This window comes from Corallococcus sp. AS-1-12 (genome assembly GCF_020036995.1).
Taxonomy (GTDB): domain Bacteria; phylum Myxococcota; class Myxococcia; order Myxococcales; family Myxococcaceae; genus Corallococcus.
Genome location: NZ_JAIQDD010000005.1, coordinates 1 through 115343, shown reverse-complemented (window position 1 = coordinate 115343; position 115343 = coordinate 1). Strand labels below are relative to the sequence as shown.

Annotated in this window: 93 protein-coding genes and 1 other RNA gene (1 of these 94 running past the window's edge); 56 read left to right on the top strand and 38 right to left on the bottom strand. The window is 71.4% G+C overall.

Going from position 1 to position 115343, the window contains the following annotated elements; all coding sequences use genetic code 11:
• On the top strand, positions 1-1399 hold the 3' portion of the coding sequence (locus tag K8556_RS10145; RefSeq protein WP_304503952.1) for a rhomboid family intramembrane serine protease. 173 nt of this gene lie to the left of the window's left edge; 1399 of the gene's 1572 nt are visible here — the last part of the coding sequence; its start codon lies off the left edge, out of view; it ends in the stop codon at positions 1397-1399.
• A 7-nt stretch (positions 1400-1406) separates the two neighbouring features.
• On the opposite strand, the gene K8556_RS10140 is transcribed toward K8556_RS10145, so the two are convergent.
• On the bottom strand, positions 1407-2264 hold the full coding sequence (locus K8556_RS10140; RefSeq protein WP_223739837.1) for a hypothetical protein: 858 nt from the start codon (positions 2262-2264) through the stop codon (positions 1407-1409).
• 7 nt (positions 2265-2271) lie between these two features.
• Positions 2272-3501 (bottom strand): hypothetical protein, encoded by a 1230-nt coding sequence (locus K8556_RS10135; protein ID WP_223739836.1) that lies wholly within the window; start codon positions 3499-3501, stop codon positions 2272-2274.
• Positions 3502-3790: 289 nt separating this feature from the next.
• Here K8556_RS10135 and K8556_RS10130 point away from each other — a divergent pair, with 289 nt between their 5' ends.
• The 4 genes from K8556_RS10130 to K8556_RS10115 all read left to right on the top strand — a co-directional run bounded on the left by K8556_RS10130 (position 3791) and on the right by K8556_RS10115 (position 9102).
• Positions 3791-6103 (top strand): glycosyltransferase family 39 protein, encoded by a 2313-nt coding sequence (locus tag K8556_RS10130; RefSeq protein WP_223739835.1) that lies wholly within the window; start codon positions 3791-3793, stop codon positions 6101-6103.
• Positions 6100-7059: an ABC transporter ATP-binding protein gene (locus tag K8556_RS10125; RefSeq protein ID WP_223739834.1), complete on the top strand. Its 960-nt coding sequence runs from the start codon at positions 6100-6102 to the stop codon at positions 7057-7059. Before K8556_RS10130 ends, K8556_RS10125 begins: the two co-directional genes overlap by 4 nt.
• A gap of 2 nt (positions 7060-7061) precedes the next feature.
• Positions 7062-7862, top strand: a complete 801-nt coding sequence (locus tag K8556_RS10120; RefSeq protein WP_223740134.1) for an ABC transporter permease subunit — start codon at positions 7062-7064, stop codon at positions 7860-7862.
• A 196-nt stretch (positions 7863-8058) separates the two neighbouring features.
• Entirely contained in the window at positions 8059-9102 is a 1044-nt protein-coding gene (locus K8556_RS10115) for an SPFH domain-containing protein (protein ID WP_223739833.1), read from the top strand.
• A 72-nt stretch (positions 9103-9174) separates the two neighbouring features.
• Here the strand turns inward: K8556_RS10115 and K8556_RS10110 are convergent, their stop codons facing one another.
• Positions 9175-9717 carry an FHA domain-containing protein gene (locus K8556_RS10110; protein ID WP_223739832.1) on the bottom strand — a complete coding sequence of 181 codons (543 nt, stop codon included), beginning with the start codon at positions 9715-9717 and terminating at the stop codon, positions 9175-9177.
• 64 nt (positions 9718-9781) lie between these two features.
• Entirely contained in the window at positions 9782-11503 is a 1722-nt protein-coding gene (locus K8556_RS10105) for a chromosome segregation protein SMC (protein WP_223739831.1), read from the bottom strand.
• Positions 11504-11532: 29 nt separating this feature from the next.
• On the opposite strand from K8556_RS10105, the gene epmA reads away from it, so the two are divergent.
• From epmA to K8556_RS10090, 3 genes are read left to right on the top strand one after another with little or no spacing between them, the layout of a single operon-like run.
• Positions 11533-12546, top strand: a complete 1014-nt coding sequence (epmA, locus tag K8556_RS10100) for an EF-P lysine aminoacylase EpmA (protein ID WP_223739830.1) — start codon at positions 11533-11535, stop codon at positions 12544-12546.
• The gene (locus K8556_RS10095; protein WP_223739829.1) at positions 12546-13283 is read left to right on the top strand and encodes a 1-acyl-sn-glycerol-3-phosphate acyltransferase; all 738 of its coding nucleotides are present in this window, start codon (positions 12546-12548) and stop codon (positions 13281-13283) included. The genes epmA and K8556_RS10095 overlap by 1 nt, the downstream gene beginning before the upstream one ends.
• The gene (locus K8556_RS10090; protein WP_223739828.1) at positions 13280-14014 is read left to right on the top strand and encodes an inorganic pyrophosphatase; all 735 of its coding nucleotides are present in this window, start codon (positions 13280-13282) and stop codon (positions 14012-14014) included. The genes K8556_RS10095 and K8556_RS10090 overlap by 4 nt, the downstream gene beginning before the upstream one ends.
• Before the next feature lie 84 nt (positions 14015-14098).
• On the opposite strand, the gene K8556_RS10085 is transcribed toward K8556_RS10090, so the two are convergent.
• On the bottom strand, positions 14099-14773 hold the full coding sequence (locus tag K8556_RS10085) for an MmcQ/YjbR family DNA-binding protein (RefSeq protein WP_223739827.1): 675 nt from the start codon (positions 14771-14773) through the stop codon (positions 14099-14101).
• 199 nt (positions 14774-14972) lie between these two features.
• On the opposite strand from K8556_RS10085, the gene K8556_RS10080 reads away from it, so the two are divergent.
• Together K8556_RS10080 and K8556_RS10075 are read left to right on the top strand one after the other, a co-directional pair.
• Positions 14973-16418 carry a nicotinate phosphoribosyltransferase gene (locus tag K8556_RS10080; RefSeq protein ID WP_223739826.1) on the top strand — a complete coding sequence of 482 codons (1446 nt, stop codon included), beginning with the start codon at positions 14973-14975 and terminating at the stop codon, positions 16416-16418.
• Positions 16419-16460: 42 nt separating this feature from the next.
• Positions 16461-17429 (top strand): nicotinamidase, encoded by a 969-nt coding sequence (locus tag K8556_RS10075; protein ID WP_223739825.1) that lies wholly within the window; start codon positions 16461-16463, stop codon positions 17427-17429.
• 13 nt (positions 17430-17442) lie between these two features.
• Here the strand turns inward: K8556_RS10075 and K8556_RS10070 are convergent, their stop codons facing one another.
• The 3 genes from K8556_RS10070 to K8556_RS10060 form a co-directional block, all read right to left on the bottom strand.
• The gene (locus tag K8556_RS10070; RefSeq protein ID WP_223739824.1) at positions 17443-18558 is read right to left on the bottom strand and encodes a glycerate kinase; all 1116 of its coding nucleotides are present in this window, start codon (positions 18556-18558) and stop codon (positions 17443-17445) included.
• Between the two features lie 82 nt (positions 18559-18640).
• The gene (locus K8556_RS10065; protein WP_223739823.1) at positions 18641-19135 is read right to left on the bottom strand and encodes a YkgJ family cysteine cluster protein; all 495 of its coding nucleotides are present in this window, start codon (positions 19133-19135) and stop codon (positions 18641-18643) included.
• 64 nt (positions 19136-19199) lie between these two features.
• Positions 19200-20513, bottom strand: a complete 1314-nt coding sequence (locus K8556_RS10060; protein WP_223739822.1) for a class I SAM-dependent rRNA methyltransferase — start codon at positions 20511-20513, stop codon at positions 19200-19202.
• Between the two features lie 110 nt (positions 20514-20623).
• Here K8556_RS10060 and K8556_RS10055 point away from each other — a divergent pair, with 110 nt between their 5' ends.
• The gene (locus tag K8556_RS10055; RefSeq protein WP_223739821.1) at positions 20624-21124 is read left to right on the top strand and encodes a hypothetical protein; all 501 of its coding nucleotides are present in this window, start codon (positions 20624-20626) and stop codon (positions 21122-21124) included.
• Between the two features lie 88 nt (positions 21125-21212).
• Positions 21213-21773 (top strand): FxsA family protein, encoded by a 561-nt coding sequence (locus tag K8556_RS10050; RefSeq protein ID WP_223739820.1) that lies wholly within the window; start codon positions 21213-21215, stop codon positions 21771-21773.
• Here K8556_RS10050 and K8556_RS10045 read toward each other — a convergent pair.
• Positions 21745-23988 (bottom strand): FecR family protein, encoded by a 2244-nt coding sequence (locus K8556_RS10045; protein ID WP_223739819.1) that lies wholly within the window; start codon positions 23986-23988, stop codon positions 21745-21747. The genes K8556_RS10050 and K8556_RS10045 overlap by 29 nt on opposite strands.
• A complete protein-coding gene (locus tag K8556_RS10040) occupies positions 23975-24643 on the bottom strand; it encodes an RNA polymerase sigma factor (RefSeq protein ID WP_223739818.1) in 669 nt (222 codons plus the stop codon). The genes K8556_RS10045 and K8556_RS10040 overlap by 14 nt, the downstream gene beginning before the upstream one ends.
• 236 nt (positions 24644-24879) lie before the next feature.
• Between K8556_RS10040 and K8556_RS10035 the strand changes: the two genes are divergently transcribed.
• Positions 24880-26082: a hypothetical protein gene (locus K8556_RS10035; RefSeq protein WP_223739817.1), complete on the top strand. Its 1203-nt coding sequence runs from the start codon at positions 24880-24882 to the stop codon at positions 26080-26082.
• A gap of 17 nt (positions 26083-26099) precedes the next feature.
• Here the strand turns inward: K8556_RS10035 and K8556_RS10030 are convergent, their stop codons facing one another.
• Positions 26100-27086 (bottom strand): class I SAM-dependent methyltransferase, encoded by a 987-nt coding sequence (locus K8556_RS10030; RefSeq protein ID WP_223739816.1) that lies wholly within the window; start codon positions 27084-27086, stop codon positions 26100-26102.
• A gap of 52 nt (positions 27087-27138) precedes the next feature.
• On the opposite strand from K8556_RS10030, the gene K8556_RS10025 reads away from it, so the two are divergent.
• The 7 genes from K8556_RS10025 (at position 27139) to K8556_RS09995 (ending at position 33007) form a co-directional block, all read left to right on the top strand.
• Positions 27139-27900 (top strand): crotonase/enoyl-CoA hydratase family protein, encoded by a 762-nt coding sequence (locus tag K8556_RS10025; RefSeq protein WP_223739815.1) that lies wholly within the window; start codon positions 27139-27141, stop codon positions 27898-27900.
• Positions 27901-27950: 50 nt separating this feature from the next.
• Positions 27951-29096 (top strand): cystathionine gamma-synthase, encoded by a 1146-nt coding sequence (locus K8556_RS10020; protein ID WP_223739814.1) that lies wholly within the window; start codon positions 27951-27953, stop codon positions 29094-29096.
• A gap of 85 nt (positions 29097-29181) precedes the next feature.
• Positions 29182-31011, top strand: coding sequence for a discoidin domain-containing protein (locus K8556_RS10015; protein ID WP_223739813.1), 1830 nt, complete (start codon positions 29182-29184; stop codon positions 31009-31011).
• A gap of 70 nt (positions 31012-31081) precedes the next feature.
• Complete coding sequence (locus K8556_RS10010; RefSeq protein WP_223739812.1) at positions 31082-31528, top strand: MaoC family dehydratase; 447 nt, start codon at positions 31082-31084, stop codon at positions 31526-31528.
• Between the two features lie 65 nt (positions 31529-31593).
• Positions 31594-32052, top strand: coding sequence for a hypothetical protein (locus K8556_RS10005; RefSeq protein ID WP_223739811.1), 459 nt, complete (start codon positions 31594-31596; stop codon positions 32050-32052).
• 151 nt (positions 32053-32203) lie between these two features.
• Positions 32204-32602: a hypothetical protein gene (locus tag K8556_RS10000; RefSeq protein ID WP_223739810.1), complete on the top strand. Its 399-nt coding sequence runs from the start codon at positions 32204-32206 to the stop codon at positions 32600-32602.
• A gap of 3 nt (positions 32603-32605) precedes the next feature.
• Positions 32606-33007 (top strand): hypothetical protein, encoded by a 402-nt coding sequence (locus tag K8556_RS09995; RefSeq protein ID WP_120551736.1) that lies wholly within the window; start codon positions 32606-32608, stop codon positions 33005-33007.
• 98 nt (positions 33008-33105) lie between these two features.
• On the opposite strand, the gene K8556_RS09990 is transcribed toward K8556_RS09995, so the two are convergent.
• Positions 33106-34473, bottom strand: a complete 1368-nt coding sequence (locus K8556_RS09990; RefSeq protein WP_120551737.1) for a pyridoxal-phosphate dependent enzyme — start codon at positions 34471-34473, stop codon at positions 33106-33108.
• 258 nt (positions 34474-34731) lie between these two features.
• Between K8556_RS09990 and K8556_RS09985 the strand changes: the two genes are divergently transcribed.
• Both K8556_RS09985 and K8556_RS09980 read left to right on the top strand, forming a co-directional pair.
• Positions 34732-35772: an aminoglycoside phosphotransferase family protein gene (locus tag K8556_RS09985; protein WP_223739809.1), complete on the top strand. Its 1041-nt coding sequence runs from the start codon at positions 34732-34734 to the stop codon at positions 35770-35772.
• Between the two features lie 4 nt (positions 35773-35776).
• Positions 35777-36805, top strand: a complete 1029-nt coding sequence (locus K8556_RS09980; protein ID WP_223739808.1) for an NDP-sugar synthase — start codon at positions 35777-35779, stop codon at positions 36803-36805.
• Positions 36806-36883: 78 nt separating this feature from the next.
• Here K8556_RS09980 and K8556_RS09975 read toward each other — a convergent pair whose 3' ends face one another.
• Together K8556_RS09975 and K8556_RS09970 are read right to left on the bottom strand one after the other, a co-directional pair.
• Positions 36884-37648: a Stp1/IreP family PP2C-type Ser/Thr phosphatase gene (locus K8556_RS09975; RefSeq protein WP_223739807.1), complete on the bottom strand. Its 765-nt coding sequence runs from the start codon at positions 37646-37648 to the stop codon at positions 36884-36886.
• Positions 37649-37795: 147 nt separating this feature from the next.
• On the bottom strand, positions 37796-38164 hold the full coding sequence (locus tag K8556_RS09970; protein WP_223739806.1) for a DUF192 domain-containing protein: 369 nt from the start codon (positions 38162-38164) through the stop codon (positions 37796-37798).
• Between the two features lie 17 nt (positions 38165-38181).
• Here K8556_RS09970 and K8556_RS09965 point away from each other — a divergent pair, with 17 nt between their 5' ends.
• From K8556_RS09965 to rsmA, 5 genes are all read left to right on the top strand, one after another.
• A complete protein-coding gene (locus K8556_RS09965) occupies positions 38182-38685 on the top strand; it encodes a tRNA (cytidine(34)-2'-O)-methyltransferase (RefSeq protein ID WP_223739805.1) in 504 nt (167 codons plus the stop codon).
• Positions 38686-38719: 34 nt separating this feature from the next.
• Complete coding sequence (locus K8556_RS09960) at positions 38720-44818, top strand: DnaJ domain-containing protein (protein WP_223739804.1); 6099 nt, start codon at positions 38720-38722, stop codon at positions 44816-44818.
• Between the two features lie 143 nt (positions 44819-44961).
• Positions 44962-47751 carry a response regulator gene (locus tag K8556_RS09955; RefSeq protein WP_223739803.1) on the top strand — a complete coding sequence of 930 codons (2790 nt, stop codon included), beginning with the start codon at positions 44962-44964 and terminating at the stop codon, positions 47749-47751.
• A gap of 52 nt (positions 47752-47803) precedes the next feature.
• Positions 47804-48802 (top strand): tRNA (adenosine(37)-N6)-threonylcarbamoyltransferase complex transferase subunit TsaD, encoded by a 999-nt coding sequence (tsaD, locus tag K8556_RS09950; RefSeq protein ID WP_223739802.1) that lies wholly within the window; start codon positions 47804-47806, stop codon positions 48800-48802.
• 10 nt (positions 48803-48812) lie between these two features.
• On the top strand, positions 48813-49691 hold the full coding sequence (rsmA, locus tag K8556_RS09945; RefSeq protein ID WP_223739801.1) for a 16S rRNA (adenine(1518)-N(6)/adenine(1519)-N(6))-dimethyltransferase RsmA: 879 nt from the start codon (positions 48813-48815) through the stop codon (positions 49689-49691).
• A gap of 17 nt (positions 49692-49708) precedes the next feature.
• Here the strand turns inward: rsmA and K8556_RS09940 are convergent, their stop codons facing one another.
• On the bottom strand, positions 49709-49996 hold the full coding sequence (locus tag K8556_RS09940) for a hypothetical protein (RefSeq protein ID WP_223739800.1): 288 nt from the start codon (positions 49994-49996) through the stop codon (positions 49709-49711).
• A gap of 184 nt (positions 49997-50180) precedes the next feature.
• Between K8556_RS09940 and K8556_RS09935 the strand changes: the two genes are divergently transcribed.
• The 5 genes from K8556_RS09935 (at position 50181) to K8556_RS09915 (ending at position 53841) form a co-directional block, all read left to right on the top strand.
• The gene (locus tag K8556_RS09935; protein ID WP_223739799.1) at positions 50181-50822 is read left to right on the top strand and encodes a deoxynucleoside kinase; all 642 of its coding nucleotides are present in this window, start codon (positions 50181-50183) and stop codon (positions 50820-50822) included.
• A gap of 171 nt (positions 50823-50993) precedes the next feature.
• On the top strand, positions 50994-51902 hold the full coding sequence (panB, locus tag K8556_RS09930) for a 3-methyl-2-oxobutanoate hydroxymethyltransferase (RefSeq protein ID WP_223739798.1): 909 nt from the start codon (positions 50994-50996) through the stop codon (positions 51900-51902).
• 2 nt (positions 51903-51904) lie between these two features.
• Positions 51905-52759, top strand: coding sequence for a pantoate--beta-alanine ligase (gene panC / locus K8556_RS09925; RefSeq protein ID WP_223739797.1), 855 nt, complete (start codon positions 51905-51907; stop codon positions 52757-52759).
• Between the two features lie 17 nt (positions 52760-52776).
• A complete protein-coding gene (gene smpB / locus K8556_RS09920) occupies positions 52777-53262 on the top strand; it encodes an SsrA-binding protein SmpB (RefSeq protein ID WP_014398822.1) in 486 nt (161 codons plus the stop codon).
• Between the two features lie 36 nt (positions 53263-53298).
• Positions 53299-53841 carry a ClpXP protease specificity-enhancing factor SspB gene (locus K8556_RS09915; protein WP_223739796.1) on the top strand — a complete coding sequence of 181 codons (543 nt, stop codon included), beginning with the start codon at positions 53299-53301 and terminating at the stop codon, positions 53839-53841.
• A 20-nt stretch (positions 53842-53861) separates the two neighbouring features.
• On the opposite strand, the gene K8556_RS09910 is transcribed toward K8556_RS09915, so the two are convergent.
• The 6 genes from K8556_RS09910 to K8556_RS09885 all read right to left on the bottom strand — a co-directional run bounded on the left by K8556_RS09910 (position 53862) and on the right by K8556_RS09885 (position 60152).
• Entirely contained in the window at positions 53862-55724 is a 1863-nt protein-coding gene (locus K8556_RS09910) for a serine/threonine-protein kinase (RefSeq protein WP_223739795.1), read from the bottom strand.
• A 31-nt stretch (positions 55725-55755) separates the two neighbouring features.
• Positions 55756-56097, bottom strand: coding sequence for a DUF971 domain-containing protein (locus K8556_RS09905; RefSeq protein ID WP_223739794.1), 342 nt, complete (start codon positions 56095-56097; stop codon positions 55756-55758).
• Positions 56098-56201: 104 nt separating this feature from the next.
• Positions 56202-57920 (bottom strand): HD domain-containing phosphohydrolase, encoded by a 1719-nt coding sequence (locus K8556_RS09900; RefSeq protein ID WP_223739793.1) that lies wholly within the window; start codon positions 57918-57920, stop codon positions 56202-56204.
• Positions 57921-57948: 28 nt separating this feature from the next.
• Complete coding sequence (locus tag K8556_RS09895) at positions 57949-58812, bottom strand: peptidoglycan-binding protein LysM (RefSeq protein ID WP_223739792.1); 864 nt, start codon at positions 58810-58812, stop codon at positions 57949-57951.
• Entirely contained in the window at positions 58809-59219 is a 411-nt protein-coding gene (locus K8556_RS09890) for a FecR family protein (protein WP_223739791.1), read from the bottom strand. Before K8556_RS09890 ends, K8556_RS09895 begins: the two co-directional genes overlap by 4 nt.
• Positions 59220-59348: 129 nt before the next feature.
• Complete coding sequence (locus K8556_RS09885; protein WP_223739790.1) at positions 59349-60152, bottom strand: carbon-nitrogen hydrolase family protein; 804 nt, start codon at positions 60150-60152, stop codon at positions 59349-59351.
• A gap of 210 nt (positions 60153-60362) precedes the next feature.
• On the opposite strand from K8556_RS09885, the gene rimP reads away from it, so the two are divergent.
• The 16 genes from rimP (at position 60363) to purB (ending at position 79361) form a co-directional block, all read left to right on the top strand.
• Complete coding sequence (rimP, locus tag K8556_RS09880; protein ID WP_223739789.1) at positions 60363-60848, top strand: ribosome maturation factor RimP; 486 nt, start codon at positions 60363-60365, stop codon at positions 60846-60848.
• A gap of 70 nt (positions 60849-60918) precedes the next feature.
• Positions 60919-62619: a transcription termination factor NusA gene (nusA, locus tag K8556_RS09875; protein ID WP_223739788.1), complete on the top strand. Its 1701-nt coding sequence runs from the start codon at positions 60919-60921 to the stop codon at positions 62617-62619.
• 17 nt (positions 62620-62636) lie between these two features.
• Positions 62637-62933 (top strand): YlxR family protein, encoded by a 297-nt coding sequence (locus tag K8556_RS09870; protein ID WP_370639907.1) that lies wholly within the window; start codon positions 62637-62639, stop codon positions 62931-62933.
• Positions 62934-63053: 120 nt separating this feature from the next.
• Positions 63054-66260 carry a translation initiation factor IF-2 gene (gene infB / locus K8556_RS09865; RefSeq protein WP_223739786.1) on the top strand — a complete coding sequence of 1069 codons (3207 nt, stop codon included), beginning with the start codon at positions 63054-63056 and terminating at the stop codon, positions 66258-66260.
• Positions 66261-66380: 120 nt separating this feature from the next.
• Positions 66381-66989: a DUF503 domain-containing protein gene (locus K8556_RS09860; RefSeq protein WP_223739785.1), complete on the top strand. Its 609-nt coding sequence runs from the start codon at positions 66381-66383 to the stop codon at positions 66987-66989.
• Entirely contained in the window at positions 66986-67345 is a 360-nt protein-coding gene (gene rbfA / locus K8556_RS09855; protein ID WP_014398810.1) for a 30S ribosome-binding factor RbfA, read from the top strand. The genes K8556_RS09860 and rbfA overlap by 4 nt, the downstream gene beginning before the upstream one ends.
• A 10-nt stretch (positions 67346-67355) precedes the next feature.
• A complete protein-coding gene (truB, locus tag K8556_RS09850) occupies positions 67356-68219 on the top strand; it encodes a tRNA pseudouridine(55) synthase TruB (protein ID WP_223739784.1) in 864 nt (287 codons plus the stop codon).
• On the top strand, positions 68220-68549 hold the full coding sequence (locus K8556_RS09845; RefSeq protein WP_223739783.1) for a hypothetical protein: 330 nt from the start codon (positions 68220-68222) through the stop codon (positions 68547-68549).
• 125 nt (positions 68550-68674) lie between these two features.
• Positions 68675-68944 carry a 30S ribosomal protein S15 gene (gene rpsO / locus K8556_RS09840; RefSeq protein WP_014398807.1) on the top strand — a complete coding sequence of 90 codons (270 nt, stop codon included), beginning with the start codon at positions 68675-68677 and terminating at the stop codon, positions 68942-68944.
• Between the two features lie 404 nt (positions 68945-69348).
• Entirely contained in the window at positions 69349-71505 is a 2157-nt protein-coding gene (gene pnp / locus K8556_RS09835; RefSeq protein ID WP_223739782.1) for a polyribonucleotide nucleotidyltransferase, read from the top strand.
• A gap of 195 nt (positions 71506-71700) precedes the next feature.
• The gene (locus K8556_RS09830; protein ID WP_223739781.1) at positions 71701-72498 is read left to right on the top strand and encodes a hypothetical protein; all 798 of its coding nucleotides are present in this window, start codon (positions 71701-71703) and stop codon (positions 72496-72498) included.
• A gap of 11 nt (positions 72499-72509) precedes the next feature.
• Complete coding sequence (locus tag K8556_RS09825; protein WP_223739780.1) at positions 72510-73520, top strand: M23 family metallopeptidase; 1011 nt, start codon at positions 72510-72512, stop codon at positions 73518-73520.
• A 75-nt stretch (positions 73521-73595) separates the two neighbouring features.
• Complete coding sequence (gene dut, locus K8556_RS09820) at positions 73596-74051, top strand: dUTP diphosphatase (protein WP_120568213.1); 456 nt, start codon at positions 73596-73598, stop codon at positions 74049-74051.
• 113 nt (positions 74052-74164) lie between these two features.
• Positions 74165-77092, top strand: coding sequence for an SUMF1/EgtB/PvdO family nonheme iron enzyme (locus K8556_RS09815; RefSeq protein WP_223739779.1), 2928 nt, complete (start codon positions 74165-74167; stop codon positions 77090-77092).
• Positions 77089-78051 carry an ABC transporter substrate binding protein gene (locus K8556_RS09810; protein ID WP_223739778.1) on the top strand — a complete coding sequence of 321 codons (963 nt, stop codon included), beginning with the start codon at positions 77089-77091 and terminating at the stop codon, positions 78049-78051. Before K8556_RS09815 ends, K8556_RS09810 begins: the two co-directional genes overlap by 4 nt.
• Positions 78048-79361, top strand: a complete 1314-nt coding sequence (gene purB, locus K8556_RS09805; protein WP_223739777.1) for an adenylosuccinate lyase — start codon at positions 78048-78050, stop codon at positions 79359-79361. Before K8556_RS09810 ends, purB begins: the two co-directional genes overlap by 4 nt.
• A gap of 24 nt (positions 79362-79385) precedes the next feature.
• On the opposite strand, the gene K8556_RS09800 is transcribed toward purB, so the two are convergent.
• Both K8556_RS09800 and K8556_RS09795 read right to left on the bottom strand, forming a co-directional pair.
• Positions 79386-80342, bottom strand: coding sequence for a phosphoribosylaminoimidazolesuccinocarboxamide synthase (locus tag K8556_RS09800; RefSeq protein WP_223739776.1), 957 nt, complete (start codon positions 80340-80342; stop codon positions 79386-79388).
• A 78-nt stretch (positions 80343-80420) separates the two neighbouring features.
• The gene (locus K8556_RS09795; protein WP_223739775.1) at positions 80421-81011 is read right to left on the bottom strand and encodes a hypothetical protein; all 591 of its coding nucleotides are present in this window, start codon (positions 81009-81011) and stop codon (positions 80421-80423) included.
• Positions 81012-81062: 51 nt separating this feature from the next.
• Between K8556_RS09795 and K8556_RS09790 the strand changes: the two genes are divergently transcribed.
• The gene (locus K8556_RS09790) at positions 81063-81803 is read left to right on the top strand and encodes an RNA methyltransferase (protein ID WP_223739774.1); all 741 of its coding nucleotides are present in this window, start codon (positions 81063-81065) and stop codon (positions 81801-81803) included.
• Between the two features lie 38 nt (positions 81804-81841).
• On the opposite strand, the gene K8556_RS09785 is transcribed toward K8556_RS09790, so the two are convergent.
• From K8556_RS09785 to K8556_RS09775, 3 genes are all read right to left on the bottom strand, one after another.
• A complete protein-coding gene (locus K8556_RS09785; RefSeq protein ID WP_223739773.1) occupies positions 81842-82114 on the bottom strand; it encodes a vegetative protein in 273 nt (90 codons plus the stop codon).
• A gap of 150 nt (positions 82115-82264) precedes the next feature.
• Positions 82265-83500 carry a S1C family serine protease gene (locus K8556_RS09780; protein WP_223739772.1) on the bottom strand — a complete coding sequence of 412 codons (1236 nt, stop codon included), beginning with the start codon at positions 83498-83500 and terminating at the stop codon, positions 82265-82267.
• Positions 83501-83628: 128 nt separating this feature from the next.
• Positions 83629-83916, bottom strand: coding sequence for a hypothetical protein (locus K8556_RS09775; RefSeq protein ID WP_120568221.1), 288 nt, complete (start codon positions 83914-83916; stop codon positions 83629-83631).
• A gap of 113 nt (positions 83917-84029) precedes the next feature.
• Between K8556_RS09775 and K8556_RS09770 the strand changes: the two genes are divergently transcribed.
• From K8556_RS09770 to K8556_RS09760, 3 genes are read left to right on the top strand one after another with little or no spacing between them, the layout of a single operon-like run.
• Positions 84030-85094: a CFI-box-CTERM domain-containing protein gene (locus K8556_RS09770; RefSeq protein WP_223739771.1), complete on the top strand. Its 1065-nt coding sequence runs from the start codon at positions 84030-84032 to the stop codon at positions 85092-85094.
• Positions 85091-85669: a TlpA disulfide reductase family protein gene (locus tag K8556_RS09765; protein ID WP_223739770.1), complete on the top strand. Its 579-nt coding sequence runs from the start codon at positions 85091-85093 to the stop codon at positions 85667-85669. The genes K8556_RS09770 and K8556_RS09765 overlap by 4 nt, the downstream gene beginning before the upstream one ends.
• 10 nt (positions 85670-85679) lie before the next feature.
• A complete protein-coding gene (locus K8556_RS09760; protein ID WP_223739769.1) occupies positions 85680-87518 on the top strand; it encodes a DHHA1 domain-containing protein in 1839 nt (612 codons plus the stop codon).
• 3 nt (positions 87519-87521) lie between these two features.
• Here the strand turns inward: K8556_RS09760 and trxA are convergent, their stop codons facing one another.
• The 3 genes from trxA to K8556_RS09745 form a co-directional block, all read right to left on the bottom strand.
• Complete coding sequence (gene trxA, locus K8556_RS09755; RefSeq protein ID WP_014398791.1) at positions 87522-87848, bottom strand: thioredoxin; 327 nt, start codon at positions 87846-87848, stop codon at positions 87522-87524.
• 128 nt (positions 87849-87976) lie between these two features.
• A complete protein-coding gene (locus tag K8556_RS09750) occupies positions 87977-88888 on the bottom strand; it encodes a LysR family transcriptional regulator (RefSeq protein WP_223739768.1) in 912 nt (303 codons plus the stop codon).
• A gap of 48 nt (positions 88889-88936) precedes the next feature.
• On the bottom strand, positions 88937-89914 hold the full coding sequence (locus tag K8556_RS09745) for an Ig-like domain-containing protein (protein WP_223739767.1): 978 nt from the start codon (positions 89912-89914) through the stop codon (positions 88937-88939).
• 135 nt (positions 89915-90049) lie between these two features.
• Between K8556_RS09745 and K8556_RS09740 the strand changes: the two genes are divergently transcribed.
• Entirely contained in the window at positions 90050-90520 is a 471-nt protein-coding gene (locus tag K8556_RS09740) for an FBP domain-containing protein (protein ID WP_223739766.1), read from the top strand.
• 39 nt (positions 90521-90559) lie between these two features.
• Here K8556_RS09740 and K8556_RS09735 read toward each other — a convergent pair whose 3' ends face one another.
• Positions 90560-104539, bottom strand: a complete 13980-nt coding sequence (locus K8556_RS09735; RefSeq protein ID WP_223739765.1) for a non-ribosomal peptide synthetase — start codon at positions 104537-104539, stop codon at positions 90560-90562.
• A gap of 34 nt (positions 104540-104573) precedes the next feature.
• On the opposite strand from K8556_RS09735, the gene K8556_RS09730 reads away from it, so the two are divergent.
• Positions 104574-104717, top strand: a complete 144-nt coding sequence (locus K8556_RS09730) for a hypothetical protein (RefSeq protein WP_223739764.1) — start codon at positions 104574-104576, stop codon at positions 104715-104717.
• Positions 104718-104757: 40 nt separating this feature from the next.
• Here K8556_RS09730 and K8556_RS09725 read toward each other — a convergent pair whose 3' ends face one another.
• Positions 104758-106629: an OmpA family protein gene (locus tag K8556_RS09725; protein WP_223739763.1), complete on the bottom strand. Its 1872-nt coding sequence runs from the start codon at positions 106627-106629 to the stop codon at positions 104758-104760.
• 188 nt (positions 106630-106817) lie between these two features.
• Here K8556_RS09725 and K8556_RS09720 point away from each other — a divergent pair, with 188 nt between their 5' ends.
• On the top strand, positions 106818-107831 hold the full coding sequence (locus K8556_RS09720) for a DUF3616 domain-containing protein (protein ID WP_223739762.1): 1014 nt from the start codon (positions 106818-106820) through the stop codon (positions 107829-107831).
• A 22-nt stretch (positions 107832-107853) separates the two neighbouring features.
• On the opposite strand, the gene K8556_RS09715 is transcribed toward K8556_RS09720, so the two are convergent.
• The 3 genes from K8556_RS09715 to K8556_RS09705 form a co-directional block, all read right to left on the bottom strand.
• Positions 107854-109446 carry a pitrilysin family protein gene (locus K8556_RS09715; protein ID WP_223739761.1) on the bottom strand — a complete coding sequence of 531 codons (1593 nt, stop codon included), beginning with the start codon at positions 109444-109446 and terminating at the stop codon, positions 107854-107856.
• Positions 109446-110810 (bottom strand): pitrilysin family protein, encoded by a 1365-nt coding sequence (locus K8556_RS09710; RefSeq protein WP_223739760.1) that lies wholly within the window; start codon positions 110808-110810, stop codon positions 109446-109448. The genes K8556_RS09715 and K8556_RS09710 overlap by 1 nt, the downstream gene beginning before the upstream one ends.
• Before the next feature lie 107 nt (positions 110811-110917).
• A complete protein-coding gene (locus K8556_RS09705; protein WP_223739759.1) occupies positions 110918-111925 on the bottom strand; it encodes an NAD(P)-dependent alcohol dehydrogenase in 1008 nt (335 codons plus the stop codon).
• 158 nt (positions 111926-112083) lie between these two features.
• Here K8556_RS09705 and ssrA point away from each other — a divergent pair.
• Positions 112084-112447, top strand: a transfer-messenger RNA (tmRNA) gene (gene ssrA / locus K8556_RS09700).
• A gap of 43 nt (positions 112448-112490) precedes the next feature.
• Here ssrA and K8556_RS09695 read toward each other — a convergent pair.
• The 4 genes from K8556_RS09695 to K8556_RS09680 all read right to left on the bottom strand — a co-directional run.
• Positions 112491-113708, bottom strand: coding sequence for a tyrosine-type recombinase/integrase (locus K8556_RS09695; protein ID WP_223739758.1), 1218 nt, complete (start codon positions 113706-113708; stop codon positions 112491-112493).
• Entirely contained in the window at positions 113705-113929 is a 225-nt protein-coding gene (locus K8556_RS09690) for a helix-turn-helix domain-containing protein (protein WP_223739757.1), read from the bottom strand. Before K8556_RS09690 ends, K8556_RS09695 begins: the two co-directional genes overlap by 4 nt.
• Before the next feature lie 2 nt (positions 113930-113931).
• Positions 113932-114459 (bottom strand): hypothetical protein, encoded by a 528-nt coding sequence (locus K8556_RS09685; RefSeq protein ID WP_223739756.1) that lies wholly within the window; start codon positions 114457-114459, stop codon positions 113932-113934.
• The coding region (locus tag K8556_RS09680; RefSeq protein WP_304503951.1) for a site-specific DNA-methyltransferase at positions 114456-115343 on the bottom strand (888 nt) is incomplete at its 5' end. The genes K8556_RS09685 and K8556_RS09680, both read right to left, overlap by 4 nt.

Below are 115343 nucleotides of genomic sequence, written 5' to 3'. Positions count from 1 at the left end.
GGGGCAGGGCTGGCGGCTGCTGTCCGCCAACCTCCTGCACCGGGACGCCCTTCACCTGGGGCTCAACCTGCTGGTGTTCGCGGGGGTGGGCACGGCGGTGGAGCGCGCGTGCCGGTGGTGGGACTACGTGGCGCTGCTCGCCGTGTCCGGGCTGGCGACGATGGCGGGCTCGCTCTGGTGGTCTCCCACGGTGAGCGTGGGCGCGTCCGGGTGGGTGTTCGGGTGCGTGGGGGCGCTGCTGGTGCTGGGGCGGCGCGGCCGGAGCGGGGCCCGGGGCGCGGGGCCCGGGTGGTTCTCCGGGGAGAACGCGCTGCCCACGGTGCTCGTCTTCCTGTGGCTCGGCTGGACGAGCGTGGGCGTGGACAACGCGGGGCACATGGGCGGGCTGATGGCGGGCCTGCTCGTGGGCGTCCTCCTGCGCTCGCGGGCGTGGGGGGCGGGGGGCTTCCGGGCGGCGGCGCTGGTGGGGCTCGCGGGGCTGGGCGCGGCGGTGGTGGTGATGGAGCGGTCCCGGTGGCGGGTGGAGCACGACGACGGCTTCGGGGTGGCGGTGTCGCTGCCGGACGGCTGGCGCCGCGACGAGGACGGCCAGGGGCGGAGGGCCTTCTCCAACGGGCTGAAGGGCCTGGGGCGGGCCACGCTCACGGCGGAGGCCATCGAGGCGGGGGAGCCCGGGGACGGCTCGGCGCAGGCCCAGCACTTCCTGGACGCGTCGCTGGTGCCGGGGCGGGCGGGACCGGAGGGGCACACGGTGTCCGCGGGCGCCGTCGAGCCCGCGTCATTGGGAGGCCGGCCCGCGCAGCGGATCCGCGCGGAGCTGGACGGGGTGGGGGGGCGGACGCACCTGGTGGCGTGGTTCGTGCCGCGCGGGGAGTGGGTGTACCGCATCGTCTTCACCTGGCCCCAGGCCTACCCGGCCTACGCGCGGGTGGTGGAGCGGATGACGGCGGACGTGCGCTTCGAGGAGCCCGCGAGCCTGCGGGTCGCCCGGGCCCGGGCGTTGCTGGTGCCGGGCGTGGCGGGGCCGCTGCGGGAGCTGGGGCACGCCCTGCGGCGGTGGGGGCTGCCGGCGGATGCCGTGGAGCCCCTGGCGTCGGCGGTGCGGCTGGCGCCCACCCAGGTGGACACGCGCGTGGAGCTGGCCCGCGCGTACTTCGAGTCCGGACAGGTGGAGGCGGGCTGCCACGCGGCGGCGGAGGCCCGGGTGTACGGGCCGTCCGACACGGGCGCGCTGGAGGCGGGCGTGCGCTGCGCGCTGGCGAGGGGAGACACGGCCGAGGCCCTGCTGCGCCTGGAGGAGGCCCGCCGCGTGGACCCCCGGGATGCGCGCCTGCGCGCGGCCGAGGGCGCCTTGAAGGCGGCGGTCGAGGGGCCGGAGCGCTCCCCACCGCGGCGCTGACGCCGTCTCACCTCGCGCCGAACGGGCGCACCGCGAGCCCCGCGCCCAGCATCCCCTCGTCGCGCCGGAAGAGGCCCGCGTCGCTCTTCACGCCCGTGGCCGTGAGCCGCACGACCACCGGCGCGTCGTTGACCGCGAGGAGCACGTGCTCCAGCGCGACCTCGCCCCGCGCCCGGAACCCGGCGCCGCCGTCGGAGCCGAAGCTCCAGCCGGCGAGCCCCGTCGCGCGCAGGGCCCACCTGCCATCCCGCGTCTCCCAGCCCGCGTCGAGCAGCAGGGACGTGAAGGGGGACACCTCGTTGCGGGTGCCGTCCGGCGCGTGTCGCAGGGCATGGCTCGCGGCGGGGCCCACGGCCAGCCAGCCCCGCTCCGTGTTCGTGCGGAGCGGATCCAACAGCAGCCCCACGCGCCCCGTCTCCAGCGTCCAGCCCGGGCCCTCCCGGACGCGCCGCTCCAGGTGCGCCGCGCGCACGGCGAGGGCCACGTCGAACGGGAAGGGGATGCGCCGGGGCCGGCCGATGGAGACGAGCAGGGAGCCCTCCTCCACGTGCCTGCGCAGCAGGCCGTCGTACGCGGTGAAGGTCAGCCCCGGCTGCTCGCCGCCCCACGCCTCCGTCATGAGCAGCCGGTGGGAATCAATCCACAGCGAGTCCGCCTTGCTGCCGCTCGTGCGCACCCAGCGGACCAGGAACCCCGTGCGCACGGCGAGGGCCTCCGCGTCGTCCTGCACGCGCAGGCCGGTGCCCAGCACCCAGCCGGTGCCGGGGTCGAAGCAGGTGGGGAACGTCTCCCCGGCCGCCGTCCGGCCCTGACAGGACAGGCCGGGCGTGGTGCCCAGGAGCAACGCCAGCGCGAGCGCCACCATCCCGGGCCTACCCCTTCCCGGGAGGGGACGCCGGCGCGGACCTCCTGGCCGGGGCCCACAGGGAGAAGCGCAGGCCCGCCTGCGCGGACCACTCCCAGCCGGCGGGCGCGTTCGCCACGTCGTCCCGCCACGTCCCGCGCCCGTCCAGCGTCACGCTCACGGGCTGGTCGTTGATGGCCAGGACGATGAGCTCATAGCCCGCGCGCAGCCGCAGCCGCTCCGGACGCAGGGGCCGGCCCTCCACGGCTTGCGCGAGGAGCACCTTCTGGGCCTCCGCGCCGAAGCGCACGTGGTGGAAGCCGTCGCGGTCCAGGGTGAGGTCCCCCTCCAGCGCCGCCGCGGGGACGAGCGTGAAGAAGCCGTTCGTGCGGTCGCGCTCCACGGCGGGGCCGGTCCGCAGGCGCACGTAGGAGACGAGGTCGCTCGAGTGCCACAGGTCCAGCGTCACCTGCGTCGTGGCCACGGAGAGGAAGTCCCCGTGCGCGTCCCCACGGCGCACCTGCTCGCCGTGGAGCAGCTCCATCCAGAAGCCCAGGTTGGCGTGGATGTCGAAGCGCCGGGGGCGGCCGTAGAAGGTCGTCACCCGGAAGAGCGGCGCGTCGTTCTGGCTGCGGAAGTCGTAGCGCAGGAGCGTGACGTCGTAGGAGGCCGCGTCGCCCAGGTACAGCTCCGTGTCCAGCAGCGTCATCCGGTGCAGCCGGTCCGAGTCCCCCGGCCACTCCAGGTCTACGCCGAAGTCCACCCGCACGCGCTCGTCCATACGGTCCGTCTCCTGCAGCCAGCGCGGCGCCCAGGCCCCGCCCACGTAGACGCGCCGGTGCAGGTCGAAGTTGTACTGGAGCACCCGGCCACGCTCGTCGCGGTACCAGCCCGGCGGCGCCTCCGCGATGGCGGGCACCAGGCGGTACTGGCGCACCGTCTCCATGGGCATCAGGTTCGACACGCACCTGTCCACCCGCTGCAGGGGCTGGTCCTTCTCATGGCCCTCCGAGTCCAGCTCGTTGGCGGGCGACACCAGGCACTGCTTCTTCGCGTCGTCGCAGCGGGCGCGCCAGGCCCCGGAGGGAACGGCCGGCGTGGGCGGCAGGGCGAGGCACCGCGCCTGCCCGGCGGAGGGCTGCTGGGGAGACGACGCGTCCGGAAGGGCCATCTGGAGGTCCCATGGCTCCGGCTCCTCCGGCGCCTCCACCTGCCCCAGCAGGAGGGCACATCCCAGGGTCACCGCTGAAACCAGCATCACTGCTCCTCGATGAGCGGCCCGCCGCGCTCCGGCCACGCGGTCGGGGTTCGTGATGGGGCCCCTACAAGGCCCGTGCCCCTGGCGGGACGACGGTGTTTCGCGGACTTGCCCGTGCGGCTGTGCAGGCGCCTGCACAGCACCTGTGCACGCGGCGGCGCGTGCGCTGGCGCGAGAACGACGCACCCCCTTCCAGGTCGGTCGACCGGCGGGGGTGGGGGGGATATAAGCCCCCCGGCCCCATGGGGTTCACGGGGGCCCGTCCCGGACGACGAAGGAGCACGCGCGCGTGGCAAGCGACGGCGAAAAGAACTCGCAGGGGGAATCCACCTTCACCCAGGCCATCCTCGGTGAGGACACCCTGACGTCTTCATGGGGGCGGCGGTGGCTGGCCCTGTCCTTCAGCGCGCGCGTCGTGCTGGCGACCGCGGGCTTCGCGGCGCTGCTCTTCGTGCCCTACCTGGGCGCGGTCGGCCTGTGGGACCCCTGGGAGACCCACTACGGCGAAGTGGGCCGGCAGATGATCCAGCGCTCCGACTACGTCTATCCCTTCTGGGAGAACGCGTGGTTCTTCTCCAAGCCGCCGCTCACCATGTGGATGCAGGCGCTGGGGATGAACCTCGTCGGCGCGCTCCGGGGCGACGGCGCCATGGGGCTCTACACGGAGTGGGGCATGCGCATGCCCTTCGCGCTGCTGAGCATCACCGCCGTGGCGCTCCTGTCGCTGGCGGTGGCGCGGGTGGTGAACATGCGCGCGGGCCTGGCCACGGGCTTCGTGCTGGCCACCATGCCGCTGTACTTCCTGCTCACCCGGCAGACCGTCACCGACACGCCCTTCGTCACCACCTTCGTGTGCGCCATGGCGTGCGCCATCATCGGGCAGTTGGACGACACCACGAAGCACCGCGCCGGCTGGTGGTACGCGTTCTATGTCTTCGCGGGCCTGGCCACGCTGGCCAAGGGCCTGCTGGGCGTGGGCCTGCCCGCGGTCATCCTGGTGCTGTACGCGGTGGCTGGCGTCATCCCGTGGAGCCGCGAGAGCCTGGAGGCGCACCTGCGCTGGCTCGCCAGCGGCGAGGTCCGCGCCCAGGTGCGCGCGGGCACGCGGCCCATGCCCGTGCTGTGGGCGCAGATGTACCGGATGAAGCTGGGCACGGGCATCCTCGTGTTCGCGGCGGTGGCGGTGCCCTGGTACCTGACGCTGGTGCTCTTCAACGGCGTGGACGACGAGGGCAAGCTGTTCTGGTACCGCTTCTTCATCCACGACCACCTGAACCGCCTCACCGCGGGCGTGCACACCACCACGCCGGGCGGGTCGTTCACCTACTTCATCGAACAGGGCGGCTTCGCCATCTTCCCGTGGGTCGCGCTGGTGCCCGGCGCGTTCGCGGTCGTGTCGCGCCTCAAGCTGCGCTCGCGCGACAAGGCGGACCACCTGGCGCTCATCGCCGTGCTGTGGGTGGCGTTCGCGTTCTACCTGCTGGCCTCCAGCGCGACGAAGTTCCACCACTACGTGTTCCCCATCCTGCCGGGCCTGTCCGTCCTCATCGCGCTGTTCGTGGACCGGCTGTGGCGGGACGGCATCTCCGAGCACGCGGTGAGCCTCATCTTCGGCCTGGTGCTCTTCATCCTGGTGGGCAAGGACCTGGCGGAGAACCCCAAGGACTTCACCGACCTGTTCGTCTACAACTACGACCGGCCCTATCCGCAGGACCTGGTCTCCAAGCCCATCGCGTTCTTCTCCTCGCGCCCGCTGTGGATGGGCGACCTGGTGACGCTGGTGCTGCTGGCCTTCGGCGTGTACCTGGCCTTCGACGCGTTCTCCTCCAAGGCGAACACGGAGCGCCCGGCCGCCGGGCGGGCCGTCGCGCTGGGCCTGCTGCTCACCGGTGGGGCCACGCTCGCGGCGGTGGCTTCGCAGGGGCAGGTGTCCGCGATGGGGCTGTGGGGCGTGGCGCTGGTGGCGCTCGCGGGCTTCCTCTTCTGGCAGGCGTCGCGGCCGGAGGAGGCGCCGGGGCGCACGGTGCTCCAGGTGGTGGGCTTCGGGCTGGCGCTGGTGGGCGTGGCGCTGGCGGTGCGCGGCTTCAAGGGGCCGCCCGCGTCGGACGCGCTGTTCAAGGCCCTGTCCGGCACCATCAACGTGAAGGTGGGCATGGGCTTCGCGTTCGGCGTGGCCGGCGTGCTGGCGGCGGTGGCCGCGCTGCAGCGCTCGCGCGTGCTGCTGTTCAGCACCTTCTGGGGCCTGGCCGCGGCGTTCGCGCTCTGGTTCAACTGGGGCCACTGGGTGGACCTGTCCCACCACTGGACGCAGCGCGACCTGTTCTGGCGCTACTACAACCAGCGCAAGGCGGGGGAGCCCATCGCCGCGTACATGATGAACTGGCGCGGGGAGACGTTCTACTCGCGCAACACGGTGGAGCAGTTCCGCGCCAGCGACGCCAACACGCGCATGCGCCAGTACGTGTCGCGGCCCGGCCGCGAGTGGGCGCTGGTGGAGCACAACCGCGTGAACCTGCTGCGCAACGCCGTGGGCTCCGACAAGACCGTCACCCTCATCGACCGGGACATCAACAACAAGTTCGTCCTGGTGACCATCGAGTGAGCCTCCTCGTCCCGCCCCCGCTCGCGGAGGCGCCCGCGAAGGGAGGACTGCGCGTGCGCGGCCTGGCGAAGCGCTTCGGTGCGCGCACCGCGGTGGAGGACCTCACCTTCGACGTGCGGCCCGGCGAGGTGTTCGGCCTGCTGGGCCCCAACGGCGCGGGCAAGACGACGACGGTGCGCATGCTGACGGGGCTGCTCAAGCCCTCCAGCGGCGACGCGGAGGTGTGGGGCCACTCCGTCACGCGCGACGGCGAGTCGCTGCGCAAGGTGGTGGGGCTGCTCACCGAGCAGCCCGGGCTCTACGACAGGCTCACCGCGCGGGAGAACCTGCGCTTCTTCATGAAGCTGCATGAGATGGACGAGTCCACCGCGTGGCCCCGGGCGAAGCACTACCTGGAGCGCTTCGGGCTGGGCGGCCGCGAGGACGACCCGTGCGGCGGCTTCAGCAAGGGCATGCGCCAGAAGCTGGCCATCGTGCGCACGCTGGTGCACGACCCGCGCGTCATCTTCCTGGACGAGCCCACCAGCGGCCTGGATCCGGAGTCCGCGCGCACCGTGCGCGACGCGGTGGCGGAGCTGGCGTCCGAGGGGCGCACCATCGTGCTGTGCTCGCACAACCTGGCGGAGGTGGAGCGGCTGTGCGAGCGCGTGGCCGTGGTGCGCCGCCGCCTGCTGGCGCTGGGGCCGGTGCGCGACCTGCGCCGCGCGGGCCAGGCGCTGGACGTGCGCGTGGAGGGCGACGCGCAGGGCTTCCTCCCCCACCTTTCGGCGCTGCCCTTCCGGCCCAACGTGCTGGTGGAGGGCGGGCGCCTGCGGGTGATGCTGGCGGACGAGGCCCTGGCGCCGGACGTGGTGGCGTGCCTGGTGGGCGCGGGGGCCCGCGTGCACAGCGTGGTGCCCGCGCAGCGGCCGTTGGAAGAGGTGTACCTGGACCTGCTGCGGGAAGAGGGGACGTGAGCATGGCCTTCCGGCCGCGACGCGCGTTGGCGGTGTTCTGGAAGGACTCGCTGGACCTGCGCAAGAACGTGGGCCTGCTCGTGTCCATGGCGGTGCTGCCGCTGGTGATGGTGACGGTGCCCATCGGCGTGGTGTGGACGTACGTGCGGCAGCCGGACCACGCGGACCTGCGCACGGTGGCGCTCTTCTACGACCCCACGCTGCCCCTGGGCGCGAGCGCGGCGCGCTTCCTCATCGACAAGTCGCTCACGGACTGGTTCGGCATGTTCCTGGTGATGCCCGTCTTCATCCCCATCCTCATCGCGTCCCAGAGCGTGGCGGGGGAGAAGGAGCGCCGCACGCTGGAGCCGCTGCTCGCGTCGCCGGTGTCCGCGGCGGAGCTGGTGGCGGGCAAGTGCCTGGCCGCGCTGGTGCCCGCGGTGGTGCTGACGTGGGCCGCGTTCGCGCTGTTCTGCGTGGGCGTGGACTGGGTGGCGTGGCCGCTGGTGGGCGCGCCGCTGATGCCCAACGCGCTGTGGGGCTTCGGCGTGTTCGTGCTCGCGCCGCTGTTCGCCTTCTTCGGCAACGGCGTCGCGGTGCTCATCTCCGCCCGGGTGAGCGAGGCGCGCATGGCGCAGCAGCTCTCCGCGCTGGTGGTGCTGCCGCTGGTGGGGCTGGTGGGAGGCCAGGTGGCCGGCGTGCTCAAGGCGGGCGTGGGGTACTACGCCATCCAGGGCGCGGTGGTGCTGGTGCTGGACTTCATCCTCCTGGCGGCCAGCATCCGGCTCCTGGACCGGGAACGTCTGGTCAGCCGCTGGGGTTGAGTCACTGGCGGGTTGGAGAGTGGACTGCCAGGGGGCCGGCCGGACGGGCAGGCGCCCGTGAAGCTGTTATGTTCAGGCCAGGATGCCGGGGGAAGCGCGGTGGCGCTTTCGCGCTGGCGGCCCCGCATTTAGGGGTGGGGTTTACGAAGCTTTGAAGACCTGCCGCCCACGCGGCCACGGAGGCGCTGAAACAGACATGGGGATCTTCGACAGCATCAAGGGCGAGGCGCAGCGGAACTTCATCGCCCGCGCGGACAGCGCGAAGGGTGAGATCGTCTACAAGTATCCGGAGAAGAACGTCCGGATGAAGACGCAGCTCACCGTGGACGCGGATGAGGTGGCGCTGTTCGTCAAGGACGGCAAGGTGGAGGGCAAGCTGGGGCCCGGCCGCCACACGCTGGACACCAACAACATCCCGTTCCTGTCGCGCCTGCTGGAGAGCTTCACCGGCGGCAACATGTTCATGGCGGAGATCTTCTTCGTCTCCAACCGTGAGCACACGGGCGTGAAGTTCGGCGGCCCCATTGGCGACGTGCGCGACCCGGAGACGGGCCTGGGCATCGGCACCATGGTGTACGGCGACTTCTCCATCCGCGTGACGGAGCCGGAGAAGCTGGTGGTGGGCCTGGTCGGCATGGGCCGCGCGACCAACGAGGAGTTCCTGGGCTGGTTCAAGGGCCAGGTGCTCAAGGTGACGCGCGACCGCACCGCCGAGCTGCTGGTGAAGAAGAAGTGGCCGCTCTTGGACGTGACGAGCGGCGCCTACGTGGAGGAGATGGAGCAGGAGATCCTCGCCGGCCTGAAGCCGCACGTGGACTCCTACGGCCTCACCATCGTCCGCATGGGCAACTTCGTCGTCAGCATCAAGCCCGAGGACGAAGTCACGCTGAAGAAGCTGTCCAAGGACGTGGCGTACTCGCGGCTGGCGGGCGGCTTCCAGCAGTACGCCCAGGGCCAGGCGATGCTCGGCGCGTCCGAGGGCATGGCCAAGGGCGGTGGCGGCTCCGACGGCGCCATGCAGGGCATGGGCATGGGCATGGGGTTCGGCATGGCGCAGATGTTCGCCAACCAGCAGAACCAGCAGCAGCAGCGCCCCGCGGAGCCCGCGCAGGCGGCGCCTCCCGCGGACACGCGCAGCCCGGCGCAGCGGCTCAAGGAGATCAAGGAGCTGAAGGACGCGGGCGTGCTCTCCGACGAGGAGTACGCCGCCAAGCGCGCGGAGCTGATGAAGCTCTTGTAGTCCCGCGGCTGTCCGCGCTGACGTGAACGAGGGCCCTGTCTCCCCGTGGGGAGGCGGGGCCTTCGCGCTTCTTCAGGGGGCGGGCGTGCCCGGCACGGCGAGGCGCAGTTGTTCGTGCAGCGTCTCCGCGCGCAGGTAGAGGAACTGCACGTCGCCGAAGGCCAGCGTGGCGCCGTCGTGGAGCATCACCTGGGCCTTGAAGCCCAGGGGCGCGCCGTTGATGAAGGTGCCGTTCATGGACTGGGCGTCGCGCACGGAGAAGTCCCCGGCGCCCGCGTTCCAGCGCAGGGTGGCGTGGTGCTGGGAGACGGAGGGCTCCGGCACCACCAGGTCGCACGCGTCGGTGCGGCCCACGGTGAACTCCTCGCCGTCCTGGTTCGGCTGGAGGAAGTGCACCTCCAGGTTGTCGAAGTCGCGCAGCATCGCGAGCAGCCGCTCCTCCATGCGCGAGCGGTGCGCCATCCCCACCGTGCGCAGGCCCACCATGCCGGGGGCCACCACGGCCTTGAAGGCGGCGTCCACGGGCTGCTGGATGAGGACGACGGCGCCGGACGCGGCCCGGAAGGACTCCAGCGAGGCGCTCGCGAAGGGACGGAGCTGTTTCACGGACACCATGGCGTGGACCCTACGTGCAACCGGCGGGAACGGGAAGGGCCCGCCGGGGTGTGGAGGCGTGTGCCTACGAGGCCAGCGGCGTGGCCTGGGCCCGGGGCATCTGGAGCACCGGGGCCGGCGCGGGCGGAGGGGGCGGGGGCGTGTCGTCCAGCCGGCGCAGGTCCAGCTTCATGGGCACCTGGAGCGTGGTGCTCAGCCGCAACAGCAGCACGTCCGGCGCCAGGCCGTTCTCGCCAATCGCCTGCGTCAGCTCGCGCGCGGAGGGCGCGGTGCCCCGGGCCCAGAGCTCCTTGAGGAACGCGCCCGCCTCCGGCGCGTGCCACCACGCCGGGCCGAAGCGCGCCTTGAGCTGCCCCTGGAGCTGCCCCGCCAGGAACCACGCCCGGAAGCTGTCCGCGGACTGGTAGAAGTCCTCCTGGTCCACGAGGTAGCGCTCCACGTCGTCCTCGGTCATGGGCATGGCGCCCGTGCGCGCCATCAGGGCCCGGTAGAGCTCGCGCGGATCCACGTCCGTGCGGCGGTGCAGCTCCAACTGGTAGAGCAGCCGGCCCGCCGCGTGGCGGATGAGGTACAGCTTGTGCGCGCTGGAGGTCGCCAGGTACTGGGCGCGCTTGTCTGCGTCCCCCAGCACGCCCGCGTTCTCCTCCAGCCACACCGGGTCCTCCAGCAGGTCCTCGAAGAGCGCGGAGTACGCCTCGCCCACGGTGGGGTTGCCCAGCCGCGCCAATTCGAAGCGGGCCTCCTGGGTGAAGGCCGTGTGCAGGAGGTGCCCCACCTCATGCAGCACGCGGCCCTGGTGCAGCACGCCCGTGCCCGGCTTGAAGGACAGCCGCACGTCGGATGGCACCTTCACCGCCATGGCCAGCGGGCGCGGGTTCTTGCGCGGCAGGTCGCGCGCGTCCACCTTCACGTTGGGCAGCGCGTTCAGGTCGATGCCCAGCCCCGCCACCGTGGCCTGCGCCTTCGCCAGCGACTCGCCCTTGGGGAACGCGTCCTCCACCTCGCGCGAGCGGAACAGGCGCGGGATGTCCGCGCGGGTAATCTGCGCGAAGGGCAGGCCCAGCTCGCGCTGCGAGAGCCGCTCCATCACCAGCCGGTACGGTTCCTGGGTGGCCTGGAGGACCTCCTCCGCCAACTGCGCCAGCCGCTCCAGGTCCGCCTGCCGCAGCTCGCTGCCGAAGGCCTCGTAGGACTCGAAGCCCATCTGCGTCACCAGCTCGCGGGTGCGCGTCTCGCGGCGCAGGAGCGTCTGGTTGAGGCGGTGGAGCGCGGGCGTGGCCGCGGCGTAGAGCGCCTTGCGCTTGAGGGCGCTCTTCTCGTTGGCGAGCAGCCGCTCCAGGTCGTGGTAGCGCACCTCGCGCCCGTCCACGCTCAGCTTGAGGGACGCCTCCAGGTTGGCGGAGGCGTCGTTGTGCTCGGCCAGCTCGCGCGACAGGAACTCCCCGGCGAAGTGGCCGTGGAGCGCGGTGAGGGCGCGCAGCTCGCGCGGGTCCTTCGTCAGGTGCCGCAGCCGGTCGATGCGCCGCAGGTTCTCCAGGCTGAAGAGCGCCTGCTTGCCGCTGTAGGTGGCGGCGATGTCCACCGCCTTGCCCTCCGTCCAGAAGTCCCAGACGAGCCGGTGCTGCTCCTCCAGGAGCAGGGCGGCCTCCGCGGACAGGGCGTTCACCTCGCCGGTCAGCAGTTCTTCCTCGCTGGGAGGGGGGACCGCGACCGGGGGCGGCGCCTTGTGACAGGCGCTCAGCAGACACACGGCGGCGGCGAGGAGGGACGGAATCCTTGGGGACATGGGCCGCCCATGTTACTTCCGACCTGCCGATGCCCAACGTAAACCCATGGCGAGCGGCCCGGGGACGCCAGGGCCTCTACTCCGCCCTGCGACAGTTCTTCGCTGGCCAGGGCTACCTGGAAGTGGAGACGCCGCTGCTCGTGCCCACGCCCGGCATGGAGCCGTACATCACCGCCTTCGAGACGCCCTTCGTCCCGGAGACGGACCTGGGCCGGGCGTGCACGCTCTACCTGCACACCAGCCCCGAGTACGCGATGAAGCGCCTGCTCGCGCAGGGCGCCGGGCCGCTGTTCCAGATCTGCAAGGTGTTCCGGAACGGCGAGGTATCCCAGACGCACAACCCGGAGTTCACGCTGCTGGAGTTCTACCGGCCGCACGCGGACTACCACGCCATCATGGACGACCTGGAGGGCGCGCTGGCGGCGGCGGGCCGGGCGGCGGCGGACGCGAAGGAGGGCGAGCCGGGCGCGGACCCCGCCTTCTTCACGCGCACGCCGTACGAGCGCGTGACGGTGCGGGACGCAGTGCTGCGCGCCACGGGCGTGGACATCCACGTGCACTCGGACGGCGCGTCGCTCAAGCGGGCCGCGGACGCGGTGGGCGTGCACACCGGAAACTCCACGTCCTTCGACGACGTCTTCTTCCACCTCTTCCTGGAGCGGGTGGAGCGGGGGCTGGGCCACGAGCGGCCCACCTTCCTGATGGAATACCCCGCGTCCATGGCGGCCCTGTCCCGGCTGAAGCCCGGCGACGGCCGCGTGGCGGAGCGAGTGGAGCTGTACGCGAAGGGGCTGGAGCTGGCGAACGGCTTCTCCGAACTGACGGACGCGGCGGAGCAGCGCGCGCGGCTGGTGGAGGAGCAGGAGCTGCGCCGCAAGCTGGGCCGCGCCGTGTATCCCCTGGACGAGCGCTTCCTGGAGGCGGTGGGCCGCATGCCGCCGTCCGCGGGCATCGCCGTGGGGCTCGACCGCATCCTGATGCTGCTGCTCGGGGTCCAGCGCATCGAGGACGTCCTCCTGTTCCCCGCGCACGGGTTCGTCTGATGCTCAAGGTGCTCCAGACGGTGTTCGCTGGCGTGGCCACGGTGGGACTCACGGGCGTGACGTCCGCGACGGTGACGGTGCTGTCGGAGCTCAACCAGCACCCGGCGGCGGACAAGGTGCTGCGCGCGTGGGCCCTGTCGGGGCTGGCGTCCGCGGGCGTGCGGCATGAGGCCTTCGGCGTGGAGAACGTCCCGCGCGAGGGCAACGTCGTCTTCGTGAGCAACCACCAGTCGCACTTCGACGCGATGGTGAACTTCGCGCACATCGACAAGCACACGCGCTACGTCGCCAAGGCGGAGCTCTTCAAGGTGCCCGTGTTCGGCCGGGCCATGCGCGTGGCGGGCAACATCCCCGTGCAGCGCACCGGCGGCGCGGATGACCGGGCCCGGCTCCAGGAGGCCGTGACGGCGCTGCGCGAGCGCGTCAGCGTGCTGTTCTACGCGGAGGGCACCCGCAGCCCGGACGGCGAGCTGAGGCCCTTCAAGAAGGGCGCGGCCACGCTGGCCATCCAGGCGCAGGTCCCCGTCGTGCCCATGGCCGTCTCCGGCACCCGGCTCATCCTCCCCAAGGGCGGGCGGGCCATCCAGTGGGGCCAGCGGGTCGCGTTGGTGGTGGGCCCGCCGGTGCCCACCGCGGGGCTGACGTTGGATGACCGCGATACCCTGACCCGCCGCCTGGAAGAAGCGGTGGCCGGGCTGTACGCCGAGGCGCGCCAGCGCTCGGGAGACACTCCATGAAGAAGAGCACCCAGACCCCGTCGCAGGCCCACCCCTGGCACGGCATCTCGCCCGGACCGGAGGCCCCTGAAGTCGTCACCGCGTACATCGAGATCGTCCCCACGGACGCCGTGAAGTACGAGATGGACAAGGAGTCCGGCATCCTGATGCTGGACCGGCCGCAGCGCTTCAGCAGCCAGTGCCCCACGCTCTACGGCTTCATCCCGCGCACGTACTGCGGCGAGCAGGTGGCGAAGCGCTGCGCGGAGCGCACTGGCGTGAAGGAGATCCGCGGCGACGGGGACCCCATCGACATCTGCGTGCTGACGGAGAAGGTCGTCTCCAACGGCAACCTGCTGGTGCACGCGGTGCCCGTGGGCGGCTTCCGCATGGTCGACGGCAACGAGGCCGACGACAAGATCATCGCGGTGCTGGAGTCGGACCTGGTGTACGGCGAGCTCCAGTACATCGCGCAGCTTCCGCGCCCGCTGCTGGACCGCCTGAAGCACTACTTCCTCACCTACAAGCAGATTCCCGGCGAGGGGAAGCGCAGCGTGGAGATCGCGGAGGTCTACGACCGGCCGGAGGCGCTGGAGGTCATCCGCCGCAGCATGCGCGACTACGACAAGCTGTTCGTGGAGCCGGAGGCGAAGCCGGCGAAGAAGTCCGCGCCCGCCGCCCGCCGCAAGCCGTCCGTGGCGAAGGCCGCCGCCAGGGGCCCCCTGGGCCGGGGCAACCGGAGCGGGAAGTAGCCGCGTCTTGAAGTGTCCCGCGCGCGGGAAGGGCAGGGCCCCGGCAAGGGCCCCGCTTCCTTTCGCGCGTGGAGCGGGCCGGGCCTACGAGCGGCGGGCGCGCTTGGGCGTGGAGGTCGCGGCGCGCTTGCCCCGGGCCGGAGCGGCGGCCTTGCGCGCTGACCTGGCCTTGGCGGCGGAGGCCGTCTTCGCCACCGCCTTGCCCGCCTTCTGGGTGGCCTTCTTCGCCGCGGTCTTCACGCGGGCGGCGGCCTTCTTGGCCACGGTCTTCACCTTGCCCACGACCTTCTTCGCGGCCTTCTTCGCCGGAGCCACGGCCCGGCGCACGGCGGCCTTCTTGCTCGCGGCGGCCTTCCTGGCCGGCTTCGCGGCGGGGCCGGGGACGGCGGTGCCCCGGGCGGGGAGCTGGTCCACGAGCTTCTTCGGCGCGATGGCGCGGTAGCTCTCGTCGATCCACGCCTTGATGACGGGCACCGGCACCTGCGAGGCCTCCTCGAAGTGGGCGGTCACCCAGCCGCTCTTCCCCAGGCCGTACTCGGTGGGCTCGGTGAAGGGCAGCGTGAGGGCGGCGTCCTTGGACTCGGGCAGCTTCGCGGAGAGGTTCAGCTTCTCGCCGTCGACGGTCATGAAGAGGAAGGTCTTGTCGTTGACCTTCATCGCGCGGTGGCCCCAGGGAAAGTCCTCGTGGGCGCCGGGGTAGCTCATCGCATGTTCGCGCAGCACGGCTTCGACCTTCTGCGTCTCGTTCTCTGCGGGCATGGGCACCTGGCTTCGTTGTGTGTCGTGACAGCTTAACCGCACCTGTCGCATCCAGCGTATTCCCCAATGTGTCGGTCGCCGGAAGACAGACGGGTGATGGAGCACCCGTGGTTTCCCGCATCCGTCGGAGCCCTTGGCCCTAGGTACGGGGTGGCGGGCACGCATAGTCTCGGGGTCAACGCTAAGGAGTCGCTGCCCCATGCCCCAGTCGCTGCTCGCCACGGATGGCTACAAGTTCAGCATGGCGGAGGCCGGCTGGCCCCTGCGGAAGGAAACGTTCTACTACTCGCACCGCAAGGGCGGGCCCCAGGTGATGCCGCTGGACCTGGAGGCGTGGGTGAAGGCACTCCTGCCGGAGCCCCAGCCGGACGACTACGCGTTCCTCGCCCGCCACGACTACGAGATGGGCGTGGGCTTCAAGGCGGCCATCCTGCGCAAGGCGCAGGTGTCCGTGCGCGCCATCCCCCGGGGTGCGGTGTTCCTGCCGCGCGAGCCCATCCTCACTCTCACGGGGCCCTCCGCGCTGGTGTCGTGGCTGGAGCCGATGCTGTTGCAGCTCAACTACCGCGTCCAGGTGGCCACGCAGGCGCTGCAGGACCGCGAGGCCCTGGCCCGGACGCTGGCCACGGTGACGTGCGAGGAGGAGAAGCGCATCGCCCTGGAGACGTTGGACCAGGTGGGCGTGCGCGCCGTGTCCATCCAGGCGGACCCGGAGGGCTACGCGCGGCGCGTGCGCGCGCAGGTGAAGGAGCTGGTGGACGTCGTCGGGGACCCCTCGCGCATCTTCGAGGTGGGCCTGCGCGCGGCGACCTGCCTGGAGCAGCACGCGCTGGCCCTGCGCGCGTGCCAGGAGGCGGGCGTGCAGCGCACGAGCAACGTGGAGGGCGCGCGCGTGCTGGGGATGATCCCCGTGGGCACCATGGGCCACGAGCACGTGCAGCGCTACGGCTCCGACGACGCGGCCTACCGCGCGATGCACGAGCGCCGGCCGCAGCGCTCCAGCTACCTGCTGGACACCTTCGACACGCTGACGTCGGGCATCCCCGCGGCGTTCAAGCTCATCTCGGAGGATCCGCAGGGTGGGGACTCCATCCGCTTCGACTCCGGGAACAAGAAGCTCCAGTACCTGTACGCGGTGACGCGCGCGCGCGACCTGGGCATCAAGCCGGTCATCATCCTGGAGGACGGGCTGGACGCGCAGATGACGCGCGAGTTCGAGGAGCTGCGCAAGCAGGTGGGCTGGGAGCCGGCGACGCAGTTCTACGGCTACGGCGGCCACATCGTGGCGCGCACCATGTTCCATGCGCTGACGCGCGACCGGGTGGCGGCCATCTACAAGCTGTCGTGCTCCGGCGCGACGCCGGTGATGAAGTTCGGCAACGAGCTGGCGGAGGGCAAGCAGAGCGTGCCGGGGACGCCCGTCCTCTTCCGCCGCCGCACGGGCACGGGGCCGCTGGGGCTGGTGGGGCAGGCGGGGGAGGCGACGCCCCAGGGCTACTTCCCGCTGATGGAGTCCGCCCCGTCCACGCCGTCGCTGGTGGGGACCGAAGGCCTGACGCTGGAGGAGCAGCGCATCGGTTACACTGCCACCACGCAGGCGCTGGTGGAGTCCATCACCCGGCGCCACTTCCCGCAGGGCCGCTGACGCCATGGACGCGGCGGCGCCGGCGGGCCTGGAGAGCACGTCATGCCGCTGCCCCCGCCCCGGTTCCACGATGACGCCCGCGTCGGCCAGCTCTACCTGGAGCGCGTGGCGGAGGTCTCCCAGGAGGCCTGGCGCTACGCCGCCGAGCACCGCGTGCGCCCGGCCCGCGAGGACAGCCAGCGCATCGCGGCGTTCGGCATCGACGCGCAGGTGGCCTTCTGCACGCCGGGCGCGAGCCTCTTCGTCCCGGGCGCGGTGGAGGACACGCAGCGCACGCTGCGCTGGCTGTACGCGCACCTGGACCGGCTGACGGGGCTGGTCTTCTCGCTGGACACGCACCGGGCCTTCCAAATCTTCCATCCGGCGTGGTGGCGGGACGCGCAAGGGCGCCCGCCCGAGCCCATGACGGTCATCACCGCGAAGGACGTGCGGGAGGGCCGCTGGCGGGCGACGCGCCACCCGGAGGAGAGCCTGGCGTACTGCGAGGGGCTGGAGGCGAGCGGCCGGTACGTGCTGACCATCTGGCCGTACCACGCGCTCCTGGGCGGACAGAGCCACGCGCTGGTGCCCGCGTTGTACGAGGCGAGCCTCTTCCACGCGCTGGTGCGGGACACGCCCACGCACTTCGAGCTGAAGGGCGAGCACCCGCTGACGGAGAACTACTCCGTGATGGCGCCGGAGGTGACGCAGGTGAAGGGCCAGCGCGTGGGCGAGTTCAACGCGCGGCTGATGGAGCACCTGCTGTCGTTCGACCGCGTGTACGTCTTCGGGCAGGCCAGCTCGCACTGCGTGCTGTCCACGCTGCGCGACCTTCAGCAGTACCTGGAGCGCACGGACCCATCGAAGCTGGGGAACATCTACATCCTGGAGGACGCGATGAGCCCCGTGCCCGCGCCTCCGCTGGAGCCGCTGCCCGCGGCGCTGGACTTCCCGCGCGTGGCGAAGGAGGCGCTGGCGGGCTTCAAGGCCGCGGGGATGCGCGTGGTGCGCACGACGGATCCGCTGGAGTAGGGCCGCGCCGCCGCTACCGGCCCAGCCGCGCGAGCGCCCACTTCGCGGTGGCGTCTCGCAGCGTCTCCCGGGCGGTGGCGCCGGGGCGGGCCTGGCCGCTCAGCTCCACCACCTCCTGGAAGAGGGACAGCTCCGGTCCGTTGTCCCGCTGCACGACGCCCGCGAAGAGCACCACGTGCGTGCCCTGCGCGCGCGCCAGCCGTGCGAGCGCCACGGGCCCCTTGCCCATGGACGTCTGCCGGTCGAAGCGCCCCTCGCCCGTGAGCACCAGGTCCGCGAGCAGCACGCGCCGCTCCATCCCCAGCGCCCGCGCCACCAGGTCATACCCGGACGTGAGCTTCCCGCCGCCGAGCGCCGCGAGCCCGTAGCCCAGGCCTCCCGCCGCGCCCGCGCCCGGGAGGTTCGCGGTGTCCTCGTCCACGATGCGGCAGAACGTGGCCAGCGCCGCCTCCAGCTCCTCCACCGCCGCCGCGTCCGCGCCCTTCTGCGGACCGAAGAGGCGCGCGGAGCCGTCCGCGCCCAGCAGCGGCGTCGTCACGTCCGTGGCGATGAGCAGCTCCACCTGCCCCAGGCGCGGGTGCCTGCCGCTGGCGTCCACGCGCGAGAGCCTGGCGAGGCTCGAGCCCCCCGGCGGCAGCGGCGCCCCGTCCGCGTCCAGGAAGCGGAAGCCCAGCGCCTCCAGCGCGCCCTTGCCGCCGTCCGTGGTGGCGCTGCCGCCCAGGCCGACGATGAGCCGCTCGCACCCCGAGTCCAGCGCCGCGCGCAAGAGCTGCCCCGTGCCGTGCGTGCACGCGGCCCGCGCGTCCCGCTGCTCCGGCGGCACCCGCGCGAGCCCCGAGGCCTGCGCCATCTCCACCACCGCCGTGCGCCCGTCGTCCAGCCGCGCCCAGCAGGCCTCCACCGGCGTGCCCATGGGGCCGCGCACGGTGAGCCTGCGGCGCTCGCCCTTGGGCATGCCCACGAGCAGCGCGTCCAGCGTGCCCGGACCTCCGTCCGCGAGCGGCGCCACGTCCAGCACCACGTCCAGCGAGGCCTGACGCAGCCCCTCCGCCATGGCGTCCGCGGCCTCGGCCGCGCTCAAGGTGCCCTTGAACTCCTGGGGCGCAAGCAGCCAGCGTGGGGGAATCATGCTCGGGCACCTACAGGCTTGGACCGCGCGGACACGGGGGGACTCCGGTGGGCGCTCCGCCACCGCGTCTGCAGCATGGACGTCATCGTTCCTCCCGGGCCGGGGCGGTATTGACCCCGGCATACCATTCCAGGAGGGGACGTGGCCCCCGCAGTGACGGCATCACGCGTTGTGAAATCCGCTCCAACCGGAGCAGGAGCCGGGACACCTCGTCCGACGGCTGGCGGGCGGGGCCCTGGATGCGCTGACAGAAGAACGTGCGGCAGCCGAACGGCCGGTCCGCGTACACGGTGCAGCGCAGGCCCGCGGCGTCCAGGTAGGGGCAGGCGCCGTCGGCGCGGGGGGGCGGAAGGGGCTTGCTGCGCTTGAGCAGCTCCCACTCGGGGAGCCACAGCCAGGGCTGGCGCTTCGTGACGGCCAACTGGCAGCACTCCCCGCTCGCCGGACACGAGTACGGGGCGTACGCCGCGTCCGCCTGGCGGTAGACGGTGCGCGTCTCTTGAAGGGCGCGCTCCAACGCCCGCGTCCCGGACGCGGGGGCCTCGTCGTCTGCGTCGTCCCAATCCCGGCGTGCCATGACTGAACCGTTCCCGCACGTCGGGGTCCGCTGGATGGACCCCTTGGATGGGTCCTACCCTATCTCACAGCATGCGCAGGACGAAACATTTGAGGTAGCGCGTCTCGCGCAGGTTGAGGAGGACGGGGTGGTCGCGGCCGGCGCCGCGGCGCTCGATGATCTGCACCCGGCGCTTCGCGTCCGCGGCGGCGGAGGCGAGCATCTCCTCGAAGGCCTGCTCGTCCACGTGGTACGTGCAGCTCGCGGTCACCAGGATGCCGCCGGGGCGCAGGAGCTGGAAGGCGCGCAGGTTGAGCTCCTTGTAGCCGCGCACCGCCGCCGGGATGGCGTCCTTGTTCTTCGCGAAGGAGGGCGGATCGATCACGATGGTGTCGTAGCGCTTGCCCTCGTCCACCGCGTCGCGCAGGAAGTCGAACGCGTTGGCCGTCACGACCTCCAGGTTGGAGAGCTTGTTGGACTGGGCGTTGTCGCGAAGCTGCGCGGAGGCGGACTCCGAAATCTCCACCGCCGTGACTTGCTTCGCGCGCGTGGCCAGTTGGAGCGCGAACCCGCCCACGTAGCTGAAGCAGTCCAGCGCCTCGCCGAAGGCGTACTGCGCCGCCATCACGTGGTTCTCGCGCTGGTCCAGGAACGCGCCCGTCTTCTGGCCCTCCAGCAGGTCCGCGCGCATGCGCACCAGGCCCTCGTCGAAGGACACGGGGCCCGGCGGCAGCGCGCCGCGCAAGAGGCCCTTCTCCGGCAGGAGGCCCTCCAGGTGGCGCACGCTCACGTCGGAGCGGTTGACGATGCCCTTGGGGTGGAAGAGCTCCTCCAGCAGGTCCGCGATGAGCGCCTTGCGCTGCTCCATGGCGGGGACCAGGAACTGCACGCTGAGGTAGTCGCCGTAGCGGTCCACCACGAGCCCGGGCAGGCCGTCCGCCTCGCCGTGCACCAGCCGGTACGTCGCCTCGCCGGGCAGCGCCAGCTTGCGCAGCGCCTCGGCGGACTGGAGGCGCTGGCGGAAGAAGTCCGCGTCCACCGGGACGTCGTCGTTGGTGAGCCAGCGCAGGGAAATCTTCGACTGCTTCGAATAGAAGGCCTTGCCCAGGAACCAGCCGCGGCCGTCCACCACGCGGACGACTTCACCGCCCTGGAGGCCGGGGTCGCCGTTGAGGTCCGCGCGGTAGATCCACGGCGGGCCCGCGAGCCAGCGGTCGGAGCCGCGGCGCAGGAGCATCACCTGGGGCGTGCCGTCCGGGCCCAGCTCCGGCGACGTGCGGTCCGCGCGGGGCTTTTCCGGGCGCTGGCCGTGCTTCTCCGGGCGCTGGCCGGGCTTGCCGCCACGTCCGGGGGGAGGGGAGCCGGGCCGGCCGGAGCGGGGGGGAGAGGAGGGCTTCATCAAGGCGTCTCGGAGGGAAAGAGGCGGGAGCGACCGCGCGGCGTATACTCGCAACCCGCGTGAGTTACGAGTTGGTCCTTCAGGCGCGGACCCCAGGCGCCCCCTTCGACATGGCACGGGTGGACGCCCTGCTGGCGGCGCGCCCGGGGACTGGCCGCCCGGACGGCGTGCGCGAGTGGGACCTGGGCGTGGGCACCGTGGAGGTGCTGCCCCTGCGCGACGGCAAGCGGGTGGTGGGCGCGGAGCTGCGCGTGCCGCTGGTGGACGGGGAGGACCTCATCCGCGAGGCGCTGACGGAGGCCGCCGGGCTGGCCCACGAGGCCCGGCTCCGGCTGTTCGACCCGCAGTTGGGAGAGGTCCTCACGGGCGCCGCCACGGAGCGGGTGGTCGAGCAGTACCTGCGCACGGAGCACTACCGGCGCACGGCGAAGCCCATGGAGCTCACCCCCGGCCTGGCGGAGGCCATGGACCGGGCCGAGCGGGTGAACAGCCTGGGCCTGCCGTCCGAGCGCATGTCGCTGACGTCGCGGCTGGTGTTCTTCGCGGTGGGCGGCTTCGCGCTCCTCTACTTCGTGATGCGCTTCCTGATGGCGAAGCTCAACGGGGAGTGAGCCGGGGGGCGCCGGTGACCCCGGGTGGGGACACGGCGTGTGCAGCCGGCAATGAGCGCGGGAGTGAATCTGGCGTTAACGTGCCGGCGTGCTCAAGGCCCTCGTCATCGTCTGCATCCTGTTGCCCCTGGCGGAGCTGTACCTGCTGATCACCCTGGGGCATCACATCGGGTTGGGATCCACGCTCGCGCTGCTGGCGGCCTCCGCCGTGCTGGGGAGCCTCATCGCCCGGAGGCAGGGCGAGAAGGTGTTCCGCAACTGGCGCGAGGCCATGGCCGGAGGCGGCGTGCCCGAGGAGGGCCTGCTCAACGGCGTGCTGGTGCTGGTGGGCGGGGCGCTGCTCATCGCGCCGGGGTTCATCTCGGACGTGATGGGGCTCCTGCTGATGGTGCCGCCGGTGCGCCGCGTGGTGACGGCGCGGGTGCGGCGCTCGCTGGAGCAGACGCTGCGCTCGGGCACGGTGCGCTTCACGCAGGTCGGCCCTGTTCCGGGCGAGGCCCCGTTCCTGGACGCCCGGCGCTTCGACCCGCAGGAGACGGCCGCGAAGGTGGAGCCCTCGGAGGAGGGCCCCGCGACCTTCCGCCGCCCCCGGAGCGAAGGGGGCGAGGTGGACGCGGAGTTCACCAGCGACGAGGAACCCCGGGGCTGACGGGCGCGCGCTGGGGCGAGCCGTTCCAGCGCGGCGTCACGGGAGCGGGCAGGGGCGCGGGCGTCTTCGCGGGAGCGCCGGGCTCGGGTTCGGGGGACATGCCCAGGGCGATGCGGGCCTCGGTGGCGTAGTGGCCGTTGGGGAACTCGCGGAGGTACTGGCGGAACTCGTCCTCCGCGTCCGCGGGCAGGTGCTGCCGGTTGAAGCAGCGGCCACGCAGGATGCGGGCCTGTTCCCGGTGGCTTGTGCGAGGGCTGGCGGTGGCGATCTCCCCCAGGCCCACGAGGAACTGCCCGCACGTGGTGCCGGCCGTCTGGACCTTGGCGTAGCCGAGGAAGCGCTCATCGGAGTCGTCCGACAGCAGTCCGCCCGGAACGAGCGCCCCCAGCGTCTTGCGCTTGCGAGGCTCCGAGGGCGTGGCCGGAGCCACGGACGGAGCCTGCACGGCGCCCGGCAGCGGCGCGGAGGACGCGAGCGAACCCGCCGAAGCGCCGGGGTAGGGCGCGAAGTCGTCGGACGGGGTGGACTCGCGCGGATGCACGGGCTGGGGAATCTCCGTGTTGGGCGCCTGCGCCAGCGCCTCTCCCGGCGCGGACATGGCAGGGGCCGCCGGAGCGTTCGGAGTGGCCTGGGCGACAACGGTGCCCGGTGCCTCGGGCATCTTCTGCGCGACGGCCTGGGAAGGCGCGGCGTTGCTCTCTGCCGAATTGGTGCCGGGAGCCGGGGCATCCGGCGTCTTCTGCTGCGCAACGGCCTGTGAATGCGCGGCATCGTTCTCTGCGGACGGAGTGCCAGGAGTCGGGGCCGCAGGCGCCTTCTGAGCAACGGCCTGAGACGTCGCGGCGTTGTTCCCCGCAGGCGGGGCGCTGACAGCCGAGGCATTGGGACTCTTCTGCGCGAAGGCCTGCGAATGCGCGGCGTTGTGCTCTGCGGACGAAGCGCCGGGAGTCGGGGCATCGGGCGTCCTTTGCGCAACGGCCCGCGAATGCGCGGCATTGTCCTCCATGGACGGAGTGCCTGGAGCCGGGGCATCCGGCGCCTTCTTGGCGACGGCCTGCGACGGCGCGGCATGATTCTCCACGGACGCAGTGCCCGGCTCCGAGACCGTGTCGCGGGTCGCAACGGACGGGCTCGCATCGCCGCGTGACGGTCCCTGCATCGGGGGCACGATGCTCGCGACCGCGGCAGCGGGCTCCGCGTCCCGCAGGTCCCGGAACGCTTGCCGGTCTCCCGCCGAGAGCTCCCGAGGCTTCATCGCTTCACCCGTGCCCGCGAGCTCCACGCGCTCTCCCGCGTCCACGAAGCGCGGAGGCTGTCCCTCCGCGTCCACTCGCACGCGTCCTTCGAGCACCGCCACCGCGGCCCCGGCCGCCGTGCGCTCCACCGAGAACACCGTCCCCACGACGGACACCCGCAGTCCCGCGGACTCCACGAGGAACGCGTCCCTCCGCGCATGCGAGGCCTTCACGGACAGCCGTCCCTGCTGGACGGTCAGGTGCACGGCGTTCGCCTCGGCGCGGGCGAACACCACGTCCGAACCCGCCGACAGCCGCACGCGGCTCTCATCCGGAAGCCGCAGCACGGCCGAAGCCTTCGGCGGCGTCCGCACCGCCATGCCCGAGCGCAGCCGCATCCCCGCCGCCAGCGCGTGCTCCACACCCGTGGCCTCCCGCACCACCGCGCCGGTGACGCGCTCCGCCTCCGTGGTGGACGCAGCCTCCGAATGAGCCGCGACCCTCTCAGGCGCCGAAGGGGATTCCGCACCCGACGCGGCCGCTCCCTCCGTAACGCCACCCTGCCCACGGGTCTTCAAGTCCACGGTCCGCTCGCCGGAAGCCCCAGCGCCCGGGCCGGTCGCGACCGGGGCCTCCGGCCCTCGCGCCGCATCCTTCCAGCGCGCCCCACCCAGCCACACCACCAGCGCGACGGCGCAGGCTCCCGCGAGCGTCAGCGCCCAGGGCGACAGGAACCGCCGCTCGGGCACCGCCATCCGCTTCGCCGCGGCCGCCTTCAGCTTCGCCCCCGTCTCCTCCCACCGCACGGACGGCTCCACCGAGCGCGCCGTGTGCAGCAGCGTCCGGGCCTCCACCACGCGCTTCCACTCCGCCGCGCACGCGGCGCACTCCGCCACGTGCGCCTCCACGCGAGCCTTGCCGGCGGCGTCCAGCTCCCCCGCGGCCAGCGCCCACAGGGCCTGCGTCTCATGACCGGCCATGGGAACCTCCCACCGGCCGGGCGACGACCAGACGCTGCATGGCTTCGGTGAACTCCAATCTCGCGTGGTGCAGGCGGCTGCGCACGGTGTTGGGAGAGCTTCCCACGGCCAGGGCAATCTCGTCCGCGCTCATGCCGCTCAGCTCTGCGTAGACGAAGACGATGCGCTTCTTGGGCGAGAGCTTCTCCAGCGCCGCCTCCACCAGCCTCGCGGCCTGACGGCGCTCCGCGGCGCGCTCCGGGTCCTCTCCGGGCGCCACCATCTCCGGCGGGTCCGCGAAGGGGTCCTCCGGCCGGCGCCGCTTCCATCTCAGATGGCTGAGCGCCACGTTGGCGCACACCCGGTAGAGGAACGTCCTGAACCGGGACTCCCCCCGGAAGCCCTTCACCGCCGTGAGCAGCCGCAGGTACGTCTCCTGAAGGAGGTCATCCACCTCCACGCGGTTTCCCACCAGGTGGCGCAGGGTCCGCGCCGCGTCCAGCTTCGTGGCCTCGTAGAGCTGCTCGAAGGCGGTCAGGTCCCCCTGCTGGACCCGCTCGACCAGGAGCCGCAGGCGGGCCTCGTCCGAGGAGGCCGGCTCACGCGCGTCCACCGCGCCCACGCCGGACTCCGGCGGGACGGCGGACGCCCAGGTGCGCGCTCCTCGGCTGAACACCAGGCCTTCTCCTTCGGGGCGACGCCGGACGTCCCCCTCCTCCAGGAACGCCCTCCAGTCTGTATCGGTGGTCCAGACGAGCACACTGCCTCCGTGCCCCTGGGTCTCCGGAGAGACGAAAAAAGATCAAAATTATTTGATCAATCTGGCCCCCTCTTGCGTCGAAGGCTCTCGAAATCGGATGACCCCCCCGGTGGCCGGTCCGGACCCATCCCATTCCTTTGGAGCCCCCACTCATGAGGAACACCACGCTTCGCGGCACATTGCTCGTGCCGTTCCTTACGCTGTTAGGCCTTTTGTCGGGTTGCATCCTCGAGACGAATGGTGGCGGCTACTGGCCTGACGACGACTACGACACCAGCTACGGCTGCTCCACCACGTCCGACTGCGGCTCCAATCAGTACTGTCGCTCGGGGAGCTGCTGGGACCTGAGCTCCGACTCCCAGAACTGCGTCTATTCGAGCGAGTGTCCCGGCACGCAGATGTGCATCAACGGCTGGTGCGCCCAGTCCTGCTACCGCGACTCGGAATGTGGCGCGGGCGGCCTCTGCAAGGACAACTTCTGCACCTCCGGCACCAAGCCGGACGCGGGCACGGACGGCGGCACCAAGACGGATGGCGGCACGAAGCCGGACGCGGGCACGGACGGCGGCACGAAGCCCGACGCGGGCACGGACGGCGGCACGAAGCCGGACGCGGGCTCCGACGCCGGCACCCCGGTCTGCCGGGTCAATTCTGACTGCGGCACGGACCACTACTGCATCAACGGCACCTGCCGTCAGCAGTGCGACGCGGATGACAAGTGCGGCCCGGGCGGCCTGTGCATCCAGGGCCTGTGCCAGAAGCCGCAGACGGACCCGAACGCGTGCACCACGGAGGCCCAGTGCCCCACGGGCCGCGACTGCGTGAACGGCCAGTGCCGCGCGCCGTGCACCTCCACGACGGAGTGCTCGGCGGACACCAAGTGCGAGGTGGGCTACTGCCTGCCCATCCCGACTGGCGGCCAGTGCCAGGCCAACTGCGAGTGCCCGGCGGGCCAGGTCTGCACCAGCGGCCAGTGCAAGTCGCCGCAGCCGGACCCGGGCCAGGCGTGCCTCGCCAACTGCGACTGCCCCTCCGGCCAGGTGTGCAACAACGGCTACTGCAAGCAGCCGGTGCCGGACGCGGGCTCGGGCAGCAACATCTCCTGCACGGTGAACTGCGAGTGCCCGTCCGGTGAGGTCTGCACCAGCGGCAAGTGCAAGCTGCCCCCGACGCAGCCCACGACGGACGCGGGGACCACCGGCACCGTGTGCCGCGCCAACTGCGAGTGCCCGGCCGGCCAGGCCTGCACCAGCGGCCAGTGCAAGCCGGTGAACCACGGCTCCGGCAAGGTCTGCCAGGCCAACTGCGAGTGCCCGTCCGGCGAGCGCTGCCAGGACAACGTCTGCTGGCTGTAGCCGTCAGCGGCTGACGCTCACCGTAAGGGGGCCACCATGCGCCAGCAGCGGTGGATCTCCTTGCGGTGGAAGTCCTCGGGGATGGAGCGGGGGGTGAGCTCCTCCACCTGTGCCATGCCCCGGGTGGCGGAGTCCTTCAGCTCGAAGCCCAGGAAGTTGGTGGAGAAGTAGAGGACGCCTCCGGGGGCCATGAGCGCCCGGAGGTGTTCCAGCATCCGCACGTGGTCGCGCTGCACGTCGAAGGTCCCCGACATCTTCTTCGACGTGGAGAACGACGGCGGGTCGCAGACGATGAGGTCGTACTTGTCGTCCCCGTGCTTCGCCTGGTCCTCCAGCCACGCCTTCGCGTCCGCGCGGATGAGCACGTGGCGCGGGTCCGCCAGGCCGTTGAGGACCAGGTTGTCCTCCGCCCAGTCCAGGTACGTGTTGGACAGGTCCACGCTCACGCTGCTCGCCGCGCCGCCCGCCGCCGCGTACACGGTGAACGCGCCGGTGTACGCGAAGAGGTTGAGGAAGTGCTTCCCCTTCGCCTCGCTGCGCACGCGCGCGCGGGTGTTGCGGTGGTCCATGAAGAGGCCGGTGTCCAGGTAGTCGCCCAGGTTCACCCAGAACTTGAGGCCCTGCTCCTCCACCACCAGCCGTTCGCTGCCCTGGCCCACGCGCTGGTACTGCGAGCGGCCCCAGGGCTGGGGCGTGTGCGTCTTCACGGAGATGCGCTCGGGCGCCACGCCCAGCACGGCGGTGACGGCGGCGAGCACCTCGTCGCGCTCGGCGTCCTCGGAGGCGCCCTTCGCGCGGGCCTTGCGGCGGGGGAACTCCACGACGTGGGCGTGGTCGCCGTAGAGGTCCACGGCGTAGGGGTACTCGGGGATGTCCCGGTCATAGACGCGGAAGGCGGTGAGCCCCTGCGCGCGAGCCCACTTGCGCAGGCGCTTCGCGTTCTTGCGCAGGCGGTTCTCGAACATGCCCGCGCCCTGCGTCTCCTGCTTGCCTTCGTCCGACATGGTTCCCCTCATATTGCAGGCCGCCCCGGGGGCGGGGGAAAACCGGCCACCCATGAGCGTGCGCGTCGAGAAGAACGGCCCCGTCACCACCGTCATCCTCCACCGGCCGGAGGTCCGCAACGCGGTGGACGCGGACACGGCCCGGGCGCTGGCGGACGCCTTTCGCGCCTTCGACGCGGACCCCGACGCGAAGGTGGGCGTGCTGTACGGCGACGCGGGCACCTTCTGCGCGGGCGCGGACCTGAAGGCCGTGTCGGAAGGGCGCCTCTTGCGCCTGGAGCCGGACGGGGACGGGCCCATGGGGCCTTCGCGCATGCGCCTGTCCAAGCCCGTGGTGGCGGCCATCAGCGGCCACGCGGTGGCGGGCGGCCTGGAGCTGGCGCTGTGGTGCGACCTGCGCGTGGCGGAGGAGGACGCGGTGCTGGGCGTCTTCTGCCGCCGCTGGGGCGTGCCCCTCATCGACGGGGGCACCGTGCGCCTGCCCCGGCTGATTGGCCTGTCGCGCGCGCTGGACCTCATCCTCACCGGCCGCCCCGTGTCTTCGGGTGAGGCGCTGGGCATGGGCCTGGTCAACCGCGTGGTGCCGAAGGGCGAGGCCCGGAGCGCCGCGGAGGCGCTGGCCGCTCAAATCGCCGCCTTCCCGCAAGCCTGCATGAACGCGGACCGGACCTCCGCCTACGCCCAGGGGGACCTGGCCTTCGAAGACGCGATGCGCCAGGAGTTTCAGGGCGGGGTGAAGGTGCTCCAGACGGAGTCCATCCCCGGGGCCACGCGCTTCGCGAAGGGGGCGGGGCGGCACGGCCAGTTTGACTAGGGCCCCGGGAGCGCTGCACGGCCCCTGGGACTGTGTTAGTTCGCGAAGCCATGCGCTTCGACACGCTCGCCATCCACGCCGGCCAGGAGCCGGATCCCACCACCGGCGCCATCATGACGCCCGTGTACCTGACCTCCACCTACGTCCAGGACGGACCGGGGGAGCACAAGGGCTACGAGTACAGCCGCACGCAGAACCCCACGCGCAAGGCGCTGCAGGACTGCCTGGCCGCGCTGGAGGGCGCGAAGTACGGCGCCGCGTTCGCGTCCGGCCTCGCCGGCACGGACATGCTGATGCACATGCTGGAGGCCGGTGACCACGTCATCGTCTCCGACGACGTGTACGGCGGCACCTTCCGCATCTTCGACAAGGTGTTCAAGCGCTCCGGCCTGAACTTCTCCTTCGTGGACCTCTCCAAGCCGGAGAACTTCGAGGCGGCCATCACCCCGAAGACGAAGATGGTCTGGGTGGAGACGCCGACGAACCCGATGCTCAAGCTCATCGACCTGGGCCGCATCGCTGAAGTCGCCAAGAAGCGCGGCATCCTCTCCGTCGCGGACAACACGTTCATGACGCCGTACTTCCAGAAGCCGCTGTCCCTGGGCTTCGACGTCGTGGCGCACTCCACGACGAAGTACCTGAACGGCCACAGCGACGTGGTGGGCGGCTTCGTCTGCACCAGCCGCGACGACATCGCGGAGCGGATGTACTTCCTGCAGAACGCGGTGGGCGGCGTGTCCGGCGCCTTCGACAGCTTCCTCGTGCTGCGCGGCGTGAAGACGCTGCACGTGCGCATGGACCGCCACGCGCAGAACGCGATGAAGGTGGCCCAGTACCTGTCCACGCACAAGCAGGTGAAGAAGGTCACCTACCCGGGCCTGGAGACGCACCCGCAGCACGCGCTCGCGAAGCAGCAGATGACCGGCTTCGGCGGCATGCTGACGTTCGACATCCAGGGCGGCCTGGAGGCGGCGCGCACCTTCCTCAAGACGGTGAAGGTCTTCGCCTGCGCCGAGTCCCTGGGCGGCGTCGAGTCCCTCATCGAGCACCCCGCCATCATGACCCACGCCTCCATCCCCAAGGAGACGCGGGAGAAGCTGGGCATCGCGGACGGCTTCATCCGCCTGTCCGTCGGCATCGAGGACGCGCAGGACCTCATCGACGACCTCGCGCACGCGCTCGACCGCGTGAAGTAGTCCGGACGCCCGCTCGCGCTCCAGGCGGCCCGCCTGCCCTCCGGGGCAGGGGGAATGTCGGTTGGGACACAACGTTCCTGGCGCGATGCGTAACCGACTGCTTGTCTCCACCGGCCTCCTGGGCGTGTGGCTCGCGACTGGCTGCGAGTCACCGCCCGCTCCCTCCGACTCCGACTTCCCACCGGCCGCGCTGCCGGAGTCGCTCTCCGCGTCCGACTGCAACCCGCTCGTCACCCGGGCCGTGACGGCCAGCGGTGACGACGGCAACGTCCCCGCCAACACGCAGGACGACGACCTGGGCACGCGCTGGAGCGCGCAGGGCACGGGCGTCTGGCTCCAGATGGACCTGGGCTCGGCGCAGACGCTCACGGGCACCACCATCGCGTGGCACCGGGGCAACGAGCGCCAGAACCACTTCGTCGTCTCCACGTCCACGGATGGCGCCACCTTCACCCAGGCGTACGCGGGGGACAGCGCGCTCGACACGTCCGCGCAGACGGTGGCGTTCTCCTCGCGCAGCGCGCGCTACGTGCGCATCACCGTCAACGGCAACACGGTGAACGACTGGAACTCCATCGCGGAGGCCCGCGCGTGCGCGGCCAGCGCTCCTCCGTCCTCCAGTGACTCCGGTCCCGTGCTGCCGCGGCTGCCGTACCTGCAGAGCGTGAAGCAGACGTCCGCCATCGTGGCCTTCCGCACCGCCAGCGGCTGCAACCCCACGGTGCGCTACGGCGAGGGGACGAACCTCACGTCCTCCGTCAGCGCGGGCGTGTCCGGCACGCGCCACGCGGTGAAGCTGTCCAACCTGTCCGCGGGCCGCACCTACGGCTACGTGGTGGAGGCCTGCGGCACCCGGACGGGCCTGCGCAGCTTCCAGACGTCCACGACGTCCTCGGCCACGAAGGCGCACTTCACCGCGATGGGCGACTTCGGCACCGGCGGCAGCATGCAGGCGAAGGTGATGGCGGTGATGAACACGCCGCAGTGGCGCTCGGAGCTGCTCCTGGCCCTGGGGGACAACGCGTACCCGGACGGCACGGACGCGGAGTTCCAGGCGCACCTCTTCACGCCCATGGCGGGCCTGCTGCGCGAAGTGCCCATGTTCGCCACGCCCGGCAACCACGAGTACGTGACGAACCAGGCGCAGCCCTACCTGGACAACATGTACCTGCCGGCCAACAACCCGCAGGGCACCGAGCGCTACTACTCGTTCGACTGGGGCCCGGTGCACTTCATCTCCCTGGACTCCAACTGCGCGGTGGGCCTGGCGTCCGCGGACCGGTGCACGCTCTCGGCGCAGAAGGCGTGGGCGGAGTCGGACCTGGCCGCCAACACGCGCCCGTGGACGGTGGCCTTCTTCCACCACCCGTCGTGGTCCAGCGGCGAGCACGGCTCGCAGCTCACCATGCGCCGCCAGTTCGGCCCGCTGTTCGAGAAGTACGGCGTGGACCTGGTCCTCACCGGCCATGACCACGACTACGAGCGCAGCAAGCCCATGTACGGCGACACCGTGGCCTCCAGCACCCAGCGCGGCATCCCGTACCTCGTGGTGGGCAGCGGCGGCGCCACGCTGCGGCCCTTCCCGTCCAGCCAGCCCGCGTGGACCGCGTTGCGGGACAACCAGGCCTACGGCTTCCTGGACGTGACGGTGGACGGCGGCACGCTGACCGCGCGGCTCATCACCTCCGGCAACACCGTGCGCGACACGCTGACCCTCAAGAAGACGCTGGCCAAGGCCGCCGCCCGCGGCGTCCAGTCCAGCGCGCTGGAGGCGGACGAGGCCGCGGCGGAGGAGGCCCGGGACACGCCGCCGGGCCCCACGGACGAGCGCGCCGAGCCGGTGCGGCGCGGCCCCGTGCCGCCCGCGGACACGCCGGAGTCCGTGGCCGACCCGGAGGAGCCGCTTCCGCAGTAGCCGCGCGGCCCGCCGGAGGGTAGGGAAGGGCTGAACCGCCGGCGGGTCCGGCACCCACAGAAGGGACACCATGCGCTACTTCGAGGACTTCCCCATCGGCGAAATCATGGAGCGGGGGCCGTACGTGGTGACGCGCGAGGAGATCATCGCGTTCGCGCGCCAGTTCGACCCGCAGCCCTTCCACATCGACGAGGACGCCGCCGGCCAGAGCATCTACGGCGGCATCATCGCCAGCGGCTGGCACACCGCCGCCATCTGCCACAAGCTCATGGTGGAGGGACTCCTGGGCCAGGCCGCCGGCATGGGCTCGCCCGGCCTGGACGAGCTGCGCTGGAAGAGGCCGGTGCGCCCCGGTGACACGCTCCGGATCCGCATCGAGACGCTGGAGGCCAGGCCCTCCGCGAGCAAGCCGGACCGCGGCGCGCTCAAGCTGCGCCTGGAGGTCGTGAACCAGCACGGCGAGGTGGTGATGACGGAGGTGGCCAACGCCCTCTTCGCCCGCCGCCCGGCGCCGTAGAAAACGACCCCCACTTTGAGTTCCAGGGCTGACCTGGGTTACCAATACGCCCAAAGGAGAAGCCCATGTCCAACACCAATGAGGTCGTTCCTCCTCCGGCGCCCAGCCGGCTGAAGCGCCCCGTGGAAGTGGTGCGCGCGGAACTGCTCGCGGATGAAGACGTGAAGCAGCAGGCGGAGATGCTGAAGATCCCCGTCGCGCAGTACGTGGAGAAGATCCTCGACTACGCCATCCACCCGGACAAGCCGCCCCAGTTGGAGATCATCCCCGACGAGGAGCTCAAGGCGCGCGACCCGAAGATCGCCACGGTGGAGGAGATTGGCACCCACCTGCAGAAGATCATCGACGGGGAGGTCGTCATCAGCCCCGCCCAGCAGCGCGACGGCTTCAGCAGCGACAAGAGCCACGAGCAGCGCTACAGCGCCGCGCTGGGCTCCGCCAGCAAGCCCGGCCAGACCGTGGCCCCCAAGCCCGGCGCCGCCGTGGATCCCGCCGAGGCCAAGAAGGGCCCCATCCGGGGCTGAGCCGCCCCGCCAAGGCCCCGGAATCCCGGGGCTTTCCAGTGGGAGGCCCGGATAATCCCGGAACCGGAAACTTCTCCGGCGTCCCTCCGAGAATCCCACTGTCAGTCTCACTTCGAGGGCCCGCGCGGCCCTCCCCGAAAAGGATCAGACCATGGGTGGCATCGGCAAGGCTCTCGGCAAGGTGATGGACATCGTCAAGCCGTTCGTGTCGGCGGTGAACCCGCTGCTCGGCGCGGCGATGGGTTTCGCCAGCGGCCTGATGCAGGGCAAGAACCCCCTCCAGGCGCTGCTGGGCGCGGCCACCGACCTCATCCCGGGCGGCGGCGTGCTCAAGAACGCGCTGGGGACCTTCGCCAACTCCGGCCTGCTGGACGGCGCGGGCGGCAACAGCCTGCTGTCCGGCGCGCTGAACCTGGCGAAGGGCAAGAGCAAGGTCACCGACGTCCTCGGCGACCTGTTCAAGTCCACCAAGAGCAACCCGCTCACCAACCTGGGCATGAGCAACGCGACGGAGCTCGCCGCCCAGCGCATGTCGACGTTCCTCTCCTAGTCCATGAAGCCCGTCCGCTTCGACCCCAAGGTCCACCACGAGCTGCTCAACCTGTGGCGCAAGCCGTGGGATGAGACGATGACGCCGGACGCCCTGCCGGAGTACGGCTTCGTGGTGCCGGACAAGGCGGCGGGCTTCCTGTACCGCACGGACAGCTCGGTGGCGTTGATTGAAGGCATCATCGCCGCGCCCGGGCTGACCAAGGAGGACCGCAACGAAGCGGTCAACGCCATCGTCGCCGCCGTCCGCGACGAGGCCCGGCGCCAGGGCTTCAAGCTGCTGTTGGGCTACTCGCAGTTGGACGCCATCAAGAACCGCGCGGAGCGCTTCGGCTTCATGCACGTGGGGCCGGGCTACCACATGGTGGCCCTGGACCTGACGAAGCCGGACCCGCCGGGGCTCTGAAGCAACACGCCTCACCGCCATGAAACACGACGGGCCCGAAGGGAGGATGTCCTCCTCCTTCCGGGCCCGCAGTGTTTCAGGGCCTGACGCCCGCGGCTTTAAGCCGCGGTGCGGTGCAGGTAGTCGATGAGGTCGATCTTCGTGACGATGGCGACGACGGTCTCGCCGTCCTTCACCACGGCCACGTTGTCGCGCGCGAAGATTTCACGCAGCCGGTCGATGCTGGCCTCGGCGGACACGGCGCCCTGGAGCGGGGCGACGATGGGGTCGATGGCGTCCTGGAACTTCACCTTGTTGGCGACCAGGGCGTTGAGCAGGTCGTACTCGTGCACCATGCCCACGGCGCGCCCGTCGTCGGACACCACGGGCATCTGGCTGATGCCGTGGCTGCGCATGGTCTCCACCACGCGGTCCACGCGGTCACCGCGCTTGGCCGTCTTCAGGTCGCGGGGCTTCGCGCCGATGATGTCGCGCACCGTGCCGGCGCCCTTCTCCTGCATGAAGCCGTTGTCGCGCATCCACTCGTCGGAGTGGAACTTGCTGATGTAGCTGCTGCCGGAGTCCGGCAGGACGACCACGATGGTCTTCCCCTTGCCGACCTCCTTCGCCAACTGCACCGCCACGTGCACGGCCGCGCCGGACGAACCGCCCGCGAAGATGCCCTCCTCGCGAGCGAGGCGGCGCGCGGCGTTGAAGCACATGCGGTCATCCACCTGGCGCACGTCGTCCACGACCTTGAAGTCCATGGCGCCGCAGAGCATGTCCTCGCCAATGCCCTCGACCTTGTAGACGTGCGGCTCGGTGAGCTTGCCCGTCTTGAAGTAGCCCTCGTAGACGGAGCCCTCCGGATCCACGCCGATGTTCTTCAGGCCGGGGATCTTCTCCTTGAGGTACTTGCCGGCGCCGCTCATGGTGCCGCCGGTGCCCAGGCCGGACACGAAGTAGTCGAACTTGCCCTCGGTCTGCTGGAAGATCTCCGGACCCGTCGTGTGGTAGTGGGCCTCGATGTTGTCCGGGTTGTGGTACTGGTTCAGCATGAAGGCGCCCGGCGTCTCCTTGGCCAGCCGCTTGGACGTCTCGTAGTAGCTGCGCGGGTCCTCGGCCGGGACGTTCGTCGGCGTGACGACGACCTGGGCGCCCATGGCCTTCAGGCGGTTGATCTTCTCCAGGGACATCTTGTCCGGCATGGTGAAGATGCACTTGTAGCCCTTCACCGCCGCGGCCAGCGCCACGCCCATGCCGGTGTTGCCGGACGTGTTCTCCACGATGGTGCCGCCGGGCTTGAGCTTCCCCTCCCGCTCGGCCTTTTCGATGATGTAGAGCGCCATGCGGTCCTTGATGGACGCGCCGGGGTTCATGAACTCGCACTTCACGAGCACGGTGGCGTCGTTCGGACCGACGAGCTTGTTGAGCTTCACCAGCGGCGTGTGGCCAATGGCGGTGAGGATGTTCTGTTGGATGTCCATCGTGCGTGGCTTCCCGAAAAAAGTGAGGGTCGGGGCCTTATATGTGCTCCGCCCCGTCAGGGGGAACATGCCCGAAGGCATGGCCCTTCCTGACGCAGGATGCCGCGACCGTGTGGGTGTGGCCCGGGGCTCCTCGTCGCGTAGGCGACAGGGCAGGCGTCTGGCGGACGCGTGGCCCACGCGGGCTTTGACCCGCCGCGCCGTGCCTCCGATACTCGCGGGCGTCGTTTCCTTCCCCCTCCGGAGCACCCGCCCCCCATGGAACTTGAGGCCGCCCTTCGCGACCAGGTGGGACAGGCCATTGGCCGTCCCGTCCCCGATGCCCCCATCCAGAAGCTGAAGGGCGACGCGAGCAACCGCTCCTACTACCGCGTCGGCCGCGCCCCGGAGAGCTGGGTGCTGATGGTGATGCCGCCGGACGCGACGAAGAAGAGCGAGGAGGCCACCAAGGGCGAGCCCCCGAAGGAGCTGCCCTTCATCAACGTGCACCGCTACCTGGAGAAGCTGGGCGTGCGCGTGCCGCGCATCCTCCGCTACGACGAGCCCGCGGGCATCATGGTGCTGGAGGACCTGAGCGACATCACCTTCGAGTCCGCGCTGGAGGGAGGCCGCCACCACCAGGCGCTCTACACGCGCGCGGTGGACCTCTTGGCGAAGCTGCGCGTGCAGGCGGAGAAGCAGCGCGACCCGGAGTGCCTGGCCTTCACGCGCGCCTTCGACGAGGACCTGTACGACTGGGAGCTGCACCACTTCCGCGAGTGGGGCCTGGAGGCCTGGAGCGGCAAGACGCCCACGGACGCGGAGCGCGCGGAGCTGGACGCCACGTTCCGGGACATCGCGAAGCAGCTCGCCGCCGCGCCGCGAGGCTTCACGCACCGCGACTACCAGAGCCGCAACATCATGGTGAAGGAGGGCGAGCTGGTGGTCATCGACTTCCAGGACGCGCTCCAGGGCCCGCGCCAGTACGACCTGGTGGCGCTCCTGCGCGACAGCTACGTGGAGCTGGACCGCGACTTCGTGGACACGATGCTGGACCGCTACATCGCCACGTTCGAGCAGGAGAGCGGGGAGAAGATCGACGCGAAGGAGTTCAAGGCGTTCTTCGACCTGCTCACCATCCAGCGCAAGCTGAAGGACGCGGGCCGCTTCGAGTTCATCAACCGCGTGAAGGGCAACCCGGGCTTCCTCGTCTCCATCCCCGCGTCGCTGCGCTACGTGAAGGCCGCGTTCGCGCGCCGGCCGGAGCTGGCGGGGCTGCAGAAGCTGATTTCGAAGTACGTGCCCGAGCTGGCGGCCTGAAGCCATGAAAGCGATGGTCCTCTGCGCGGGCCTGGGCACGCGCCTGCGCCCGCTCACGGAGCGCTGGCCCAAGCCGGCCATGCCGTTTCTTGGCCAGCCGCTGCTCCGCTATCACCTGGCGGTGTTGAAGGCCGCCGGGGTGACGGAGGTGGGCATCAACACGCACCACCTGCCGGACACCATGACGGCGGTGGCCCGCGCGGAGTGCGAGCGCGCGGGGCTGCCGCTGCACGTCGTGCACGAGCCCGTCATCCAGGGCACGGGCGGAGGCATCCGCGGCCTGCGCGACTTCCTCTCAGGCGAGGACTTCCTCGTGTTCAACGGGGACATCCTCTTCCCGGTGGACCTGCGGCCCGTGGTCGCGGCGCACCGCGAGTCCGGCGCGGTGGCGACGATGGTGCTGTTGCCCATGCCGGAAGGGGAGAAGTACGCGGCGGTGGAGGCGGACGCGGGCGGGCAGGTGCGCCGCATCGCGGGGTACGGGCCGGGCGGTGACGGCCTGCGGCCGTGGCACTTCACCGGCGTGCACGTGATGTCCCCCAGCGTGTTCGACTTCATGACGGCGGAAGGCCCCGAGGACATCAACCGCGAGGTCTACGTGCGGGTGATGCAGGCGGGGCTCCAGGTGCGTGGGCACGCGGTGGACGCGTACTGGTCCGACCTGGGCATGCCGTCGCGCTACCTGGCCACGGTGCGGGACGTGCTCGAAGGGCGCGTGCCGTTGCAGGCGCTGGGCAAGGACTCGCCGCTGCACGGGCTGAAGGCCGGGGCGGACGGAGCCTGGGGGCATCCGGAGGCCCGCGTCGCGGGGACGGTGCGAGGGCCCGCGTTCGTGGGCGCGGGCGCTGTCGTGGAAGCGGGCGCCAGCGTGGGCCCGGGCGTGTCGGTGGGCCCGGGCGCGCGGGTGGGGCAGGGCGCGAAGCTGGAGCGCTGCGCCGTGTTCGAGGAGACGCAGGTGGCTCCCGGTGAGGCGCTCACCGAGGTGCTCGCGTGGGGCCCGCACCGGGTGCCCGCGCCGCTCACGGGGCGCTGAGCTCGGGGGTGAAGGACGAAGGCCCGCGCTCCCTTTCTCGGGGGCACGGGCCTTCTCGTTTCTCGCGACGGGTGTCGCTCAGGCGGCGTGGTAGCGCGCCAGCACGCAGGTGACGTTGTCGTTGCCGCCCGCCGCGTTGGCCAGGTCGATGAGCTGGCCGCACGCCTTCTCCAGCTCCGGCGTGCGCGACAGGATGTCCTGCATCTGCGCGTCGGTGATCATGCCGCTCAGGCCGTCCGAGCACAGCAGGAAGACGTCGTTCTCCAGCGGATCCACGCGGGTGACGTCCACCTGCACCTGCTCCTTCATCCCCAGCGCGCGGACGATGACGTTCTTGTGGGGGAAGTTCTCGATCTCCTCCGGCGTGAGCTTCTTCGCCTTGAGGTAGTCGTTGAGCAGCGAGTGGTCCTCCGTCACCTGCTGGAGGATGCCGCCGCGGAAGAAGTACACGCGGCTGTCGCCCACGTGGCCCACGTAGACGCCGTTCTCCGCGAAGTGCACGGACACGATGGTGGTGCCCATGCCCTTGTACTTGGAGTCCGTCGTGGCGCGCTCGAAGATGCGCGCGTTCGCCAGCTTGATGCCGGTGGCGAGGCGGTTCTCGTCGTAGTTGCGCTGCTTGTCCATCTTGAAGGGCCAGGTGGCGTCCTGGTCCTTGGACGTGAGGCGGAAGAACTCACCCAGCTCGTCCACCGCGATGCGGCTGGCGATCTCCCCGGACGAGTGGCCTCCCATGCCGTCCGCCACGCACACGAGGTTCTCCTCGGTGAGCACGAGGTAGTTGTCCTCGTTGTGGTTCCGCTTCATCCCGACGTGGGTGCTGCCGGCGACCTCGATACGCATGCGAAGGGACTCTTCCGGGGGAGAGGCGTGAAAATCGGGGCGCGACGTTAACAAAGCGTTCCAAAAGGGGTCAAAAAGCTCTCTCGTGTCGCAGCATTCCACCCTCCGGGTGTGGGTGGCGGGACGGCGCCCGCCACCCCGGCTCCCCTAAAGGCCCGGGGGCTCCCCCGGGGCGAAGAGCAGGCGGTCGCCCTCCTGGGTGCCGCTGGCCAGGAGGACCCCGGCGGGCAGCTCCAGGACGGAGCGGGCCTTGAAGTAGATGGACGAGGTGCGCCAGGGAGGCATGGCGGACAGTTGCTTGACGATGCGCCCTTCCGCGTCCAGGAAGGCGACGTCGATGGGGATGCGCATGAAGAAGGTGTGGATGGAGTTGCAGGGGGCGATGTGCATCCCGCCCCCCATGGGCAGCGAGGCGCGGCCCATGAGCCCCTGGAAGCGCTGGACGAAGGACTCGGCGCGTTCGGCGCGGTCCGCGAGCAGCCGCTGCCGCGTTTCGTTGGTCACCCTCCAGTGCATGTCCGGTGTTCTATCCCATGCTTGAGCCCCTGGCGTCCCCCCTGCACCTGGTCCTCGTGTCGCCCCAGATTCCGCCCAACACCGGCAACGTGGCCCGGCTGTGCGCGGTGACGGGGTGCCGGCTCATCCTGGTGGAGCCCCTGGGGTTCTCCATCGACGACCGGCACCTGAAGCGGGCGGGGCTGGACTACTGGGACAAGGTGTTCCTGAAGCTGTACCCGACCTACGACGCCTACGTGGCGGAGTACCCCCAGGCCCGGCGGTGGCTGTTCTCCGCCCGGGCGGAGACATCCCTGTACGCGGCGCGGTTCGAGCCGGGGGACCACCTGGTGTTCGGCTCGGAGGTGACGGGGCTGTTGCCGGAGGTGATGGAGGGGGGGACGGGGACGCCGGTGACCATCCCGATGCTGCCGGAGCGCCGGAGCTTGAATCTTTCGACGTCGGTGGGGATTGGCGCCTACGAGGCGCTGCGGCAGGTGCAGTTGGGGACAGCGGGCAGGCAGGCGCCGCCGTCGAATTGAGGGGCGGGCGGGACGGGCTACACTCCGTGGCCGAATGTCCGCCTCGCAGGTCGCCGAAGCGCTGTATGCCGCCCACAAGTCCCGAGCCACCGGCCGGCTGACGCTGCACGCCGGTGGACGCGAGTCCGCGCTGTGGCTGCGCGAGGGCGACCTGGTGGGGGCGAAGCTGGGCTTCGGCTACCAGACGCCGGCGCAGGCGCTCTTCCAGAACGGACTGTTGGGGGCGGATGCCCTGGACGCGCTGTGGGCGCGGGGTGGGGCTTCGGCGCCGGACGAGGAGCTGCTGGAGGACAGCGGGCTCCAGTCCGCGGTGGTGCACGAGCAGCAGGTGCTGGCGCAGGTGCGGCGGCTGAGCGAGCTCGCGGAGCGCGCGGACTTCGAGGCGGAGGCGGTGGAGGCGGCGGGGGATTTCGCGCCCATCGCGGGCATGCGGGTGGTGCGGGCGGCGCTGGAGCCAACGCCCCGTGAGCCCGTGCCCGCGAGGGTGTACCGCTGCCCGGACGTGGCGGCGTGCGAGCCGTGGCTGACGGAGGCGTCGGAGCGGAGCCTGCTGGAGACGCTGGGGGCGTTCCGGAGGCCGGAGTCGCTGACGGGAGCACAGCAGGCGCTGCTGCGGGTGCTGGAGCGCGAGGGCCGCATCGAGGCCCTGTCGGTGGAGGAGTGGGAGGAGCGCGAGCGGCTGCGGCGCGAGGAGGAGCTGCGACAGGCGGAGGAGGAGGCCTGGGCCATCGAGGAGGCGCGCCGGCGCGAGGAGGCGGAGCGGCGCGCGGAGGAGGCGAGGCTCGCGGAGCTGGCGCGGCTGGAGGCGGAGCGGCTGGCCGAGGAGGCGAGGCTCGCGGAAGAGGCTCGGCTGGCGGAGCTGGCGCGCATCGAGGCGGAGCGGCTGGCGGAGGAGGCCCGGCTGGCCGAAGAGGCGCGGCTCGCGGAAGAGGCGCGGCTCGCTGAAGAGGCACGGCTCCGGGCGATCGAGGAAGCACGCCAGGCGGAAGAGGCGCGGCTGGCGCGGCTGGAGGCGGAGCGGCTCGCGGAAGAGGCTCGGCTGGCGGAGCTGGCGCGACTGGAGGCGGAGCGGCTCGCGGAAGAAGCTCGGCTGGCGGAGCTGGCGCGGCTGGAGGCGGAGCGGCTCGCGGAAGAAGCTCGGCTGGCGGAGCTTGCTCGCATCGAAGCGGAGCGACTGGCGGAAGAGGCGCGGCTGGCGGAAGAGGCGCGCATCGAAGCTGAGCGTCTCGCGGAGGAGGCCCGCCTCGCGGAGCTGGCGCGCATCGAAGCGGAGCGTCTCGCGGAGGAGGCCCGCCTCGCTGAACTTGCGCGCATCGAAGCGGAGCGGCTGGAGGCGGAGCGGCTGGCCGAGGAGGCTCGTCTCGCGGAAGAGGCGCGACTCGCGGAGTTGGCGCGGCTGGAGGCGGAGCGGCTGGCCGAGGAGGCTCGTCTCGCCGAACTGGCGCGCATTGAGGCGGAGCGGCTAGCCGAAGAGGCGCGGTTGGCGGAGCTTGCTCGCATCGAAGCAGAGCGACTCGCCGAAGAGGCCCGGCTTGCGGAGCTGGCGCGCATCGAGGCGGAGCGGCTGGCCGAGGAGGCCCGGCTCGCGGAAGAGGCTCGGCTGCGTGCGGAAGAGGAGGCCCGGCTCGCGGAAGAGGCACGCCTCGCGGAAGAAGCACGTCTTGCCGAAGAAGCTCGCCTTCGCGCCGAGGAAGAGGCGCGTCTTGCCGAGGAGGCTCGGCTCGCTGAAGAGGCCCGCCTTGCGGAAGAGGCTCGCCTTCGCGCCGAAGAAGAGGCTCGGCTCGCCGAAGAGGCGCGGCTGGCGGAGGAGGCACGCCTTCGCGCGGAGGAAGAGGCTCGGCTCGCTGAAGAGGCGCGGCTGGCGGAAGAGGCCCGACTTCGTGCGGAGGAAGAGGTTCGGCTTCGCGCCGAAGAGGAGGCCCGGCTCGCCGAAGAGGCCCGGCTTGCGGAGGAGGCGCGCGTCGCGGAAGAGGCCCGACTCGCCGAGGAGGCCCGGCTTCGTGCCCTTGAAGAGGCGCGGCTCGCTGAACTTGCACGTATCGAAGCCGAGCGACTAGCCGAAGAGGCTCGCTTGGCCGAGGAGGCCCGTCTCGCGGAAGAGGCTCGGCTGCGCGCGGAAGAGGAGGCTCGTCTCGCGGAAGAGGAGGCCCGGCTCGCGGAAGAGGCTCGACTTCGAGCACTCGAAGAGGAGCGGCTTGCGGAGGAGGCACGTCTTCGCGCGGAGGAGGAAGCGCGCCTGGCGGAGGAGGCCCGCCTTGCCGAAGAGACTCGTCTTCGTGCGGAGGAAGAGGCTCGTCTCGCGGAGGAAGCCCGTCTTCGCGCGATCGAGGAAGCTCGACTCGCGGAAGAGGCGCGGCTGGCTGAAGAGGCTCGTCTCGCTGAGGAGGCGCGTCTTGCCGAAGAGGCTCGGCTTCGCGCCGAAGAAGAAGCCCGGCTGGCTGAAGAGGCTCGCCTCGCCGAAGAAGCACGGCTGGCTGAAGAGGCTCGGCTGGCTGAAGAGGCTCGGCTGGCTGAAGAGGCTCGGCTGGCTGAAGAGGCTCGGCTCGCTGAAGAGGCTCGCCTTGCCGAAGAGGCTCGGCTTGCCGAAGAGGCTCGGCTTCGTGCGGAGGAAGAGGCGCGACTCGCCGAGGAAGCACGGCTGGCTGAAGAGGCGCGACTGGCCGAAGAGGCTCGCCTCGCCGAAGAGGCACGACTCGCGGAGGAGGCCCGCCTTCGTGCCGAGGAGGAAGCGCGAGTAGCCGAAGCGGCGCGGCTCGCGGAAGAGGCCCGCCTCGCTGAGGAGGCCCGGCTCGCCGAAGAGGCCCGCTTGGCTGAAGAGGCCCGTCTTCGTGCGGAGGAAGAGGCTCGTCTCGCTGAAGAGGCTCGTCTCGCTGAAGAGGCTCGTCTCGCTGAAGAGGCTCGCCTCGCTGAAGAGGCCCGGCTCGCTGAGGAGGCCCGGCTTGCCGAAGAGGCCCGTCTTCGTGCGGAGGAGGAGGCTCGACTCGCAGAAGAAGCACGCCTCGCGGAGGAAGCTCGGCTTCGCGCGGAAGAGGAGGCGCGTCTCGCGGAGGAGGCCCGACTCCGTGCAGAGGAAGAGGCCCGACTGGCGGAAGAGGCACGTCTGGCAGAAGAGGCCCGCCTTCGCGCCGAAGAGGATGCGCGAGTCGCTGAAGAGGCACGTCTCGCTGAAGAAGCCCGCCTTCGCGCCGAAGAGGATGCGCGCGTCGCTGAAGAGGCTCGCTTCGCGGAAGAGGCCCGGCTTGCGGAACTGGCGCGCATTGAAGCCGAGCGCCTTGCCGAAGAAGCGCGGCTCGCCGAAGAGGCTCGCTTGGCCGAAGAGGTCCGCTTGGCCGAAGAGGCCCGGCTTCGCGCGATCGAGGAGGCTCGACTCGCTGAGGAAGCGCGGCTGGCTGAAGAGGCGCGCCTGCGTGCGGAGGAGGAAGCCCGCCTGGCTGAAGAGGCCCGGCTTCGCGCGGAGGAAGAAGCGCGTCTCGTTGAAGAGGCTCGACTCGCCGAAGAGGCCCGGCTTCGTGCGGAGGAAGAGGCACGACTCGCTGAAGAGGCTCGTCTGGCCGAAGAGGCCCGGCTTCGTGCGGAGGAAGAGGCACGACTCGCTGAAGAGGCTCGTCTGGCCGAAGAGGCGCGCCTGCGTGCGGAGGAGGAGGCACGACTCGCCGAAGAGGCTCGACTCGCCGAAGAGGCCCGTCTTCGCGCAGAGGAAGACGCACGACTCGCTGAAGAGGCCCGGCTGGCCGAAGAGGCACGGTTGGCAGAGGAGGCCCGCCTCGCGGAAGAGGCTCGCCTCGCGGAAGAGGCTCGCCTTGCCGAAGAGGCTCGCCTTCGCGCGGAAGAGGAGGCTCGGCTCGCGGAGGAAGCCCGTCTTCGTGCTGAAGAAGAGGCCCGGCTGGCCGAAGAGGCCCGCCTCGCGGAGGAAGCCCGCCTTCGCGCGATCGAGGAAGCCCGACTCGCAGAGGAGGCTCGGCTGGCCGAAGAGGCTCGCCTTCGCGCGGAAGAAGAGGCACGCCTCGCAGAAGAGGCTCGACTGGCCGAAGAGGCTCGGCTCGCCGAAGCCGCACGCCTCGCGGAAGAAGCCCGCCTTGCCGAAGAGGCTCGCGTTCGCGCCGAAGCCGAAGCACTGCGCCTCGCGGAGGAAGTCCGTCTTCGCGCCGAGGAGGAAGCCCGTCAGGCCGAACTCCACCGCCTCGCCGAAGAGGCCCGTGCCGCCGAGGCCGCCCGCCTCGCGGAACAGGCCCGCGCCGCCGAAGAGGCCCGCCTCGCCGAAGAGGCCCGCGCCGCCGAAGCCCAGCGCCTGTCCGAACAGGGCAAGCCCGCCCATCCGCCCTCACTCCCCCGGCGCTCCCGCCCGGCCGCGCCCTCCACGCCGCCCCCGGTCCTCGTCCCCCTCGCCGCCGCGCCCGCGGAGCCCGAACCGCTCACGCTCGGGCCCGAGGACATCATCCTCACCGCGGAGCCTGAGCCCGCCGCCCCGTCGAACTCCTGGGCGGACTCCATCCCCGCGTCCCCCCGCGACGCCCTGGAGCTCCCCTCCAGCGACAACACCGCCGCCCTCACCGAGGCCCGCAAGCGCGCCCAGGCCGCCCTGCTCCAGGACATGGCCGAGGCCCTGCGCCGCTCCGCCTCCGTCCCCCTGGACCCGTGGCTCACCGAGGAGCCCTCGCGCTTCCCCGTCGCGCCCCCCCCGGAGCCCGACCTCCCCCTCCTGGAGGTCGAGCCGGAGAGCTGGGGCGACATCGTCCCCGCCGCCGCCCCCCTCCCGGACACCCAGGCCCCCGCGCCGGCCGCCCCCGTCGTCCCCGCCGAGGCGCCCCCCCAGCCGGACCTCTGGGCCGTCCAGCCCCCCAAGTTCCCCGCGTCCTCCACACCGCCCGTGCGTCCCGCCCGCGCCAGCGAGGACGACCTGTGGCGCATCGTCTCCTTCGACGAGTCCAACGACCCCGCCCAGAACCTCACCGCCTCCTTCGAGGCCGCCCTCCAGCAGGTGGACGCCCACCTGGAGGCCCTCATCCGCTCGGATGTCCGCTCGGCCGGCGACGCCAACGAATTCCTCGTCGAGGCCATCGTCGAAGCGACCTTCGAGCCGCTGCCTTCTCCCCTCGCCACCGCGTTCCCCGGTGACAACGCGGGGGCTTCTGGCCAGACTGGGGATGAGTTGTCCGGTGATCTGGACGACTGGGATTTTGACGAGGACGACGTGGCGGCCGAAGACCCCTCCAACCCCGACGAAGCCTCCAAGCTCCGGCGCCAGCGCCTCCTGCGCCGTGCCATGGAGAACATGGGCACGCTCGGCGCCCGCCCCGTTCCCCCCGCCGCCGCGAGCACCCCGGCCACGCCCGAAGGCGTCGCGCCGCCCGCCGCCGTCGCCGCGCCGGCGGAGCCCCCCAAGCCCGACGAGGGCCGGCTCGCGCAGCAGATTGAGCAGCGCTACGCCGACATCCAGACGAAGAAGGACCACTTCGTCACACTTGGGGTTCCGCAGGACGCCTCGCGCGACCAGGTGAAGGCCGCCTTCCTGAGCCTCGCCAAGGTCTTCCACCCGGACCGGCTGCCCCCGTCGCTGCCCCACCTGGCGCCGAAGATCACCGCCGTCTTCGAGTCCATCCGCGAGGCCTACGAAGTCCTCCACGACGACACCCGCCGCAAGAACTACCAGCTCGCCCAGCAGGGCGCGCAGGCCGCCCCCAAGCCCCCGGCCTCCAGCGGCGCCCGCCCCGGCAGCCCCGCCGCGGCCCGCGCGGACACCAACGCGGACGACCTGTTCCGCATGGGCGAGGTCTTCTTCCGCAAGCGCGACTTCGTCGCCGCCGGCGAGCACTACGAGCGCGCGTACGGCCTGGACCCCAAGCCCCTGTACCTCGCGGCGCGCGCCTGGGCCGTCTACATGGACCCCGGCCGCAAGGCCGACATGCCCCGCGCCAAACAGTGGATGGCGGATGCGGTGCGCACCGACCCGAACTGTGATCGCGCCCACTACCAACTGGGCGTCATCGCCCGCGTGGAAGGGGACATGGACCGCGCGGAGAAGCACTTCCGGGAAGCCGTCCGTGCGAACCCCAAGCACCTGGAGGCGAACCAGGAGCTGCGGCTCATCGACATGCGCAAGAAGAACCCGCCCAAGAAGGGTCTCTTCCGCTGACTCGCCTGTCCCCCGGGGAGGGAGCCGGCCGGTTTTCCGGACAGTCCCGCCCATTGACACACCTGGAAACCGGACCCGATGCTTGCTCCCACGGGACGCCCCCGTCGGATCCGCCGTCCCGCCCGTCTTGAAAGGCATGCCACGTGGCCAAGCAGCACCTGCTCCTCGTCGATGGTGACGCGAAGAGTCTGCGCGTGATGGAGGTCAGCCTGAAGAAGGCCGGCTTCTCCGTCACGACTGCGATCCACGGCAAGGATGCGCTGGAGAAGGTCCAGATCAGCCCGCCGGACCTCGTGCTCGCGGACACCAAGATGCCGGAGATGGACGGCTTCGAGCTCTGCAAGACGCTCAAGTCCGACGAGCGCTTCAAGTTCATCCCCTTCGTCTTCCTGACGAACCAGAAGTCGGTCGAGTTCAAGGTGCGCGGCCTGGAGCTCGGGGGCGACGACTACCTGACGAAGCCCATCTACATCAAAGAGATCGTCACCCGCGTGAAGATGATCCTTCAGAAGGCCGAGAAGGAACGCATCGAGAAGCGCGAGACGACCAAGGGCGGCTTCGCGGGAAGCCTCGCCGACATGGGCGTCGTGGACCTGGTCCAGACCTTCGAGATCGGCCGCAAGACGGGCGTCATCTCCATCCAGGGCGAGCGCACCGGCGTCGTCTACTTCAAGGAAGGCCGCGTCATCGACGCGGAGCTGGGCCGGCTCAAGGGCGAGAACGCCTTCTACCGCCTGCTCAACACGTTCGAAGGCCAGTTCGACGTGCAGTTCACCACGTTGGACCGCCCGGAGCGCATCGAGGTCTCCACGCAGGGCCTCCTCATGGAGGGCATGCGCCGGCTGGACGAGTGGGGCCGGATGCTCGAGCAGCTCCCGCCGCTGGAGACGGTCTTCGAAATCGACTACCACCAACTGGCGGACCGCCTGTCGGAGATCCCCGACGAGGTGAACGGCCTCTTGCGCCTGTTCGACGGCAAGCGCGCGCTGTCGCGCGTGGTGGAGGACTCGGACTTCGAGGACCTGGCCGCGCTGGGCATCATCAGCAAGCTGTACTTCGAGGGCCTCATCCGCGAGCTGGGCAACGCGCCGCTGGAGCCCGTGCAGAGCAGCAAGCCGGGCATCGAGCAGTGGCTGAACGCCGCGCCGCCCATCCCCGTGGACGTCGCGCCCGCGCAGGAGCCCGCGCCCCAGCCCCACGCCGCGCCGGCCCCCGTGGAGCCGCTCCCGGTGGAGGCCGCGCCCGTGGCGGAAGTCCCGCCCGAGCCCGAAGCCGCGCCCGCGCAGCCCGAGCCCGTGGAGGAGGTCACGCCCGTGGCGGAGATGGCGCCCGCGCCGGTCTCCCCGCAGCCCGCGCAGGTCATCATCTTCCCGCCGCGCTCGCGTCCCGGCGAGGGCGCTCCGCCCCCGTTCGGACAGGAGGGCCAAGAGCCCGCGGTGCCGCCGCTGTCGCAGGAGGGCTCGGCGTTCCTCGTGGAGCCGCCGCCCGCGCACCGCGCGGTGGATCATGCGCGGCGCAGCCTGCTGCTCGACTGGAGCCGCGTGGACACGGAGGGCCTGAGCGCCTCCAGCACCTGGGGCCCGGGTTCGCCCTGGGGCGCCGCGGGCCGCGCGCCGGCCGCCGCGCCCAGCCCGTTCGCCTCGCAGCCCGCGCAGGCGCCCGTGGAGCCGCTGCCCTCGCGCCCGCCCATCTTCGGTGGCGCGGCCATCGCGCCCAGCCCGCTGGCGCCGGTGCCGCCGCCCACGCCGGCCCCGCCGTCCTCCGAGGTGACGCTGGTCAGCGGCACGGAGCCCTTCCACGACGAGGTGCCGGGGGAGGAGCCCGCGCCGCCGCAGCTCGCGCTGCCGCCGTATCCGGGCCACGGCATCGTGCCGCCGCAGGTGGCCCCCGTGGCGCTCAACGTCGAGTTCCCCGCGACGACGCCCTTCGACGCGCAGCCGGCCGCCATGGAGCCGGTGGACACCGCCGCGCAGGACGTGCCCGCCTCCGAGGCGTACTTCACGGAGCCCGAGCCCGCCACGCCCGTGCAGCCGTCCGCGGCGAGCGCGCCGGAGCCCGCCGCGAGCGCCCCGGTCAGCCCCGCGTCCACGAACAGCGCGGCCTCCACGAAGCCCGCTGCCTCCAAGCCCGCGCACGACGAGGACGACGCGGCGCTGATCGCCGCGATGAAGCCCAAGCGCACGGGCCTCTACGTCGCGGGCGGGCTGCTCCTGGTCGCGGCCGTGGCCGCGGTGGTGCTCTCCAAGGGCTCGGGCGGCGCCGAGACGCCCAAGCCGGACGCGCCCAAGGTGACGCAGCCCACGAAGCCCGAGGAGGCGCCCAGGCCGCCGGAGACGACGCCTCCGCCGGCCGTCACGCCGCCGCCCACGAAGACCGTGGACGCGGAGCCCGACGCGGGCGCGCCCCCGGCGAAGACCGTCACCGCCCCGGAGGCCGCGGGCACGCCGGTGAAGACGGCCACCCCCGAGCCCGCCGCCGTCCCCGACGCGGGCGCCGCTGTCGCCGTCGCCGTCGCCGTCACGCCGCCGCCCACGACGCCCCCGGAGCCCGCCGCGCCCAAGGCCACCTACGCGGACTTCATCAAGGACGGCCGCGCGGCGATGGCCCGCAAGAGCTTCAAGGCGGCCGTGACCGCCTACCGCAAGGCGCTCGCGCTCGACAACGACTCCATCGAGGCGAAGACGGGCCTGGGCATCTCGCTGGCCAACAACAGCAGCACCAGCGAGGCCGGCTACCGCGAAGCGGCCAGGCTGCTCCAGGACGTCGTCAACGCGGAGCCCAAGAACGCGAAGGCCTGGTTCTGGCTGGGCAGCTCGCGGCAGTTCTCCGGCGATCAAACCCGAGCGGCCGAGGCCTATAAGAAGTATTTGTTCCTCGAACCGACGGGAAGCTCGGCGGACGAGGTGCGTGCCCTGCTCAACGGGATGAAATGAGCAGGGGAGGCGGCCTGTCCGCCTCCTGCCCGCCCTTGTTGTCGGAGTCGTCGTGCTCGTCCTGGGACTTGAAACCTCGTGCGATGAAACCGCCGCCGCCGTCGTGGAGGACGGGCGGCGCGTCCTGTCGGACGTCGTCTCCACGCAGGTGGACATCCACCGCCGCTGGGGCGGCGTCGTGCCGGAGCTGGCCAGCCGCAACCACATCGTCCAGGTGATGCCCGTCGTCCACGAGGCCCTCACCCGCGCGGACAAGGCGCTGGACGACATCGACCTCATCGCCGTCACGTCCGGCCCCGGCCTCATCGGCGCGCTGCTCGTGGGGCTCCAGGTGGCCAAGGGCTTGAGCCTCGCCACCGGCAAGCCCTTCGTGGGCGCCAACCACCTGGAGGGGCACCTGCTCGCCATCCGCCTCCTGGAGGACGCGCCCGCGCCGCCCTTCCTGGGGCTCGTCGTCTCCGGCGGCCACACCAGCCTCTACGAGGTCCGCGACTACGGGAACTACCGCCTCGTGGGCCGCACGCGCGACGACGCCGCGGGCGAGGCCTACGACAAGACGGCGCGCATCCTCGGCCTGCCGTACCCGGGCGGGCAGCCCATTGATGAACTGGCACAGAAGGGCGACCCGGAGGCCATCCGCTTCCCGCGCGCGCTGCCGGGCGACAACCTGGACGTGTCCTTCTCCGGGCTGAAGACGTCGGTGCTCCACCACGTCCAGAAGCACGGCGTGCCGCAAGGGCAGGCCCTCCACGACCTGTGCGCGTCGTTCCAGGAGGCGGTGGCGGACGTGCTGTCGAAGAAGCTCGTCGCCGCGGCGAGGAAGCTGGGGCACGACCAGTTGGTGCTGTGCGGCGGCGTGGCGGCGAACTCGCGGCTGCGGGCGCTGTGCAAGCAGCGCGCGGAGGAGCGGGGCCTGCGCATGTTCCTGCCGCCGGTGCGGTTGTGCACGGACAATGGCGCGATGATCGCCGTCGCGGGGTATGAAGCGTGGCGCCGCGGCTTGCGCGGTGATTTCCGCCTCGCGGCCGACCCCGCCTGGCGCATGGAGTAGGGGCCCGACAGTGGAATCTCCGCGCGACATCCTCAAGCGCCACGGCCTGCGGGCCAAGCATAGCTGGGGACAGAACTTCCTCGGGGACCCGGACGCGCTCCAGGAGATCGCGGACGCGCTCGCGCTGCGCGAGGGCGAACCCGTGGTGGAGCTGGGCCCGGGCCTGGGCCACCTCACGCGCTTCCTCGCCGCCACCGGCGCGCGCGTCACCGCCGTGGAGCGCGACCGCGACATGGTGGCCGTGCTGGAGAAGGAGGCCATCCCCGGCGTGCGCGTGGTGCCCGGCAACGCCGCCACGGTGGACTTCGCCCAGGTGGCCGGCGCGGACGAAATCGCGCTCGTGGGCAACCTGCCGTACCACCTCACCAGCCCCATCCTCTTCCAGGTGCTCGCGCAGCGCGCCCGCATCTCGCGCGCCGTCTTCACGCTCCAGAAGGAGGTCGTGGTGCGGCTGGCCGCGGAGCCCGGCAACCGCGACTACGGGCTGCTCACGGTGCTGCTCGGCCTGCACTTCGACCTGGAGAACGTGCTCACGCTGGAGGCCTGGCGCTTCCATCCGCCCCCGAAGGTGGACTCCGCCGTGCTGCGCCTCACGCGGCTCAAGAAGCCCCGCGCGCCGCTGGTGGACGAGGCCCGCTTCACGCGGCTGGTGAAGGCCGGCTTCGCGCAGCGCCGCAAGACGCTCATCAACTCGCTCAAGTCCGACAAGGGGCTGGCGCCGCCGGACGTGCTGCTCGCCGCGCTCCAGACGGCGGGCATCGACCCGGGCCGCCGCGCGGAGACGCTCTCCCCGGAGGAGTTCGCCGCCATCGAGCGCGCCCTGGGCCCCGTCACCGCCATGGCCCCGCCGCCCCCGGACGCGCCGGAAGAGGACGGCTCACAGGAGTAGGGGACGCGGGGTGACGTTCAGCGCTTCTGGCCCAGCGCGGCCAGGAGCCCACCCTGCTGGGCGAGGTACGCGCGGAACGCGTCCTCGTCGATGCGCAGGCGCGCGAGCACGCCGCTGAGGACCTCGTCCACGGAGCCCTCCGGCCGGCGCTTCAGCTCGAAGGCCGTCTTCAGCAGGGCCACGCCATAGAGTGGATCCACGTCCACCGGAGGTGCGGGAGGGGCCGTGACCGGACGGGCGGCGGGCGCCGCTTGCGTCGTCTCCACCAGGTCCACCACCGTCTTCACCCGCTGCCTGCCGCGCATCTGTGGCCCGTCGCTCCCGCTGCCTGCGTGTTCGCGGGCACCGTAGGGGATGGCCTCGGAGCGCGCAAGGGCGGGGTGGCCCGGCGAAAATTGCCGGATGCACGCGGGCATGGTTGTGTTATCCGCCCCCCGCGCGCGCATCTGTCTCATGCGTGGCTTTTCCGGGGGCGGAGGCCTCGGGCCGATGGATCACCGCTACATCGTCGTCGAAGGCCCCATCGGCGTGGGCAAGACGAGCCTCACCAACCTCCTCACGGAGCGACTGGGCAGCCGCCGCATCCTGGAGGTGGTGGAGGAGAATCCCTTCCTCTCCAGCTTCTACGGGGACCGGGAGAAGTTCGCGTTCCAGACGCAGGTGTTCTTCCTGCTGTCGCGCTTCCGCCAGCAGCAGGAGCTCTTCCAGCAGGACCTGTTCCGCGCCGTCACCGTGAGCGACTACCTGTTCGCGAAGGACCGCATCTTCGCCAACCTCACGCTGGCCTCGGACGAGCTGGCCCTCTACGACCGCGTCTTCGAGGCCCTGGGGCCCCGCGTCCCGCAGCCCGACCTGGTCATCTACCTCCAGGCCCAACTGGACGTGCTGCTGCACCGCATCAAGAAGCGCGGCCGTGAGTTCGAGCGCAAGTTCGACGCGGGCTACCTGGAGTCGCTCACGCACGCGTACAACGACTTCTTCGCGCATTACCAGGACACGCCGCTCCTGGTGGTGAACACGTCGGACATCGACTTCGTGCACAACGAGGCGGACCGCGAGGACCTGATGAACGTCATCGCGAGCGTGAAGTCCGGCGTGCAGCACTACACCCCCAAGTCCCGCCGGGGCTGACGGCCACCGCCCGCCTGGCTGCCTGGCGCGGGTTGAACCCCCCACGCGGCCCCGAGGGCGTTAGAGTGCATCCGCGTGGAACCCCGGCCTCCGGCGATCCCCCCTGGGGACGGCGAGGGGCCTGACGCTCCACGCGGCTGTCCCACCCGTCTTGCCCACAGGAGGTGAACCGTGAAGGACAAGGTCACCATCCACACGCTGAAGCGCCTGAAGCAGTCCGGTCAGAAGATCTGCATGGTCACCGCGTACGACGCGACGTTCGCGCGCATCCTCGACGAGGGCGGCGCGGACGTGCTCCTGGTCGGTGACTCGCTGGGCATGGTCATCCAGGGCCAGGAGTCCACGCTGCCCGTCACCATGGACCAGATGGTCTACCACTCGGCGGCGGTGAGCCGCGGCGCGAAGCGGGCGCACGTGGTGGGCGACCTGCCGTTCATGAGCTACCAGGTGTCGCCAGAGGAGGCGGTGCGCAACGCCGGGCGGCTGGTGTCCGAAGGCAACGTGGGCAGCGTGAAGCTGGAGGGCGGCGCCGAGTTCGCCGACACCGTGCGCGCCATCGTCCGCGCCAGCATCCCCGTCATGGGCCACCTGGGGCTGACGCCGCAGTCGGTGCACAAGATGGGCGGCTACGTGGTGCAGGGCCGCGACGAGGACGCCGCGCGCCGCATGCTGGACGACGCGCTCGCGCTGGAGGCCGCCGGCGCCTACGCGCTGGTGCTGGAGGGCGTGCCGCTGGAGCTGGCGCGCACCATCACCCAGAGCCTCAAGATTCCGACCATCGGCATCGGCGCGGGCAAGCACTGTGATGGCCAGGTGCTGGTCTGCTACGACCTGTTGGGCATGAACCCGGACTTCAAGCCGAAGTTCGTGAAGCGCTTCGCCAACCTGCACGGGAACATCACGGAGGCCGCGAACACGTACTTCTCCGAGGTGCGCGCCGGCACCTTCCCGGACGAGGAGCACAGCTTCAAGGCCACCAAGGGCATCCGGCTGGTGACGCCCACGGCGGTCGTCGCGGACGCGGAGGGCGCTGGCGAGCCCGCGGAGAAGGTCGGCGGCATCTACGGGGCCCCGGTCTAGCCATGGCGCCCCACGTCCTGCGCACCGTTCCGGAAGTGAAGGCCTGGGTCGCGTCCCTCCAGAAGGAGGGCAAGACGCTGGCGCTCGTGCCCACCATGGGCTTCCTCCATGAGGGCCATGTCTCGCTCATGCGGGAGGGCGGCCGGCGCGCGGACGTGGTGGCGGCCTCCATCTTCGTGAACCCCACGCAGTTCGGTCCCCGCGAGGACCTGGCGCGCTACCCGCGCGACTTCGAGGGGGACCTGGCGAAGTGCGCGAGCGCGGGCGTCACGGCCGTGTTCGCGCCCGAGCCCGCGGCGATGTACCCCGCGGGCTACCAGACCTACGTGGAGGTCACGGAGGTCAGCCAGGGGCTGTGCGGCGAGCGGCGTCCCGGCCACTTCCGGGGCGTCGCCACCATCGTCACGCAGCTCCTGTCGCTGTTCCGGCCGGCCGTGGCGCTGTTCGGGGAGAAGGACTACCAGCAGCTCCAGGTCATCCGGGCGCTCAACCGCGACCTGCACCTGGGCGCGGACATCGTGGGCATGCCCACCATCCGCGAGCCGGACGGCCTGGCCATGAGCAGCCGCAATGCCTACCTGTCGGCGGAGGAGCGCCAGCGGGCGCTCGCCCTGTCCAGGGGCATGCGGGCGGCCCAGGCCCTGCTCGCCTCCGGCACCCGGGACACGCGGGCGCTCGTGGAGGCCGCCCGCCGTGAATTGCAGGCGGTGGGCCTGCGCGAGGACTACGTGGAGGTTCGGGACGCGGCGACGCTCTCACCCCTGGACACGGTGGCGCCCGGGCAGACGGCGCGCATGCTGGTGGCGGCCTTCTCGGGCACCACGCGGCTCATCGACAACATGCCGCTGGCCGGTTAGGAGACCCGGGACACGTTATGGCCGCTGGAAAGTCGAAGGGTGTGGGTGCGGAGCCGGGGGTGAAGCTCATTGCCGAGAACCGGCGTGCGCGCTTCGACTACACGGTGGATGAGAAGATAGAAGCCGGGCTGGAGCTCACGGGGAGCGAGGTGAAGTCGTTGCGTGAAGGGACGGCCAACCTGTCGGACGCCTACGCGCTCCAGAAGGGCACGGAGCTGTTCCTGCTCAACGCCCACATCGGCTCCTACAAGGCGGCCAGCGTCTTCGACCATCTTCCCACCCGGGGCCGGAAGCTGCTGATGCACCGGGCGGAGATCGACCGGTGGACGGCGAAGGTGCGCGAGCGCGGTTACTCCATCATCCCGCTCGTGCTGTACTTCAGGAAGGGCCGGGCCAAGGTGGAGCTGGGCCTGTGCCGCGGCAAGACGCACGAAGATCGCCGCCACGACATCAAGGAACGGGAGACGAAGCGGGAGATGGACCGGGAAGTGCGCCGTCGTTGAGGGCGCTCCCGCAACTCCTCCGCTGGACAGGCTGGAATGGACAAGAAGGTTTCCGACAAGAAGGAGCGGCTGCTGGCCGCGCTCGACCAGGGCATGGTGATGATCCACCTGGACGCGCGCCGCCCCGGCGTGCTCGTCCCCGCCAGCCTCCGAGGCGAAGCGCACCTGCGCCTCAACCTCTCCTACCGTTTCGAGCCCCCCGACCTCACGGTGGGCGAGTGGGGCGTGCGCTGCACGCTGAGCTTCTCCGGTTCGCGCTTCACGGTGGCGGTGCCCTGGTCGGCGCTGTTCGCCATCGCCAGCCACGTGACGAAGGAGTTCTGGATGTACCCGGAGGAGATGCCGCCGGAGCTGCTCCAGCAGCCCCCGGTGGCGTCGGCCTCCGTCGCGCGTCCGCCGCAGCCCGCGCCGGTGCCCGTGGCCGCGGAGAGGCCCCGCGCCTTCCTGCGCGAGGTGCAGTCCGAGCGCGCCGACGAGCCGGAGTCACGTCCGGAGGTGGCGCCTCCGCCGCCGCCCGAGGGAGGCCCCCCGGACGAGCCGCAGCCGCCGCGCCGTGGCCACCTGCGGCTGGTGAAGTAGGGCGGGCTCGAGGCGGAGCGTCAGCGCTTGAGCTCCGCCGCCACGTCCGACTTCTTGCCGCCCATGAACGACCCCGTCCAGACGCGGTAGCCCTTGAGCTTGAGCTGCACCGGGACGGAGCGCGAGGGGTAGACGTTGTCCATCACCAGCGGCGTCACGCCCACCTCCACGCCGTCCACCAGGACGGTGGCGCCGGAGGGCTCGCTGCGGATGGACAGGACCGCCGCCGGGAACCCGAGCGCGCGCAGCACCTGGGTTTCGTAGCGGGGCCACACGAACAGCGCGCCCCCCGCGAGCACCGCCGCGACGCCGAGCATCACCACCGCCGGTCCCCAGCGCCTGCGGGGGCGGGAAGGCGTCACGGGCTCGAACTCCGAAGGCGAGCTCTCCGCCCGGGGCGCGCGCTCCTCCAGCTCCAGGTCGCCCTGCGCCGCCTGACGGATGCTGGGCCGGTTCATCCGCGCCGGGTCGTCCACGTCCGTCAGGGACTGCGTGGCCAGCGCGGGCGCAGCCGGAGCGGCAGGGGAGGGCGCCTGCGCCCGGGCGCGCGCCGCCGGGTTCGCCTGCGCCCGGGACGCGGAGGCCACGGACACGGGCCCACTCGCGGGAGCCGCGCCCGCCTCGCTCCATCTCGCGGAAGGTCCACGTGTGCAGGACTCACAGGGCGAGTCAGGGGACTCCAGCGCCGAGCCGCACAGGGCGCAGGTGTGGACCACGGCGCCGCTCGCGGACAGTGAGACGGCCCCGGCTTGCGGGCTCCACGGCTCCTCTTCCTCCGCCGCCACGGGGACGGACGCCGGGGGCGCCTTCCACGCGGGCGAAGCAGCGGCGCCACCGCCATACGCCACCGTGACCGAGCGGGCGCCAGACGCGGACGGGATGCGCCCCGTGTCCACGCCCTCGCGCGGCACGGCGGACATCACGAACGACGCCGACTGCGACTCCGGGGCCTCCGCGAGCGCGGCGCGGGCCACGTCTCCCACGGACATGGGCAACCGGATGCCACGCAGGAAGGTGGCCAGCGCGTGCGACGACGCGGGCTCCCCCGTCTGCGCGAGCCACCGCGCCAGCGCCTCCGACACGTCCTCCGGCTCCGGGAAGCGGGCCGCCGGGTCGCGCGACAGCATGCGCAGCACCAGCGTGGCCAGCGACGCCGGCACGTCCGGCAGCGACGCGGGCGCGCGGTTGAGGATGGAGTACGCCACCGCCATCGGCTCCGCCGCCGCGGACCCGAACGGGTGCTGCCCCGCGAGCAGCTCCGCGAGGATGGTGCCCAGCGAGAACTGGTCGCTCAGCGCCGTGGCCGGCTCGCCCCGGAGGACCTCCGGCGCCGCGTAGGGCACCTTGCCCCTGAAGGCCCCGGGCTCCGTGCGCGACAGGCCCGCCAGCCGCGCGATGCCGAAGTCCGTGACCTTCACCTCGCCTTCGCGCGACACCAGCAGGTTGGACGGGGACACGTCCCGGTGCGCCGTCACCACCGGGTGACCGTCGTGCTGGCGGCGGTACGCGTGCTGCAATCCCGCCTGGGCCTGGCTCACGATGAACACCGCCAGGTGCGGAGGCACCCGCAGCCCCTGGCGCGTCACCGCGCGGATGAGCGCGCCCAGGTCCCACCCGTCCACCAGCTCCATCACCAGGAAGAGCCCCTCCGCGCTCTCCCCCACGTCATGCACGGTGACGATGTTCTGGTGCTGCAGCAGCATGGCCAGCCGCGCCTCGGAGACGAACATCCGGGAGATGTCCGGCTCGCGCGCCAGGTGCGGCAGCACGCGCTTGATGGCCACGGTGCGCTCGAAGCCCTCCGCGCCCTTCGCCACTCCCAGGAACAGCTCCGCCATGCCCCCCGTGGCCAGGGGTTGCAGCAGCCGGTAGCGTGACGTCACGGGGACCTCCGGAAGGACGCGGTGGGGCGCCTCACCCCTGCGACTGGGTGATGTCGCGCAGGTGCTTCCACGGATAGATGCCCGTGGCGTGCTGGTCGCTGAAGACGAACGCGAGCGCGTAGTTGCCCACCGGCTGCATCTGCAGCACGCGCAGGTTCGCGGGCACCTGCGAGGGGTCCAGCGTGCGCTTCGCCGTCCACTCGTCCACGCACGCGGCGCACGGGCACTGCTGGCGCAGCACCTGCGCGGTGGCGGTCGTCGTCACGCCGTCATCCCACGTCAGCGTCAGCGACTCGCCGTCCGCGGACAGCTTCGCATCCGTCGCGCTGACGGGCTTGGGCGCGGGCTTGATGCGATCCCAGAAATTGCTCACCGAATCCACCTTCCAAGGCTTTGGAGCAGCAGCCCCTCCCTACCATCCTTCTGGCGGAGTGGGGGACCTGCCGCGAAAGCGAAAGGGCCCGGGGAGCCAGGGCTTCAGGAAGCCAGCTTGACGGGCTGCCGGTGGCCCTCCAGCCGCACGCCCCGCTGGGCCAGCACCGCGCGCAGCGCCTGCACCACCCGGGGGTCCAACTGCGCGCCGCTCAGGTTGTCCAGGATCTCCATCGCCTTCTCCAGCGGCATGGCCTTCTGGTAGGGGCGCGTGGAGGTGCACGCGTCGAAGGTGTCCGCGCACGCCACGATGCGCGCGAGCATCGGGATGGCCTCGCCCTTGAGCTTGTCCGGGTAGCCCGTGCCGTCCCAGCGCTCGTGGTGGTGGCGCACGCACGCGCGCACCGAACCCAGGAACGTCACCGGCCCGATGATGGCGTCGCCAATGGCCGGGTGCTCGCGCATCAGGGACATCTCCTGGTCCGTGAGCCGGGACTGCTTGCAGAGGATGTTCTCCGGGATGCCAATCTTCCCGATGTCATGGAGGATGCCGCCGTACTGCAACTGCCGCAGCTCGCGCTCGGTGAGCTTCAGCTCCTTGCCAATCTCCACCGCCACGTCGCCCACCCGCTGGCTGTGGCCGCGCGTGTACGCGTCCTTGGAGTCGATGGAGTTGGCCAGCGCGACGATGGTCTCCAGGTAGCCCTTCTCCAGGCTCTCGTAGAGGCCGCGCGTCTCCATGTCGTACGCCATGAGCTGCTTGCTCATGTAGTTGAACGTCTGGGCCAGCTCCCCCAGCTCGTTCTTCTGCTTCAGGTGCACCTCCACGCCGAACTTGCCGCGCGCCAGCTCCAGCGACGTGGCGATGAACGTCTTCAGGGGCTGCGTGAGGTTGCGGGAGAAGATGGCCGCCAGCACCATTGCCACCAGGATGGCGCCGCCCAGGCCCAGGAGGATGCGCCGCTCCATGGTCTCCACCTGGCGGTAGGCGTGCTCCACCGGCTGCTCGGACACGATGGCCCAGCCCGCCTCCGGCAGCACCGAGTACGCGGACACCACCGCGTCGCGCCCCTCGCCGAAGTTGCCCACGTGGAACAGCTCCGTGTCGGGCGTGCCCTCGCGCTGCTTGAGCAGGTGCGCCAGGGGCAGCCGCTTCGACACGTCGTCCCCCACCGCGCCCAGGTCTCCGCCGCCGGTAATCAGGCGGCCGTGCCGGTCCGCCAGGTACGCGAACCCCGTGCTGCCCACGCGCTCCTGCGCCAGCATCTGCCGCAAGCCCGCGAGCGTGATGTCCGCGGCCATGTAGCCCTGCACCGGGTCGCCCACGGGGAACGCCAGCGTCACCACCGGCCCGCCGCCGCCTCCGCCGTGGGACGCCACCACGTCCGAGTAGCGCACCCCGGTGAGCCCCTCGTCCAGCAGGGCCCGCGCGCGCTCCTCGTGCTCCGCCACCCCGCTGGGCGCCATGTCGTGAACCGCGAAGGCCTGCAGCCCGGGCAGCCGCTGCCGGTCCGCGCCGAACACGGTGAGCGCCAGCAGCTCCGGGCGCTGGTTGAGCACCGCCGCGATGTGCAGCCGCTGCGTGTCGCGCGGCAGGCTGAAGAAGCCGCCCGGCACGCTGGACAGCCCCACCACGCGCTCCGTGGGGTCCTCCAGGAAGCTCTCCGCCTTGAGCCGCAGTTGCTTCACGCGCTCCTGCGCCAGCTCCTGCGCGTCGCGGATGAGCAGCTCGCGCGTATGGGACACGGACAGCCAGCCCACCATCAACGTGGGGATGATGCTGACCACCAGCATCAGGAGGAGGATGGCTTTGAAAAGTCGCACGGGGTGGCTCCTCGCTCGGGGCAGGCGGCTACTTCTGCCAACCGTCCTTCACCTTGACGTTGAGTTCGAGCGAATCCGCGGCCAGCTCGAATCGCCGTGTCTGGGAGGGCAGCGACCGCCCCTGCTCCGGACTCACCGCCGTCACCGTCCAGCGATAACGGCCCGCGGGCAGCGCCGGCAACGTCCATTGCCGCGCGGCCAGCACCGTGCGCACCGGCGCCGGCGCCGCTCCCCCCTCCACGCCCTCCGCGACGACCTCCACCTCGTAGCGCGTGGCGCCCGCGACGGGGTTCCACGCCAGCGTCACCGGCCCCAGCAGTCCGCCGCCCCCGGCTCCGGCCGCGGGCTTCAGCGTGAGCCGCGCCTTGTCCGCGGGCTGCGTGGGCTGCGGCGCGCCGGGCGGCTCCGGCAGCACGGTGCCCTGCTGCACGCGCACGGACTCGCCCCGGGCCAGCACGCGGGTGGCGTGCTGCGCCTCCACGGTGACGGGAGGCCCCTGCCGGTGGGTGACGGTGGTGGTGCCGCCGTCATGGTCCACCTCCACCGTGAAGTTGGAAGGCTGGGGCGGGTTGAGCAGCGCCCACGCCTCGTCCGCCTTGTGCAGCGCGTCCGCGTACCGCGCGGCCTGGAAGTGCGCCTCCGCGTCCTTCAGGCGGGACTCGGCCTCGCGGCGGCGCGCGTCGTCCGGCGCGGCCTTCACCGCCGCGCGCGACATCTCCAGCGCCTTGAGCGCCGTCTGCGGCTCCGTCCCGGGCGCCTTCCGGGGCGCCGCCGCGGCGCCGCTTCCAGCAGGGGCCGTGCCGTCCGGAGGCTCGCGCCCCACGGCGGTCGGTGCGGTTGACGGCACCACGGACAGCCCCATCCACGCGCTCAGCCAGAGGGCGGCCTTCATTGGAATTCAATCTTCCTGCCCGCTCGAACCGTGGCGGATGGGGTGGTGACGGACAGCGACTGGGTGGCCGGCTTCTCCAGCGTGGCGTCCACCCGTCCCCGCAGGACGGTGACGTCCGTTCGCAACTTGCTCTCCGCGATGCCCACCAGGGAATCGCCCCCCAGGTGCAGCGTGCTGCCATTGGCGAACACCACCTGGGCGCTGGCCCCGGCCTCGGTGCGGACCTTGTCGTTTTCGTAGAGCGGCAGCTCGTCGCGCGCGGAGCTCCACTCGTCCGCCACCGCGCGTTTGATCTGCACGTCCCCCGTCAGCCCCCGCAGGTGCGCGCGCGGCACGGGCGGAGGCAGGGGCGCCTCGGCGGGCCCTCGGGGCTTCTCATCGGCGGTGCAGCCGGGAGGAAGGGCCATGAGTGCGACCGCGAAAAGCAGGGGAGGCCAGCGTCGTGCGTTCACCAGAGGGGTCTTCCTGAAAACCACTCTACCCGGAATCGCCGCGCCGGAAGGGCCCCCAGCCCCCTCCCGTTCACTCTTGCCCGCCTACTCCAGCCGCCTGTGCGCCAGGCACGGCAAATTCCGCCGGATGCGTGCCTGGAGCTCCGGGTCCACCGGCGCCAGCGCCAGGCCCTCGCCCTCGGAGGCCCGCGCCGTCACCAGCCCCCACGGGTCCACCACCATCGCGTGGCCGTAGGTCAGCCGCTGCGCCGAGTGCCGCCCGCCCTGGGCCGGGGCCAGCACGTACGCCTGGTTTTCAATGGCCCGGGCGCGCAGCAGCACCTCCCAGTGGTCCTTGCCCGTCATCATCGTGAAGGCCGCCGGCACCGCGAGCAGCGTCGCCCCGTCCTTCGACAGCCGCCGGTACAGCTCCGGGAAGCGCAGGTCGTAGCAGACGCTCATGCCCAGCCGGCCCACCGCCGTGTCCGCCGCCACCACCTCCGTCCCCGGCGCCACCGCCGCGGACTCCTGGTAGGTGGCACCGTCCCCCACATCCACGTCGAACAGGTGCATCTTCCGGTAGACGGCCAGCCGGGCGCCGTCCGGGCCGAACAGGACGCTGGTGTTGTAGAGCCGGCCGCCGGGCGCCCCGTCCTCCAGGATGGAGCCGGCCAGGAGCGTCGTCCTCGTCCCCCGGGCCAGCTCCGCCATCCGGCTCAGGGTGGGGCCGTCCAGGGCCTCCGCGGCGGAGGGGCGCTCGGGCTCCGGGCCCATCCAGGAGAAGTTCTCCGGCAGCCCCACCAGGTGGGCGCCCAGGGAGGCAGCCTGGCGCACGAGGCGCGTGGCCACATCCAGGTTGTGGGCCTTGTCCGCGGTGGACACCATCTGTGCGGCGGCGATGAGGTGCATGGGGGCGTTATAACGCCACCGGCGTCACTCGGAACCCCTGGGAATCCTTCAGTCCCCGGGGGCGTTTGACCCGGCGCCTCGGGGTGTGTCCTTCCTTTACACCCCGAGGGGGCGTGTGTTACGGACGCCTCGACATTTTTCGAACGCATCACATCGAAAAGTGGGCCGCCGTGCCCGCTTTTCGTGTTTTTGGAGACCTGTTTCCTGGCCATGGAGCCGAAGAACATCAAACAGACGGTGGAGGAGAAGGCGGCGGCGCTGCTGGATCCCATCGTGGCGAACGAAGGCCTGGAGCTCCTGGACGTGGAGTACGTCCGCGAGCGTGAGGGCTGGGTGTTGCGGCTGTTCATCGACAAGCCCGGTGGCCGGGTGGGTCTGGACGAGTGCTCCCAGGTGTCGCGCGCCGTGGATCCGGTGCTCGACGTGGAGGACTTCATCCCCCAGGAGTACAACCTGGAGGTGTCCAGCCCCGGGGTGAACCGGCCCTTGAAGAAGCCGGCGCATTTCGAACGGGTGAAGGGACAGAAGGTCAAGGTGAAGACCTTCGGCCCGCTGGGCGATCCTCCGCGGAAGAACTTCAGCGGCACGCTCACCGAAGTGGCGGCCGACGCCATCTCCGTGGACGTGGAAGGGGGCGGCGTGTTCGCCATCCCCTTCAAGGACATCGCCAAGGCCCATCTGGAGTTCGAGTTCTAGAAGCCGACATACAGGGGACCCTGTTCGCGCCAGGGCCGCCCGTGGACCCATTTTCGGAGAAGACACAGCCATGCCCACGCCCGCCAACCCGGCCGTCAACCTCAACCTCGTCCTGGATCAGGTCGCCAAGGACAAGGGCATCGAACGGGCCGTGCTCATTGCCACCCTCGAGGACGCGATGAACACCGCGGCCAAGAAGCACTTTGGCCAGGACCGCAACCTGGAGGCCAAGTACGACCCGGAGAAGGGCGTCGTGGAGCTCTTCCAGGCCATCACCGTGGTCGCGGAGATCACCGACCCCGTCCAGGCGGTGAACCAGATCACCATGGACGAGGCCCACAAGAAGGGCATGGAAGTGGAGCCCGGCGACGAGCTCGTCTTCCAGATCTTCTACCGGGACGAGGACGCCGCCGAGGCCAAGGCCCAGGACGACCAGTACGGCGACATCCTCCGCCTGAAGACCTTCCGCCGCGGCTTCGGCCGCATCGCCGCGCAGACGGCCAAGCAGGTCATCCTGCAGCGCACCCGCGACGCCGAGCGCGAGAACGTCTTCAACGAGTACAAGGACCGCAAGAACGAGATCGTCACGGGCATCGCCCGCCGGTTCGAGCGCGGCAACATCGTGGTGGACCTGGGCCGCGCGGAGGCCGTGCTGCCCGTGCGTGAGCAGGTCCCGCGTGAGACCTACCGCCCGGGCGACCGCGTCCAGGCGTACGTGCTGGACGTGCTGCGCGAGTCCAAGGGCCCGCAGATCGTGCTGTCGCGCGCGTCCGTGAACCTGCTCACCAAGCTCTTCGAGATGGAGGTGCCGGAAATCGCGGAGGGCATCGTCGTCATCGAGGCGGCGGCCCGCGAGCCGGGTGGCCGCGCGAAGATCGCCGTGTCCAGCCGCGACTCGGACGTGGACCCGGTGGGCGCGTGCGTGGGCATGAAGGGCAGCCGCGTGCAGGCGGTGGTGCAGGAGCTGCGCGGGGAGAAGATCGACATCGTCCCCTACGACGAGGACCCGGCGCGCTTCGTGTGCTCGGCCCTGGCCCCCGCGGAGGTCAGCCGCGTCATCATCGACGAGGCCAACCACGCCATGGAGCTCATCGTCCCGGACGACCAGCTCTCGCTGGCCATTGGCCGGCGCGGGCAGAACGTGCGCCTGGCCGCCCAGCTCACCGGCTGGAAGCTGGACATCAACAGCGAGAGCCGCGTGCGGGAGATGCGCGAGTTCGCCAGCCGCTCGCTCGGCGCCCTGCCGGGCGTCAACGAGATGCTGGTGGAGACGCTCTACGCGCACGGCTTCCGTCAGGCGCGCGACGTGGCGGACGCCAACGCGGAGGTGCTGGCGCAGATCCCCGGCATCGACCCCGCCCGCATCGCCTCCATGCAGGAGGAGGCGCGCAAGCGCATGGTGGAGGACCAGCAGGAGCTGTCGCGCATGGACTACGAGCGCGAGCAGGCCCGGCTGGCCGAGGCCCGCCGCCACCCGGACGAGCTGTCGCAGCCGGAGCGCATGGCGCGCGTGCGCGGCGTCGGTGAGAAGACCATCGAGCAGCTCATCCTCGCCGGCTACCGCACGGTGGAGGACATCGCGAACGAGAAGGACCTCACCCGCCTGGGCGACGTGCCGGGCGTGGGCATCAAGAAGGCCCGCCAGTTGAAGAGCGCGGCGGAGAACTATCTGGTGGAGGAGGCCAAGCTGCGCGCGGAGCTCAACGCGGAGCGGGGCATGCTGGCATCGGCAGGCGGGTCGGAGGGCGCGGAAGCGGCCAAGGCACCGTAACGACAGGGGGTAGGAGGATGCGCCGCGCAACCAAACGGCCCGGGACACATCCCATGGAAACCACGGCGTCAGGTCCGGTCAGGACCTGCGTCGGGTGTGGTTCTCGCAAGGCACAGGCGGAACTCACCCGGTTCGTGGTAGGTCCCCAGGGCGGCGTGGTGGCGGACAGGCGGCGGAGGCTGCCAGGGCGGGGGGCGTACCTGTGCGGTGCCGGTTGTCTGACGGCAGCGCTCAAGCGTAAGGCGCTGGGCAGGGCCTTCCGGGGCAAGGCGGGGCAGGTCGACCCGTCGGCGCTCGGACAGGCTTGGGAGTGAGGGCGGGTGGGTGGAGAGGTTGCGGGGAGAGGTGGTTGTTAAGCACCACTCGCACACAATTTCGGCTTTGGACTAGGGTGCTCGGCCTCGTCGTCGGCGGAGCAGAAGGCCAATCAAGGTATGTCGAAGAAGCGCGTTCACGAAATCGCCAAGGAGCTCAAGAGCCACGGGATTGAGCTCGACAACAAGGAGGTCGTGACCGAGCTCGCCGGGCTTGGTTACGACGTCAAGAGCCACTCGTCCTCGCTGGACGATGATCAGGCCACTGCCGCGGTCCAGAAGATCCTGGACAAGCGCAAGCCCAAGCAGGCAGCCCCGCCCGTCGCCGCCAAGGGCTTCGTGGTGCGCCGCAAGGTCGGTCCTCCCGCGGGCGCGTCCGCCCCGGAGAGCCAGGACGCCTATGCGCAGGCGAACGAGCCCGCCTACGAGCCGGAGCCCGCGCAGGAGCCGCAGGCCGCCGCCCCCATGGAGCCGGAGCCGCAGCAGGCGCCTGCCGCCATGGAGCCGCCGCCCACCGCCGTGGAGCAGGCCCCCGTGGCCCGCGCTCCGGAGGCCCCGGCCGTGACGGCCACGCCGCCGGAGACGACCGTCGCCTCCATCGCCGCCGCCCCGGAGGCGCCGCAGGCGCCCGAGGCCCCGGCCGCCCCGCCTGTTGCCGCAACCGCCACCCCGCCCGTGACGCCGCCGTCCACCCCGCCTCCCGCGGCCGTGGTGGAGACGCCCCGGGCCGCCGAGCCGACCCCGGCCACGGCGACACCGCGCAGTCCTACGCAGGAGAGTCCCCGCTTGCCCAACCCCCCTACGCGCTCGCCGGTCCCGCCCACCGCACGGACGCCTTCTTCCACGTCGACGTCCGCGACGGTCATCTCCCGAGGTCCCGGCTACGTGCAGCGTCCGGGTTCCACGGGCGGGCGCCCTGGTGGGCCGCCGGGCAGCCGTCCGGGTGGTCCGGGTGGTCCCGGCAGCCGTCCGGGTGGTCCGGGTGGGCCGGGCAGCCGTCCTGGCGCGCCCATGCAGGGCCGTCCGGGTGGGCCGCCCATGAACCGTCCGGGGGCGCCCATGCAGGCGCGTCCGGGCCAGACGGGGCCGGTGCGTCCGTCCTCGCCGCCCACGGCCGGTGGTACGGGGGCCCCGGTGCAGCCGACCGGCCCGACCATCATGGTCGGCGGCGTCCCGCACGCCCAGGTCGCGCCCACGCCGGGCGCCCAGGCGCGCCCCACGGCCACCCAGGCCGTGGTGATTTCGCGCCCGCTCATCCAGGTCCGCCGCGTCACGCCCACCACGACCCAGGCCAAGCAGTACCCCATGGCCCCGGGCCGCACGGCGCTGGGCACGGAGAAGCGCGAGTACAAGGTCGTCCCGGATCACCTGGGCCGCGGCCGCGAGCTGGTGGACGTCTCCAAGAACAAGGAGCGTGGCCAGCGCAAGCGCACGGGTCCTGAGACCACCAGCGTGTCCAAGCAGGAGCTGTCGGACATGGTCTGGGGCCGCATCCAGATCCCCGTCCGCGGCAAGAAGCGCAAGCCCACGAAGAAGGGCGCCAAGACGCAGATCACCCAGATGGCCGAGGAGAAGAAGGTCATCAAGCTCCAGGAGGGCATCAGCGTCTCCGACCTGGGTCAGCGCATGGGCATCCGCACCGCGGAGCTCATCAAGAAGCTGATGGGCATGCAGAAGATGGCCACGGCGAACCAGATTTTGGACGCCGACACCGCGGAGCTCATCGCCACCGACTACCACTGGAAGGTCGAGCGCGTCGGCTTCGAGGTGGAGGACTACCTGCCGGAGGTCGAGGCCCGGGCCGAGGACGAGCGTCCCCGTCCGCCGGTGGTCACCATCATGGGCCACGTCGACCACGGCAAGACGAGCCTCCTGGACGCCATCCGCCAGGCCAGCGTGGCCGCGGGCGAGGCGGGCGGCATCACCCAGCACATCGGCGCGTACAGCGTGTCCACCGCGCGCGGCGACGTCACCTTCCTGGACACCCCGGGCCACGAGGCCTTCACGTCCATGCGCGCCCGTGGCGCCAACGTGACGGACATCGTGGTGCTGGTGGTGGCCGCGGACGACGGCGTGATGCCCCAGACCATCGAGGCCATCAAGCACGCCAAGCAGGCGGAGGTGCCCATCGTCGTCGCCATCAACAAGATGGACGTCCCGGGCGCCAACCCCGACCGCGTGAAGAAGGACCTCGCGAGCCAGGAACTGGTGCCGGAAGAGTGGGGCGGCGACACCATCATGGTGCCCGTCTCCGCGAAGACGAAGATGAACCTGGATCTCCTCCTGGAGAACCTGGCGCTGCAGGCGGAGGTGCTCGAGCTGACGGCGAACCCGTCGCGTCCGTCCGTGGGCGCCATCGTGGAAGCGAAGCTGGAGCGTGGCCGCGGCCCCGTGGCCACGGTGCTGGTGCAGGAGGGCACGCTCAAGCTGGGCGACGCCATCGTCACCGGCACGCACTACGGCCGCGTCCGCGCCATGAACAACAGCCGCGGCGAGGCGGTGAAGGAAGTGAAGCCGGGCTACTGCGCGGAGGTCGTCGGCCTGTCCGGCGTGCCCACCGCGGGTGACGCCATCAACGTCGTCTCCGACGAGAAGGCGGCCAAGCAGATCGCCGACCACCGCGGCATGAAGGAGCGGCAGGCGGAGCTCAGCAAGGTCAGCCGCGAGTCCCTGGACCAGCTCTTCGCCAAGACGAAGGCGGGCGGCGGCCCCAAGGAGCTGCGCGTCATCATCAAGGCGGACGTGCAGGGCTCCGCGGAGGCCGTGCGCCAGGCGGTCGAGAAGCTCACCACGCACAAGGTGCGGGTGGTCATCATCGACGCGGGCGTGGGCGCCATCACGGAGACCGACGTCATGCGCGCCGCCGCTTCCAAGGGCGTCGTGCTGGGCTTCAACGTGAAGCCGGAGTCGGGCTCCGAGGCCGCGGCCAAGGCGCAGCAGGTGACGCTGCAGAGCTACTCCATCATCTACGAGCTCATCGACGGGGTTCGCACGGAGATGGAGGGCCTCCTGGAGCCCATCCGCACCGAGCGCAAGCTGGGCCGTGCGGAGGTGCGCAACACCTTCAACGTGCCGAAGCTGGGCACCATCGCCGGCGCGGCCGTCCTGGACGGCGTGATGAAGCGCGGCTCGTTCGTGCGCCTCATGCGCGAGAACAAGCAGCTCTTCTCCGGGAAGATGGCGTCGCTGCGCCGCTTCAAGGACGACGTGAAGGAAGTCGCGCAGGGCTTCGAGTGCGGTATCGGCATCGAGAACTTCAACGACCTCAAGGCCGGCGACATCATCGAGGCCTACGAGATCGAGGAGACCCGGCAGAGCCTCTCGTAATCCTGAGAGGCGCACTCGACGGACCCCGGGGAAGGCCCCACCTTTCCCGGGGGATGGACGACGCGACGGCGCCTGGGCGTGGGTGACGCGCCCCGGCGGCCGTGGGCCTGGGGGACCTCTATGTTCGTGGGAGTCGCACGCCTCACCCTCCAGATTCCGGAGAGCGCCTCGCTGAAGTCCAAGCGGCAGGTGCTCCGCCGGGTGACGGACCGGGTGAAGGCCCGCTTCAACGTGGCCGTCGCGGAGGTGGACGACCAGGACCTCTGGCAGAAGGCGTCGGTGGCCCTGGCGGTGGTGGGCAACGAACGCGGTCACGTGGATGAGCAACTGGGGAAGATCATCCACTTCATCGAAGAGATGTACGTCGCGCCGCTGATGGCCCGGGAGACGGAGATCATCTCCTTCGGGGACACGCTCTACTCCGACAAGGGGCCAGTGGCTGGCGCCTTCCGCGCCCCGGCGAAGGTGCCGGAGCCGGAGGACGAGGATTCCCACCTGTCTCCCGAGGACGCGCACGCGCACTCGGAGGCGGCGATTGCCCGCTTCCTGCGCAGCGACCGCTCGCTGGCGGAGGCGGAGGGGTTGGGGTCGTGGGAGCAGCGGCACGAGGGCGCGGGCCCCGGGCCTGGGGCTCCCCGCCCCACGGGTGAAGGTGGAACGCTGACGCTGGACGACGCGCGGGCCAGGGCCCGGGCGCTGCGCAACCCGCGAGATTGGGAGAAGAAATGACGACGCATGCACGACCCGAGCGCGTGGGGCAGGAGATCCAGGCGGCCATCGGCGCCCTGCTGACGCGGGGGGAATTGCGCGACCCGCGCATCGGCTTCATCACCATCACCGGCGTGAAGGTGTCGCCGGACCTGCGGGTGGCGAAGGTCTTCTATTCGATGCTGGGCACGGACCAGGAGAAGGCGGACACGCAGAAGGGCCTGGACGCGGCCAAGGGCTTCGTGCGCCGCGAGGTGACGTCCGCCGTCAACCTGCGCGTGTCGCCGGAAATCTTCTTCGCCTTCGACGCATCCGTGGGCGAGGGCGATAAGATCGACCGGCTCCTGCGCGAGGTGCGCGGCAAGGAAGGCTGGTAGGCCCCGCTTCATGGACGGCGTTCTCGTCATCGACAAGCCCCTGGGTCCCACGTCCTTCGACGTGGTCCGTCAGGTGCGTGGCCTGCTGAAGGTGAAGAAGGCGGGCCACACGGGCACGCTGGACCCCATGGCGACCGGCGTGCTGCCGGTGTGCCTGGGAGAGGCCACCAAGGTCGCCGGCATCATCACCGAGGGCGACAAGGCCTACGACGCCGTGGTGCGGCTGGGCGTCGAGACGGACACCCAGGACGCGCAGGGCAAGCCCACGGCGGAGGCCCCGGTGCCCCCGCTGACGGCCCCGCTCCTGGAGGCGGTGCTCGCCCGGTTCCGGGGGACGTTCGACCAGGTGCCGCCCATGTACTCGGCGGTGAAGGTGGCCGGGAAGCGGCTCTATGAGCTGGCGCGCGCCGGGGAAGAGGTGGAGCGGGCGAGCCGCACCGTCACCGTGCACGAGCTGGTGCTGCGCGACTTCTCCGCGGACCGGCTGACCCTGTCCGTGCGCTGCACCAAGGGCTTCTACGTGCGCACGCTGGCGTACGACCTGGGCCGCGCGCTGGGCTGCGGGGCGCACCTGGAGGCGCTGCGGCGCACCATGAGCGGCCCCTTCACCCTGGCCCGCGCGCTGCCCCTGGCAGACCTGGCGTCCCTGTCCCGCGAGGCGGTGGCCGGGCGGCTGGTGTCGCTGGCGGACGCGCTGACGGACCTGCCGGCGGTCCGGGTGAACGCGGACGAAGCCCGGCGGGTGTTGCACGGCGTCCCCGTGGAGGTCGCCCCCGTGCCGGGCCGGGTGCGGGTGCTGGGCCCGGATGACGCGCTGCTCGCCATGGCGGAGGTGGTGGGCGGGCGGCTGCGCTACCAGCGGGTGTTCAACTGAGTGGCCACCCGCACCCATGACATCACCGTGAGCGTGGCCCCGGGCCTTCGCGGCGCCTTCGACGGGCGGCGCGAGCTGTCCCTGGGCGTGCCGGCGGCGGCGGGCATCGGCGACGTGGTGGAGGCGCTCCTGCGCTTGTACCCCCGGACCCGTCACCTGCTGGCGGGTGACGGGGGCGAGGCGGGCGGACAGTACCTGCACGTGGCCATGGACGAGGCCTCGGCCCGGGAGCTCTCCCCGGGCGGGGGTGGAATGCCGGGCGGCTGCCGGTTGTACGTCTTCGCACTGTCCCGGCCCCCGAAGGGCGGACGGACGGGCGGCGAAGGTTGACCCCCCAGGGGGTGAAGCTTATAAGCGGCCCGCTCGTTAGAAGGACCATGTGGCCGGGTCTGTACCCCTCCGCGGACCCAGGCGGCACGAGCAGTCACCCCGGAGCGGGATTCAGGAAGAAGCCCATGTCGTTGCATCAGGAGCGCAAGAGCGAGCTGGTCACGAAGTTCCGCACCCACGAGTCCGACACCGGCTCGCCCGAGGTGCAGGTGGCGCTGCTGTCCGAGCGCATCAACATGCTCACCGAGCACTTCAAGACCCACAAGAAGGACCACCACTCCCGCCGCGGTCTGCTGAAGCTGGTCGGTCAGCGCCGCCGCATGCTGGACTACCTCAAGTCCAAGGACGTGGCCCGCTACAAGAAGCTCATCGAGGGCCTCGGCATCCGTAAGTAGTCCTCGAGAAGTCCACGGGGCGCTGGCACACCACCAGCGCCCCGCGCATTTGGGCAGCACGCAGCACGTTTTCAAGAACAGCAGTGCGGACGTGGGTGAAGGAGCTGGGCAAGGGAGTTGGTGGAGGCGGGCTCTTTTGGTTTCCGTTCAGACCGGCCGACCCGGAGTCATGGGTGGGCGGGTGTGATCAGGGATCAAGAGGTCCGGTCCATCCCTCCGGCGCTCCGCAACGGAGCCCGTTTCCGCAGTACAGGCAGCGTTCGTCTGGCATGTGCCTGCTTCAGGCCCTGGCGACCGCTCATTCCCAGAGGGCCCCTTTCCGGGCGGTCCCGGCCCCACGCACGTGGGCGGGCCGCGGCTGGCAAGGGCCCTCGCACGCGAAGCAGGCACAGAGGCCACACGACATGTTGAAGAAGAGCGTCAAGATTGGTGAGAACGAGCTGAGCATCGAGACGGGCCGCCTGGCCAAGCAGGCCGACGGTTCCGTGGTGGTCCGCTACGGCGACACCATGCTGCTCGTCACCGCGGTGAGCGCGCGGGAGAAGAAGGACGTCGACTTCCTGCCCCTCACGGTGGAGTACCAGGAGAAGCTGTACTCGGCGGGCCGCATCCCCGGCAGCTACTTCAAGCGCGAGGGCCGCCTGACGGAGAAGGAGACGCTGGCCTCCCGTCTGGTGGACCGCTCCTGCCGTCCGCTGTTCCCGGAAGGCTACGCCTACGAGACGCAGGTCATCGCGTCCGTCATCTCCGCGGACCCGGAGAACGAGGGTGACATCCACGGCATCACCGGCGCCTCCGCGGCGCTGTGGGTGTCGGACATCCCGTTCAACGGCCCCATCGCGGGCATCCGCGTGGGCCGCGTGGGCGGCCAGTTCGTGGCCAACCCCACGGCCAAGCAGCGCGAGCAGAGCGACCTGGACCTCGTCATGGCGGTGAGCCGCGAGGCCATCGTGATGGTGGAGGGTGGCGCGGAGGAGGTCAGCGAGGCGGACATGGTGGCGGCGCTGGAGTTCGGCCGTCAGAACGCCCAGCCCGCGCTGGACCTGCAGGACCAGCTCCGCGCGGAGCTGAAGAAGCAGGTCCGCGCCTACGACAAGGCGCCCACCATCGACGAGGGGCTGCGCGCCCAGGTGCGTGAGCTGGCGCTGGAGGGCGTGAAGGCCGGCTACGCCATCAAGGAGAAGGCGGCCCGCTACGAGGCGCTCTCCAAGGCGAAGAAGGCGGCGGTCGCGGCGCTCAAGGAGAAGATGGGCGCGGAGTTCACCCCGCAGGTGGAGAAGCACGCCAAGCAGGTCATCGAGGACCTGAAGTACGACCACATGCGTGAGCTCACCGTGAACGGTGGCCGCATCGGCGACCGTCCGCACAACGTGGTGCGCCCCATCACCAACGAGGTGGGCGTGCTGCCCCGCACGCACGGCAGCGCGGTGTTCACCCGCGGCGAGACGCAGGCGCTCGTGGTCGTCACGCTGGGCACCAGCGAGGACGAGCAGCGGCTGGAGCTGCTCAGCGGCCAGGCCTTCAAGCGGTTCATGCTGCACTACAACTTCCCGCCGTTCAGCGTGAACGAGACCAAGCCCCTGCGCGGCCCCGGCCGTCGCGAGGTCGGTCACGGCGCCCTGGCGGAGCGCGCGCTGCGCAACATGATTCCGGCCAGCGACTCGTTCCCCTACACGGTGCGTCTGGTGTCGGAGATCCTGGAGTCCAACGGCTCGTCCTCCATGGCGTCCGTGTGCGGTGGCACGCTGGCGCTGATGGACGCGGGCGTGCCCATCAAGGCGCCGGTGGCGGGCATCGCCATGGGCCTGGTGAAGGAGGGCGACAAGATCGCCATCCTGTCCGACATCCTGGGTGACGAGGACCACCTGGGCGACATGGACTTCAAGGTCTGCGGCACGTCCAAGGGCATCACGTCCATCCAGATGGACATCAAGATCACCGGCCTCACCACGGAGATCATGAGCCGCGCGCTGGAGCAGGCGCGTCAGGGCCGCGAGCACATCCTGGCGGAGATGGCGAAGACGCTGAGCGCGCCGCGCAAGGAGATCAGCCAGTTCGCGCCGCGCATCACGACCATCCAGATCCGTCCGGAGTTCATCAAGAACGTCATCGGGCCGGGCGGCAAGGTGATCAAGGACATCATCGCCCGCACGGGTGCCGCCATCAACATCGAGGACACCGGCCGCGTGGACATCGCCAGCGCGAACGGCGAGGCGGTGAAGGCGGCCATCGCGATGATCCAGGCGCTCACGCGCGAGGCGGAGATCGGGAAGATCTACACGGGCACGGTGCGGAAGATCGCCGAGTTCGGCGCCTTCGTGGAGCTGTTCCCGGGCACCGACGGCCTCATCCACATCTCCGAGCTGTCCGACAAGCGCGTGAAGAGCGTGTCGGACGTGCTGAGCGAGGGCGACGAGGTGCTGGTGAAGGTCGTCAGCATCGACAAGACGGGCAAGATCCGCCTGTCGCGCAAGGAGGCCATGGCCGAGCGCGCCACCGCGCAGGGCACGCCTCCCGTGGCCGCCGCCCCGGCGACCACCACGCCGGACGCGAAGGCCTGAATCCGGCCCCCGTGTAGCGGCCCTCCGTGAGGAAGGCCGCGACCGGAAACGCCCCGTCTCCTCCCGCCTCCGGGCGCGAAGGGGCGGGGCGTTGTCATTCGCGGGAGCAGACGGGGTTTTCGTCCTGGCGGGTTGGAAGCTTAAAACCCCCGGAGGCCCTCCCGCGTTGATGGGGGACCGCCCCGGAGGCGCTGCATGCCGGTCCACCCATCCAGCTCCTCGGAGCCTTCGAGCAGCTTCCTCACGGACCTGTCCCGGTTCCTGGGGGCGTTCCGCTGGGCGTTCATGCCGCTGGGCCTGCTCGCGCTGGTCGCGGTGGGCGTGCACGCGGCGGCGGACACGCTGGATGACCGGCTGCTCACGGCGGTGGACCGGTTGGACTCCGCGTTCGATGCGTGGGTGGGCCAGTTCCCCGCCTTCGCGTCGATGGTGGATTGGGTCTCCCTGGAGACGCGCACCCGGCTGGCGCGGGCCCTGGCCCTGGCCTGGGAGCTGGCGGCGGACCTGCTCCTGGCGCTGCCGGCGCTCGGCTACCGCGAGACCGACGCCGCTCGCCCCGTGGAGCCCTGGCGTCCGGTGACGGCGTCCCCTTCGGAGGCCTCTTCGTGGAAGGCGCTGCTGCGGCGCTGTCTGCGGCGCCCCACGCCGATGCGGTGGGTGCGGCCGCTGGCCACCGCGGGCGTGGTGCTCGCGGGCGCGTGCACGGTGGCCCGGCTCGTTCAGGGCACGGTGTACCTGTCGTGGCGGCCGCTGTTCGGCGACGTGGCCTCGGACTGGGCGGCCCGGGGCCTGGCGGTGGCGGCGCTGTGCGGCGTGAGCGTGTCGCTGGGTTGGCGCGCGGTGCTGCGCAACCTCCAGCACGCGGACGCGGCGTGTGAAGCGGTGGGCTCGCGGCGGGCGTGGACTCGCGGGCTCGTGGGGTGCCTCGTGGTGGCGCCGCTGGGCTTCGCGGCGGTCTGGGACGCGGCCCCGGTGCTGTCCTTCCTGCGCTGAGGCCCTGACGCATGTTCGCTCGACGCGCCCGGGGACTCCTGGACTTCACCTTCGCGCTCCTGTGCGTGTGGTGCGCGTACCACCACACGCCCGCGGGCGCGCTCTTGCGGCGCGCGGGCGCCTGGGCCTTCCACACGCGCACCACGGCCCGGCCGCTGCTCGCGTACTACGACGGCGTGAGCGGGACGTCCGTGCCCGTGCCCGCCGCGCTGCCGGCCGCGCTGCTCACGCGCGTGCCCACGAGCGCGGAGGCGCTGGCGTGGGGGACGCACTCGGCGCTGAAGTCCCTGGACCCGAAGGCGCGCGAGCCCTCGCTCGCGCTGGCGCGTGAGCTGGGCATCGCTCCGGAGACGCTGGTGGATCCGGTGAAGGGACCGGCGGCGACGCGGCGGTTGCTGGACGCGCTCGCCACGGACTTCCCGTTGGAGGAGGCGCGGGTGATGGCGGTGTTCGCCGGGCGGGTTCCCGCGCGCTTCGCCCTGGAGCGGGTGGACGCGGAGGGTGGGGCGCTCAGCCTGGAGCGCCTGGCGAAGCAGTTGCCCCCCGGCTTCGAGGGCTCCTCCGTGGGCGCGGCGCAGGCGCTGGCGCTGTCCACGGCGCTGATGCTCGGGTGGCCGGTGTCGGAGAGCGCTCCGGTGACGAGCCCCTTCGGCTACCGCGTCCACCCCACGCTGCGCACGCGCCGGATGCACACGGGGGTGGACCTGGCGGTGCGCTCGGGCACGACGGTGACGGCGGTGGCCGCGGGCGTGGTGCGCCGCGCGAGCGAGGACTCCGTCAACGGCCGCGTGCTGGTGCTGGACCACGGGCGGGGCGTGACGACGGCGTACTGTCACAACTCGGAGCTGCTGGTGAAGGCGGGCACGCGGGTGGAGAAGGGGCAGGCCATCGCGCTGTCGGGCAGCACCGGCCGGTCCACCGGGCCCCACCTGCACTACCAACTGGAGCTGGCCGCGCGGCCGGTGGACCCGTTCGGGTTCCGCACCGCGCTGCGCATGGCGGACGGCGCGACCGAGCTGTGAGAGGCCGGGTCACACGACCCGTGACGTTGGCGCCAGGAAGTAGAGGGGGGCCGGGGTGCGTGTTACGGCGGGGGCATGGACCCCACGCTGACCGTCCCCGTGCGCCGGGTGCGCTCGCATCCGGACCCGCTGCCCCTGCCGCGCCATGAGACGGAGCTGGCCGCGGGGCTGGACCTGCGGGCCGACATCGACGGGGAGCGGGTGCTCCAGCCCCTGGAGCGGATGGCGGTCCCCACGGGGCTGGCCTTCGCGCTCCCGCCGGGCTTCGAGGGCCAGGTGCGGCCCCGCTCGGGGCTGGCGCTGCGGCACGGGGTGACGTGCCTCAACTCCCCTGGGACGGTGGACGCGGACTACCGGGGGGAGGTGCAGGTGCTGCTCGTCAACCTGTCCAACACCCCCTTCACGCTGCGTCGGGGGGACCGGGTGGCCCAACTGGTGGTGGCCCCCGTGACGGCCACGGCCCTGCGGGAGGTGGAGGTGCTGGAGGTGACTTCCCGGGGGGACGGAGGCTTCGGGTCCACGGGCCGCTAGGGCCCGGCGCGCAACGTCGTTCCTCAATGGCTCCGGAGCGGGCAGAATGGAGCCCCCCGGCCGCCCGCCGGGGAGGCCGCCCCCCCGCGGCCCCGTTCTGGAGTTTCACTGCTTTGCTCTGCTACCGCTGCGGCAGCCATGTCCCCGATACGAGTGAAACCTGCGCCACGTGTGGCCAGAAGTTCGACGCGGCCTCGCGTCAGTCGGCGGGGGCGGCGCGCCGCCGGGGCGCGGAGGGCGCGCCGTACAAGCCGGGCGACGTCGTCGCGGACCGCTACGCCATCCAGGAGGTCGTAGGGGCGGGGCCGCTGGGCTTCGTCTTCCGCGCCCAGGACCAGGCCATCGACGTGGAGGTGGCGCTGAAGGTCATCCAGCCCCGGCTGGTGCAGCAGCCGGAGGAGCGCACGCAGTTCGCGCTGTCCATGCGGGTGGGCAAGAAGCTCAACCACCCCAACCTGGTGCGCGTGTACGAGGAGGGCGTGGACGGGGACCGGCCCTTCTTCACGATGCAGCTCCTGGAAGGGCTGTCGCTGCGCCGGATGATGGAGCAGCGCGCGGCGAAGGGGCAGTTGTTCTCGCTGAAGGAAGTGGAGCCGCTGCTGGCGCAGATGGCGGCGGCGCTGGATGGGGCGCACCGCTTCGGGCCGCACTCGGACCTGAAGCCGGAGAACGTCTTCGTCCTGCCGGACATGTTGAAGGTGTCGGACTACGGGCTGGGGCTCGCGGTGCCGCACCTGCCCTTCGTGCAGGCGCAGAAGGGGCACCGGGCGGCGGCGTACATCGCCCCTGAGTACGTGAATGGCGCGGAGCTGGACACGCGCATGGACGTGTACTCGCTGGGCGTGTTGATGGGGGAGCTGGTGACGGGGCTCCTGCCGGAGGACGGCGGAGTGCCCGAGGTGTCGGTGCGGCATCCGGACCTGCCGCCCGCGTTCGAGTCGCTCTACCGGCGCGCGCTCAACGTGAATCCGCTGGCCCGTCCGAAGTCGGGCGGTGAGCTGCACGCGGAGTTCGCGACGCTCTTGCAGCGGCACCCGGCCGCGGCGTCCAGGCAGCGCGCGGTGCCCGCCTCGGGTGCGCTGCCGCCGGCCGCGGTGGCCGCGCGCGCGGCGAACAAGCCCCTGCCGCCCGTGCCCACGGGCATGCTGCCGGTGGCGAGCGCGCCCACGCCGGCCGCGCCCATTCCGGCGGTGGAGGACGATCCGCCCCCGGACGCGACGCAGCCGCTGGACGCGGCGACGCTGGCGGCCATCCTGGGGTCGAACGCGAAGGCGCTGGACTACATCACGGGGCCGGAAGCGCGCTCCGTGTCCGACGCGTCGACGCAGCAGGAGATGCGCGCGGTGGCGTCGTCGGGCCGCAAGGGCGCGGAGGCGGCGTCGCAGGACCCTCGGCTGCCGGGGCAGGCCCCCGACGTGGCGATGCAGCAGGAGGCCCGTGCGGCCTCGCGCGCGGCGGATGAACCGCGCGCGGCTCCCGCCAAGGCCGCCGAGCCGGTGATGCGCATCTTCGCGAAGGCGGAGGAGCCGTCGTTCCCGGCGGATCCGCGCGGCGCCCGCTCCGCGGAGGGCGCGGCCCGCGCTGGTGATTCCTCCAGCGACGGACGCGCGGCGGGACGTGGCGAGCTGTCCTCCGGCTCGGGGCGTGGTGATGCGTCGAGCGACGGGCGCTCCGGTCGTGGTGAAGCCTCGTCCGGTGATGCGCGCTCCAATGGTCGCGGTGAAGCCGCCCTGGGCAACGGGCGATCCGGTCGCAGCGAGTCCTCCTCGAGCGACGGACGTTCCGGTCGTGGCGACTCCTCCGCGAGCGACGGGCGCTCTGGTCGCGGCGAGTCCTCCTCGGGCGACGGACGCTCCGGTCGTGGCGACTCCTCAGTCGATGGGCGCTCCGGTCGCGGCGGCGACTCGTCCTCCGACAGCCGGTCCAGCAACCGCAACGCGGATGCATCCGCCACGGAGTCACGGTCCGGCCGGGGCTCCGATGACGACGAGCCTTCGGAGTCCCGTTCCTCCAGCCGCGGTGGCCGCAACTCGCGGGCCTCGGGCGCGGTGGCGTCGGTGACCTCGCGCGGCTCGGAGCCGTCGGGTCCCCGGGCCCCACGCGCCTCGGCGGCCCAGGGCGCGGTCCGCGCTTCCGGCGAGAACTCCACGGGCGGCCGCTCGCGCAAGGGCGAACCGCCTCCGGAAGTGTCCGGCGTCCGCTCCTCCGCGCGCCGGCTGCCGCCCTCCACCTCCGGCCTGCACACGCTCCCCACGACGCGGGCCACCCAGGCGAAGCCGGCCCGCTCCGGCCCCAGCTCCATGGTGTGGATGATCATCCTCGCGGTGGCCGGCGTCGTCTTGGGCGCGGGCGGTGGCTACCTCTACCTGCGCGTGCGCCAGGCCCAGGCCGCGAAGAACAGCCCCACCTCCGCCACGCCCGGGACCGCCGCGGCGGCGGACGGCATCCTGGCCACGGGCTCCTGTCCGGCCGGCATGCGCCTGGTGAGCGGCGGCAGCTTCAAGAAGGGCTCGTCCCCAGAGGACCTGCAGGCGTCCGGCTCCACCGACGAGATGCGCATGGACAGCGTCATGGTGGAGTCGTTCTGCGTCGACGAATACGAGTTCCCCAACCAGGCCGGCAGGAAGCCCCGCGTCTCCGCGACGTGGCTGGACGCGAAGGCCGCCTGTGAAGGGCTCGGCAAGCGGTTGTGCTCCGAGGAGGAGTGGGAGAAGGCCTGCAAGGGCCCTGGCAACGCGCGCTTCTCCTCCGGCGACGAGCAGGCCCAGACGGCCTGCAACACCGGCACGACGGCCGCGGCCCGCCCCCTGGCGCCCTCCGGGGCCTTCCCGTCCTGCCGCTCCGGCTACGGCGTGGTGGACCTGTCCGGCAACGTCGCCGAGTGGACCTCCTCCAACTTCCCCGACTCCGCGGAGATGATCATCAAGGGCGGCGGCTTCGCCACGTCCGGCGACACCGCCCGGTGCTCCGCGCGCCGCCGGGGCGCTCCTTCGCTGAAGGCCACGGACGTGGGCTTCCGCTGCTGCCAGACCGCGCCGTGAGGACGACGCTCCGGAGGCTCGCGCTCCTCACGCTCCTCCTGCCAGTCGTCGCCCTCGCGCAGGCCCCCTCTCGCGGCCCCACGCGGCCCCGCGTGGTGGCCGTGAAGTCCTCGAGCCTGGCGCCGTACGCCTCCTTCCTCGCCGGCTTCACGTCCGAGGCCCGCGCGGACGTCACCGAGCTGACCCTGGAAGAGAGCCCCACGGAGGCCGCGCGCGTCTTCAAGTCGCTGGCCGCGCAGAAGCCCGCGCTGGTGCTCGCCCTGGGGCCGCTGGCCGCCAACGCCGCGCGCCGCTCGCTGGGCGAGGACGTGCCCGTGCTCTTCGCCATGGTGCCGTACCACGAGAAGTACGGCCTGGAGGCGCCCCACGTCACCGGCATCGCGCTCACCAGCGACTTCGGGCCGGAGCTGGCCGCGCTCAAGGCCGTGGCCCCTGGCGCCAAGCGCGTGGGCATCCTGCATGACCCGCGCTCCTCGGCGGGCGCGGTGGCGCAGGCCCGCTCCGCTGGCGCGGGCCTGGGGCTGACCATCGTCCCGCTGGCCGTGGAAGCGCAGGAGCGGGTGGGCGAGGTGCTGGAGGGCGCGGCGGGGAAGGTGGACGGCCTCTTGATGGTTGCGGACAAGACCGTGGGCAACGCCTCCGTCGTCCAGGCACTCATCGCCTTCAGCGCCTCCCGCAAGGTGCCGCTGGTGGCGCTCACGGCCAGCCAGGTGAAGGAGGGCGCGACGCTGGCCCTCGCGCCGGCCCCGCTGGCGCTCGGCCAGCAGGCGGGGAGGCTGGCGAATCGCATCATCCACGAGAAGGTCGACCCCGGCGCGCTGGCGGTGGCGCGGCCCGAAGGCCTGGACCTCTCGTTCAACCTCACCGCCGCGAAGAAGTCAGGTCCGTCCTGTGACGTCGCGCTGGAAGTGCTCCGGTTCGCGGCGCGCCGGGACTTTGCCGTGAAGGTCTACGAGTGATTCCACGCTACAGCCGTCCCGAAATGGCCTCCCTCTGGTCCGACGTCGCCCGCTACCGCCGCTGGCGCGACGTGGAGCTCGCCGCCCTGGAGGGCATGGTCGCGCAAGGCCTCGCCCCCAAGGAGGCGCTGGCGGACTGCCTCGCCCGCGCCGGTGACTTCACCGAGGCGGACGCCGCGCGCATCGAGGAGATTGAGCGCACCACCAAGCACGACGTCATCGCCTTCCTCACCTTCGTGGAGGAGCGCGTGGGTCCCAGCGCCCGCTGGCTGCACCTGGGCATGACGTCCTCGGACGTGCTGGACACGTCGCTGGGCCTCACCCTGCGCGACTCCGTGGACCTGCTGCTCAAGGGCATGGACCGCGTGATGGCCGCGGTGGAGAAGCGCGCCTTCGAGCACAAGCACACGCTGCAGATGGGCCGCAGCCACGGCATCCACGCGGAGCCCATCACCTTCGGGCACAAGCTGGCCATCTGGTACGACGAGCTGCGCCGGGGCCGCACGCGCCTTCAGCACGCGCGCGACACCATCGCCGTGGGGAAGATCTCCGGCGCGGTGGGCACGTTCGCGCACCTGCCGCCGTCGGTGGAGGAGCACGTCTGCCAGAAGCTGGGCCTGAAGCCCGCGCCCGCCTCCAGCCAGGTGGTGCAGCGCGACCGGCACGCGGAGTTCTTCACCGCCATCGCCCTGGTGGGCGCGAGCCTGGAGAAGTTCGCCGTGGAGATCCGCCACCTCCAGCGCACGGAGGTGCGCGAGGCGGAGGAGCCCTTCACGCCGGGACAGAAGGGCAGCAGCGCCATGCCGCACAAGCGCAACCCCATCCTGTCGGAGAACCTCACGGGCCTGGCGCGCCTGTTGCGCGGCTACGCGGTGAGCGCCATGGAGGACGTGGCGCTGTGGCACGAGCGGGACATCTCGCACTCGTCGGTGGAGCGCGTGATTGGTCCGGACGCCACCATCCTCCTGGACTTCATGCTCCACCGCTTCGCGGGCCTGGTGGAGAACATGCGCGTCTACCCGGAGCAGATGAAGAAGAACCTGGACCTGCTGGGCGGCGTGGTGAACTCGCAGCGCCTCCTGCTGGAGCTCGCGCGCAAGGGCATGGACCGGCAGGCCGCGTACGTCGTCGTCCAGCGCAACGCGATGAAGATGTTCGAGGAGGGCGTGGACTTCCGGCAGGCCCTGCTCAACGACGCGGACCTGCTCAAGATGATGACGCCCGAGGAGGTCTCCGACTGCTTCTCCCCGGGCTACCACACGCGCCAGATGGACGCGGTGTTCCAGCGCGTCTTCGGCCGCGCGAGCTGAGAAGCGCGGCCTCGGGCGGGGGGCCTAGAGGTAGCCCTTCGCCCGCAGGTGCCCTTCGATGCGCGAGTGCACGTCCCCGGGCGTCAGCGCCAGGGACGTGCCGGTGATGCGCTCGTAGGCGGCCACGTACTTGGTGGCCAGGTCCACGCGCACGTCGTCCGGGATGGCGGGCAGCGCGCCGTGGCCGGAGAAGTTCCGCTCGCGGATGAGCCACTGGCGGATGTTCTCCTTGTCCAACATCTTCTGGTCCTCGCCCCGGGCGAAGCGCGCCTCGTACTCGTCCGCCACCCAGTAGCGGCTGGAGTCCGGGGTGTGCATCTCGTCGATGACGTAGAGCTCGTCGCCCACCTTGCCGAACTCGTACTTCGTATCCACCAGGATGAGGCCGCGCGTGCGCGCCCACTTCTGGCCCTCCAGGAACAGGCCCCGGGCGGCCTCCGTGATGCGGGCCCAGTCGCGCGGCGTGGCCAGCCCGCGCGAGAGGATCTCCGCCTCGGAGATGGGCTCGTCGTGCTGGCCGTACTCGGCCTTGGTGGACGGCGTGAGGATGGGCGTTTCGAACGCGCTGTCCTTGCGCAGCCCTTCCGCGAAGGGGACGCCGTAGGCGGTGTGCGTGCCCTTCTCGTAGTCGCGCCACAGGCTGCCCGTGAGGTAGCCGCGCACCACCACCTCCACGGAGAAGGGCTGGCAGGCGCGCGCCACGGTGACGTTCGGGTCCGGCACGTCCAGCACGTGGTTGGGGACGATGTGCTTCGTGCGGTCGAACCAGAAGGCCGCCAGGCGGTTCAGCACCTCGCCCTTGAAGGGGATGGTGGTGAGCACGTGGTCGAACGCGGAGAGGCGGTCGCTCGTCACGAGGATGAGCGTGTCGCCCTTGCGGTACGTGTCGCGAACCTTGCCCTTGTAGGGCGTGCCGAGCGACGGCAGGTCCGTCTGGCGAAGCGTGTGGGTGAGTTGCGCGTGGAGGGCGGAGGTGTTCACGTCGGAGGCGCCTCGCGGCCCCGGCCACTGACCGCCGGGAAGGGGCGGGAGCGGGGCCAGCTCATGAGGCGCGCGACTCTACTGGAGGCCCGCCGCCATGGAAGCAGGACCGTAGGCCGTTGCCAGATAGAGGAACGCCGGGTTGATCCGCAGGATGCCGTCCACGTAGGCGACCGCATACGGCGCGCCCGCCGCCCGGTCCACCCGCACCGCGCCCTCCGGATGGACGCCCCAGAGCGCCAGCAGCGTGCGCGCCACCAGCTCCGCGGCCTCGCGCTCCGACAGGCCCTGCAGGCTCTCCCGCCGGTCCTCCGGCCAACGGTCGCCCGTCCGCGCGTCGAAGACGAACTGGAGGCCGCTGCCCGCGTCCGGCGGCTGGAGCAGGTCCGCGCGGGGCTCGAAGCCCGGCGCCGCGACGAACTCGGTGCCCTGGATGATGGGGAAGAGCGCCACGCCCTGCGCGGACTGCCCGGCCTGGACCTCCGACTGGCGCGCGATGTCCCGGAAGAGCTCCAGGCGGACGGCCGGGGACTCGAACTCCACCACCTCCGGCGAGCTGCTCAGCGCCTGCCGCGCCGTGAGCGAGGAGCGCACGGGCGCACCCGTGCCGTCGCACGCGGTGGTGAGCAGGGACAGCGACAGGAGCAGGCCAGGGACCCAGCGACGCATCAACGGGAATATACCGATCACGCCGACGCACCACCAGCTAAACTCCGGTGCATGCGTCCAGGTGCGGAGCTGACTGTCGTCCTTCATCAGACCCGTTCACCCGACAACCTCGGTGCGGTCTGCCGGGTCATGGCGAACTTCGGTTTCGAACGTCTCATCCTCTCGGAACCCGTCGTCCAGGACTTCAGCCTGGCGGAGAAGATGGCCGTGAAGGGTGGCCACATCCTTTCGGGCATGCGCGTCACACCCACCCTCCAGGAGGCCCTGGAGGACTGCGTGTACGTGGTGGGCACCACGTCGCGCACCCAGGTGGAGAAGCGCACCCCGCTGACGCCCGAGGACGCGGCGCGGCGGCTGGCGGAGGAGAGCACGCGGGGGCGGGTGGCGCTGCTGTTCGGCGGCGAGCAGCGCGGGCTGTCCGACGAGGACCTCACCCACTGCCAGGACCTGCTCGTCATCCCCACGTCGGACGTGCAGCCGTCCATGAACCTGGCGCAGTCCTCCGCGGTGCTGCTGTACCTCTGCCACCGGCAGGGGCTCACGTCCGCGCCCGCGCTGCCCCCGGAGGAGGAGGCCGGCGCGCGGCTGGGGACGCTCAACGCGCTGAGCGGGCGCATGCGCGCGGCGATGCTGGCGGCGGACTTCCTCAACCCGCAGGCGCCGGAGCACGTGCTGCACGAGCTGGAGCGGACGTTGATGCGTGCGAGGCTGACCCAGCGCGAGGCGGAGCTGTGGCTCAACGCCTTCAAGCACCTGGGCCGCGCGGTGGCGCCGGGGACCTCCCGCGGTTGAGGCGGGGGGGCCGGCGCCACGCGAACAGCCGGGGCGACTTAAGCCGCCGCTTCCTTCTTGTAGGTCTCGGCGAAGTGCTTCTCGCACAGACCGGCCTTGGGGCCGACCTTGGCGCGGCACTCCGGCTTGGAGCACACGCGGTAGCGCGAGTGGGGCAGGTCGCCCTGGCGCCACTTCTTGAAGTGGAAGAAGCAGTAGTTCTTGGCGCGGTAGGGGCGCTTGCAGCCCTCCACGGTGCACGCCTTCTTGCCGCCGCCCTTGGCGGTGCGCGGCCAATGGGTGGGCTTCGTCGTCTGGGTGGCCTCGGCCATGGTACGGACTCTCCTGCGAAACGATGCTTGAAGACCCGTGACGCCACCTGTGGGTGGATCCGCCACGATGTGAAGGCGGACGGTGTATCGCCGGGTTTCGCGGAACGCAAGGAGCCTGGAGGCCCGCCAGGGCCCTGGAGGCCCCAGCCGTCAGGGGGCAGCCAGGCCGTCCTCGGCCTTGGGAATGCCTCCGGAGCGGCCGGAATGGGTGCGCGGCACCGGGGAGAGCAGCTCCTCCAGCACGGAGCGGGCTCCGGCGGCGCGCTCGCCCGGCGTGCCTCCCGAGGCCAGCGTGGACGGCGGCGCCTCCACCAGGGGCAGGTCCTCCAGCTTCACCTTCACCATCATGGGGCGGCCCAGCCGGCGCAGGTGGAGCCGGATGTGCTGGCCCACGCCGCGCGCGGCCACCTGCCAGCGCAGCGTGTGCGCCCGCTCCACGGACAGCCGGTCCATGTTCAGGATGACGTCGCCGGTGCGCAGGCCCGCGCGGGCCGCGGGGCCGTCCTCCACCACGTCCGTCACCACCACGCCCCGGCCGCGGGGGTTCAGGTTGAAGGCCTGCGCCACCTCCGGGGAGAAGTCCTGCACGCTGATGCCCATCCACCCGCGGCGCATGCGCCCGTGGGCCTTGAGCTGCGGAATCACCGTCTTCGCGATGTCGATGGGGATGGCGAACCCGATGCCCTGGCCGGACACGTTCACGGCGTTGGCCACCGCCACCACGTCGCCGTGCAGGTCCAACACCGGCCCGCCGGAGTTGCCCGGGTTGATGGAGGCGTCCATCTGCAGGTAGTCGAAGTCGCCGTCGCGGCCGTTGGGCGTCACGTCCGTGCGGCCCACGTAGCTCACCACGCCCACCGTCACGGAGTGCGCCAGCCCGAACGGGTTGCCGATGACGACCACCCAGTCCGCGATGCCCACGTGGGACGCGGACGCCAGCTTCAGCACCGGCAGCTTCCGGGGCGCGTCCACCTTGAGCAGCGCGCAGTCCGTGCGCTCGTCCTCGCCCACCACCGTGGCGGGGAACTCCTCCACGTAGCCGTTGGCGCTGCGGATGGAGATGGTGACCTCCGAGGCCCCGTCCACCACGTGCGCGCTGGTGAGGATGTAGCCGTCCGGGTGGATGATGAAGCCGGAGCCGATGCCGCGCTGGGGCTCCTCGCCCGGGGCCACGTCCGCCAGGTCCTGGCGCGTGGTGATGGACACCACGGCCGGCATGGCCTTGCGGGCCACTTCACTGATGTTGGAGTGCTGCCGGGAGACGGCGCGGTTGCGCGACTCCAGCCACAGCTTCCCGGGCGGGCGGGTCCCGGCGCTCGCCGCCGTCCCCAGCGCGCACGCCAGCACCGCCAGTGTGATGCCGCCCCCGAACCGCGTCCAACCCATGGGCCCCGCCTTCCCACCACCGTCCAACCCAATGCCCCGGCGCAACCTAGGCACGGGGTGGGGCGGGGGGAAGGGGCAGGCCGGCGATCAGCAACCGGCCCCGCGGGGACCCATGGCCGCCTCGGCGCCTACTTCTTCTTGGCGATGATGTCGTTGATGGCCGCCCGGTCCTCGGCGGTGATGCGCTCGCGCGGGCCCGCCGCGTTGGCGGACTTCTGCGACACGGCGCCCTTCGCGTCCTCCAGCGCGTCCCCCACGCTGCCCTTCACCTTGTCCAGGGTGGAAGGGTTCACGGTGCGCTTCCAGGTGCGCTCCATGTGCTCCAGGGGGGAACGGCCATCCACGTTGCCCCGCGCCAGGAAGACGCCCAGACCCACCGCGCAGGTCGTCCAGACCAGGAACTTCAACACGCCCATGATTCACATCCTCCTACGTCGTCTTACATCGGCCCGGGGCACATGGCGAGTTTCCTGACCTGTCGCTCGGGAGTCGCTGACAGGGGCCCTGGGGGCCCTTAAGGTCCAGGCGCTTGCAGCCCGAAGAACTCATCAGGGCCGCCCAGACGCGGGCGGCGGGATTGGACGTGGGGCGGGGGGACGCGGCGCTGGAGCGCGTGCGGGCCCAGGCCTCGGCGTTGTTCGCGAAACTGCCGGAGCCCCCGGTGTACCGGCGCGCGGAGGACCCGTCGCGCAAGGCGGCGCAGGCGCTCTTGCCGGAGATGGAGCGGGTGCTGGCGGAGGCCTTCGCGGTGGCGCGCGAGCCGGCGGTGTCGCCGCTGGTGGACCGGCTGGTGGCGGCCCTCCGCGCGCACGCGGAGGCGCTGGTGCACACCGCGGACGGCCGGCTGGAGGCGGCGGAGCTGGCGTGGCGCAAGGCGCAGGAGCTGGAGCGCGCCGCGCACCCCACGCGTCAGATGGTGGGCCAGCCGTCCCGGCCGCCGCCGGTGTTCGACAAGGGGACGGGCCTGTCGCGCTACGACCCGCGCAACGCGGCCCAGGCGACCGTGAAGCTGGTGTGCCCCAACACGGGCTGCAAGCGCATGGGGGACTACGCCTTCGTCCCGACGCACGCCTACCACCGCTTCGTCTGCCCGGCGTGCCGTGTGCCCTTCCTGGCCTACTTCGGGGAACTGAAGGGCCTGGAGGTGGAGCACCGGCGCAGCTCCAGGCGCTACCGCTTCACGGTGGACGAGGTGGGCAGCACCGTCACCACGCGCATCGACTTCGAGGAGGCGGGCGGGCAGGAGTTCCCGGCCGCGCGGCGCGACCTTCTGGCCTTCCTCTACACGGAGCAGCGGGAGCTGAAGGTCGTGGTGAACCTCACCAACGGCAAGCTGATGTGGGTGAGCCCCGCGTCGTCGTGCTTTGTGGTGACGGCGGCCTTTGGCGAGGGCGCGCCGGAGCTCACGGCCTTCCGCGCCTTCCGCGACGACGTGCTCAGGAAGAGCCGGCTCGGCCAGGGGTTCATCGACGGTTACTATCACTGGGGCCCTCCGCTGGCGGCGTGGGTGGTGCGCAGGCCCCGGGTGCGGGCGGGGGTGCGCTGGGCCCTGACGCGGGTGCACGGCCGCCTGACACGGAAGGAACGGGGATGACACAGCAGGCTGGGACGGAAGGGACGCCGCCGCCGGGCGCGCGCGGGGACAAGGCCAAGACGGCGCTGTCCGTGGTGGCGGTGCTGGGACTGGCGGCGCTGGCGTTCCTGGGCGTGCGCGAGGCGCAGCGGGCGCGGCTGGTGCCGGACGGGGTGTCGCCGCCGGCCTTCCAGTTGACGAAGCACGAGGGCGGCTCGCTCGCGCTGTCGGACCTGAAGGGGCGGGTGGTGATGCTCGACTTCTGGGCCACCTGGTGTCCGCCGTGCCGCGAGGAGATGCCGTCCCTGGTGAAGCTGGCCAAGGAGTACGAGTCCCAGGGGCTCGTCTTCGTGGCGGCCAGCCGGGACGAGGGCTCCACGGCGTCCCAGGAGGTGGACTACTTCCTCCAGCGCTTCCAGCCGGACCTGCGGCCGTACGTCGTCTACGCGGACGACAACATGGCGCGGGCCTTCCAGGTGAACGCGCTGCCCACGCTCTACTTCCTGGACCGGGACGGCAAGGTCATCGACGCGCAGCGCGGCATGCTGTCCGAGGACGGCCTGCGCCGCCGCATCGAGCGCGCGCTCAAGCGCTAGAGTGGAGGGCATGACCCTCTACGACGCGGACACGGTCGACACGTGCACCTGGCCGCAGACGCCTCAGGCGCGTCTGGCGCGTGACTACTTCGTGCCGCTGATGAAGCGCGGCAGCACCGCCTTCCTCTCCGACCGCACCACCCTGCGGCTGCTGGCGATGGATGACCTGCGCATCCCGCTGGCCATCAACGAGGCGGAGTACGGCAACTCCCCGCTGCACTCGCTGTGGGTGCGCTACATCGGCCTGCCGGTGCAGGCGGTGACGGCGCAGACGTACGGCGCGGCGCGCGCGGTGGTGATGCGCGGGGCCATGCGGACGCTGGGCGGGATGTTGAAGGCGGCGCGCATCGACAAGTGCGTCTACGTGGACCACTGGCTGGTGCTGCGCAACCTGAGCGTGGAGCTCGACGAGGCCCGGCTGGAGCGCCTCACCGCCTTCCTCGTCGAGCGGTTCCCCGGCCACGCCATCGTGTTCCCCGCGCTCAACCCGGCGAACGCGTCGCCGCTGCTCAACACGCTGGCCGCCCGGGACTACGGCTTCGTCTACGGGTCGCACACGCGCATGACGCTGCCCACGCACGAGGTCAGCCGGCAGGTGCGCGAGAACCGGCGCCGCGACGGGCGGCTGCTGGAGGCCGCGGGCTACCGCGTCGTGGACGGGCGGGAGCTGCCGGAGTGCGCGCCCCGGCTGCGGGAGCTGTACCGGTCGCTCAACGCGGACAAGTACCACTCCACGCTCGACTTCACGGAGGAGTGGTTCGCGTGGACGCTGCGCGAGGGCATCTTCCAGTACTGGCTCGCGGTGAAGGACGGGCGCGTGGACGGCTTCTACGCCACGCACGTCAGCGACGACACGGTCTGGTCCCCGCTGTTCGGCTATGACCTGTCGCTGCCGCAGGAGCTGGGCCTGTACCGGGGGCTCGTGCACCGGCTGATGCAGGACGCGCTGGAGGTGGGGCTCACCATCGAGCTGGGGCCGGGCGCGGATCCGTTCAAGAGCCTGCGCGGCTCGCAGCCGGTGCCCCGCTGGACGGCGTATTACGTGAAGCACCTGTCGGGCTTCCGCCAGTACGCGTGGCGCACGCTGCAACGCTACGTCAACGGAGGCGTGCGGCCCGCGGCGAACGCGATGCTGCGCAAGATTGATGGCGACGGCATCGTCGGCTTCGGACCGCTGACGCTGCCCTTCACGCCGCCCACGGGACAGACGCCGCGCGAAGCGGCCCGGGCGCTGCGCGAGCAGGTGGACGCGCTGGAGGCCTCCCTGGAGTCCGCCGCCCGCCTGGAGGGCGAGGCCCGGCTGCGCGCGCTCTCGCCGCTGTCGCAGACCCTGCACAACTGGCCGCAGCCCATGCGCCGCGTGGTGGCCCTGCGCGAGCGGCTGACGCGGCTGGAGCAGGAGGCGCGCCGCAAGCCCGCGCAGGCCGCGGCGCCCACGAGCGTGGCTCCCGCGGAGCATGCCCGGCAGCTCCTCCAGGACGCGACGCGCTGGGGGGACACGGCGCTCGTCGCCGCGCACCTGGGCGAGGTCCCGGCCCCGCACCTCAAGGCGCTGGTGGAGGCGCTGCGGCAGGCGGCGGGCAGCGTGGGCGTGGTGCTCACCGCCACGCGCGGCGGCAAGGTGGTGCTGGTGACGGCCGCGAGCGACGCGCTCCGAGGCCAGGGCGTGGACGCGGGCCAGCTCATGGCCCAGGCGGCGCCCTGCGTGGAGGGCAAGGGCGGCGGCTCGCCGGAGGTGGCGTGGGGTGGCGGCTCGCGCGCGGACGGCATCGACGCGGCGCTCAGCGCGACCCGGCGCTTCGTGGAGTCGCGGCTCGCGGGCCCGGTGCCGTCCGGCGGCGTGGGCTGAGCGTCAGAGCACCTGACGCACGGCCTCCTCCAGCTTCGCCCTGGGCACGGCGCCCACCACCTGCTTCACCACCTTCCCCCCCTTGAAGAACAGCAGGGTGGGCATGGCGCGGATGCCGTACTGCTCGGGCGTCCGCGGGTGGTCGTCCACGTTGAGCTTGGCCATCTTCATCCGGCCCTTGTACTCGGCGGCCAGCGAGTCGATGACCGGCGCGAGGACCCGGCACGGCGGGCACCACGTGGCGGTGAAGTCCACCAGCACCGGCTCGTTCGACTCCAGCACCTCCCGTTGGAACTCCGCGTCTCCCAGCTCGATGACGTCGCCAGCCATGGGGCCCATCCTTCGCGTGAAGGGCGCGGGCCTCACGTGGGGCCGCGCCTCGTGTCCACGGGATGTAATCGCGGCCGGCAGCGGCGACGAGCGCCCCTGGCGGGACGCATTGTTCCGCCAGGAGCCCTCTACTCCTCCTGCCACGGGAGCGCGGCGCCGCGCGCGGACAGCAGCTTGAGGAAGGCGCGCACCTTGAGGGGCAACTGCCGGCTGCTCGGGTAGACGGCGAAGATGGGCAGGCCCGGGGGCGTGTCCGCCTCCAGCACGGGGACGAGCAGCCCCGCGCGCACGTCGTCCGCCACCAGCGACGCCGCGAGCCGCACGATGCCCAGTCCCGCTCGCGCCGCCGCCTGGCCCGCGCGCTCGCTCGGCACGCGCAGGCGGCCCGTCACCGGCACGGTGCGCGCGCTCCGGCCCTCTCCGAAGAACCACACCTCGTCGGTGCCGGACTCGGCCAGGAGGATGCACTCGTGGGCCGTCAGCGCCTCGGGCGTCCGGGGCGTGCCGTGGCGGCCGAGGTAATGCGGGCTGGCGTAGTAGCCCGTGCGCAGACGCCCGAGCCTGCGCGCCATCAGCGACGAGTCCGCGAGCGGCCCGGTGCGCAGCGCCAGGTCGTACTCCTCCGCGATGAGGTCCACGTGCGTCTGCGCGAGCGACACCTCCACGCGCAGCCGGGGGTGGTGCAGGAGCAGCTCCGCGATGACGGGCGTGAGCAGCTCACCCAGCAGCGACAGCGTGGCGATGCGCAGCGTGCCCTGGGGCGTGCCGCGTGACTCGCTCACCGCCGCGTTCACCTCGCGGGCCTCGGCGACGAGCCGCGCGCAGTGCGCGTGGTACTCGCGGCCCGCCTCCGTGAGGCGGAGCCTGCGCGTGTTGCGCTCGAGCAGCCGGATGCCCAGGCGCTCCTCCAGGGCGGCCAGCCGGCGGCTCACCGTGGACTTGCGCAGGCCCAGGCGCTCCGCCGCGGAGGTGATGCTGGCCGCCGCCACCACCTCCGCGAAGAGGACCATGTCGTCCAGCAGGGGCGGGTTCGCGGCCACGACCGCCAGCCTATGTCCCGGTTGGAACCGGCGCGAGCCCGCCGTGCGTCAGTCGTTGGCCGCGCCCGCGAGGATCCACGAGCGGACCAGGACGTTGAGGCCCGGGTGCTGGTCGAAGAACTCGGGCTTGCCCGTGGGCATGCGGTCTCCGCACTCCGTGCCCTCCATCTTCCGGATGAGCGCCGAGTTGTCCGGGTCGCCGGGCGTGACGCGCCGGAGGTTGCCGCAGGCCCTGGCGGTGACGTTGACCAGGTTCGCGTGGCTGCTGGCCGCCGCGAGGCTCAGGTTTCCGGCCTTGCCGTGGCAGGTCGTGCACTCCCCGGTGCTCCACAGCGCCTGGACGTCCGCGCCGTAGCGGGGCACCGACACGGGCAGGGTGACGGTCCGCACCACGGGCGGGCTCACGCCATCCGAGACGCTCACGGAGAAGGTGAACGCGGTCTGCGTGGCCACGACGGGCGAATACCACTGCGCGCTCGGGCCCTGGGTGCCGCCCACCCAGGTGCCAGGGGTGCTGGGGGCGACCTGCGCCCACGTGTAGGTCAGCGGGTCGCCGTCCGGGTCGCTCGCGGTGACGGAGAGGGTGCCGGTCGCTCCGGCCACCAGCGACGTGGGCGCCAGGGTGTCGCTCACGGTGGGCGCCTGGTTGCTCTTGCGCACGGAGACCTCGATGGAGCCCTCGGTGGTGCCACCCTTGCCGTCGCTCACGGTGACCTTCAGCCGGAAGCTCCGGGCGCTGTCCACGTCGGGCGCGGTCCAGGAGGGCTGGGGCGCGGAGGGGTTGTCGAAGGTGCCCGCTGGGGAGGCAGGCTCCTGCGTCCAGGAGTAGGTGAGCGAATCTCCGTCAGCATCCGACGCCTCCAACGTCGTCTCGACCGGCGTGCCAGACGTCACGCTCGCGGCCTGCACGGTGGGGCCGGTGAGGGTGGGCGGCGTGTTGGGCGCGGGGGAGGCATCATCACCGCAGGAGATTCCTCCCGACCCGATGACCAGCAGGGGCAACAGGAGCCGTAGGGAAAGGTGCATGGGGGTCCTCGGAACGCGAGTGCCCGGCAAGCTGGTACGCGGTGGTGATTTCAACCCAGTGTCCGCGAGGGTTGGACAAAATCAGGCTGAAGCACGTTCAGGATGTTCTTGAAGGCAGTCCGGTCAGAGCACGCCATGTTCCGAATCGAGTCAGAGAAAGAGTTGCTGCGCGCGTTCCGCTCCAGGGATCGCAAGCACGTTGAACTGCCCAAGGGCACCCAGCTCCCGCTCTTCGTCCGGGACTACCTCTCGTGGGTGGATCCGTACGGGGTGCGCGTCTTCCTGGTGTTCGTCGCCCCCGGGGGCAATCAGCCCACGGGCATCGCCTTCCGCAGGGATCAGCAGGGGGACCCGACCCTGTCGCCCAAGATGTGTGAGTGGTGCCGGACGGCCACCGATGCGGAGATCGGCCTGCTCACCACGGATGTGGATTCGAAGCGCCGGGTGGGGGTGAACGTCTGCCTGGACCTGCGCTGCGGTGAGCGGCTGGAGGCCATGTCGGACCGGACCGGCCGCAGCGACCTGGACGACAAGGCGCGGCTGGTGGAGCGCATGGCGCGCTTCGCGAGCGAAGCGCTGGGGCTGGAGCCCGGCTCGGACGCGTGAGGCGGCGGGCCCGCGCGTCCGGGCCCGCGCCCCTTTCCCCTACGGCAGCGTCCGGAGGTGCTGGAGCAGCGGCTCCGCCACGGTGGTGGCGTGGGGCGCGCTCAGCATCGAGTAGTGCTCTGCCTGCACGTCGTACGACGTGACGGGCCCCGTGAGCCAGTCGCTCCAGTCCGTCTCCTCGGACGCCGGCGGTCCCACGGTGGCCCGGAAGAGGACCGTGGGCCCCGAGTAGCCGCCCACGGGCACGTAGGTGCGCAGGGCCTCGTAGAACCGCGCGTGCAGGGCGAAGAGGCGCTCAGCGCCTTCCAGGTCCAGGCCCAGGTTGTTCGCGGGCGAGACGCGGACCTGCTCCAGGACGTACGCGAGCCTCTCGCGTGCCTCCATGCGCCGCAGGCGTTCCAGGTCCAGGGACAGGTCCTGCCAACGCAGGCCGAGCGTCCGTCCGAAGAGCGCGAGCAGCCCGAGCGGATCGGCTTCTGGACGCGGCTGGGGCGTGGGCACGGCGGAGTCGATGAGCGTCAGCAGCTCCACCGCTTCACCCACGGCCTGGAGCTGACGCGCCATCTCCAGCGCGACGAGCCCGCCGAAGGACCACCCCCCCAGCAGGTACGGTCCCCGCGGCTGCACGGCGCGGACCTGGGCGAGGTAGTCGCGCGCCAGCGCTTCGATGGATGCCGGAGGAAGCGCGCCGCCCTCCAGGCCTGACGCGGCCACCCCGTAGACCGGCCGGTCGTGGCCCAACTGGCGCACGAGTTCGGCATAGCCCAGCACGCCGCCACCGCCGCCGTGGATGAGGAAGAGGGGACGCTTCCCCTCGGCGCCGGCTTCCAGCCGCACCAGGTTGGTGGGACGCGGAGGGGCTTCCTCCTGGAGCCGCCGCGCCAGCGCCTCGACGGTGCCGTGCTGGAAGAGGGCCGCCATGGGGAGCGCGTGCCCGGTGTGCACCCGGATGGAGGCGATCAACTTCAGGGCCAGCAGCGAGTGGCCGCCCAGCTCGAAGAAGTTGTCGGTGATGCTGACGCGAGGCACGCGCAGCACCTCCGCGAAGCACCCGGCGAGCTGTTCTTCCAGCGGCGTGCGGGGCGCGACGTGGCTTCCGGACGCGGAGGAGACCGCGGCGTCAGGGACGGGGAGGGCCTTGCGGTCCACCTTGCCGTTGGAGTTGAGGGGCAGGGCGTCCAGCCGCATCACGGCGGAGGGCAGCATGTAGTCCGGCAGCCGCTGCTTGAGGAACGCGCGCAGCTCGGCCACGTCCACGGCTTCGGACGCGACGTAGGCGACGAGGCGCTTGTCGCCGGGCACGTCCTCGCGGACCACGACGACCGCGCTCCGTACCGAGGGATGGGCGCGCAGGGCGGCTTCGATTTCGGGCAGCTCGATGCGGAAGCCGCGCACCTTCACCTGCGAGTCCGCGCGGCCCAGGAACTCCAGCACGCCGTCCTCGCGCCAGCGGCCGAGGTCGCCGGTGCGGTAGAGGCGTGCGCCGGGCGTGGAGGAGAACGGGTCGGGGAGGAAGCGCTCCGCGGTGAGCGCGGGCTGGCCCACGTAGCCGCGCGCGAGTCCGTCCCCGCCGATGAACAGCTCGCCCTGGATGCCCGGGGCAACAGGCTGGCCAGAGGCATCCAGCACGTAGACCCGCATGTTGCTGTGCGGGCGGCCCAGCGGGACGGAGGCGCCCACCTGGGAGGCGTGCGTGAAGCGGTGGCTGGTGGCGAAGACCGTGGTCTCCGTGGGGCCATAGAACGCGCTGACAGGGACGCCCAACTGCTCCAGCACGCGGCGCACGTGGGACGCGGAGATGACGTCGCCGCCGGTGAGCACCCGGCGCACGGAGCGCAGCGCGGGCAGGTGCGTGTCCACCAACTGGGTGAAGAAGCCAATGGTGATCCACAGCGTCGTCACGCCGTGGTGCACCAGCACCCGCTCCAACTCGTGCGGATCCGTCGGAGGGTGGGCGGGGAAGACGGCCAGCTTCGCGCCATGAAGCAGCGCGCCCCAGACCTCGAAGGTGGAGGCGTCGAAGGCGAGGGGCGCCATCATCAGCAACGTCTCGTCAGGCCCGAAGGGGGTGTAGTCGACGCCGAAGAGGGTGCGGAGCACGGCGGCGTGAGGCGTGCCGACCCCCTTGGGCCTGCCGGTGGAGCCGGAGGTGAAGTCGATGTACGCGAGGCTCTGGGGCAGGGCGCTGCGCGGAAGCGCATGCGAGGGCAGCGCGTCGAGGGACACCTCCTCCAGCACCACGGGCAACAGGGCCTCATGAGGCAGGTTCGGCAGCAATGCCCGCGACGTGAGGAGGACATGGGGCCGTGCGTCCTCGACCATCGCGGCCAGACGCGCGCGCGGGTAGGCCGGGTCCAGCGGGACGTAGGCCGCCCCCGCCTTGAGGATGGCGACGAGCGAGACGACGAGCTCCAGCGAACGCTCCAGGGCCAGGGCCACGCGCGAGTCGGTGTCCACGCCCAGCGAGCGCAGGTGCCAGGCGAGCCGGTTGGCGCGCTCATCCAACTGCCGGTAGGTGAGGCGCGTGTCCCCGAACTCGACGGCGACCTTCTCCGGGAAGCGGGCCACCACCTGCTCGAACACCTCCGGCAACGTGGAGTCGCGCGGGTACTCAGCGGCCGTCGCGTTCCACTCCACCAGCACCCGCTGGCGCTCCGCGTCCGTCAGCAGCGACACGGAGTCGAGCGGTGCCTCGGGCCGGGCCACGAGGGCCTCCGCCAACGTGCGGAAGTGCTCCGCCATGCGCGCGGCCGTGCGCGGCTCGAACAGGGCGGTGTTGTAGAGCAGCCCTCCCGAGATGCCCTCGGGTGACTCCACCAGGCTCAGCTCCAGGTCGACCTTGGCCGCGGTCTCCTCCACGCCCAGCGGGCGCGGCGTCAGCGCCTCACCCTCCGGCGCGGGCGGGGCCCCCTCTCGCGTGCTGAAGAGCACCTGGAACAGCGGCGCGCGGCTCGGATCCCGCGCGGGCCTCAACGCCTCCACCAGCCGTTCGAAGGGCAGATCCTGGTGGGCATAGGCCCCCAGCGCGCCCTCCTTCACCCGGCGCAGCAACTGGCGGAACGAGCCCCGGCGGTCCACCCGGGCCCGCAGCGCCAGCGTGTTGACGAAGAAGCCGATGAGCCCCTCCAGCTCTTCCGGCCCGCGGCCCGCGATGGGCGAGCCGACGACGAAGTCCTCCTGACCCGAATAGACGGCCAGCAGGACCTGCCAGAGCGCGAGCAGGGCCATGAACGGCGTGACGACCTCCTGCTGGCAGAGCGCCTTGAGGCCCCGCGCGCTCGTCCGCGACAGGCTCACGGGGACCTGCGCGCCGCGGTAGGTCTGCACGGCCGGACGCGGCTTGTCCGTGGGCAGCTCCAGCGCGTGGGGCACGCCGTCGAGCTGCTGCTTCCACCACCCCAGTTGCTGCTCCAGCACCTCGCCCTGGAGCCAGCGCCGCTGCCACGTCGCGTAGTCCGCGTACTGGAGCGTCAGCGGCGGCAGGGGCGAAGGCTGGCCGTTCGAGAACGCCGCGTGGAGCGCGGTCAACTCCGCGACGAGGACGCGGTTGGACCAGCCATCCGAGACGATGTGGTGCAGCGTGACGAGCAGCACGTGCCGCCGCGCGGACAGGCGCAGCAGGGTGGCGCGCATCAACGGCGCGCGGGTCAGGTCGAACGGGATGCGCGCTTCCTCCAGGGCCCGCCGCCGCGCCTCCTCCTCCTGCTCCGCCTCCGGCAGGTGGCTCAGGTCCACCTGGGCCAGGGGCAGCTCGGCGTGCGGGTGCGGCTGCTGGAAGGGCTCGCCGTCCTCGCGGGCGTGGAACGTGGTGCGCAGGGCCTCATGGCGGTGGACGAGCTCCTGAAGACCTCGCGCCAGCGCCCCGGCGTCCAGCGGACCGTCGAGCCGCAAGGCCGCGGGGACGTTGTAGTGGACGCTCCCCGGTTCCAGCCGGTCGAGGAACCACAGCCGCTGCTGCGCGAACGACAGCGGCAGCGGCCCGCCGCGCGGCACGGGCACCAGCGGAGGACGCCCGGCGCCCCCCGGACCCCGCGAGCCGGCCTCGATGCGCGAGGCCAGCGCCTCCACGGTGGAGGCTTCAAACAGCGTGCGCAGCGGCAGCTCCGCGCCCGTCTCCGCGCGCACCCTCGACACCACCTGCGTCGCGAGCAACGAGTGGCCGCCCAACGCGAAGAAGTCGTCCTTCACGCCCACGCGCGGCAGGCGCAGCACCTGGGCCCAGATGGCCGCCAGCTTCGCCTCCAGCTCCGTTCGCGGCGCTTCGTACGCGGCGCTGGAGGTCCGCGCCTCCGGCTCCGGCAACGCCTTGCGGTCGACCTTCCCGTTGACGTTGAGCGGCAGCGCCTCCAGCACCACCCACACGGTGGGCACCATGGCCTCCGTCAACCGCTGGCGCAGTCGGGCCTTCAACGCGTCCGGCTCCAGCGTCGCGCCGGCCTTCGGCGCCACGTACGCGACCAGCCGCTTCTCCGTGCCCTCTCCCTTCGCCACGACGACGGCTTCCTTCACCGTCTCCACCTGGCGCAGCGCGGCCTCGACTTCACCCAGCTCGATGCGGAAGCCGCGCACCTTCACCTGGAAGTCGAAGCGGCCCAGGAAGTCGAGCGTGCCGTCCTCCAACCAGCGGGCCTTGTCGCCTGTGCGGTAGAGGCGCTCGCCCGGCGTGGAGGCGAAGGGATGCGGGACGAAGCGCTCCGCGGTCAGCTCGGGGCGGTTCAGGTAGCCCCAGGCCAGGCCCTTGCCGCCGACGAACACCTCGCCCGCGACGCCCACCGGCACCGGCTGCAGGTGCGCGTCGAGGACGTAGGTGGTGGCGTTCGGGATGGGCCGGCCAATGGACACCGGGCCCTCCACGCGAGCGCTCCGCTCCAGCGGCAGCGTGGTGGAGAAGGTCGTGTTCTCCGTGGGGCCGTAGGCATGGATGACCGTCGCGCCTTCGGGGAGGCGGGCGAGGTGGTCGCGCATGCGTGGCCAGGGCATCACCTCACCGCCCGCCAGGACCTGGCTCACGCCCGCGAGCGCCTCGCCCTGGTGCAGGACCATCTGCTCGAAGAGCGCGGTCGTCATGAACAGCGCCGTCACGCGGTGGCGCACCAGTTGTGCGGCCAGCTCCTCCAGCGACAGGGCCTGCGGCGGCGTGAGGACGACCTTCGCGCCGTGCAGCAGCGCACCCCAGATTTCGAGCGTCGACGCGTCGAAGGCGATGGGGGCGAACTGCAGCCAGACCTGCTCCGGTCCGAAGCGCATGAAGGTGCTGCCCAGCACCAGGCGCGTGATGCCCCGGTGGGGCACGCAGACGCCCTTGGGGCGGCCGGTGCTGCCGGAGGTGAACATGATGTAGGCCAGGGCCTCGCCGTCCACGCGGACCTCCGGCGCGTGCGTGGGCCTGGTCGCGATGGCGTCCCACCCGGCATCCAGCCAGACGCGGGCGCCGGAGGCGGGCAGCAGCGGCGCGAAGGGCTGATGCGTCAGCGTCACGCTGACCTCGGCATCGGCGAGCAGCGCGGCGGTGCGCTCCACCGGAGCGTTGCGGTCCACGGGGACGTAGGCGGCGCCCAGCTTGAGGATGGCGAGCAGCGCCGTCACCAGCTCGAAGGACCGTTCGAGGGCCAGCCCGACGCGCGCGCCCGGGACGACGCCCAGCGCGCGCAGGTGATGGGCCAGTTGGTTCGCGCGGGACTCCAGCCGCGCATACGTCAGCGAGTCCTCCCCCTGCACCACGGCCACGGCGTCCGGCGTGCGCCGGGCCTGCTCGGCGAAGTGGACGTGGACGGGGACGTCCGTCGGGCTGGCGACGGCGGTGTCGTTCCAGTCCACGAGGAGCCGCTGGCGCTCGTCGCGGGAGAGCAGCGGCAGCCGGGCCACGGGCTGGCCGGGGTTCGCGACCGCGGCCTCCAGCAGCGTGCGCAGGTGGTCCATCATCCGGAGCGCGGTCGAGGGGTTGAACAGGTCCGCGCGGTAGCTCAGCGCGCCCCGCAGCCCCTGCGGTGTCCGCACCAGCGAGAGCGTGAGGTCGAACGGGGTCGTCTGCTCCGACTGCTCCATCGGCAGCAGCCGGAGCGTGGAGCCGTCGCGGCCCGCCGGCAGCGACTGGGGCTGCGGCGGCGCGTCCCGCAGCGCGAGCACGGCCTGGAAGAGGGGCGAGTGGCTCAGGCTGCGCTGGGGATGCAGCTCCTCCACCAGCTTCTCGAAGGGCGCGTCCTGGTGCTCATAGGCCGCGAGCGTGGTGGCGCGCACCTGGCCCAGCAGCTCGCGGAAGGAGGCCTTCGGGTCCACGCGCGCGCGCAGCACCAGCGTGTTCACGAAGAAGCCGATGAGCCCTTCTGTCTCCTCGCGCGTGCGCCCGGCGATGGGCGAGCCGACGGGGATGTCCTCCTGGCCCGCGTAGCGCGAGAGCAGCGCCTGCCAGGCCGCCATCAGGCCCATGAAGAGCGTGGCGCCCTCGCGCTGGCACAGCGCCTGGAGCGCCTGTGACAGCGCCTCCGGCAACTGCACGGGCACCTGGGCGCCCACGGGGGACAGGATGCGGGGACGCGGCCGGTCCGTGGGCAGCTCCAGGAGCGGCGGCACGCCAGCGAGCTGCCGGCGCCAGTAGGCCAGGTGGTGTTCCAGCACCTCGTCCTTCAGCCACGCGCGCTGCCACGTCGCGAAGTCGGCGTATTGCACGGGCAGCGGCGGCAGCGGGACGGGCTGTCCCGCGACGTGGGCACCGTAGAGCGCGGTCAACTCCCGCACGAGCACGCCCATGGACCACCCGTCGGAGACGATGTGGTGCATGTTCAGCCACAGCACGTGCGTGGTGGCGTCCAGGCGCAGCAGCGCCGTGCGCAAGAGGGGTCCGCGCTCCAGGTCGAACGGGTGAAGGGCCTCTTCCCGCAACCGCCGGGCGACGGCCTCCTCCGGGACCGCGCCCAGCTCCACCGTCTCCAGCGCGAAGGGCCCCGTGGGGAGGATGACCTGGACGGGCTGCCCCTCCTGGGAGACGAAGACGGTGCGCAGGGCCTCGTGGCGGGCGATGAGCGAGGCGAAGGCCTTCTCCAGCGCGGGCACGTCCAGCGCGCCTTCCACGCGCAGGGCCAGGAAGAGGTTGTAGGTGGCGCTGCCCGGCTCGAGCTGATCCACGAGCCACAGCCGCTGCTGCGCGAAGGACAGGGGCAGCGGGCCCGCGCGGGAGACCGGGACGAGGGGGGGCGGAGGCGGCAGCGCCACCACGCCGCGTCCGCGCAGTGCTCGCAGGACTTCCCGCGCCCGGTGGTGCGCTTCCGCCCAGCTCAGCGTGTGGCCCTCGTGCTCGAAGGCGGCGGTGCCGGGGTTGCGCCGGGCCTGTGCCTCCAGCAGTCCGGGCAGGGACGCGTCCTCCGCCGTGGCCGCGCCGGGCTCGCTCCAGGAGTGGAGCAGCAGCCCGCGCTCCTCGAGCGTGAGCATGGGCAGCGCGGAGAGGCGGCGCTCCGGTGCGTTCAGGGCCCCGGCCAGCAGCGCGCGCAGGTGGCCCACCATGCGGCTGGCGGTGGAGGCGTCGAAGAGGTCGGTGTTGTATTCGAGCAGGCCCTTCAGCCCGTCGGCGGTGTCGTTCAGCGCCAGGGTGAGGTCGAACTTCGCCGTGCCGCCCCGGGGCTCCAGCGGCTGGAGCTTGAGGCCCGTGCCCAGCGTCTCCGGCATGGGCGCGTTCTGGTACGCGAGCATCACCTGGAAGAGCGGCGTGCGGCGCGGGTCCCGCTCCGGCCGGAGCGCCTCCACCAGCTTCTCGAAGGGCACGTCCTGGTGCGCGTACGCCCCCAGGGACACGTCGCGCACGCGGGCGAGCAATTCACGGAAGCTCGGGTCCCCGTCCAGCTTCGTGCGCAGCACCAGCGTGTTGACGAAGAAGCCGATGAGCCCCTCCAGCTCCGCGTGGTGACGGCCCGCGATGGGCGAGCCCACGGAGACGTCCTCCTGGCCGCTGTAGCGCGAGAGCAGCACCTGGAACGCGGCCAGCACCACCATGGAGGGCGTGACGCCCTCGCCGCGGCAGAGCGCCTGCATCGCGTCCGACAGCTCGCGCGGGAACTGGAAGGGCACCACCGCGCCCCGGAAGGTCTGGGCCGCGGGCCGAGGCCGATCCGTGGGCAGCTCCAGGGCCTTCGGTGCGCCGTGGAGCTGCTGGCGCCACCAGCCGAGCTGGGCCTCCAGTGCGTCGTCGCGCAGCCAGCCGCGCTGCCAGACGGAGTAGTCCGCGTACTGCACGGGCAGCGGCTTGAGCCTCGGGGCCCGGCCCTCGGTGTGGGCGGCGTACAGCGTGGTCAACTCCTGGAGGAGCACGCCCATGGACCAGGCGTCGGAGATGACGTGGTGCATGGTCAGCAGCAGCAGGTGGTGCTGCTCGCTCATGCGCACCAGCAGGACGCGCCAGAGCGGACCGGCTTCCAGGTCGAAGACCTGCCGTGCCTCGTCGTCGAGGATGGCGCCGAGCGCGTGCTCGGCATCCGGCAGCGTGCTCAGGTCCATCCAGCCGGCGGGCAGCGTGGGGGACGCGCTGATGACCTGGACGGGGCCGGACGCCTCTTCACGGAAGGTGGTGCGCAGGGATTCGTGGCGCTGGGACAGGTCGCGCAGGCCCCGTGCGAGCGCGGGCACGTCGAGCGGGCCTTCGAGCCGCATGACGAAGGGGAGGTTGTACGCGGTGCTGTCGGGCTCCAGCTTCGCGAAGAACCACAACCGCTGCTGGGCGAAGGACAGGGGCAGGCCGCCGTCGCGAGGCACCGGCTTGAGCGCGGGCGCGGCGAGGGCGGGGCGCACCGGGCCCTGGGACTCCAGCCGGTGGGCGATGGCTTCCACGGTGGGGGCCGCGAAGAAGTTCGCGATGGACAGCTCCGCCTGGAACGCACGGCGGATGCGCGAGAGGATCTGCGTGGCGCTGAGTGAATTGCCGCCCAGGTCGAAGAAGTTGTCCTCGGCGCCGACCGTGCCCGTCTGGAGGACCTCTTCCCAGAGCGTGGCGAGCAGCCGCTCGGTGTCCGTGCGCGGAGGGCGCGTCCGTGCGCGGGTCTGGAAGGTGGAGGGCGCGGGGAGGGCCTTGCGGTCCACCTTGCCGTTGGAGTTGAGGGGCAGGGCGTCCAGTCGCCCCATGGCGGAGGGCAGCATGTAGTCCGGCAGCCGCTGCTTGAGGAACGAGCGCAGTTCGGCCACGTCCAGGGACTCGGGCGCGACGACGTAGGCGACGAGGCGCTTGTCGCCGGGCACGTCCTCGCGGGCCATGACGACGGCCTCGCGCACTTCAGGATGGGCGCGCAGGGCGGCTTCGATTTCGGGCAGCTCGATGCGGAAGCCGCGCACCTTCACCTGCGAGTCCGCGCGGCCCAGGAACTCCAGCACGCCGTCCTCGCGCCAGCGGCCGAGGTCGCCGGTGCGGTAGAGGCGTGCGCCGGGCGTGGAGGAGAACGGGTCGGGGAGGAAGCGCTCCGCGGTGAGCGCGGGCTGGCCCACGTAGCCGCGCGCGAGTCCGTCCCCGCCGATGAACAGCTCGCCCTGGATGCCCGGGGCAACAGGCTGGCCAGAGGCATCCAGCACGTAGACCCGCATGTTGCTGTGCGGGCGGCCCAGCGGGACGGAGGCGCCCACCTGGGAGGCGTGCGTGAAGCGGTGGCTGGTGGCGAAGACCGTGGTCTCCGTGGGGCCATAGAACGCGGAGACAGGGACGCCCAACTGCTCCAGCACGCGGCGCACGTGGGACGCGGAGATGACATCACCGCCCGTGAGCACCCGGCGAAGGGAGCGCAGCGCGGGCAGGTGCGTGTCCACCAACTGGGTGAAGAAGCCGATGGTTATCCACAGCGTCGTCACGCCGTGATGCACCAGCACCCGCTCCAGCTCGTGCGGATCCGTCGGAGGGTGGGCGGGGAAGACGGCCAGCTTCGCGCCATGAAGCAGCGCGCCCCAGACCTCGAAGGTGGAGGCGTCGAAGGCGAGGGGCGCCATCATCAGCAACGTCTCGTCAGGCCCGAAGGGGGTGTAGTCGACGCCGAAGAGGGTGCGGAGCACGGCGGCGTGAGGCGTGCCGACCCCCTTGGGCCTGCCGGTGGAGCCGGAGGTGAAGTCGATGTACGCGAGGCTCTGGGGCAGGGCGCTGCGCGGAAGCGCATGCGAGGGCAGCGCGTCGAGGGACACCTCCTCCAGCACCACGGGCAACAGGGCCTCATGAGGCAGGTTCGGCAGCAATGCCCGTGACGTGAGGAGGACATGGGGCCGTGCGTCCTCGACCATCGCGGCCAGACGCGCGCGCGGATAGGCCGGGTCCAGCGGCACGTAGGCCGCACCTGCCTTGAGGATGGCGACGAGCGAGACGACGAGCTCCAGCGAACGCTCCAGGGCCACGGCCACGCGCGAGTCGGTGTCCGCGCCCAGCGAGCGCAGGTGCCAGGCGAGCCGGTTGGCGCGCTCATCCAACTGCCGGTAGGTGAGGCGCGTATCCCCGAACTCGACGGCGACCTTCTCCGGGAAGCGGGCCACCACCTGCTCGAACACCTCCGGCAACGTGGAGTCGCGCGGGTACTCAGCGGCCGTCGCGTTCCACTCCACCAGCACGCGCTGGCGCAGTTCGGTCGTCAGGGGGACACGTGGCTGCGTATCGGCGCGGGCCTGCGAGTCTTCGGCTTCCGCCGCGTTCGACTCCGTCACCACCGGCTGGCGCAGCTCGGTCGTCAGGGAGGCACGTGGCTGCGCGGCGGCGCGGGCCGTCCACTCACGCGCGACATCCTCCAGCGGAACCATGGGCACGGGCCGCGAACGGGCTCCCTGTGCCTTGCGCGGTGCGGGGAGCGGCTGCCCCTTGCCCGCGAGCGCCTCGTCGATGAGACGTGCCACGGCGTCCAGCGTGGGGGTTTCAAACAAGCGCCGGAGGGGCAGCTCCACCGAGAAGGCCTGACGGATCCGGCTGAGCGCCTGCGTGGCCAACAGCGAATGCCCGCCCAGGTCGAAGAAGTGATCCTTCGCCCCGACGCGCGTCACGCCGAGCAACTCCTGCCACAGGCCCGCCAGCCGCTGCTCGGTGGGCGTGCGAGGCGCGACGTACTCCCGAGGGTCACTCCCCGCCAGGTCCGGAGCCGGCAGCGCCTTGCGGTCCACCTTGCCGTTGGTCGTGAGCGGGAGCGCGGGCAGCACCACCACGGCCGACGGCACCATGTACTCAGGCAGCGCGTCCTTGAGCGCCGCCCGCAGCCCGCCGCCGTTGGCGTCAACGCCGTCGCGAAGCACGACGTAGCCCACCAGCCGCTTGCCGCCGGGCCCGTCCTCGCGCGCCACCACCACCGCGTCCCGCACCGGGGGCAGCTTCGCCAGCGCGGCCTCCACCTCACCCAGCTCGATGCGGAAGCCACGCACCTTCACCTGCGCGTCCGCCCGGCCCACGAACTCCAGCGTGCCGTCCTCGCGCCAGCGCACCACGTCGCCCGTGCGGTACAGCCGCGCTCCCGCCTCGCCGGAGAAGGCATCCGGCACGAAGCGCTCGGCCGTCAGCGCGGGCCGGCCCGAATAGCCTCGCGCCACGCCCACGCCGCCCAGGTGCAGCTCGCCCTTCACGCCCACGGGCACGAGCCCGCCCCGCGCATCCAGCACGTACGCGCGCACGTTGGCCAGCGGCCGGCCAATGGACGGCACGCGCCCGTCCGCCGTGCACTCGGTGAGCGTGGCCATGACGGTGGCCTCCGTGGGGCCGTACGTGTTGAGGAACACGCGGCCCGGAGCCCACCGCGCCACCACCTCCGGGGGCAGCGCTTCACCGCCCGAGATGACGGTCCGCAGCGCGGGCAGTCCCTCCGGAGCCGTGGCCGCGAGCGTCGCTGGCGTGAGGCTGATGACCGTCAGGGCCTCGTCGCGCAGCAGCTTGCGCAGCGGCTCACCGGGCATCAGGTCCTCCAGCGGCGCCAGCACCAGCGTGGCCCCGCTGCACAGCGTGGTGAAGATCTCCTCCACCGACAGGTCGAACGAGAGGCTGGCGAACTGGAGGACGCGGCTGCCCGGCCCGATGCCATAGGCCGTGGCCTCATGCGCGACCAGGTTGCAGACGCCACGGTGCTCGATGGCGGTCCCCTTGGGCATGCCCGTGCTGCCAGAGGTGTAGAGCACGTAGGCGAGGTTCCGGGCTCCCACGCCGGAGTCCGGAGCGAGCACGCTCTCCCCCGCGAGCGCATCCCGCTCCACGTCCAGGCACAGCGCACGGGAGCGCGGCGCCTCCGGGAAGCGCTCCAGCAGCGGGCCCTGCGTCACCAGCACGGAGGCGCCGCTGTCCTCCAGCATGAAGGCCAGCCGCTCCCGAGGCAGCAGCGGATCCACCGGCACCCACGCACCGCCCGCTTTGAGGATGCCGAGCAACCCCACGGCGACGTCCAGCGAGCGCTCCACGCTCAAGGCCACCCGGGCCTCCGGCCCCACGCCCCGGCGGCGCAGCGCCTGCGCGAGCTGGTTCGCGCGGGCATCCAACTGCGCGTACGTGAGTGTCTGTCCCTGGAACCGCACGGCCACCGTGTCGGGCGTCCGCCGCGCCTGCGCTTCGAAGAGCGTGTGCAGGCAGCAGTCCTCCGGGAAGGGCGCGGCGCCGCCAGCCCACTCGCGCTGGACCCGCATGGCCTCGGCCGCGTCCATCAAGGGCAGCTCGGAGACGCGCCGGCCCGGCTCCGCGACCGCGCCCTCCAGCAGCGTGCGCAGGTGCGCGAGCAGCCGCTGGATGGAGCCGGGGTCGAAGAGGTCCGTGTTGTACTCCGCCGTGAGGCGCATGCCCTGCGGCACCTCCATGGCGATGAGCGACAGGTCCGTCTTGCTGGTGCGGTTGTCCACCGGCTGCGCGTCCAGGACGAGCCCCGGCAGTCGCAGCGGCGGCAGCGGCGCGTTCTGCAGCGTCAGCGCCACCTGGAAGAGGGGATTGACGCTCAACTGGCGCTCCGGCTTCAGCGCGTCCACCAGCTTCTCGAAGGGCACGTCCTGGTGCGCGTAGGCCTCCAGCGTGGACTCGCGCACGCGGCCGAGCAGCTCGCGGAAGGACGGCTGGCCGGACAGGTCCGTGCGCAGGGCCAGGTAGTTGGTGAACAGGCCGATGAGCCCTTCCAGCTCCGCGCGGCCACGGCCGGCCACGGACGTGCCCACCACCACGTCTTGCTGGCCGCTGTAGCGCGACAGCAGCACCTGGAAGCCCGCGAGCAGCACGCCGAAGAGGGTGTTGCCCTCCGCGAGCGCGAGCGCCTTCAGCGCCTCCACGAGCGCCGCGGGCAGCACCGCGTTGATGCGCGCACCGCGTCCGGAGAGGACCGCCGCGCGGGGCCTGTCGGTGGGCAGCTCCAGCACCGCGTCCGGATCCAACCGCTGGCGCCAGAAGCCCAGGTGCGACTCCAGCACCTCGCCCTTCAGGAACTCGCGCTGCCAGGCCGCGTAGTCGGCGTACTGCATGGGCAGCGCGGCCAGCGGTGACGGCTTGCCCTCCGCGAGCGCCGGATACAGCGCGCTCAGCTCGCGCACCAGCACCCCCATGGACCAGCCGTCCGTGATGATGTGGTGCAGCTTGAGCAGCAGCACGTGCTCCAGCGCATCCAGCCGGTACAGCACCGTGCGCAGCAGCGGTCCCTTCTCCAGGTCGAAAGGCTGGCGCGCCTCGTCGGTGATCAGCCGCGAGGCCTCCGCCTCACGCTCCGCCGCGGGCAGCGATTGGAGGTCCACCAGCGGCAGCGCCAGGTCCAACGCGGGCGCGATGTGCTGCAGCGGCCGGCCGTCCTGCTCGACGAAGGTGGTGCGCAGCGGCGCGTGACGCCGCACCAGCGCCTGGAGGCTGGCGTGCAGCACCGCCACGTCCAGCACCCCGGAGAAGCGCACGCGGACCGGGATGTTGAAGGCGGCGCTGCCCGGGCTCAGCCGGTCCTGGAACCACATGCGCTCCTGGCTGAAGGACACCGGCGCCTGCGTGGGGCGGACCTTGCCGCGCAGCAGCTCCGCCAGCCGCGCGCGCTTCTGCTCCGGCGTCAGCCCCGGGCCATTACCTTCTGCTTCAAATGTCCTCATGTTTCGAGAATAACTGGTCAGAGGAGGGCACTGGGTGAAAGCGACCCTCGACGATATTCCCGACTTTTTCGACGCAGCGCGCACGGCAGGACGCGTCGTGCGCGAGGGGAGACGAGGCCCGAAGCGGGGCATTTTGCCCCGCGCCTCCAGTCATCCCGCAAAAGAACAATCGCAGTGATTTGGGACGGCCCGTGTGCCGGGCCGTCCCGTGGACCGCGTTACTTCTTGCCGGCTGGCGCGCCGGTTCCAGGCGCGGGAGGCGCGCCCGGTCCGGGCACCGGCTCGGTGCCGGGCGGCGGCGGCTGGCCGTGGGGGACGAGGGTCTCCTTCGGGCCGGATTCGAGCTCCGACTTGACGAGCTTGAAGTCCACGCGCCGGTTCTTCGCGCGGCCGAGCGCCGTGTCGTTGGTGGCGATGGGCCGGTCGAACCCGAAGCCCTGCGACGTGAGGCGCTTGCGGTCGATGCCCTTCTTCGTCAGGTACTCGAGCACCGACCTCGCGCGCCGGTTGGACAGGTCCATGTTGAGCGCGCGCGAACCCTTGTTGTCCGTGTGCCCTTCAATCTGCACGGGGCCCAGCGTCGGGTTCTTGGTGAGCACCGTCGCCACCTCGTCCAGCAGCGGGTACGACTGCTTCTGGATGACCGCGGAGCCCGTCTCGAACAGGATGTTGCCCTTGATGCGGATGCGGTCCGACTCCACCACCACGTAGGGCGGAGCGTCGTACGGGCAGCCGTTGTTCTCCGGCGGGCCGGCCACGTCGGGGCAGTCGTCCTCGCCGTCCGGGATCTCGTCGAAGTCCGTGTCCGGGCAGCCGTCGAAGTCCTTCAGGCCGGGCACCGTGGGGCACTTGTCCAGCGGGTCGATGACGCCGTCGCCGTCGGTGTCCTTCTCATCCACCGGGCAGCCCTTGTTCTCCTTCGGGCCGGGCTTGCCGGGGCACATGTCGTCGCCGTCCGCCACGCCGTCGCCGTCGTTGTCCGGATCCGGGCAGCCGTCGAAGTCCTCGAAGTCGTCCTTGTCCTCGGGCTGCGTGGGGCAGCGGTCGCGCACGTCGGGCACGCCGTCGCCGTCGGAGTCCGGGCCCTCGTCCTTGAAGGTCTTGTCGTAGCGCACGGCCAACATGACCCGCAGGGCCTCACGGCCGTAGCCGGTGGTGACGTTGAGGCCGCGGCCCACGTCCAGCTCCACGCCCCAGTCACCCCACACCTTCGCGCGGGCGCCCACCAGCAGCTCCCACGGCGACTTGAGCGAGTCCGCCTGGTCGAAGTTGAAGGGGCGCGCCAGCGGCGTGCGCAGGTGCATCTCCGCGGTGGCCTTCACCTCGCGCAGCCGACGGATGTCCGGCAGGTCCACGATGCCGCCCGCGCCCAGCGTCAGCTCGTCGTCCACGCGCAGGTTGAGGTACTGCGCCGCGGGGCGCACCAGCACGCCCGCGTTGCCCAGCACGCGCACGGGCCCCAGCCGCTTCTCCACGGCCAGGCGCGGGGCGAACACCACGCCACGCTCACCCGTGAAGCTCTGCGCGCTGCCGGTGGGCAGCCGCACCTCCGCCACCAGCGCGAGCCCCAGCGGGAAGCGGTCCGGATTCAAGAGGCTCACGCGCGGCAGCACGCGGATGTCCCCCAGCGTGGTGCCGCTGACGCCCGCGGCGCCGGGGAAGCCCGGCGCGTTCAGCGCGTTCCCCAGCAGCGCGAAGTTGTCGCCCTGCAGCAGGGTGACGGGCAGATCCACGCCCAGCTCCAACCGCTCCAGCAACTGGTAGGAGAACAGCAGGTGCGCGTCCAGCCGGTACGGCAGCAGGTTCCCCAGCTTCTGGTTACCCAGCTTCAGCGCGAGGATGCGCCAGTTGAAGTCCAGCAGCAGCGCGCCCCGGTAGCTGCCCACCGGCTCCACCGTCGCGCCTTCCAGGCCAATGCCGCTGGACTGCGCGGCCGTGGGTTTCACCGGGACGGCGTCGAAGCCTCGGGAGAAGGGGTCGGGCTGAGCATGGGCCGCTGCCGTGGTGAGCAGCAGGCCCAGGACCGCGAGTCGCAGGACCGCGCCGCACGCGGACCGGCTCCACGAAGGTTCGGAGTCGGGGCATTGCATCCTGAGGCTCTTAGCACCCACCTCCCCTCCCTGGAAGAAAACCAACCCCTCCGAATGTGAGCTACAGCCTCATGCCATTTCTACAAATCCCGAGCCCTTCGGAGCCGCCGCGTCTGTTGTTGCTTACGACACATTTCGCGCAAGCCCTCCGGGTTCCCGGTGCGGGTGGCGCGTGCGAGAAGGGAGCCATGAGACGGTGGCTCTTGTGGGGATGTGTCCTGGTGGCGGGCTGTGGCGCCCGCGAGTCGAACGTGCGGCGCGACGCGCTGCCCGCCGCGCCCGCGACCCAGGTCATCTTCGAAGGCAGTTGTGACGCGTCCGGCGCGGTGGAGCTGGGCCACGGCCTGTTCGTGGTGGCGGACGACGAGGACAACATCCTGCGCGTCTACGATGCGCGCAAGGGAGGCAGCCCGCTGCGCACGGTGGACCTGTCCGCGTCGCTCGAGTTGCCGGTGAAGAAGAAGCCACCGGAGACGGACATCGAAGCGGGCTCGCGGCTGGGCAACCTGGCCTTCTGGCTCACGTCGCACGGCCGCAACAGCGCCGGCAAGAAGCAGCCCGCGCGCCTGCGCTTCTTCGCCACCGGCGTGGAGGACCCCGAGCACGTGCGACTCGTCGGGCAGCCGTACACGCGGCTCCTGGAGGACCTGCTCGCGGACGCCCGGCTCGCGCCGTACGGGCTCGCGCAGGCGGAGCCGCTGCCGCCCAAGGAGCCGGGAGGGCTCAACATCGAGGGCATGACGGCGATGCTGGACGCGCCCGGGATGCTGATTGGCTTCCGGAGCCCGCTGACGCAAGGCCAGGCGCTGGTGGTGCCGCTGTTGAACCCGGAGGCGGTGGTGCGCGACGGCGCGACCGCGCGCTTCGGTGAGCCCCGGCTGCTGGCGCTGGGCGGGCTGGGCATCCGCTCGCTGTCGTCGTGGCGGGGGCGCTACCTCATCATGGCGGGGGCCACCGGCTCCGAGGCGAAGTCGCGCCTCTTCACCTGGAAGGGCGGCGACGACGCGCCGGTGCCGGTGACGTCCGTGGACCTGTCCGGCGTGAACCCGGAGGCGTTCTTCACGCCCGACACGTCGGAGGACATCCTGCTGCTCAGCGACGACGGCTCCGTCCAGGTGGACGGCGTGGAGTGCAAGCGCCAGAAGGATCCGGCGCTCAAGCGCTTCCGCGGCGTGTGGACGGCGTTGCCGCGAAGCCCCTGAGCGCCGGAGGCGGGCGCGGACGTCAGCGCTCCATGAACTCCGCCGCCGGGACCACCTGGATGGCGTCCGGGCGCACCGGCAGCTTCTGCTGGATGATGCGCTCATCCAGCTTGAGCAGCTCCGGCGGCTTGGGGGACGCGTAGGTGATGGGCGAGGGCGCGCCGGACTTCAGTTGCTGGGCCAGCCCCTGCGCGTCCTCCGTGACGTACACGAACGCCAGCTTCTCCGGGGAGAGCTGCCGGCGCACGGCGGCCTGCACGGACTCCGGCGTCATCGCCGCCAGCGCGGCGCGGTAGGCCTCCAGGAAGTCCGGCGTGCCGTAGTAGAGCGAGTCGATGGCGTAGCCCAGCCGCCGCTGGTCGGTCTGCTCCCACAGGCGCGTGTAGCCCTGGAGGAAGCCGCGCACCAGCTCGAAGCGCTCCGGGGTGAGCGGCTCCTTCGACATGCGCTCCAGGAAGAACACCGCGCCGCGCGTGGCGAACACGCCGTTGGCGGGCACCACGGGGCGCAGCCAGAGGGACACGTCCTGCTGGGTGCGCACCAGGTTGGTGCGGTTGAAGGTGCCGTTGCCCCGGTCCTCGATGAAGTGCTCGGCGTAGGCGTAGTCGCCGTAGTTGAGGCCGCGCTGCTCGCGAAGCTCGTTGAAGAGCACGCCGATGAACTGGCGGTGCTCGCCCAGGTTGGACAGCGCGAACGACACCGGGAAGAAGTCCGGGTCGCCCCGGCGCATCGGCGTGACGAAGCCCATGCTCACGGCGGTGGAGAGCGTGGGCTTCTGGAGGATGAGCGCGCGCCCCGCGGAGGACTTCACGGTGGGCAGCTCCACCCGGGGCGCGCCCGTGGCGGGCAGCGCGCCCAGGCGCGAGGTGAGGGTCTGCTGGAGGTTCGCGTCCACCGGGCCCGCGAGCCCGATGACCAGCCGGTCCTGCGTGAAGACGCGGCGCGCGTGCGCCTTCACGTCCTCCAGCGTGAGGGACTGGAGCCCCTGCACGGTGCCGCCCGTGTAGTGGGCGTAGGGGTGGCCCGCGTAGAGGAGCGCGTCCAGGCCCACCTTGCCCAGGGTCTCGTCGTCCTCGCTGCGCAGGCCGTTGCGCACGGCATTGAGCGCGTTGGCGCGCAGGCGCTCGAACTCCGCGGGGTCGAAGCGCGGCTCCAGCAGCGTGTCCGTGAAGAGCTGCAGGAACGACGGCAGGAAGTCCTGGTGGACGCGGCCGGAGAGGGTGGTCATCTCCTTGTCGGTGACGACCTTGAGCTCGGCGGCCATGGGGTAGAGCGCTTCCAGGAGCTGCGCGGCGGTGAGCTTCCGCGTGCCGCCCTCCGCCATCAGCTTCGCGGTGAGGGCGGTGAGGCCCTCCTTGCCCTTCGGGTCGTCAATGGAGCCCGTGTGGAAGACGAGCCGCAGGCTGACGATGGGCGTGTCCGCCCGGGCCTGCACCACGAGCTGCATCGGCTGCGGCTGTTTCAGCGGCACCGCGGGCACGGAGCCCTGCTTGGGAGGCGGCGTGGGGGCCGGAGCCGGGGGCGGCTCCTCCGGCGGGGGCTTGGGGGCGTGGGAGCAGCCGGCGAGCGACAGCGCGGCGGCCAGGACGAGCGACACGGTAGCGCGGGTCTTCATCACGGCGTCCCTCCGGCGGCGGCCGTCTTGGGGGTGAGGGTGAGGACGGTGAGGTTGCGGTCCTCGAGGTACTTCCTCGCGAACAGGGTGAGCTGCTGGGGCGTCACGCTGCCCAGTTGCTTCAGGTAGCTGGCGAGCGCGTCCGGACGCCCCATCACGCCCGCGTAGAGCGCCAGGTCGATGGCCACGTCGCGCGGCGTCTCCATGTCCATCAGGAGGCCGTAGCGCAGGTGGTCCTGGATGGCCTTCAGGCGCGCGGCGTCCACCGGGCCGCCGGACAGGGTCTTCACCTCGCGGCGCAGCACGGCGTCCACGTCGGCGCGGTACTTCTCGTCCTGGAGGGTGGCGTCGATGGGGAAGAGGTACGGGTCGCGGTGGGGCGTGGTGTAGACGTTCAGCGACTCCACGTACTGCTTCTCCAGCACCAGCTCCTTGTAAGCGGGGCTGGTGTCGCCCACGAGGTACTCCGCGAGGAGGGTCTGGATGGCGGCGTCGGGCGTGTCCGCGCGGGCGGCGGGCGTGTGCCACGCGAGCACGTGGCGCGGCTGGGTGGGCTGCGGCCAGTCCACGTGGACGGAGCGCGGCTTCGTCTGCGCGGGCTCGGTGGGGATGGTGACGCTGGTGGGCTGGCGCTGCCATCCACCGTAGGCCTTCGTCACCTGGGAGACGACCTGCGCGTCGTTGAAGTCACCGACGATGAAGAGGGTGGTGTTGGCGGGCGTGTACCAGCGCTCGAAGAACGAGCGGCTGTACGCGTACGCCTGGGGCATGGCCTGGATGTCTTCGTAGAAGCCCAGCGTGGTGTGCTGGTACGTGTGGCGGGTGAAGGCCGTCTTCGCCAGTGCCTCCTCCAGCTTGAGGTCGGGGCCCGCGGCGTTCTTGTGGTACTCGCCCAGCACGGCGAGCGCCTCCGTCTGGAAGGCCGGCTCGGAGTACTCCAGGTTCTGGAAGCGGTCCGCCTCCAGCGCGATGAGCTTCTCCAGGCCGGCGGTGGGGCCGTACACCTGGTACACGGTGATGTCGTCGGTGGTGAACGCGTTGTCGTCGAAGCCGTAGCCGCCGAGGATGCGCTCGCGCTGGCCCTCCGGGTTCGCCTTCGTCCCCTTGAACATCATGTGTTCGAAGAAGTGGGCGAAGCCGGTGCGGCCGGGCTCCACCTCGTTGCGCGAACCCACGCGCACGGCGGTGACGTACGCGACGATGCCGGGCGAGTTGAACGGCACGCGCACCACGGTGAGCCCGTTGGGCAGGCGCGTGGTGTTCAGCGTGTAGGGGAAGAAGCGGGAGGCGTCTGGAGGCTGCTGCGCGGACGCCGGCAGCGCCGGCATCAGGAGCAGCAGCAGGAGGGGCAACAGGCGGCGCATGCGCGGACCCTTTCGGTGCTGGGAAAGCGCGGGACGTTACGCCGGAGGGATGCCAGGGGTGGGCGGCTTTCTGACGGCGCATGTCACCTGCGCGCCAGAGCCACGCCTTACACGGTGATGACGATCTTCCCGAAGTGGCCGCCGGACTCCATGTACTGGAGCGCCTCGCGCGCCTGGGCGAAGGGGAAGACGCGGTCGATGACGGGCCGGAGCTTCGCCTGCGTCATGGCCTGGAGCATGTCCTCGAACATCTCGCGGCTGCCCACGTAGGTGCTGACGACGCGCAGGCGACTGGCGCCGATGGCGGTGGTGTCCGGCTTGCCGGGAGCGCCGGTGAGCAGGCCGATGAGCGCGATGTGGCCGCCCTCCCGGGTGGCCCGGATGGAGCGGGGCAACGTGCCCGCGCCGCCGACCTCCAGCACGTGGTCCACGCCCTGGTTGCCGGTGAGGGTGAGCACGGCCTCCTCCCAGTCCGGCGTCTGGCGGTAATTGATGAGCCCCTGCGCGCCCAACTGCTTCGCGCGCTGGAGCTTGTCGTCCTGGCTGGAGGTGATGAGGACGCGGGCCCCCAGGAGGTGGGCGAACTGGAGGGCGAAGATGGACACGCCGCCGGTGCCCTGCGCGAGCACGGACTGCCCGCGCTTGAGGCCGCCCTGGGGCACGAGCGCGTTCCACGCGGTGACGGCGGCGCAGGGGAGGGTGGCGCCCTCCTCGTAGGAGAGCCAGTCGGGCAGGAGCACGAGCCCTTCGGCGTCCAGGCGGACGTACTCCGCGAGGACGCCGGGGACGCCGCCGCCGAGCGCGTGGGCGACCTTCTCCGGGGTGCGTTCGCCGTCGGTCCAGACCTGGAAGAAGGTGGGGGCGACGCGGTCGCCGGGCTTCACGCGGGTGACGCCGGGGCCCACGGCGACGACCTGTCCGGCGCCGTCCGAGCAGGGGACGAGGGGGAGCTTGAGGCCGGGGTAGGTGCCGCGGGCGATGATGAGGTCGCGGTAGTTGAGGGAGACCGCGTGGATGCGGACGAGCGCCTGGCCGGGGCCCGGCTGGGGCTGGGGCGTCTCCACGAGGGTCCAACTGGAGGAGCCGGTGGGGTGCTGGAGCTCGTACGCCTGCATGCAGGGGACTCCGGGAGGAGGGGCTGCCTGGAGGGCAGGCAGGGGAGGGGATGTTGCAGGAGCGACCGCCGCGGCTTCAGGAGGATTGACGGAGGGCGTTCAGCGGTTAATGTAGGACGGGTGCGGAGTTCTTGGGGCCGCATGACGTACATCGAACCGGGGGCGACCTGGCTTCGACGGGGGCAATGACGTTCGAGACGCGTGCCGAGCTTGTTGGGTGCTCGTAAAACTTCCGACAACAACACAAAAGCCAACGACAACGTTGAGCTCGCGCTGGCTGCCTAACTAGCAGTCTCTAGTGCGCGGTCCCCCTGCTCTCGGTCCGTGGGGTAGGGATGGGCCGTCATAATGCGGACTGGTCGCCAAGGGTGCCTGGGCCCGAGGTGACGAGATCTTTCCAGGACCGGCATCGGGTATCCCGTCCGTGGGAGCCCCGGTGACGTAGCAAATCGCGGACTACGCACGTAGGGTCGAAGAGCCGACGGCTTTCGGACGAGGGTTCGATTCCCTCCGCCTCCACTTGAAAGGGCTCGTAATCCTCAGGGGTTACGGGCCCTTTCATTTTTCACCCCACTGCCGTTGCCCCTGTATTGCCCCACGCCAGCAAGGGCGTGTCGAGGAGTTGGACCGCGTCCCTCTTCACCTCGGGGCTCAGGTGGGCATAACGGTTCGTCATTTCGATGGTCGCGTGCCCCATCAGCTCCTGGATGACCTTCAGCGGCACGCCTCTCATGGCAAGGTGGCTGCCGTAGGTGTGGCGCAGATCGTGCCAACCGATGCGGCCCACCTCCCGAACGATGCCCGCCGCCTTCAACGCGCGGGTAAGCGGACGCTTCAACTTACCGTCCGTGAGGGGTTTGCCGTCCTCCTCGCAGAACACGTAGGGGCCTCGCAGGTGCCGGTGTCCCTTGAGTGCTTCGACCGCTGAGGCGGGGAGGTCCACCATTCGCTCGCGGCCACTCTTCGGAAGCCCCTCCACTCCACGCCAGATGGTTCTCTGGACATGAACCTTGCCCCGCTGCATGTCCAAATCATTCCACTGAAGCCCGATGAGTTCGCCCTGTCGGAGCCCCGTCTTGATGGCCACGAGCAGCATGGGACGCCACTCGGGTTCGGACGCAGTGATGAGTCGCTCGGCTTCCTCGAAGGAAAGGAAGTCGAACTTGGGCTTGGGCACCTTCCCAAAGAGCTTCACGCGCGGAGCCTGTTGGATGACCCCCTGTTCTTGCGCGACCGCCAGGAGCTTGCCCAACACCGTGAGCACGTTGTTGATGGTCTTCAAGCTCAGAGGCTTGGGCGCCGCGCCCTTGCGCTTTCGCAGCGCTGCCTGGGATGGGGCCGTCTTCCTCTCTCTGGCGGCGGACTTCTTCTTCCGCATCAGGGCCTTGAAGTCTTCGATGACTGCCGGGCCGATAGAATCCAGAGCCATCTCCCCGAAGTACGGGATGATGTGGTGTTTGAGGATCCGCTGTTTGGTGTCGACGCTGGAGGGTTTGTTGTTGTTCTCCGAGTAGGTCAGGTACCGCGAAGTGAAATCCTTCACGGTCGGCACCTCCCTTGTCTCCTCGGTTGCTACGGGCTCCTTCTCCTTTCCGAATGTGCCCATCAGAAGGGCTGCGCGGACGTCGCGTTCGTACTGCTCGGCACCACGACGGGTGTTGAGTGGGCTGTCCTTGCGGACGCGCTCGACCTTCCCGTTCGCGTGCTTGAACTTGATGTCCACGAACCACACCTGCTGAGGCTTTCCGTTCTTGTCGTTGTACTTCCTGAGTCTCACGCTCATGACTGCTTCTCCTTGAGCGCAGGACCGCCTTGACCCGTCGACCACGACAGCATCGTGGCGCGGGAAAGTCGAACGCATCGACCAAGCCGAACGACCCCTGGCACCTGGCCAAGGCGAATGGCCTCGTAGAGCGTCTTCCGGTTCACCCGGAGTAGTTCTGCGGCCTCGTCCACAGTGAGGAACGAGGGCGCGGATTCCTTGGGCGGAGTGGGCGCGGACATGACTACCTCGGGAAGACGCGGCGAGGAGTGAGACGGCCGATCGCGTGCAGCCCGATGCCGATGGCGTCCCAGACGTTGTGGTGGAGGTCGCGCGCGGCAGGCAGTTCGACGCGGAGGTGCTCGCTCGCATCGATGCGCTGCTTAATGCGCTCGATGAACGCGCCTGCGTCGAGGGTGCCCTTCCAGTCGCGCGGGAAGACGCTCCGGCGCTCCGTGACGGGCGCCAATGCTCCGCCGAGCGTGCCGACGACGCCGGCAAGCTGGATGAGGTCGTTCTGGTCGCCCCGCTGGTGCGCTGCGGCGTAGACGCGGGGCAACTCGATGACGAGTTGGAAGGGCTCCTCCTGGACGCGTGGGCGAAGCCAGGCCTGCACTGCGCCGGCCATGGACGCCCAGGAGGAGAGGGACAGCGCACCGTGGGCGGGCTCGGGGTTCTTCGGCAACCCCGCGCAAAGCAGGGATGTGGAGGGCACGTCGAAGAGGGCCACACCGCAATGCCGAAGCCCAGGGTCGATGGAGACGAGCTTCATGGCGTCACCACGTCGAAACCCTGCGTCAGGGCGTGCTCGAGGCGCGCCTTCGCGAGCGCCAGGTACTCAGGCTCCCGCTCAATGCCGACGAACTCGAAGCCCTCGGCGAGGGCCGCGATGCCCGTCGTGCCGCTGCCGGCGAAGAGGTCGAGCACCACACCGCCCGGAGGTGTCACCATCCGGCACAGCCACCGCATGAGCGCGATGGACTTCACGGTGGGATGGGTGTTGAGCCCGGCGCCCGCGTGTCGTTCCAAGCGCGAGGGCTTGGCCACATAGAAGAACCGCGACACCTCGTCAGGAAGGCGCGTCGCAGCCTCCTCGTCGAACGTGACGTGGGCCGGCCAGCGCTCCTTCCCGTCACCGGAGACGCGGCATGCTTCGATGTTGAGGGCGCCAGTGCCGTGGCTCAGGACGTTCGCGGCCACCGTGCCGGTGAGGGGCTTGCGCACGAGAATCCAGTGCTCCGCAGCGGGCTTGAGGGCGGTGCCCCATCCCTGCCACTTTCGTGCGGCCTCCGTGGCCGGCTCGTCACGGCGCTCCTTGGGCGCCAGGTTGGCGTTGAGGCCGTTCCTGGAGCGCCAGCGCTGGCCAGCGGATGCTTCGTGGTGTTGCCCGGTTACGGCGCGCTGGAACCAGTTGGGTCCGGGCTTCCCCTTCTCCGCGATGATGCGTTCGGCAATCGAGCGGATCGGCTCCGGCGGCTCGGTGACTCCGAAGAGCTTGAGGAGCGCCAGCCAGTGCTGCCGGTGCGGCACGTAGGGCTGGGCGCCTTGGCTCGTCCAGTGGCCAGCCATCCCGCGAAGGCCGAGCGCCGCGTTGAGCTGGGCGTTCGTCAGGCCGGCCTTGTCCCGCATTTCGGCAATCCAGCGGGTGACGACGAG

Coding starts and splice junctions, on each gene's coding strand:
- K8556_RS10140 (WP_223739837.1), bottom strand. CDS start 2,264: ATGGTGGCGCTCGCGCTGGCGTTGCTCCTGGGCACCACGCCCGGCCTG.
- K8556_RS10135 (WP_223739836.1), bottom strand. CDS start 3,501: ATGCTGGTTTCAGCGGTGACCCTGGGATGTGCCCTCCTGCTGGGGCAG.
- K8556_RS10120 (WP_223740134.1), top strand. CDS start 7,062: ATGGCCTTCCGGCCGCGACGCGCGTTGGCGGTGTTCTGGAAGGACTCG.
- K8556_RS10115 (WP_223739833.1), top strand. CDS start 8,059: ATGGGGATCTTCGACAGCATCAAGGGCGAGGCGCAGCGGAACTTCATC.
- K8556_RS10110 (WP_223739832.1), bottom strand. CDS start 9,717: ATGGTGTCCGTGAAACAGCTCCGTCCCTTCGCGAGCGCCTCGCTGGAG.
- K8556_RS10105 (WP_223739831.1), bottom strand. CDS start 11,503: ATGTCCCCAAGGATTCCGTCCCTCCTCGCCGCCGCCGTGTGTCTGCTG.
- epmA (WP_223739830.1), top strand. CDS start 11,533: ATGCCCAACGTAAACCCATGGCGAGCGGCCCGGGGACGCCAGGGCCTC.
- K8556_RS10095 (WP_223739829.1), top strand. CDS start 12,546: ATGCTCAAGGTGCTCCAGACGGTGTTCGCTGGCGTGGCCACGGTGGGA.
- K8556_RS10090 (WP_223739828.1), top strand. CDS start 13,280: ATGAAGAAGAGCACCCAGACCCCGTCGCAGGCCCACCCCTGGCACGGC.
- K8556_RS10085 (WP_223739827.1), bottom strand. CDS start 14,773: ATGCCCGCAGAGAACGAGACGCAGAAGGTCGAAGCCGTGCTGCGCGAA.
- K8556_RS10080 (WP_223739826.1), top strand. CDS start 14,973: ATGCCCCAGTCGCTGCTCGCCACGGATGGCTACAAGTTCAGCATGGCG.
- K8556_RS10075 (WP_223739825.1), top strand. CDS start 16,461: ATGCCGCTGCCCCCGCCCCGGTTCCACGATGACGCCCGCGTCGGCCAG.
- K8556_RS10070 (WP_223739824.1), bottom strand. CDS start 18,558: ATGATTCCCCCACGCTGGCTGCTTGCGCCCCAGGAGTTCAAGGGCACC.
- K8556_RS10065 (WP_223739823.1), bottom strand. CDS start 19,135: ATGGCACGCCGGGATTGGGACGACGCAGACGACGAGGCCCCCGCGTCC.
- K8556_RS10060 (WP_223739822.1), bottom strand. CDS start 20,513: ATGAAGCCCTCCTCTCCCCCCCGCTCCGGCCGGCCCGGCTCCCCTCCC.
- K8556_RS10055 (WP_223739821.1), top strand. CDS start 20,624: ATGGCACGGGTGGACGCCCTGCTGGCGGCGCGCCCGGGGACTGGCCGC.
- K8556_RS10045 (WP_223739819.1), bottom strand. CDS start 23,988: ATGGCCGGTCATGAGACGCAGGCCCTGTGGGCGCTGGCCGCGGGGGAG.
- K8556_RS10035 (WP_223739817.1), top strand. CDS start 24,880: ATGAGGAACACCACGCTTCGCGGCACATTGCTCGTGCCGTTCCTTACG.
- K8556_RS10030 (WP_223739816.1), bottom strand. CDS start 27,086: ATGTCGGACGAAGGCAAGCAGGAGACGCAGGGCGCGGGCATGTTCGAG.
- K8556_RS10025 (WP_223739815.1), top strand. CDS start 27,139: ATGAGCGTGCGCGTCGAGAAGAACGGCCCCGTCACCACCGTCATCCTC.
- K8556_RS10020 (WP_223739814.1), top strand. CDS start 27,951: ATGCGCTTCGACACGCTCGCCATCCACGCCGGCCAGGAGCCGGATCCC.
- K8556_RS10015 (WP_223739813.1), top strand. CDS start 29,182: ATGCGTAACCGACTGCTTGTCTCCACCGGCCTCCTGGGCGTGTGGCTC.
- K8556_RS10010 (WP_223739812.1), top strand. CDS start 31,082: ATGCGCTACTTCGAGGACTTCCCCATCGGCGAAATCATGGAGCGGGGG.
- K8556_RS10005 (WP_223739811.1), top strand. CDS start 31,594: ATGTCCAACACCAATGAGGTCGTTCCTCCTCCGGCGCCCAGCCGGCTG.
- K8556_RS10000 (WP_223739810.1), top strand. CDS start 32,204: ATGGGTGGCATCGGCAAGGCTCTCGGCAAGGTGATGGACATCGTCAAG.
- K8556_RS09995 (WP_120551736.1), top strand. CDS start 32,606: ATGAAGCCCGTCCGCTTCGACCCCAAGGTCCACCACGAGCTGCTCAAC.
- K8556_RS09990 (WP_120551737.1), bottom strand. CDS start 34,473: ATGGACATCCAACAGAACATCCTCACCGCCATTGGCCACACGCCGCTG.
- K8556_RS09985 (WP_223739809.1), top strand. CDS start 34,732: ATGGAACTTGAGGCCGCCCTTCGCGACCAGGTGGGACAGGCCATTGGC.
- K8556_RS09980 (WP_223739808.1), top strand. CDS start 35,777: ATGAAAGCGATGGTCCTCTGCGCGGGCCTGGGCACGCGCCTGCGCCCG.
- K8556_RS09975 (WP_223739807.1), bottom strand. CDS start 37,648: ATGCGTATCGAGGTCGCCGGCAGCACCCACGTCGGGATGAAGCGGAAC.
- K8556_RS09970 (WP_223739806.1), bottom strand. CDS start 38,164: ATGCACTGGAGGGTGACCAACGAAACGCGGCAGCGGCTGCTCGCGGAC.
- K8556_RS09965 (WP_223739805.1), top strand. CDS start 38,182: ATGCTTGAGCCCCTGGCGTCCCCCCTGCACCTGGTCCTCGTGTCGCCC.
- K8556_RS09960 (WP_223739804.1), top strand. CDS start 38,720: ATGTCCGCCTCGCAGGTCGCCGAAGCGCTGTATGCCGCCCACAAGTCC.
- K8556_RS09940 (WP_223739800.1), bottom strand. CDS start 49,996: ATGCGCGGCAGGCAGCGGGTGAAGACGGTGGTGGACCTGGTGGAGACG.
- K8556_RS09935 (WP_223739799.1), top strand. CDS start 50,181: ATGGATCACCGCTACATCGTCGTCGAAGGCCCCATCGGCGTGGGCAAG.
- panC (WP_223739797.1), top strand. CDS start 51,905: ATGGCGCCCCACGTCCTGCGCACCGTTCCGGAAGTGAAGGCCTGGGTC.
- smpB (WP_014398822.1), top strand. CDS start 52,777: ATGGCCGCTGGAAAGTCGAAGGGTGTGGGTGCGGAGCCGGGGGTGAAG.
- K8556_RS09915 (WP_223739796.1), top strand. CDS start 53,299: ATGGACAAGAAGGTTTCCGACAAGAAGGAGCGGCTGCTGGCCGCGCTC.
- K8556_RS09895 (WP_223739792.1), bottom strand. CDS start 58,812: ATGAAGGCCGCCCTCTGGCTGAGCGCGTGGATGGGGCTGTCCGTGGTG.
- K8556_RS09890 (WP_223739791.1), bottom strand. CDS start 59,219: ATGGCCCTTCCTCCCGGCTGCACCGCCGATGAGAAGCCCCGAGGGCCC.
- K8556_RS09885 (WP_223739790.1), bottom strand. CDS start 60,152: ATGCACCTCATCGCCGCCGCACAGATGGTGTCCACCGCGGACAAGGCC.
- rimP (WP_223739789.1), top strand. CDS start 60,363: ATGGAGCCGAAGAACATCAAACAGACGGTGGAGGAGAAGGCGGCGGCG.
- nusA (WP_223739788.1), top strand. CDS start 60,919: ATGCCCACGCCCGCCAACCCGGCCGTCAACCTCAACCTCGTCCTGGAT.
- K8556_RS09870 (WP_370639907.1), top strand. CDS start 62,637: ATGCGCCGCGCAACCAAACGGCCCGGGACACATCCCATGGAAACCACG.
- infB (WP_223739786.1), top strand. CDS start 63,054: ATGTCGAAGAAGCGCGTTCACGAAATCGCCAAGGAGCTCAAGAGCCAC.
- K8556_RS09860 (WP_223739785.1), top strand. CDS start 66,381: ATGTTCGTGGGAGTCGCACGCCTCACCCTCCAGATTCCGGAGAGCGCC.
- rbfA (WP_014398810.1), top strand. CDS start 66,986: ATGACGACGCATGCACGACCCGAGCGCGTGGGGCAGGAGATCCAGGCG.
- truB (WP_223739784.1), top strand. CDS start 67,356: ATGGACGGCGTTCTCGTCATCGACAAGCCCCTGGGTCCCACGTCCTTC.
- rpsO (WP_014398807.1), top strand. CDS start 68,675: ATGTCGTTGCATCAGGAGCGCAAGAGCGAGCTGGTCACGAAGTTCCGC.
- pnp (WP_223739782.1), top strand. CDS start 69,349: ATGTTGAAGAAGAGCGTCAAGATTGGTGAGAACGAGCTGAGCATCGAG.
- K8556_RS09830 (WP_223739781.1), top strand. CDS start 71,701: ATGCCGGTCCACCCATCCAGCTCCTCGGAGCCTTCGAGCAGCTTCCTC.
- K8556_RS09825 (WP_223739780.1), top strand. CDS start 72,510: ATGTTCGCTCGACGCGCCCGGGGACTCCTGGACTTCACCTTCGCGCTC.
- dut (WP_120568213.1), top strand. CDS start 73,596: ATGGACCCCACGCTGACCGTCCCCGTGCGCCGGGTGCGCTCGCATCCG.
- K8556_RS09795 (WP_223739775.1), bottom strand. CDS start 81,011: ATGCGTCGCTGGGTCCCTGGCCTGCTCCTGTCGCTGTCCCTGCTCACC.
- K8556_RS09790 (WP_223739774.1), top strand. CDS start 81,063: ATGCGTCCAGGTGCGGAGCTGACTGTCGTCCTTCATCAGACCCGTTCA.
- K8556_RS09785 (WP_223739773.1), bottom strand. CDS start 82,114: ATGGCCGAGGCCACCCAGACGACGAAGCCCACCCATTGGCCGCGCACC.
- K8556_RS09780 (WP_223739772.1), bottom strand. CDS start 83,500: ATGGGTTGGACGCGGTTCGGGGGCGGCATCACACTGGCGGTGCTGGCG.
- K8556_RS09775 (WP_120568221.1), bottom strand. CDS start 83,916: ATGGGCGTGTTGAAGTTCCTGGTCTGGACGACCTGCGCGGTGGGTCTG.
- K8556_RS09765 (WP_223739770.1), top strand. CDS start 85,091: ATGACACAGCAGGCTGGGACGGAAGGGACGCCGCCGCCGGGCGCGCGC.
- K8556_RS09760 (WP_223739769.1), top strand. CDS start 85,680: ATGACCCTCTACGACGCGGACACGGTCGACACGTGCACCTGGCCGCAG.
- trxA (WP_014398791.1), bottom strand. CDS start 87,848: ATGGCTGGCGACGTCATCGAGCTGGGAGACGCGGAGTTCCAACGGGAG.
- K8556_RS09745 (WP_223739767.1), bottom strand. CDS start 89,914: ATGCACCTTTCCCTACGGCTCCTGTTGCCCCTGCTGGTCATCGGGTCG.
- K8556_RS09740 (WP_223739766.1), top strand. CDS start 90,050: ATGTTCCGAATCGAGTCAGAGAAAGAGTTGCTGCGCGCGTTCCGCTCC.
- K8556_RS09735 (WP_223739765.1), bottom strand. CDS start 104,539: ATGAGGACATTTGAAGCAGAAGGTAATGGCCCGGGGCTGACGCCGGAG.
- K8556_RS09725 (WP_223739763.1), bottom strand. CDS start 106,629: ATGCAATGCCCCGACTCCGAACCTTCGTGGAGCCGGTCCGCGTGCGGC.
- K8556_RS09720 (WP_223739762.1), top strand. CDS start 106,818: ATGAGACGGTGGCTCTTGTGGGGATGTGTCCTGGTGGCGGGCTGTGGC.
- K8556_RS09715 (WP_223739761.1), bottom strand. CDS start 109,446: ATGAAGACCCGCGCTACCGTGTCGCTCGTCCTGGCCGCCGCGCTGTCG.
- K8556_RS09710 (WP_223739760.1), bottom strand. CDS start 110,810: ATGCGCCGCCTGTTGCCCCTCCTGCTGCTGCTCCTGATGCCGGCGCTG.
- K8556_RS09705 (WP_223739759.1), bottom strand. CDS start 111,925: ATGCAGGCGTACGAGCTCCAGCACCCCACCGGCTCCTCCAGTTGGACC.
- K8556_RS09695 (WP_223739758.1), bottom strand. CDS start 113,708: ATGAGCGTGAGACTCAGGAAGTACAACGACAAGAACGGAAAGCCTCAG.
- K8556_RS09690 (WP_223739757.1), bottom strand. CDS start 113,929: ATGTCCGCGCCCACTCCGCCCAAGGAATCCGCGCCCTCGTTCCTCACT.
- K8556_RS09685 (WP_223739756.1), bottom strand. CDS start 114,459: ATGAAGCTCGTCTCCATCGACCCTGGGCTTCGGCATTGCGGTGTGGCC.